General features: G+C 64.7%; 109 protein-coding genes and 1 tRNA gene. 64 read left to right on the top strand and 46 right to left on the bottom strand.

Features of this window, described 5'->3' with window-relative positions; all coding sequences use genetic code 11:
• The first annotated feature begins 100 nt into the window (after positions 1–100).
• From NOV72_RS20700 to NOV72_RS20680, 5 genes are all read left to right on the top strand, one after another.
• Entirely contained in the window at positions 101–2,464 is a 2,364-nt protein-coding gene (locus tag NOV72_RS20700; protein ID WP_106856452.1) for a UvrD-helicase domain-containing protein, read from the top strand.
• 2 nt (positions 2,465–2,466) lie between these two features.
• The gene (locus NOV72_RS20695; protein WP_106856502.1) at positions 2,467–3,219 is read left to right on the top strand and encodes a 5'-methylthioadenosine/adenosylhomocysteine nucleosidase; all 753 of its coding nucleotides are present in this window, start codon (positions 2,467–2,469) and stop codon (positions 3,217–3,219) included.
• A gap of 117 nt (positions 3,220–3,336) precedes the next feature.
• Positions 3,337–3,612, top strand: a complete 276-nt coding sequence (locus NOV72_RS20690) for a hypothetical protein (protein ID WP_106856451.1) — start codon at positions 3,337–3,339, stop codon at positions 3,610–3,612.
• Positions 3,613–3,638: 26 nt separating this feature from the next.
• Positions 3,639–4,088 (top strand): hypothetical protein, encoded by a 450-nt coding sequence (locus NOV72_RS20685; protein ID WP_106856450.1) that lies wholly within the window; start codon positions 3,639–3,641, stop codon positions 4,086–4,088.
• Entirely contained in the window at positions 4,085–6,076 is a 1,992-nt protein-coding gene (locus NOV72_RS20680) for a propionate--CoA ligase (RefSeq protein ID WP_425428744.1), read from the top strand. Before NOV72_RS20685 ends, NOV72_RS20680 begins: the two co-directional genes overlap by 4 nt.
• A gap of 71 nt (positions 6,077–6,147) precedes the next feature.
• Here NOV72_RS20680 and NOV72_RS20675 read toward each other — a convergent pair whose 3' ends face one another.
• Positions 6,148–7,404 (bottom strand): MFS transporter, encoded by a 1,257-nt coding sequence (locus NOV72_RS20675; RefSeq protein ID WP_106856448.1) that lies wholly within the window; start codon positions 7,402–7,404, stop codon positions 6,148–6,150.
• Between the two features lie 339 nt (positions 7,405–7,743).
• On the opposite strand from NOV72_RS20675, the gene NOV72_RS20670 reads away from it, so the two are divergent.
• Together NOV72_RS20670 and NOV72_RS20665 are read left to right on the top strand one after the other, a co-directional pair.
• Positions 7,744–9,411 (top strand): methyl-accepting chemotaxis protein, encoded by a 1,668-nt coding sequence (locus NOV72_RS20670; RefSeq protein WP_106856447.1) that lies wholly within the window; start codon positions 7,744–7,746, stop codon positions 9,409–9,411.
• Positions 9,412–9,567: 156 nt separating this feature from the next.
• Entirely contained in the window at positions 9,568–10,011 is a 444-nt protein-coding gene (locus NOV72_RS20665) for a hypothetical protein (RefSeq protein WP_106856446.1), read from the top strand.
• 26 nt (positions 10,012–10,037) lie between these two features.
• Here the strand turns inward: NOV72_RS20665 and NOV72_RS20660 are convergent, their stop codons facing one another.
• Both NOV72_RS20660 and NOV72_RS20655 read right to left on the bottom strand, forming a co-directional pair.
• Positions 10,038–11,510, bottom strand: a complete 1,473-nt coding sequence (locus tag NOV72_RS20660; protein WP_106856445.1) for an HDOD domain-containing protein — start codon at positions 11,508–11,510, stop codon at positions 10,038–10,040.
• A 142-nt stretch (positions 11,511–11,652) separates the two neighbouring features.
• Positions 11,653–13,515, bottom strand: coding sequence for a putative bifunctional diguanylate cyclase/phosphodiesterase (locus NOV72_RS20655; protein ID WP_106856444.1), 1,863 nt, complete (start codon positions 13,513–13,515; stop codon positions 11,653–11,655).
• 448 nt (positions 13,516–13,963) lie between these two features.
• Here NOV72_RS20655 and NOV72_RS20650 point away from each other — a divergent pair, with 448 nt between their 5' ends.
• From NOV72_RS20650 to NOV72_RS20640, 3 genes are read left to right on the top strand one after another with little or no spacing between them, the layout of a single operon-like run.
• The gene (locus NOV72_RS20650; RefSeq protein ID WP_106856443.1) at positions 13,964–15,262 is read left to right on the top strand and encodes an EAL and HDOD domain-containing protein; all 1,299 of its coding nucleotides are present in this window, start codon (positions 13,964–13,966) and stop codon (positions 15,260–15,262) included.
• Positions 15,263–15,287: 25 nt separating this feature from the next.
• Positions 15,288–15,851 (top strand): peroxiredoxin, encoded by a 564-nt coding sequence (locus tag NOV72_RS20645; protein ID WP_106856442.1) that lies wholly within the window; start codon positions 15,288–15,290, stop codon positions 15,849–15,851.
• 6 nt (positions 15,852–15,857) lie between these two features.
• Positions 15,858–16,340 (top strand): hypothetical protein, encoded by a 483-nt coding sequence (locus tag NOV72_RS20640; protein WP_106856441.1) that lies wholly within the window; start codon positions 15,858–15,860, stop codon positions 16,338–16,340.
• Here the strand turns inward: NOV72_RS20640 and cydB are convergent, their stop codons facing one another.
• On the bottom strand, positions 16,341–17,348 hold the full coding sequence (cydB, locus tag NOV72_RS20635; protein WP_106856440.1) for a cytochrome d ubiquinol oxidase subunit II: 1,008 nt from the start codon (positions 17,346–17,348) through the stop codon (positions 16,341–16,343).
• A gap of 19 nt (positions 17,349–17,367) precedes the next feature.
• Entirely contained in the window at positions 17,368–18,825 is a 1,458-nt protein-coding gene (locus NOV72_RS20630) for a cytochrome ubiquinol oxidase subunit I (protein ID WP_106856439.1), read from the bottom strand.
• A gap of 228 nt (positions 18,826–19,053) precedes the next feature.
• Between NOV72_RS20630 and sugE the strand changes: the two genes are divergently transcribed.
• The 7 genes from sugE (at position 19,054) to NOV72_RS20595 (ending at position 25,624) form a co-directional block, all read left to right on the top strand.
• A complete protein-coding gene (gene sugE, locus NOV72_RS20625; RefSeq protein ID WP_106856438.1) occupies positions 19,054–19,374 on the top strand; it encodes a quaternary ammonium compound efflux SMR transporter SugE in 321 nt (106 codons plus the stop codon).
• 252 nt (positions 19,375–19,626) lie between these two features.
• Entirely contained in the window at positions 19,627–20,253 is a 627-nt protein-coding gene (locus NOV72_RS20620) for a DUF4126 domain-containing protein (RefSeq protein ID WP_106856437.1), read from the top strand.
• Positions 20,254–20,351: 98 nt separating this feature from the next.
• Entirely contained in the window at positions 20,352–22,841 is a 2,490-nt protein-coding gene (locus NOV72_RS20615) for an ABC transporter permease (RefSeq protein WP_425428743.1), read from the top strand.
• A gap of 17 nt (positions 22,842–22,858) precedes the next feature.
• Positions 22,859–23,272: a group II truncated hemoglobin gene (locus NOV72_RS20610; protein ID WP_106856435.1), complete on the top strand. Its 414-nt coding sequence runs from the start codon at positions 22,859–22,861 to the stop codon at positions 23,270–23,272.
• A gap of 89 nt (positions 23,273–23,361) precedes the next feature.
• The gene (locus tag NOV72_RS20605; protein WP_106856434.1) at positions 23,362–24,093 is read left to right on the top strand and encodes an alanyl-tRNA editing protein; all 732 of its coding nucleotides are present in this window, start codon (positions 23,362–23,364) and stop codon (positions 24,091–24,093) included.
• Between the two features lie 5 nt (positions 24,094–24,098).
• Complete coding sequence (locus NOV72_RS20600; protein WP_106856501.1) at positions 24,099–24,677, top strand: DUF924 family protein; 579 nt, start codon at positions 24,099–24,101, stop codon at positions 24,675–24,677.
• A gap of 68 nt (positions 24,678–24,745) precedes the next feature.
• Positions 24,746–25,624 (top strand): DUF5672 family protein, encoded by an 879-nt coding sequence (locus tag NOV72_RS20595; protein WP_106856433.1) that lies wholly within the window; start codon positions 24,746–24,748, stop codon positions 25,622–25,624.
• Between the two features lie 12 nt (positions 25,625–25,636).
• Here the strand turns inward: NOV72_RS20595 and NOV72_RS20590 are convergent, their stop codons facing one another.
• From NOV72_RS20590 to NOV72_RS20545, 10 genes are all read right to left on the bottom strand, one after another.
• Complete coding sequence (locus NOV72_RS20590; RefSeq protein WP_106856432.1) at positions 25,637–26,383, bottom strand: SDR family oxidoreductase; 747 nt, start codon at positions 26,381–26,383, stop codon at positions 25,637–25,639.
• 10 nt (positions 26,384–26,393) lie between these two features.
• Positions 26,394–26,978: an LOG family protein gene (locus NOV72_RS20585; protein ID WP_106856431.1), complete on the bottom strand. Its 585-nt coding sequence runs from the start codon at positions 26,976–26,978 to the stop codon at positions 26,394–26,396.
• Entirely contained in the window at positions 26,979–27,704 is a 726-nt protein-coding gene (locus NOV72_RS20580) for a TetR/AcrR family transcriptional regulator (protein WP_106856430.1), read from the bottom strand. It lies immediately after the preceding gene.
• Positions 27,705–27,848: 144 nt separating this feature from the next.
• A complete protein-coding gene (locus NOV72_RS20575) occupies positions 27,849–28,394 on the bottom strand; it encodes a diacylglycerol kinase (RefSeq protein WP_106856429.1) in 546 nt (181 codons plus the stop codon).
• On the bottom strand, positions 28,391–29,422 hold the full coding sequence (locus NOV72_RS20570) for a glycosyltransferase family 4 protein (protein WP_106856428.1): 1,032 nt from the start codon (positions 29,420–29,422) through the stop codon (positions 28,391–28,393). The genes NOV72_RS20575 and NOV72_RS20570 overlap by 4 nt, the downstream gene beginning before the upstream one ends.
• Positions 29,423–29,470: 48 nt before the next feature.
• Positions 29,471–30,466: a UDP-2,3-diacylglucosamine diphosphatase gene (locus NOV72_RS20565; RefSeq protein WP_245933105.1), complete on the bottom strand. Its 996-nt coding sequence runs from the start codon at positions 30,464–30,466 to the stop codon at positions 29,471–29,473.
• Between the two features lie 67 nt (positions 30,467–30,533).
• Positions 30,534–31,019 carry an RDD family protein gene (locus NOV72_RS20560; RefSeq protein ID WP_106856426.1) on the bottom strand — a complete coding sequence of 162 codons (486 nt, stop codon included), beginning with the start codon at positions 31,017–31,019 and terminating at the stop codon, positions 30,534–30,536.
• 32 nt (positions 31,020–31,051) lie between these two features.
• The gene (locus NOV72_RS20555; protein WP_106856425.1) at positions 31,052–31,822 is read right to left on the bottom strand and encodes a DUF3106 domain-containing protein; all 771 of its coding nucleotides are present in this window, start codon (positions 31,820–31,822) and stop codon (positions 31,052–31,054) included.
• A gap of 28 nt (positions 31,823–31,850) precedes the next feature.
• A complete protein-coding gene (locus tag NOV72_RS20550; RefSeq protein ID WP_106856424.1) occupies positions 31,851–32,303 on the bottom strand; it encodes a DUF3619 family protein in 453 nt (150 codons plus the stop codon).
• Positions 32,300–32,863: an RNA polymerase sigma factor gene (locus NOV72_RS20545; RefSeq protein ID WP_106856423.1), complete on the bottom strand. Its 564-nt coding sequence runs from the start codon at positions 32,861–32,863 to the stop codon at positions 32,300–32,302. Before NOV72_RS20545 ends, NOV72_RS20550 begins: the two co-directional genes overlap by 4 nt.
• Before the next feature lie 177 nt (positions 32,864–33,040).
• On the opposite strand from NOV72_RS20545, the gene NOV72_RS32035 reads away from it, so the two are divergent.
• From NOV72_RS32035 to pssA, 6 genes are all read left to right on the top strand, one after another.
• Positions 33,041–33,289, top strand: a complete 249-nt coding sequence (locus NOV72_RS32035) for a hypothetical protein (protein WP_146150031.1) — start codon at positions 33,041–33,043, stop codon at positions 33,287–33,289.
• The gene (locus tag NOV72_RS20540; RefSeq protein WP_106856422.1) at positions 33,286–35,049 is read left to right on the top strand and encodes an acetolactate synthase 3 catalytic subunit; all 1,764 of its coding nucleotides are present in this window, start codon (positions 33,286–33,288) and stop codon (positions 35,047–35,049) included. Before NOV72_RS32035 ends, NOV72_RS20540 begins: the two co-directional genes overlap by 4 nt.
• A gap of 108 nt (positions 35,050–35,157) precedes the next feature.
• A complete protein-coding gene (ilvN, locus tag NOV72_RS20535; RefSeq protein WP_008341906.1) occupies positions 35,158–35,649 on the top strand; it encodes an acetolactate synthase small subunit in 492 nt (163 codons plus the stop codon).
• A 64-nt stretch (positions 35,650–35,713) separates the two neighbouring features.
• On the top strand, positions 35,714–36,730 hold the full coding sequence (gene ilvC / locus NOV72_RS20530) for a ketol-acid reductoisomerase (protein WP_106856421.1): 1,017 nt from the start codon (positions 35,714–35,716) through the stop codon (positions 36,728–36,730).
• Positions 36,731–36,827: 97 nt separating this feature from the next.
• The gene (locus NOV72_RS20525; protein WP_106856420.1) at positions 36,828–37,472 is read left to right on the top strand and encodes a phosphatidylserine decarboxylase; all 645 of its coding nucleotides are present in this window, start codon (positions 36,828–36,830) and stop codon (positions 37,470–37,472) included.
• Between the two features lie 13 nt (positions 37,473–37,485).
• The gene (gene pssA / locus NOV72_RS20520; RefSeq protein WP_106856419.1) at positions 37,486–38,352 is read left to right on the top strand and encodes a CDP-diacylglycerol--serine O-phosphatidyltransferase; all 867 of its coding nucleotides are present in this window, start codon (positions 37,486–37,488) and stop codon (positions 38,350–38,352) included.
• A 55-nt stretch (positions 38,353–38,407) separates the two neighbouring features.
• On the opposite strand, the gene NOV72_RS20515 is transcribed toward pssA, so the two are convergent.
• The 6 genes from NOV72_RS20515 to NOV72_RS20490 all read right to left on the bottom strand — a co-directional run bounded on the left by NOV72_RS20515 (position 38,408) and on the right by NOV72_RS20490 (position 46,073).
• Complete coding sequence (locus tag NOV72_RS20515) at positions 38,408–39,163, bottom strand: glycine zipper 2TM domain-containing protein (RefSeq protein WP_106856418.1); 756 nt, start codon at positions 39,161–39,163, stop codon at positions 38,408–38,410.
• Between the two features lie 284 nt (positions 39,164–39,447).
• A complete protein-coding gene (gene lysS, locus NOV72_RS20510) occupies positions 39,448–40,974 on the bottom strand; it encodes a lysine--tRNA ligase (protein ID WP_106856417.1) in 1,527 nt (508 codons plus the stop codon).
• 84 nt (positions 40,975–41,058) lie between these two features.
• Positions 41,059–42,163 (bottom strand): peptide chain release factor 2 gene (prfB, locus tag NOV72_RS20505; protein ID WP_106856416.1). Its coding sequence is split into 2 segments (ribosomal slippage): positions 41,059–42,081 and positions 42,083–42,163, totalling 1,104 coding nucleotides; the frame shifts between segments, so codons are not numbered across the junction.
• Positions 42,164–42,246: 83 nt separating this feature from the next.
• Positions 42,247–43,071 (bottom strand): DUF5672 family protein, encoded by an 825-nt coding sequence (locus NOV72_RS20500; protein ID WP_181291127.1) that lies wholly within the window; start codon positions 43,069–43,071, stop codon positions 42,247–42,249.
• 193 nt (positions 43,072–43,264) lie between these two features.
• Positions 43,265–44,965: a single-stranded-DNA-specific exonuclease RecJ gene (gene recJ / locus NOV72_RS20495; RefSeq protein ID WP_106856414.1), complete on the bottom strand. Its 1,701-nt coding sequence runs from the start codon at positions 44,963–44,965 to the stop codon at positions 43,265–43,267.
• Positions 44,966–44,978: 13 nt separating this feature from the next.
• Complete coding sequence (locus NOV72_RS20490) at positions 44,979–46,073, bottom strand: regulator (RefSeq protein WP_106856413.1); 1,095 nt, start codon at positions 46,071–46,073, stop codon at positions 44,979–44,981.
• 206 nt (positions 46,074–46,279) lie between these two features.
• Here NOV72_RS20490 and NOV72_RS20485 point away from each other — a divergent pair, with 206 nt between their 5' ends.
• From NOV72_RS20485 to ftsB, 12 genes are all read left to right on the top strand, one after another.
• A complete protein-coding gene (locus NOV72_RS20485; RefSeq protein WP_106856500.1) occupies positions 46,280–47,242 on the top strand; it encodes a glycosyltransferase family 2 protein in 963 nt (320 codons plus the stop codon).
• Between the two features lies 1 nt (position 47,243).
• Positions 47,244–47,654 (top strand): GtrA family protein, encoded by a 411-nt coding sequence (locus NOV72_RS20480; RefSeq protein WP_106856499.1) that lies wholly within the window; start codon positions 47,244–47,246, stop codon positions 47,652–47,654.
• Entirely contained in the window at positions 47,641–49,491 is a 1,851-nt protein-coding gene (locus tag NOV72_RS20475; RefSeq protein WP_106856412.1) for a hypothetical protein, read from the top strand. Before NOV72_RS20480 ends, NOV72_RS20475 begins: the two co-directional genes overlap by 14 nt.
• Positions 49,492–49,596: 105 nt before the next feature.
• A complete protein-coding gene (locus NOV72_RS20470) occupies positions 49,597–50,850 on the top strand; it encodes a lipoprotein-releasing ABC transporter permease subunit (protein WP_106856411.1) in 1,254 nt (417 codons plus the stop codon).
• The gene (gene lolD / locus NOV72_RS20465) at positions 50,843–51,556 is read left to right on the top strand and encodes a lipoprotein-releasing ABC transporter ATP-binding protein LolD (RefSeq protein WP_106856410.1); all 714 of its coding nucleotides are present in this window, start codon (positions 50,843–50,845) and stop codon (positions 51,554–51,556) included. The genes NOV72_RS20470 and lolD overlap by 8 nt, the downstream gene beginning before the upstream one ends.
• A 23-nt stretch (positions 51,557–51,579) precedes the next feature.
• Positions 51,580–52,368 carry a TatD family hydrolase gene (locus NOV72_RS20460; protein WP_106856409.1) on the top strand — a complete coding sequence of 263 codons (789 nt, stop codon included), beginning with the start codon at positions 51,580–51,582 and terminating at the stop codon, positions 52,366–52,368.
• A 47-nt stretch (positions 52,369–52,415) separates the two neighbouring features.
• Complete coding sequence (locus NOV72_RS20455; RefSeq protein ID WP_106856408.1) at positions 52,416–54,899, top strand: DNA internalization-related competence protein ComEC/Rec2; 2,484 nt, start codon at positions 52,416–52,418, stop codon at positions 54,897–54,899.
• 16 nt (positions 54,900–54,915) lie between these two features.
• Positions 54,916–55,737: an alpha/beta fold hydrolase gene (locus tag NOV72_RS20450; RefSeq protein ID WP_106856407.1), complete on the top strand. Its 822-nt coding sequence runs from the start codon at positions 54,916–54,918 to the stop codon at positions 55,735–55,737.
• A gap of 152 nt (positions 55,738–55,889) precedes the next feature.
• Positions 55,890–57,584 carry a CTP synthase gene (locus NOV72_RS20445; RefSeq protein WP_106856406.1) on the top strand — a complete coding sequence of 565 codons (1,695 nt, stop codon included), beginning with the start codon at positions 55,890–55,892 and terminating at the stop codon, positions 57,582–57,584.
• The gene (kdsA, locus tag NOV72_RS20440) at positions 57,581–58,435 is read left to right on the top strand and encodes a 3-deoxy-8-phosphooctulonate synthase (protein WP_106856405.1); all 855 of its coding nucleotides are present in this window, start codon (positions 57,581–57,583) and stop codon (positions 58,433–58,435) included. The genes NOV72_RS20445 and kdsA overlap by 4 nt, the downstream gene beginning before the upstream one ends.
• Positions 58,436–58,789: 354 nt before the next feature.
• Positions 58,790–60,073, top strand: a complete 1,284-nt coding sequence (eno, locus tag NOV72_RS20435; protein WP_106856404.1) for a phosphopyruvate hydratase — start codon at positions 58,790–58,792, stop codon at positions 60,071–60,073.
• 114 nt (positions 60,074–60,187) lie between these two features.
• A complete protein-coding gene (gene ftsB, locus NOV72_RS20430) occupies positions 60,188–60,658 on the top strand; it encodes a cell division protein FtsB (RefSeq protein ID WP_106856403.1) in 471 nt (156 codons plus the stop codon).
• Positions 60,659–60,745: 87 nt separating this feature from the next.
• Here ftsB and NOV72_RS20425 read toward each other — a convergent pair whose 3' ends face one another.
• From NOV72_RS20425 to NOV72_RS20415, 3 genes are all read right to left on the bottom strand, one after another.
• Complete coding sequence (locus NOV72_RS20425) at positions 60,746–61,096, bottom strand: hypothetical protein (protein ID WP_106856402.1); 351 nt, start codon at positions 61,094–61,096, stop codon at positions 60,746–60,748.
• 163 nt (positions 61,097–61,259) lie between these two features.
• Entirely contained in the window at positions 61,260–62,210 is a 951-nt protein-coding gene (hslO, locus tag NOV72_RS20420; protein ID WP_106856401.1) for an Hsp33 family molecular chaperone HslO, read from the bottom strand.
• A 42-nt stretch (positions 62,211–62,252) separates the two neighbouring features.
• Positions 62,253–62,777, bottom strand: coding sequence for a gamma carbonic anhydrase family protein (locus NOV72_RS20415; RefSeq protein WP_106856400.1), 525 nt, complete (start codon positions 62,775–62,777; stop codon positions 62,253–62,255).
• A gap of 184 nt (positions 62,778–62,961) precedes the next feature.
• On the opposite strand from NOV72_RS20415, the gene NOV72_RS20410 reads away from it, so the two are divergent.
• The 8 genes from NOV72_RS20410 (at position 62,962) to dapA (ending at position 69,983) form a co-directional block, all read left to right on the top strand.
• Positions 62,962–63,807, top strand: a complete 846-nt coding sequence (locus NOV72_RS20410) for a ferritin-like domain-containing protein (protein ID WP_106856399.1) — start codon at positions 62,962–62,964, stop codon at positions 63,805–63,807.
• A gap of 56 nt (positions 63,808–63,863) precedes the next feature.
• Positions 63,864–64,748, top strand: coding sequence for an alpha/beta fold hydrolase (locus NOV72_RS20405; protein WP_106856398.1), 885 nt, complete (start codon positions 63,864–63,866; stop codon positions 64,746–64,748).
• 85 nt (positions 64,749–64,833) lie between these two features.
• Positions 64,834–65,664 carry a 3',5'-nucleoside bisphosphate phosphatase gene (locus tag NOV72_RS20400; RefSeq protein WP_106856397.1) on the top strand — a complete coding sequence of 277 codons (831 nt, stop codon included), beginning with the start codon at positions 64,834–64,836 and terminating at the stop codon, positions 65,662–65,664.
• A 144-nt stretch (positions 65,665–65,808) separates the two neighbouring features.
• Positions 65,809–66,438 carry an L-threonylcarbamoyladenylate synthase gene (locus NOV72_RS20395; protein ID WP_106856396.1) on the top strand — a complete coding sequence of 210 codons (630 nt, stop codon included), beginning with the start codon at positions 65,809–65,811 and terminating at the stop codon, positions 66,436–66,438.
• 131 nt (positions 66,439–66,569) lie between these two features.
• Entirely contained in the window at positions 66,570–67,235 is a 666-nt protein-coding gene (locus NOV72_RS20390) for a site-2 protease family protein (RefSeq protein ID WP_106856395.1), read from the top strand.
• Between the two features lie 4 nt (positions 67,236–67,239).
• Positions 67,240–68,442, top strand: a complete 1,203-nt coding sequence (locus NOV72_RS20385) for a tryptophan--tRNA ligase (RefSeq protein WP_106856394.1) — start codon at positions 67,240–67,242, stop codon at positions 68,440–68,442.
• The gene (locus NOV72_RS20380) at positions 68,442–69,014 is read left to right on the top strand and encodes a class I SAM-dependent methyltransferase (RefSeq protein WP_106856393.1); all 573 of its coding nucleotides are present in this window, start codon (positions 68,442–68,444) and stop codon (positions 69,012–69,014) included. The genes NOV72_RS20385 and NOV72_RS20380 overlap by 1 nt, the downstream gene beginning before the upstream one ends.
• Positions 69,015–69,077: 63 nt before the next feature.
• Positions 69,078–69,983: a 4-hydroxy-tetrahydrodipicolinate synthase gene (gene dapA / locus NOV72_RS20375; RefSeq protein WP_106856392.1), complete on the top strand. Its 906-nt coding sequence runs from the start codon at positions 69,078–69,080 to the stop codon at positions 69,981–69,983.
• Here the strand turns inward: dapA and NOV72_RS32030 are convergent, their stop codons facing one another.
• A complete protein-coding gene (locus NOV72_RS32030) occupies positions 69,984–70,169 on the bottom strand; it encodes a hypothetical protein (RefSeq protein WP_146150029.1) in 186 nt (61 codons plus the stop codon). It abuts the gene before it with no gap.
• Between NOV72_RS32030 and bamC the strand changes: the two genes are divergently transcribed.
• Positions 70,168–71,310: an outer membrane protein assembly factor BamC gene (gene bamC, locus NOV72_RS20370; RefSeq protein ID WP_106856391.1), complete on the top strand. Its 1,143-nt coding sequence runs from the start codon at positions 70,168–70,170 to the stop codon at positions 71,308–71,310. The genes NOV72_RS32030 and bamC overlap by 2 nt on opposite strands.
• 19 nt (positions 71,311–71,329) lie before the next feature.
• On the top strand, positions 71,330–72,103 hold the full coding sequence (locus NOV72_RS20365) for an MBL fold metallo-hydrolase (RefSeq protein ID WP_106856390.1): 774 nt from the start codon (positions 71,330–71,332) through the stop codon (positions 72,101–72,103).
• A 106-nt stretch (positions 72,104–72,209) separates the two neighbouring features.
• Here NOV72_RS20365 and NOV72_RS32805 read toward each other — a convergent pair whose 3' ends face one another.
• Together NOV72_RS32805 and NOV72_RS20350 are read right to left on the bottom strand one after the other, a co-directional pair.
• Positions 72,210–72,464 carry a hypothetical protein gene (locus NOV72_RS32805; protein WP_106856389.1) on the bottom strand — a complete coding sequence of 85 codons (255 nt, stop codon included), beginning with the start codon at positions 72,462–72,464 and terminating at the stop codon, positions 72,210–72,212.
• Between the two features lie 268 nt (positions 72,465–72,732).
• The gene (locus NOV72_RS20350; protein ID WP_106856388.1) at positions 72,733–73,971 is read right to left on the bottom strand and encodes a cupin domain-containing protein; all 1,239 of its coding nucleotides are present in this window, start codon (positions 73,969–73,971) and stop codon (positions 72,733–72,735) included.
• A gap of 33 nt (positions 73,972–74,004) precedes the next feature.
• On the opposite strand from NOV72_RS20350, the gene NOV72_RS20345 reads away from it, so the two are divergent.
• Positions 74,005–74,556 carry an FKBP-type peptidyl-prolyl cis-trans isomerase gene (locus tag NOV72_RS20345; RefSeq protein WP_106856387.1) on the top strand — a complete coding sequence of 184 codons (552 nt, stop codon included), beginning with the start codon at positions 74,005–74,007 and terminating at the stop codon, positions 74,554–74,556.
• A gap of 48 nt (positions 74,557–74,604) precedes the next feature.
• Here NOV72_RS20345 and NOV72_RS20340 read toward each other — a convergent pair whose 3' ends face one another.
• From NOV72_RS20340 to NOV72_RS20320, 5 genes are all read right to left on the bottom strand, one after another.
• Positions 74,605–75,903: a hypothetical protein gene (locus NOV72_RS20340; RefSeq protein WP_181291126.1), complete on the bottom strand. Its 1,299-nt coding sequence runs from the start codon at positions 75,901–75,903 to the stop codon at positions 74,605–74,607.
• Entirely contained in the window at positions 75,866–78,574 is a 2,709-nt protein-coding gene (gene mutS, locus NOV72_RS20335; protein ID WP_106856385.1) for a DNA mismatch repair protein MutS, read from the bottom strand. The genes NOV72_RS20340 and mutS overlap by 38 nt, the downstream gene beginning before the upstream one ends.
• Positions 78,575–78,826: 252 nt before the next feature.
• Positions 78,827–79,195 (bottom strand): ElaB/YgaM/YqjD family protein, encoded by a 369-nt coding sequence (locus NOV72_RS20330; RefSeq protein ID WP_106856384.1) that lies wholly within the window; start codon positions 79,193–79,195, stop codon positions 78,827–78,829.
• 154 nt (positions 79,196–79,349) lie between these two features.
• On the bottom strand, positions 79,350–80,648 hold the full coding sequence (lplT, locus tag NOV72_RS20325) for a lysophospholipid transporter LplT (protein WP_106856383.1): 1,299 nt from the start codon (positions 80,646–80,648) through the stop codon (positions 79,350–79,352).
• Positions 80,649–80,827: 179 nt separating this feature from the next.
• The gene (locus NOV72_RS20320) at positions 80,828–81,631 is read right to left on the bottom strand and encodes an inositol monophosphatase family protein (protein ID WP_106856498.1); all 804 of its coding nucleotides are present in this window, start codon (positions 81,629–81,631) and stop codon (positions 80,828–80,830) included.
• 250 nt (positions 81,632–81,881) lie between these two features.
• On the opposite strand from NOV72_RS20320, the gene NOV72_RS20315 reads away from it, so the two are divergent.
• Positions 81,882–82,652, top strand: coding sequence for an RNA methyltransferase (locus NOV72_RS20315; protein WP_106856382.1), 771 nt, complete (start codon positions 81,882–81,884; stop codon positions 82,650–82,652).
• 162 nt (positions 82,653–82,814) lie between these two features.
• Positions 82,815–83,609, top strand: a complete 795-nt coding sequence (gene cysE, locus NOV72_RS20310) for a serine O-acetyltransferase (protein WP_106856381.1) — start codon at positions 82,815–82,817, stop codon at positions 83,607–83,609.
• Here cysE and NOV72_RS20305 read toward each other — a convergent pair.
• The 4 genes from NOV72_RS20305 to NOV72_RS20290 form a co-directional block, all read right to left on the bottom strand.
• Positions 83,606–84,406 carry a UDP-2,3-diacylglucosamine diphosphatase gene (locus NOV72_RS20305; RefSeq protein WP_106856380.1) on the bottom strand — a complete coding sequence of 267 codons (801 nt, stop codon included), beginning with the start codon at positions 84,404–84,406 and terminating at the stop codon, positions 83,606–83,608. The genes cysE and NOV72_RS20305 overlap by 4 nt on opposite strands.
• A gap of 13 nt (positions 84,407–84,419) precedes the next feature.
• Positions 84,420–84,911, bottom strand: coding sequence for a peptidylprolyl isomerase (locus NOV72_RS20300; RefSeq protein WP_106856497.1), 492 nt, complete (start codon positions 84,909–84,911; stop codon positions 84,420–84,422).
• 63 nt (positions 84,912–84,974) lie between these two features.
• Positions 84,975–85,556: a peptidylprolyl isomerase gene (locus NOV72_RS20295; protein ID WP_106856379.1), complete on the bottom strand. Its 582-nt coding sequence runs from the start codon at positions 85,554–85,556 to the stop codon at positions 84,975–84,977.
• 51 nt (positions 85,557–85,607) lie between these two features.
• Positions 85,608–86,309 carry a tetratricopeptide repeat protein gene (locus NOV72_RS20290; RefSeq protein WP_425428742.1) on the bottom strand — a complete coding sequence of 234 codons (702 nt, stop codon included), beginning with the start codon at positions 86,307–86,309 and terminating at the stop codon, positions 85,608–85,610.
• A 535-nt stretch (positions 86,310–86,844) separates the two neighbouring features.
• Between NOV72_RS20290 and cysS the strand changes: the two genes are divergently transcribed.
• From cysS to NOV72_RS20260, 6 genes are all read left to right on the top strand, one after another.
• Positions 86,845–88,242 carry a cysteine--tRNA ligase gene (cysS, locus tag NOV72_RS20285; protein ID WP_106856378.1) on the top strand — a complete coding sequence of 466 codons (1,398 nt, stop codon included), beginning with the start codon at positions 86,845–86,847 and terminating at the stop codon, positions 88,240–88,242.
• A 47-nt stretch (positions 88,243–88,289) separates the two neighbouring features.
• Positions 88,290–89,303, top strand: a complete 1,014-nt coding sequence (locus tag NOV72_RS20280; protein WP_106856377.1) for an endonuclease III domain-containing protein — start codon at positions 88,290–88,292, stop codon at positions 89,301–89,303.
• Between the two features lie 129 nt (positions 89,304–89,432).
• Entirely contained in the window at positions 89,433–90,404 is a 972-nt protein-coding gene (locus NOV72_RS20275) for an acetyl-CoA carboxylase carboxyltransferase subunit alpha (RefSeq protein WP_061119638.1), read from the top strand.
• 38 nt (positions 90,405–90,442) lie between these two features.
• On the top strand, positions 90,443–91,870 hold the full coding sequence (tilS, locus tag NOV72_RS20270; protein WP_106856376.1) for a tRNA lysidine(34) synthetase TilS: 1,428 nt from the start codon (positions 90,443–90,445) through the stop codon (positions 91,868–91,870).
• Between the two features lie 325 nt (positions 91,871–92,195).
• Entirely contained in the window at positions 92,196–93,446 is a 1,251-nt protein-coding gene (locus NOV72_RS20265; protein ID WP_106856375.1) for an aspartate kinase, read from the top strand.
• 174 nt (positions 93,447–93,620) lie between these two features.
• Positions 93,621–93,713: transfer RNA gene (locus NOV72_RS20260), tRNA-Ser, on the top strand.
• Positions 93,714–93,876: 163 nt separating this feature from the next.
• Here NOV72_RS20260 and loiP read toward each other — a convergent pair.
• The 9 genes from loiP to NOV72_RS20215 all read right to left on the bottom strand — a co-directional run bounded on the left by loiP (position 93,877) and on the right by NOV72_RS20215 (position 101,619).
• Positions 93,877–94,635 carry a metalloprotease LoiP gene (gene loiP, locus NOV72_RS20255; RefSeq protein WP_106856374.1) on the bottom strand — a complete coding sequence of 253 codons (759 nt, stop codon included), beginning with the start codon at positions 94,633–94,635 and terminating at the stop codon, positions 93,877–93,879.
• Positions 94,636–94,798: 163 nt separating this feature from the next.
• Positions 94,799–95,734, bottom strand: a complete 936-nt coding sequence (gene mdcH, locus NOV72_RS20250) for a malonate decarboxylase subunit epsilon (protein WP_106856495.1) — start codon at positions 95,732–95,734, stop codon at positions 94,799–94,801.
• Positions 95,731–96,360 carry a malonate decarboxylase holo-ACP synthase gene (locus NOV72_RS20245; RefSeq protein ID WP_245933104.1) on the bottom strand — a complete coding sequence of 210 codons (630 nt, stop codon included), beginning with the start codon at positions 96,358–96,360 and terminating at the stop codon, positions 95,731–95,733. The genes mdcH and NOV72_RS20245 overlap by 4 nt, the downstream gene beginning before the upstream one ends.
• A complete protein-coding gene (gene mdcE, locus NOV72_RS20240; RefSeq protein WP_106856372.1) occupies positions 96,360–97,175 on the bottom strand; it encodes a biotin-independent malonate decarboxylase subunit gamma in 816 nt (271 codons plus the stop codon). Before mdcE ends, NOV72_RS20245 begins: the two co-directional genes overlap by 1 nt.
• On the bottom strand, positions 97,172–98,014 hold the full coding sequence (locus NOV72_RS20235; protein WP_106856371.1) for a biotin-independent malonate decarboxylase subunit beta: 843 nt from the start codon (positions 98,012–98,014) through the stop codon (positions 97,172–97,174). Before NOV72_RS20235 ends, mdcE begins: the two co-directional genes overlap by 4 nt.
• Entirely contained in the window at positions 98,011–98,313 is a 303-nt protein-coding gene (locus NOV72_RS20230) for a malonate decarboxylase subunit delta (protein ID WP_106856370.1), read from the bottom strand. Before NOV72_RS20230 ends, NOV72_RS20235 begins: the two co-directional genes overlap by 4 nt.
• A 23-nt stretch (positions 98,314–98,336) precedes the next feature.
• The gene (locus tag NOV72_RS20225; RefSeq protein ID WP_106856369.1) at positions 98,337–99,191 is read right to left on the bottom strand and encodes a triphosphoribosyl-dephospho-CoA synthase; all 855 of its coding nucleotides are present in this window, start codon (positions 99,189–99,191) and stop codon (positions 98,337–98,339) included.
• Positions 99,191–100,852, bottom strand: coding sequence for a malonate decarboxylase subunit alpha (gene mdcA / locus NOV72_RS20220; RefSeq protein WP_106856368.1), 1,662 nt, complete (start codon positions 100,850–100,852; stop codon positions 99,191–99,193). The genes NOV72_RS20225 and mdcA overlap by 1 nt, the downstream gene beginning before the upstream one ends.
• Positions 100,849–101,619 carry a GntR family transcriptional regulator gene (locus NOV72_RS20215; protein ID WP_106856367.1) on the bottom strand — a complete coding sequence of 257 codons (771 nt, stop codon included), beginning with the start codon at positions 101,617–101,619 and terminating at the stop codon, positions 100,849–100,851. Before NOV72_RS20215 ends, mdcA begins: the two co-directional genes overlap by 4 nt.
• A 144-nt stretch (positions 101,620–101,763) precedes the next feature.
• Between NOV72_RS20215 and NOV72_RS20210 the strand changes: the two genes are divergently transcribed.
• From NOV72_RS20210 to NOV72_RS20200, 3 genes are all read left to right on the top strand, one after another.
• Positions 101,764–103,077, top strand: coding sequence for an MFS transporter (locus NOV72_RS20210; protein WP_106856494.1), 1,314 nt, complete (start codon positions 101,764–101,766; stop codon positions 103,075–103,077).
• A 185-nt stretch (positions 103,078–103,262) separates the two neighbouring features.
• Entirely contained in the window at positions 103,263–103,616 is a 354-nt protein-coding gene (locus tag NOV72_RS20205) for a hypothetical protein (RefSeq protein ID WP_106856366.1), read from the top strand.
• 226 nt (positions 103,617–103,842) lie between these two features.
• Positions 103,843–104,229, top strand: coding sequence for a hypothetical protein (locus tag NOV72_RS20200; protein ID WP_106856493.1), 387 nt, complete (start codon positions 103,843–103,845; stop codon positions 104,227–104,229).
• Between the two features lie 89 nt (positions 104,230–104,318).
• Here NOV72_RS20200 and fabI read toward each other — a convergent pair whose 3' ends face one another.
• Positions 104,319–105,116: an enoyl-ACP reductase FabI gene (fabI, locus tag NOV72_RS20195; RefSeq protein WP_106856365.1), complete on the bottom strand. Its 798-nt coding sequence runs from the start codon at positions 105,114–105,116 to the stop codon at positions 104,319–104,321.
• 195 nt (positions 105,117–105,311) lie between these two features.
• On the opposite strand from fabI, the gene NOV72_RS20190 reads away from it, so the two are divergent.
• The 7 genes from NOV72_RS20190 to NOV72_RS20160 all read left to right on the top strand — a co-directional run.
• A complete protein-coding gene (locus tag NOV72_RS20190) occupies positions 105,312–107,180 on the top strand; it encodes an extracellular solute-binding protein (protein ID WP_106856364.1) in 1,869 nt (622 codons plus the stop codon).
• 13 nt (positions 107,181–107,193) lie between these two features.
• On the top strand, positions 107,194–108,234 hold the full coding sequence (locus NOV72_RS20185) for a microcin C ABC transporter permease YejB (protein ID WP_106856363.1): 1,041 nt from the start codon (positions 107,194–107,196) through the stop codon (positions 108,232–108,234).
• Between the two features lies 1 nt (position 108,235).
• Complete coding sequence (locus tag NOV72_RS20180; protein WP_106856362.1) at positions 108,236–109,348, top strand: ABC transporter permease; 1,113 nt, start codon at positions 108,236–108,238, stop codon at positions 109,346–109,348.
• Positions 109,345–110,943 carry an ABC transporter ATP-binding protein gene (locus tag NOV72_RS20175; RefSeq protein ID WP_106856361.1) on the top strand — a complete coding sequence of 533 codons (1,599 nt, stop codon included), beginning with the start codon at positions 109,345–109,347 and terminating at the stop codon, positions 110,941–110,943. The genes NOV72_RS20180 and NOV72_RS20175 overlap by 4 nt, the downstream gene beginning before the upstream one ends.
• Before the next feature lie 147 nt (positions 110,944–111,090).
• On the top strand, positions 111,091–111,750 hold the full coding sequence (locus NOV72_RS20170; RefSeq protein WP_106856360.1) for a C40 family peptidase: 660 nt from the start codon (positions 111,091–111,093) through the stop codon (positions 111,748–111,750).
• 361 nt (positions 111,751–112,111) lie between these two features.
• Positions 112,112–113,656 carry a 2-isopropylmalate synthase gene (locus NOV72_RS20165; protein WP_106856359.1) on the top strand — a complete coding sequence of 515 codons (1,545 nt, stop codon included), beginning with the start codon at positions 112,112–112,114 and terminating at the stop codon, positions 113,654–113,656.
• 130 nt (positions 113,657–113,786) lie between these two features.
• Positions 113,787–114,076: transposase domain-containing protein (locus NOV72_RS20160; protein WP_181291124.1), on the top strand; the 290-nt coding region annotated here is incomplete at its 3' end.

Below are 114,076 nucleotides of genomic sequence, written 5' to 3'. Positions count from 1 at the left end.
GCCTGCCTTCGGGCGGCCGGCGACTCCATCGGCGCGGTCTTATAATGATCGGCCCGCCGCCAGAGATTTCTGGCCCGCTTTTCTGCCGCCGCACTTTCCCATGCCCGACCTGCTCGCGAATCTGAACCCCGAACAACTCGCCGCCGTGACGCTGCCGAACGAGCCCGCGCTCATTCTCGCGGGCGCCGGCAGCGGCAAGACGCGCGTGCTCATCACGCGCATCGCATGGCTGATCCAGCAGGGCTATGCGTCGCCGCCGACCGTGCTGGCCGTCACCTTCACGAACAAGGCCGCGCGCGAAATGATGGCGCGCCTCTCCGCGCTCCTGCCGATCGACACGCGCGGCATGTGGATCGGCACCTTTCACGGCCTGTGCAACCGCATGCTGCGCGCGCATTACCGCGACGCCGGCCTGCCGCAAACGTTCCAGATTCTCGATACGGCCGATCAGCTTTCCGCCATCAAGCGTCTGATGAAGGGCCTGAACGTCGACGACGAAAAGTATCCGGCGAAGAATCTCCAGTACTTCGTCAACAACGCGAAGGAGCAGGGGCTGCGTCCGAAAGACGTCGATGCCACCGATGCGTTCAACCGCAAGTTCGTCGAACTGTACGAAGCCTACGATCAGCAATGCCAGCGCGAAGGCGTCGTCGATTTTCCGGAACTGCTGCTGCGCTGCCACGAGTTGCTCGCGCACAATCCGCCGCTGCGCGCGCACTATCAGGCGCGCTTTCGCAACATTCTCGTCGACGAGTTTCAGGACACGAACAAGCTGCAATATGCGTGGCTGAAGCTGCTCGCGGGCGAGCACAACGCGATCTTCGCGGTCGGCGACGACGATCAGTCCATCTATGCGTTTCGCGGCGCGAACGTCGGCAACATGCGCGATTTCGAGAACGAATTCCGTGTGCGCAATCTCATCAAGCTGGAGCAGAACTACCGCTCGCACGGCCATATTCTCGATACGGCGAACTATCTGATCGCGAACAACGCGCGGCGGCTCGGCAAGAATCTGCGCACCGACGCGGGCCACGGCGAGCCGGTGCGCGTCTACGAGGCCGCGACGGATTCGCAGGAAGCGGGCTGGATCGTCGAGGAGATCAAGGCGCTCATCAACACGGGCGTGTCGCGCGGCGAAGTGGCGGTGCTTTACCGGAGCAACGCGCAGTCGCGGACCATCGAGCATACGCTCGTGAACGCGGGCATTCCGTATCGCGTGTACGGCGGCCTGCGCTTCTTCGAACGTCAGGAAGTGAAGCATGCGCTCGCGTATCTGCGTCTGATCGACAATCCGAACGACGACACCGCGTTCGCGCGCGTCGTCAATTTCCCGACGCGCGGCATCGGTGCGCGTTCCATCGAACAGGTTGCCGACTCCGCGCGTCTCTATAACTGTTCGATGGCCGCCGCCGTGCCGTATGTCACCGGCAAGGCGGGATCGAGCCTTGGCGCGTTCGCGACGCTGATCGCGAAAATGCGCGCCGAAACGCAGCAGATGAGCCTGCCGGAAACGGTCGAATACGTCGTGCGCGCGAGCGGTCTCGCCGCGTTCTATGAAACCGAGCGCGAAGGTCAGGATCGCCTCGAAAACCTGCAGGAACTCGTGAACGCGGCGGCCGCGTTCGTGAGCGAAGAAGGCTACGGCCTCGACACGCCCGCGCGTTCCATTCCGTTGCGTCCCGGCGCCACGGCTTTGCCGGAAATCGTCAGCGACGACGGCGAGATCGAAGTGCTCGACGCGCCCGGCATCGCCGATCCCGCGCAGAATCCCGACACGATGACGCCGCTCGCCGGGTTCCTGTCGCACGCATCGCTCGAAGCCGGCGACAACCAGGCGCAGGCCGGCCAGGACGCGGTGCAACTCATGACCGTGCACGCGGCGAAGGGCCTCGAATTCACGGCGGTGTTCATCACCGGGCTGGAAGAGGGCTTGTTTCCGCACGAGAACAGCGCGCAGGAATCGGACGGGCTGGAGGAAGAGCGGCGGCTCATGTACGTGGCGATCACGCGGGCGAAGGAACGGCTTTATCTGTCGTTCGCGCAGAGCCGCATGCTGCACGGTCAGACGCGCTACAACATCCGCTCGCGCTTTTTCGATGAATTGCCGGAAGGCTCGCTCAAGTGGCTCACGCCGAAGATCGAGGCGGGCGCGCGCTGGGGCGGACGCGCGGACAACGCCGGCTGGGGCCGCGACTGGTTCGCGCGTCCGGGACAGGAGCGCGGCGGTTCGTCGTATCCGCGCGATGAAGCCGTGAGCGCCGCGCTGCCCGCGTTCGCCAACCAGCAGCGCGCGGTCGAGGCGGGCTTCAAGGTCGGCCAGGCCGTGTTCCACACGAAGTTCGGCGAAGGCACCGTGACGGCGCTCGAAGGCTCCGGCGGCGATGCGCGCGCGCAAGTGCGCTTCAAACGCCACGGCGAGAAGTGGCTGGCGCTGTCGGTCGCGAAACTCCAGGCCGTCGAATGAAGATGACGCGGCTCGGGATCATGGCGGCGCTGCCGCAGGAACTGGGCGATCTGATCGCGCAGATGCGCACGGCGGGCGAAGTTCGCGCGGTCACGCTCGGGCGGCGCGAGTACTTCGTCGGCGACGCGTACGGCGTTCCGGCCGCGGTCACCCTCGCGCGCGTCGGCAAGGTGGCGGCGGCCGCGACCGCGAGCGCGCTGATCCATGTCTTCGAAGCCGATGCCATCGTCTTCACGGGCGTCGCGGGCGGCGTGCGGGCGGACGTCCGGGTCGGCGATGTCGTCGTCGCGGATACGTTGATGCAGCACGATCTCGATGCCTCGCCGCTCTTTCCGCGCTACGAAGTGCCGCTGCTCGAGCGCGCGCGCTTCGACGCCGATCGCTCGCTCTCCGATGCGCTCGGCGCCGCCGCCGCCGCGTTCATCGCCGAAGAAGGCCACGCGCTTTCGGAACGTTTCGCGGTCGCCGCGCCGCGCGTGCATCGCGGGCTGGTCGTGAGCGGCGATCGCTTCATCGCGAGCCACGACGCGCTCTTCGCCTTGCGCGACGCATTGCCGGACGCGCTCGCGGTCGAAATGGAAGGCGCGGCCATCGCGCAAGTCTGTTACGAGCACGGCGTGCCATGCGCGGTCGTGCGCACGATTTCCGATACGGCCGATGCGGCCGCACCCGCATCCTTCGTCGAATTCCTGACCTCGATTGCGGCGACTTACTCGTCGGGCATCGTGTCGCGCTTTTTGCGCGCCGCTGCCTGATTCCTCGCCGACGCCCGCTTTCATCGAAAAATCCCGCTTGTAGTTGAGAATGATTCTCAATACAATGACTCGCACGACGTGAGGCAGTCATTGAGGCACAACGGGAGGTCCGACGACATGACCAACGATTTCACCGCCATCGGCATGACGGGCGACGAGCGCCCGGCGTGCGAAATCGGCGGGCGGGGCGAGCGTTGCGCCATTTCGGCGAACGCCGCGAAGGTTCTCGAAACGACGCGCCGCGCGTGGAGCGAGGCGTCGGCTCATGCGCCGAAGGAAGCGGCACGCCGGCCGCCGCGCGTCACGCAACCCAAGAAGCGAGTGGTGCCGCGGCGTTCCCGCTGGCCGTCGCTCGTCGCCGCGCTGAACTACTGGAGCCCGAAACCGCTGTGAACGCCGCCGATTCCACTTCGAAATTCATGACGCCGTCCCCGCTCGCCCTCGACGAGCGCCTGTTCGATGCGAGCCGTTTCCCGCTCGTGCGGCTGCGTCCGCGCGCCGTGAAGCCGGGCTACGCGTTCGCGTGGACCACGCAGATGCGCCGGCTCCTCGCGCTCGCGACGCCCTTCGTGCTGGTGGCCGAGCACGACGAAACCGAAACCGCCGACGACGCGAACCTGCGCGCCGCATGGATGCGCACGCATCGCGCGATGCTTGCCGCATATTGCCGCGGCCTGATCGTGATCGAGCCGCGCATCGCGGCGCGCGCGACCACGCGCGAGACCTTGCGCGCGCTGACGGAAGGCGTCGGCGTGCGTACGGTCGTCGTGTCGAGCATCCGCGTCGCGGGCGAGCTGGCGCCGGTGCTGCTCAAGCATTCGGCGTCCGAGGCCGCGCCCGCTCGCGCCACGCGCAGCCGGGCGGTCTGAACGGTCCGACCGATCAGGGCGCGCCCTGTCTAGCACGGGTCCGATGGCTGCTCTATCCTGTGGGGCCAGCCAACGCCGCTTTGCAGAGGACGCGCATGCCGACTTACCAGGAAGCGTATCGACGGTCGATCGACGAGCCCGAAGCGTTCTGGGCCGAACAGGCCCGGCGCATTCATTGGCAGACTCCGTTCGATCAGGTGCTCGATCGTAGCCAGCCGCCGTTCGCGCGCTGGTTCGTCGGCGGCAAGACCAATCTGTGTCACAACGCGGTGGACCGGCATCTCGCGTCGCGCGCGCAGCAGGACGCGCTCGTCTATGTATCGACGGAAACGGGCATAGAACGCCGCTACACCTACGCCGAACTGCACGCCGAGGTGAACCGCATGGCCGCCGTCATGCGTTCGCTGCACGTGAAGAAGGGCGACCGCGTGCTCGTCTATCTGCCGATGATCCCCGAAGCGCTCTTCGCGATGCTCGCGTGCGCGCGCATCGGCGCGATTCATTCGGTCGTGTTCGGCGGCTTCGCGGCGCCGAATCTCGCGGCCCGCATCGACGACGCCGAGCCCGCGCTCATCGTCACCGCCGATGCCGGTGCGCGCGCGGGCAAGGTGATCGACTACACGCCGCTCGTCGACGAAGCCTTGTCGCGCGCCGAATACAAGGTGCCGCAGGTGCTGCTGATCGACCGGCAACTCGCGCCCGAGCGCTTGCAGGCGAGCTATCTGGTCTCGTACGAACCGCTGCGCGAGCAATTCTTCGACGCCCACGTGCCCTGCGAATGGCTCGAATCGAACGAGCCTTCGTACGTGCTGTACACGTCGGGCACGACGGGCAAGCCGAAGGGGGTGCAGCGCGACGTCGGCGGTTACGCGGTGGCGCTCGCCGCATCGATGGAGCATATCTTCCAGGGCGCGCCGGGCGACACGTTGTTCACCGCATCGGATGTCGGCTGGGTCGTCGGGCACAGCTACATCATTTATGCGCCGCTGATCGCCGGATTGACGACCGTCATGTACGAAGGCACGCCCATCCGTCCCGATGGCGGAATCTGGTGGCGGCTCGTCGAGCAATACAAGATCAACCTGATGTTCACCGCGCCGACCGCCATCCGCGTGCTCAAGAAGCAGGACGCGGCGCTGATGGAGAAATACGATCTGTCGAGTCTGCGCGCGCTGTTTCTCGCGGGCGAACCGCTCGACGAGCCGACCGCGCAGTGGATCCAGAGCGCGCTGAAGAAGCCCGTCATCGACAATTACTGGCAGACGGAAACCGGCTGGCCGATGATCGCGATTCCGCGCGGCATCGAGGAATTGCCGACGAAGCTCGGCTCGCCGGGCGTGCCGTCGATGGGCTTCAACCTCGAGCTGCGCAACGAAGCAACAGGCGATGCCTGCGCGCCGGGCGAGAAGGGCGTCGTCACGCTGTCGTACCCGTTGCCGCCGGGCTGCATGCAGACCGTATGGCGCGATGACAAGCGTTTCGTCGATACGTACTGGAAGAGCGTCCCGGATCAAATGGTCTATTCGACCTTCGACTGGGGCGTGCAGGACGAAGACGGTTACGTGTCGATTCTCGGGCGCACCGACGACGTCATCAACGTCGCGGGGCATCGGCTCGGGACGCGCGAGATCGAGGAGGCGTTGTCGGCGCATCCGGCCGTGGCGGAAGTGGCGGTCGTCGGTATCGCGGATCCGGTGAAGGGGCAGGCCGCGGCGGCGTTCGTCGTGCTGCGCGACGCGGACCGCATCAATGCGCCGGGCGCGCGCGAGGGCATGGAGGCCGAGCTTTGTCACGCGGTGGATTCGCAGCTCGGGGCGATCGCGCGTCCGGCCAGCGTGCACTTCGTGACGATGTTGCCGAAGACGCGCTCGGGAAAGTTGCTGCGACGGGCGATCGCCGCGCTGGCGGAAGGACGCGATCCGGGCGAGCTGCCGACGATCGAAGATCCGGGCGCGCTGATGCAGGTGCGAGAAGCGCTGGGAAACTGACTGCCTGAAACGCGACGGGCGCGCGGTCCGCAAAGACCGGCGCGCCCGCCGTCGTGCATCACGTCGTGCGATCAGCCTTTCGCGTGCGCCTCGTGCGTCTTCGGCAGCAATACCGTCAGCACGCCGAGCAGCGGCAGGAAGGCGCAAACCTTGTACACGTAATCGATGCTGGTGGCATCGGCGAGATGGCCGAGCACCGCCGCGCCGACTCCGCCCATTCCGAACGCGAAGCCGAAGAACAGGCCCGCGACCATGCCGACCTTGCCCGGAATCAGCTCCTGCGCATACACGAGGATCGCGGAGAACGCCGACGCCAGCACGAGCCCGATGATCACCGACAACACGCCGGTCCAGAACAGATTCACGTAAGGCATCAGGAGCGTGAACGGCGCGACGCCGAGAATCGACACCCAGATCACCGCCTTGCGCCCGACCTTGTCGCCGACCGGCCCGCCGATGATCGTGCCCGCCGCCACCGCCGCGAGGAATACGAACAGGTGAATCTGCGCGGCTTGCACGGACAGCCCGAACTTGCTGATCAGATAGAACGTGAAGTAGCTGGTGATGCTCGCGAGATAGAAGTATTTGGAGAACACGAGCAGCACGAGCACGCTCATCGCCATGACGACCTTGTTGCGTGGAAGCGTCGCATGCACGACCTGCTTGCGGCCCTTCTTCGTCGCCGGATGACGCTTGTACCAGCGACCGATATTCGCCAGCACGAACATGGCGACGAGCGCCGCCGCCGAAAACCACGCGATGCTCTTCTGCCCGTGCGGAATGACGATCAGCGCGGCGAGCAGCGGCCCGAGCGACGCGCCCGCATTGCCGCCGACCTGAAACAGCGACTGCGCGAGCCCATGCCGACCACCCGACGCCATGCGCGCGACCCGCGACGACTCCGGATGAAACACCGACGATCCGCAGCCGACCAGCGCCGCCGCGATCAGCAGTGTGCCGAAGTTGCCCGCGATCGACATCAGCAGCAAACCCGACAACGTGAAGCCCATGCCGACAGGCAGCGAGTAAGGCTTCGGATGCTTGTCCGTGTACAAACCGACGAGCGGCTGCAGCAGCGAAGCCGTGACCTGATAGACCAGCGTGATGAGGCCGATCTGTCCGAACGTGAGCGCGAACTCGCTCTTGAACATCGGATAGATCGCCAGGATCAGCGACTGGATCATGTCGTTCAGAAGGTGCGAGAAGCTGATCGCGCCCAGAACGGAATAGACGGTGCGTTGCGCGCCCGTGCTCGCGGAACCTGCGGCGGGTGCGCCGGCCGATGCGCCGGAAGGCGACAAAGCGCCCTTGTCGATGCTGGTTTGCATAGTAGATGGCAGAAGAAAGCGGGAAGCGTCTCGGTTTTTGGTCTTTTTTCAGTGCGGCATTTATGCGCAAGCTGAATTTCTGACAAGTGTAGGCTGTCCTCGTTGCGTTGTCCCGCCAAGCTTTGTCGCGAATCGGACAGGATCGCGGGCGCTGGCGACGGGGTTTCGTCTTACGCAACGATTTTTGGCCGGTTATAAAAAGCGCGGCCGGCGAGCGCGCGTTCGCTTTCCGATAAAAGGCTCAAGAAAGCCGACAAACCTGCCGTATTCCGGTGGGGAGACCAGACCAGGACTCGCCGCACGACGGCCAAGTCCGCAGATTAAATCGGGGATCGATCGATGAAACTGTTTTCGCTACGCGGCGCTAAAGACGCGGGCTTCGTGGCGCACGCCGGCGCTGCGGCGGCTGAAGAATACGCAGACGGGCGCGCGGCGGCGAAGCGCGCGCTGTCCGTCAAGGCATCGCTCAGGCTCGCGTTCGGGCTCGTGCTCGCCGGGACGCTTGTCATCGGCGCGATTTCGCTCACGCAGATCAGCCGTCTGAACGGCGCGACCGAATCCATCTACACGCAAGGCTACGTCGCGAGCCGCGCGGCCGAGGAAACGCGCGGCTATCTGCTGCGCGCAAGCCGCTCGCAGAAGATGTTGCTCACCGCGTCGACCGCGAAGGAGCGCGAAGATCTCGGCGCGCAGGTCGAGCAATCGCTCGCCGATATCGGAAAGGAGCAGGCGCCGCTCGCGCAGTACATCGATCACGCCGACCAGGACGCGCTCGCGCAGCAAAAGCGCTTTTCCACGGCGCTCGCGAAATGGAGCGAGAACCTGCGGACTTTCGTGAAACTCGTGAAAGAGCAGCCGCTCGATCTCTCGCAGATGAACTGGCAAGTCGGCACGCAGGACGTGTCGCTGCTCGTCGAAACAGGCAAGCTCGAAAAGATGGTCGACGATCTCGTCGCGCGCCGCGGCGCCGCGGCCAAGGCGACGATCGATTCCGCCGCGTTCATCTTCCATTCGTCGTTCGTGATGGTGTCGGTGCTGACGCTCGGCCTGTTCGCGCTCGCGATCGTCGTCTCGGAATGGGTCGTGCGGCGTCTCGCCGGCCAGCTCGGCGGCGAGCCCGGTTATGCAAAGGACATCGCGCGGCGCATCGCGTCCGGCGATCTCGCGCATCCGGTCAAGCTGAAGCGCCGCGACGACGCCTCCATGCTGCACGCGCTCTCCGAAATGCAGGCGGGCCTTTCGTCGACGGTCGGCGATATCGCCGCGAGCGCGGAGGCGATCGCATCGGCGTCGAGCGAAATTTCCACGGGCAACGTCGACTTGTCGCGCCGGACCGAAGAGCAGGCGGTCGCGCTGGAAAAGACCGCGGCCAGCATGGAGCAGCTCACGTCGACGGTTCGCCAGAACGCGGACAACGCGAAGCAGGCGAGCACGCTCGCCGCGAACGCATCGGCGATCGCGGAGAAGGGCGGCGCGGTCGTCGGCCGCGTCGTGGAGACGATGCAGCGCATCGATGCCAGCGCGAAGAGTATCGGCGACATCATCGGCGTGATCGAGGGCATCGCGTTCCAGACGAACATCCTCGCGCTGAACGCGGCGGTCGAGGCCGCGCGCGCGGGCGAGCAGGGGCGCGGCTTCGCGGTCGTCGCGGGCGAGGTGCGCAGTCTCGCGCAGCGTTCGTCGTCGGCGGCGAAGGAGATCAAAGGCTTGATCGACACGTCGGTGTCGCGCGTGTCGGACGGCTCGTCCTACGCGCAGGAAGCCGGCGCGACGATGGAGGAAGTCGTGAAGGCCGTGCGCCGCGTCACCGACATCATGGGCGAGATTTCGGCGGCGTCGGCGGAGCAGAAGACGGGCATCGAATCGATTGGCGAAGCCGTCACCAAGATGGACGCGAACACGCAGCAGAACGCCGCGCTCGTCGAAGAAGCGGCCGCGGCGGCGCAGTCGCTCGACGATCAGGCGCGCGCGCTGAAGTCGCTCGTCGGCAAATTCCAGTTGGCCTGACGCTTCACATCGATATAGAATCGCGGACGGGCGCGGCAGGGCGCCCGGTCTCGCAAAAGTCTTACGCACCTGCCACGCAGAATTCAACTCCGGATCGAACCGCAACGTCGAACCTTTATAGCCGCAGCGAGAACGGCGCAACAAAGGAACAACGTCATGTGGTCAACATCCTGTCCAATCTCCTCTTCCGTTTCCAATAGCGACTTTCTGCGCGAACACGCGCGGCGTCTGCTCCGCCATGCGCGCGACGGCGACACGAGCGCGTCCATGCCCGTGTTGCGACGTCTGCTCGCCACGAACGTCACGCGCGCGGCGCGTCTCGCCGACCTGCACGCGATCCGCGACGATCTGCAACTGAAGCATCTCCTCGCGATGCTCGCCATCGAACTCGGCTACGCGAACTGGGACGCCTGCAAGCCCGATATCGACAAGCAGCCGGGCGCGATCATCGATCGCTATCGGCTCGACGCCGGCGCGTTCAACGATCACGAAAAGAACTGGTTTGCGAACGAGGCGGACGCGCTCGAATGGCAGCGCTCGCACGGCGGCTATATCGTGCGATACGGCGAGCAGGCCGTGGCGATCCTGAAGCGGGAATAAGACGATGCGCGCTGGAACGGAGCCGGTCAGATCAGCTCGACTTCCTTCCAGTTCGCGCCGAGGAAGAAACGGCTCAGCTCCTTCGTGAGCTCGTTCAGCGCGCTCATCTCGGGCGCCGAGATCTTGCGTACGTGCTGCGGGGAAGTCCAGTCGCCGTAGATCAGCGCGACGGTCGAATCGTTCGATTTCACCGGCAGCAGCACGAAAGCCTGAGCTTCGCCGAGCGTTTCCTTGTACCAGCGCGGCAGGCGCGCGTCGATGCGCGCGTCGTGCGCGTTCTCGATGAAAATGCCGACCGGATTCGTGATCGCGAGATGGAACACGTCGGGCCGGAAATCCGCCGAGAAACGCAGTTGCGGCAGCATGGGCTCGATGCCCGCGCCAAGCGCGAGACGCGCCTGGAACTCGTTGTTGGCCTGGCGCACGAACACCACGGTGCGCGACAGATGCAGGCTTCCCAGTATCGATTCCGATGCCAGCGAAAGCGCCGGCGCGAGCGCGTTTTTCGACGGCAACGAGCGCAAGTCGTCGACGCTCGCGCCGATGCGCGCTTCCGCCGATACCTTCGCGCGCGCCATGGCGTCGGCGTTCGCCTGCAGTTCGGAGATCTCGCGGATCACGCCGTCGCTCGCTTCCTCGTTCGCGAGCGCGAGGCTCATTGCGGTGAGCGTGTCGGCGTCGGTCTTGAGCGGGTCGCTGTAGCGGCTCGCGATATCGAACAGCACCGACTCGCGATTTTCCGCGTCCGTGCTCTGCGCGGTGAGCGCGTCGGCGACTTCGGTCGAATAGTTGGAAATGGCGCGCAGCCAGCGCACGTGCTTCGGCACGGTTTCGTCGACGGGCGCGTTCGGGTCGGTCGCGCGCATGCCCTCGCGGATGGTCTCGGGCAGACGCCAGCGGTCCGCCGCTTCGAGGCCGATTTCGTCGAACGTGACGCCGAGCAGCGCGGCGCACGCCTCGCTGTCCGGAATGTTTTCCGACGCCGCCTTGCGCCGCAACTGATCCCACTCGTGTTCGAGATAGAACGCGACGAGCAGCTTGCCGATTTGCCGCATCAGCGTGCAGACGACCGCTTCCTCGGCGGAACGCAGGTCCTTGTGCTCGGTGAGCTGCCGCGCGACCGCGCCCGAGAGCAGGGTGCGGTTCAGTTCGAGTTTCGCGTCGATGCGGCGCGGCGCGCTCTGATGAAAGTGATCGACGAGCTTCAGTCCGACGACGAGATGGCCGACCGCGTCCATGCCGAGCACCATCAGCGCGCGCGTGACCGTGGTGATGTTGCCGCCGAACGCGATGTACATCGCCGAATTGGCGAGGCGCAGCACCTTCTGCGTGAGGCCGACGTCCGACAGCACGACATGCACGAGCGACGTGAAGTCGAGGTCGTTGTCGTTCATCGCGGACACAGTGGTGCGCAGCGCCTGAGATAGCATGGGGAAGTCCCCGCGCTCGCTCATGCGCGCCCACAGCTTGTCCAGTAGTTCGGCCTTGGTGCGTGCCATTGCTAAAAGTAAGAAGCCTTGCTCGTTACGCGACGGCTAACCCGAGGCGGTCCAGCAGATTCAATCCACCCCGACAACGAAATGTACACGTTATTAGGGAGTTACGGCGTGTCCTTCGATTAGAACACGAACAACTGTCCACTCAAAATGACTCGTGCAGCACGAGCGAATTCGACTGGAACGAGCGCGCCAGCTCGTCCGACGGCAACGCGTGGCTGATAAGCCAGCCCTGAATGTGATCGCAACCGAGGTCGGCCAGCAAATCGCGCTGCGCCTCCGTCTCGACCCCTTCGGCAACCAGTTCCAGCCCGAGCGATTGCGCGAGCCCCACGACCGCGCTCACGATCGCGCGGTTGTTGCGGGACGTAATCAGGTTCTCGACAAAGCTGCGGTCGATCTTGAGCTTCGAGAGCGGAAAACGTTGCAAATAGGCGAGGCTCGAATAACCGGTGCCGAAATCGTCGACGGCGAAGCGGATGCCGACCGACGTCAGCGCTTCCAGAAGGCGCGTCGCTTCTTCCGGGTCGTGCATCAGGAGGCTTTCGGTGATCTCGAACACGAGCCGGCGCGCGTCGATGCCGGTGAGCGCGAGCGCTTCCTTCACCGCCGCCGTGAAGCGCTTGTCGCGGAACTGCTGCGGCGACACGTTCACCGACACGTAATCGAGCCGGATGCCGATCGCATCCCACTGCGTGATCTGCATGCACGCGGCCTTCAGCACCCAGTTGCCCAGATAGTTGATGAGGCCGATCGATTCCGCGAGCGGAATGAACGTCGATGGCGGCACGAGCCCGTGCACGGGATGATTCCAGCGCATCAGCGCTTCCACCCCGACCACCGCGCCCGTGCGGATCTTCGTGATCGGCTGGAAGAAGAGCGAGAACTCGCCGTTGCGCACGGCTTCGTACAGATCGGCTTCGAGCTTCAGACGCTCGGCGTCGGCAGGGTTGTCGTCGATCGTGTGGAAGACGAGGGCGTTGCCGCCCGATTCCTTCGCCTGCGCGAGCGCCTGATCGGCCATGCGCAGAAGACTCGTCTGCGCACCGCTTTTCGCGTTCTTGCCGCTCTGATCCGGATACAGCGCGACGCCCACGCTCGCCGACAAATGCGTGTGCTGCCCGCGATGCCGGTACGGCTGCGCGATCGCGGTGAGCAGGCGCCGCCCGAGACTTTCGGCGAGTTCCGCCGTGGTGCCGGCGGGCAGCAGCACGGCGAATTCGTCGCCGGCCACGCGCGCGACGCGTTCGCCATGCCCGGCCGTGTGCTGGATGCGGCGCGCGGTCTCGCGCAGGAGTTCGTCGCCGGCGTCGTAGCCGAGCGCGCGGTTGATGCGCTGATAATCGTCGATGTCGAGCAGCACGAGCCCGGCATGCGTGCGCATCAGTTCGGCTTCGTCCTGCGCGGCGCCGATCGCCGCCTTCAGCGCGACGAGGTTGTCGAGGCCCGTGAGCGCGTCGTGATTGAGCGCGTGCGTGAGCGACGCCTCGCGTTCGCGCCAGTGCGTCACGTCGAACGCGGCGACCGCGAAGCCGGGCGCGCCGCGCGCAGCCGTCGATACGAGCCGCAGCTCGACGCAGATCGGATAGGTGAGCGACTTCACGACGGTCAGCGTCGCCGATTCGAGCTTGCCGCTCGCACGCGCCCGCGCGACGAGCGCGTGCAGCTCGTCGGCCTCTTCGGACGCGACGAGATCGTGCAGCGTCAGCATGCTCAGATAATCGCGGTGATAGCCGATGAACTCGATGCTCGCATCCGATACATACTGGAAGCGCAGCGCGTCGTCGAGCTGCGCGAGAAAATCGACCGCGCCGAGCGTGGCTTCGGTCGCGCCGGCCAGAGCGGGTGCGACGGTTGCGACGGGCGGCTCCGGCGGACCCGGCTCGGGATTCGGCTCGGGCGCGCTGTCATGCCGCTCGCTCGCGGCGCTTCGCCATGCGCGCGCGAGCGCGTCGAGCGCGATGCGCCAGGGTGCGCGGCGGGAGACGTTGATCCGGTTCGCTTGCATGGTCTCGTAGGGTTCTGGCGGCTGCGTCCGCCCTCGTCGGACGAACGGCGGCGCGCGAAACGCCGCGTTTCGCGGGTTCCGGCCGGGACGTGCCGCAACGCGCGCGGCACGCTCTATCAGGCGAGTTATCGGCTTGGTCAGCGATTTCTTTAACCGGTCACGCAGGTGCAACAATCGCGGTAAGGGATCAAGATTGTCCAGGAATTGTCGATATGAGGATTCATGTCATCTCGTCAGGTGAATTCGGTTACAGTGGCGCGTTTCCAGCTAGAACGATTTCCCGCGAGTCGCGATCGATGCCGGGCCTTCGTCGCGCTGCTGACCACCCGAATTCCGTTCGACTCGTTCGCCCCATGATCGAATTCAATGTGCTGCCGGCCTGCGTCAACGCCACCACGCTCGAGCCGGCCTTCGAGCAAAGCCTCATCGCGCCGAGGCGCGCCTCGTCATGCCCGATTCCTTCCTGAAGCGCGCGGCGCCTTCCAGGCGCGGGCAAAGCGTGTACGTCGGACGCCAGCCGATCCTGGATGGCGACGGCGTGCTGGTCGCCTACGAACTGCTCTTTCGCGACAGCCCGGACAATCGCGCGCGCATCCACGACGACGTGCAGGCGACCGCGCATGTCGTCGCGCGCACGATCGGCGAGATCGGCGTGCCGGCGGTGCTCGGGCCGCATCCGGGCTACGTGAACATGAGCCGCGAGCTGCTGTTCGACGACATCGTCCACATCATGCAGCCCGAGCGCTTCGTGCTGGAGCTGCTGGAAAACATCACCTTCGACGACACGCTCTTCAAGCGCTGCGCGCAGTTGCGCAACGCGGGCTTTCGCTTCGCGCTCGACGACGTCGTGCGGCTCGACGACGCGCTGCTCGCCGCGCTGCCGTCGGTGGATATCGTCAAGGTCGATTTTCTGGCGGCGGATCATGGCCATCTGCCGGAACTCGCGGCAACGGTGAAACGGCGCGGCAAGCTGCTGGTGGCGGAGAAGGTCGAGACGCCCGACGATTTCAGACAAGCGAAGAAGCTCGGCTTCGATCTCTTCCAGGGCTATTTCTTCGCGCGGCCGCAGGTGCTGTCCGCGCGTCGCGCCAGCCCCGCGCGCGGCTCGCTGTTGCGCCTCATGACCGTGCTCGCCGGCGAGCCGGGCATGCGCGAGCTGGAAGCGGAATTGAAGCGCAATCCGGACATCGTCGTGCAGTTGATGCGCCTCGCCAATTCGAGTGCGCAGACGCGCGGGCGGCGCGTGTCGTCGCTGCGCGAGGCGATCGCGGCGACCGGCACGCGCCAGCTCATGCGCTGGACGCAATTGCTGCTCTACGCGGACGGCAGCGGCCTGCCGTGGCGCTCGGACCCGCTGCTGCAGCTCGTCGGCACACGTGCGCGTTTCCTGGAACTCGCGGCCGAGACGCTGCGTCCCGCCGACGAAGCCTTCTCCGATGCCGCGTTCATGACCGGCATCTTCTCGCTCGTGCATGTCGTGCTCGACATGCAGCCGGCGGAAATTCTCGATAAGCTCCATCTGGCGGCGGAAATTCGCGGCGCGATTCTCGCGGGCGAAGGGTCGCTCGGCGCGCTGCTCGGCATCGCGCTGGCGGCGGAGCGGGGCGACGGCTCCGCGATCGACGCGAGCCGCCACGCGCAGCCGTCGCTCGACGCGCTCACGCCCGTCGTGCTCGCGAAATTGCAGTTCGACGCGGCGGCGTGGTTCGCCGGACATCGCATGGATCAGGGCGCGGACGACGCGTAGAACGAGATCATCCAAAGGAGCGAGCATGAAAAGCAGGATTTCTGGCTTTGCCGCAGTCGGCGCCCTGGCGATCGCGGCGACGACGTATTCGCTCACGGCAGGCGCGACGCTCAAGCCCGGCGACGCCGCGCCCGAGTTCACCGCGCAGGCGTCGCTCGGCGGCAACGTGTACGACTATTCCCTCGCCGACGCGCTGAAGAAAGGCCCGGTCGTGCTGTACTTCTACCCGGCGGCGTTCACCAAGGGCTGCACGATCGAGGCGCACGAATTCGCCGAAGCGGTCGATCAATACAAGGCCGAAGGCGCGACGGTGATCGGCGTGTCGCATGACAACATCGACACGTTGAAGAAGTTCTCCGTGAGCGAGTGCCGCAGCAAGTTTCCGGTCGCGGCGGACGCGGACTCGAAGATCATCCGCTCCTACGACGCCTCCATGCCGATGAAAAGCACGATGGCCAATCGCGTTTCCTACGTGATCGCACCCGACGGCAAGGTCATCTACGAGTACACGAGCCTGTCGCCCGACCAGCATGTCGCGAACACGCTGCAGGCGCTGCGCGACTGGAACGCGAAGCACAAGGCGCAGTGATACGCCATGCCGATCGTCGTCGGATTAATCGCGCTCGGATTGCTGATTTACGGCGCGATCTGGTCGTTCAACGCGATTCATGCGCAGTTCGGGCTGGCCGTGGCCGTCGCCGTGGCGATCGTCGTACTGCTCGCGATCGCCGCCGGCGTGATGCGCTGGCTGGCGAGCCGCCGCGAAATCGCGCCGAACTTGCGCAAGGGCGAGAGCGGCGACTGGACGCACGAACTCAGGAGCGACTGGGGCGGCGTGCGGGTCGCGGCGGGTAAGCGTTTGTGCGACGTGCGCATCGGCGACGAGCGCGGCAGCTATATCTTCGCGGACCTGCGCGGCGCGCGCATGCAGGAACCGGGTGGCGGAAGCGGCGGCTGGCACGTCGTGCTCGATGTGCAGGACGCGAAGCACGGCGCATGGACTCTGCCGATGCGCGATCGCGGCGAGGCGCACAAGTGGGCGCGCATTCTCTCGCTCGCGACGCAACAGAAGCTCTGACTATTCCGCGTGGTAACCCATGTCGCCGCGCACCTTCCCGCGAAACACCCAGTACGACCAGATCACGTAGATCATGAGCACGGGCAGCAGGAACATCGTCCCGATCAGCAGAAACTGATGCGATAACGGCGCGGCGGACGCATCCCAGAGCGTGACGGAAGGCGGCGCGATGAACGGCCACAGGCTGATCACGAGCCCCGTGAAGGCGAGAAAGAAGAGGCCGATCGAGCACAGGAACGGCAGCACTTCGCGGCCTTTCGCGAGGCTCGACCACAGCGTCCACGCGAGCAGCACGGTGAGCACCGGCACCGGCGCGAACACGAAGCTCTCAGGAAAGCCGAACCAGCGCTCGGCGATGCGCGCATCCTTGAGCGGCGTCCACAGGCTGATGACCAGAATGAACACGATCACGCCGAGCAGCGCGTAGCGCGCCATGCCGCGGCTCCAGTGCTGCAGTTCGCCTTCGGTCTTGAGCACGAGCCAGGTCGTGCCTTGCAGCGCATAACCGAAGATCAGCCCCACGCCGACGAGCAGCGGAAACGGCGCGACCCAGTTCCAGCTCGTGCCCACGTAGACGCGGCCTTCGATCGGAAAGCCCTGAATGAACATGCCGAGCACGACGCCCTGCGCGAACGTCGCGACGAGCGAGCCGCAGCCGAACGCGCCGTCCCACAGCCACTTGCGCGCGCCGATCACCTCGCGGAACTCGAACGCCACGCCGCGAAAGATCAGCCCGAGCAGCATGAAGAGAATCGGGAAGTAGACCGCCGGCACGATGATCGCGAACGCGAGCGGAAACACCGCGAACAGCCCGCCGCCGCCGAGGATCAACCAGGTCTCGTTGAAGTCCCAGACGGGCGCGACGGAGTTGATCATGAGGTTGCGCGATTCCGGATCGCGCCGCAGCAGAAACATGATGCCGACGCCGAGATCGAAGCCGTCGAGCAGCACATACATGAACACCGCCAGCGCGAGAATGGCGGCCCACAGCGGCACGAGATCGAGCATCGCGTTCTCCGTTTGGTCTTTACTTGCGGCCGCGGCCCGGCGGCACGATATCGTCGTCGCTGACGGACCGCGTCGCGCCGCCCGGACTCGCCGATACCGCCGAGAGCGGACGCGCCGCGCGCGTCTTCGTGTCCAGTTCGTCCCTCTCGTGCGCATGCGCGACTTCCGCCGGCCCGACGCGCACCAGCCGCCGCAGCAGGAAAAATCCCGCGCCGAAGATGACGAGATAAGCCAGCATGTAGAGCAGCCACGAGAGACCGACATCGGCCGCCGTGAGCGACGGCGTCACCGAATCCTTCGTGCGCAGGATGCCGTAGACGGTCCACGGCTGGCGTCCGGCTTCGGTCGTCGTCCAGCCGGCGATCACCGCGATGAAACCGAGCGGCATCGCCCACGTCGCCGCGCGCAGCCAGAGCGCGCTCGTTTCGATCCTGCCGCGCGCGAACTGCACGATGCCCCACAGCACGAGCGCGAACATCAAGAGCGCGACGCCGACCATGATGTGAAACGCGAAGAACACGACCGCGACGGGCGGCCGGTCTTCACGCGGAAAGTCCTTCAGGCCGCGCACGTAGCCGTTCGGATCGTGCGTCAGATAGAGGCTGCCGAGCACCGGAATCGAAATTTCGAAGTGGTTGCGCTCTTCTTCCTGATCGGGAATCGAGAAGAGATTGGCCGGAATGCGCGTGCCGGATTCCCAGAGGCCTTCCATCGCCGCGAGCTTGGCGGGCTGATGCTTCAGCGTGTTGAGGCCGTGCGCGTCGCCGATCACCATTTGCACCGGCACCATGATGATGAGAAAGATCAGCGACATCTTCACCATCACGCGGCTTTCCTCGAGCGCGCGGCCCTGGCGCAGATATATCGCGCCGACGCCGAGAATGACGAAGCCCGCCGTCACGAGAAACGCGCTCACCGTATGCCCGAGCCGGTACGGAAACGACGGCGTGAAAATCACGTCGAAGAAGCTCACCACTTCGAAGCGGCCGTCGGGCAGCATGCGATGGCCCTGCGGCGTCTGCATCCAGCTATTGACCGCGAGAATCCAGAACGACGAGATCACCGTGCCGGCGGCGACGAAAATCGCGGACATCACGTGGGCCCATTGCGGCACGAGCTTGCGCCCGAAGAGCAGCACGCCGAGAAACGCCGATTCGAGGAAGAACGCCGTCAGCACTTCGTAGCCCATGAGCGGGCCGACGACATTGGCGGTTGCGTCCGAAAAGCGGCTCCAGTTGGTGCCGAACTGGAAGGGCATGACGATGCCCGACACCACGCCCATGCCGAACGACACCGCGAAGATCTTCAGCCAGAACGCCGAGAGCCGTCGATAGACATCGCGCTTCGTGATCCACCAGTTGAATTCGAGCGTCGCGATATAGCACGACAGCCCGACCGTAAACGCCGGCAGAAGAATGTGAAACGCGACGACCCACGCGAACTGGAAGCGGGAGAGCAGGACGGAATCGACATCCATGAACGCTCCTTTGTTCAGGCTTTTGCAACGAACGCGCTCCTGCGCGCGCTTTGCTACTTAATACACGGTTTTCATGAACGGAGCCAAGCGCGGCGCAATGCCGCTCGGAAGCGCCAGGCTGCGGATGCACCAATTTGATACAATCGCAGGTCTGGTCTTGGGCCATGCGGACGACCGCATGCGCCTTGCTTCATCGGGGACGGCCCCATTTTTCAAGGGGTCGCTCAAATGTCCTGGATTCTTCTCTTCATCGCCGGTCTGCTCGAAGTCGCGTGGGCCGCGGGTCTCAAATCGTCCGACGGCTTCACTCGGCTCGGACCGTCGATCTTCACGATCATCACGGCAATCGGCAGCTTCGTGCTGCTCGCCATCGCCATGCGCCAGTTGCCGCTCGGCACGGCTTACGCCGTGTGGACGGGCATCGGCGCGGTCGGCGCGTTCGTGTTCGGCATCGTGTTCATGGGCGAGGCCTTGTCGGCGGCGCGTATTTTGAGCGCGGTGCTGATCGTCGCGGGGCTCGTCGGGCTGAAGATGTCGTCGGGGCATTGAGCGTCATCCGTTGCGCCCGCGCCGCACCGGGAACGGCATTCGCTCAATCCGCTACTGCACCGCGCCTATTTGCGTGGATATAATGGTCTGAGGTCACCGGTTTTCGTCCGAATCCTACATCCCGCTTTTCCGTTATATCTTCGTGGATGTAGGCGGCTTCTTTCGATAACTACCGGACAGACCGCTCTTTTCAGCCGGTGAATCGTCCGTTAGCGGCGAACGCCGGCGGCTGGCGCATCAAGGGAGGCGGCAATGCTTGAGTCACTTTCGCTCGCGGCGGGCCTGTCATGGGCGAGCGGGCTGCGCCTGTACCTCACTGTCTTCATCGCCGGCATGTTCCAGCGCATGGGGCTCGTTCATCTGCCGGATACGCTCGCGGTGCTCGGCTCCCCGTGGGTGATCGGCGTCGCCGCGTTCCTCGCGCTCGTCGAATTTCTCGCCGATAAAATCCCCGCCGTCGATTCTCTCTGGGACGCGGTTCACACGTTCATCCGCATTCCGGCGGGCGCCGTGCTCGCGGCCGGATCGCTCGGCCACGCCGATCCCGCCATGCTCACCATCGCGGCGCTCGCGGGCGGCACGCTCGCCGGGGCATCGCATTTCGCAAAGGCGGGCACGCGCGCGCTCATCAATCTGTCGCCGGAGCCGGTGTCGAACTGGGCGGCATCGACGACCGAGGATGTCGGCGCGCTCACGGGCATCACGCTCGCGCTGTTCGTACCGCTGCTGTTTCTCCTGCTCCTGCTCGCGTTTCTGGTGCTTGCGGGCTGGGCGCTGCCGCGGCTCGCGCGCGGCGTGCACGGCGGCGTGTCGCGCATGGCCAAGCACATGTTGCCGGGCTCCGATCGCATGACCCGGCTGCGGAGCAAGCACGATTGAGCACCGCATTCCGGAACGATCAGGCAGCGCTCAAGGCAGGGCATTCGCATCCGGCCATCAAGCTCGGATTCACGCAGACGGTGCGCCAGGCATGGCGCATGACCGCGCGCGACTGGCGCGCGGGCGAACTCACGATGCTCCTGCTCGCGCTGGTGCTCGCGGTGGCCGCGCTGTCGAGTGTCGGGTTTCTGGCGGATCGCATGCGCCAGGGGCTTGCGCGCGACGGGCGTCAGATGATCGCCGCCGATTTCGTCGTGCGGGCGGATCATCCCGTCGATCCGATCTTCGCGACCGAAGCGAAGTCGCTCGGACTCGAAACGGCGGGCACGACGATTTTCCCGAGCATGATCAGCTCGACGTCCGCGGAGCCGCTTTCGAGGCTTGCGGCGATCAAGGGCGTGACGCAAGGCTATCCGTTGCGCGGCGCGCTGCGCATCGGGCCCGGCACGGACGCCGCCGATGCGCCCGCGCACGGCATTCCGCCGCCCGGCGCCGTCTGGGTCGATCCCGCGCTGCTCGATGCGCTCAAAACCCGGGTCGGCGGCACGGTCAAGGTCGGCACGCGCACGTTCACGGTCGCGGGCGTCATTACGCGCGAACTGGATCGCGGTTTCTCGTTCGTGAACTTCTCGCCGCGCCTCATGATGCGCGCGGACGAAATCGCGGGAACGGGGCTCGTCGGCTACGGCAGCCGCGTGACGTATCGATTGCTCGTCGCCGGTTCGGACGCGCAGGTCGAGCGGTTCGCGAAGTTCGCGCGCGAGCAGGTCGATGGCGGCAAGCTGCGCGGCGTCGGGCTCGAATCGCTGTCCGACGGCCAGCCGCAAGTGCGCCAGACGATCGATCGCGCGAGCCATTTCCTCACGCTCGTCTCGCTGCTGACGGCGCTGCTCGCGGCGGTCGCGATCGCGATGGCGGCGCACCGTTTCGCGCGGCGGCATCTCGACGGCTGCGCGGCGATGCGCTGTCTCGGCGTCAGCCAGCGCACGCTGCGCGCGCTCTTTCTGAACGAATTCCTGGCGATCGGCCTGATCGGCAGCGCGGCTGGCGTGCTGCTCGGTTTCGGCGGCCATCTCGTGCTGCTGAACTGGCTCGGCTCGCTCGTCGATGTCGAGTTGCCGCAGCCGGGCGTGTGGCCGGCGCTGCAAGGCATCGCGATGGGACTCGTGCTCTTGCTCGGCTTCGCGCTGCCGCCGCTCCTGCCGATCACGCGCGTGCCGCCGGTGCACGTGATCCGCCGCGAGCTCGGCGATGCGCAACGCGTCGCGCATGTGGCGTATGGCGTCGGCGTGTTGCTGTTCGCGGCGCTCCTGATCGTCGCGGCGGGCGAGCTGAAGCTGGGCGGCATCGTCGCGGGCGGTTTTGCGGCGGGACTGCTCGTGTTCGGCGTGATCGCGCGCGCAGCGCTCTGGACGGCGGCGCGCTTCGTGCGCCGCGAGCGCAGCCGCGCGGGCGTCGGCTGGCGGTATGCGCTGGCGTCGCTGGAGCGGCGCAGCGGGTCGAGCGCGCTGCAGATCACCGCGCTCGGCATCGGCTTGATGTGCCTGCTGCTCATCGGCATGACGCGCAACGATCTCATCAAGGGCTGGCGCGACGCGACGCCGCCCGACGCGCCGAATCAGTTTCTCATCGACATTCAGCCCGACCAGCGCCAGGGCGTGCTCGACTACCTGCACACGCACGGCCAGCCCGACGCCGCGCTTTCGCCGATGGTCCGCGCGCGGCTCGTCTCGATCAACGGCAAGCCGGTGAATCCGGACGACTACGACAAGGCCGACGCGAAGCGCCTCGTCGATCGCGAATTCAATCTGTCGTACACGACCGAGCTGCCCGGCGACAATCGCGTGACGCAAGGCGCGTGGTTCGGCACGGACGCGAAGCCGCAGGTGTCGATCGAAGAGGGCATCGCGAAGACGATTCACGTGAAGACGGGCGACACGCTGCGTTTCGACGTCGCCGGCCTGCCGGTCGAAGCGCCCGTGACGAGCGCGCGCAAGGTCGACTGGAACTCGTTCAAGGTCAACTTCTTCGTGCTGATGCCGCCCGAGGCGCTCGCCGATCTTCCGGCAACCTTCATCACGAGCTTCCATCTGCCGATGGAAGACCAGCGCGTGATCGACGGCCTCGTCGCGCGTTATCCGAACGTCACGGCCATCGATATCGCGCCGATTCTCGCGCAGATTCATCGCACGCTCGCGCAGGTGATCGGCGCGGTGCAGTTCCTGTTCCTCTTCACGCTCGCGGCGGGCGTGCTCGTGCTGTACGCGGCGCTCGCCGGCACGCGCGACGAACGCGTGCGCGAGTCGGCGCTGTTGCGCGCGCTCGGCGCATCGCACAAGCAGGTGCGCTCGGTGCAGATCGCGGAATTCGTCGCGGTCGGCGCGCTTTCGGGGCTGATGGCGGCGATCGGCGCGCAAGTCATCGGCTACGTGCTCGCGGCGCGCGTGTTCGAGTTTCATATCGATTTCAATCCGTGGCTCGTGCCGACGGGCATCGTCGCGGGCGTCGCATGCGCCGGGTTCGGCGGCTGGCTGAGCCTGCGGCGCGTGCTCGCGCGCCCCGCGCTGCAGTCGCTGCGCGACGCGTAGTTTTCTGAATCAAGGCAATGACCGACGCAAATCCTCAAGGCGAAGCACAAAAGCCGACCGCTTTCGAGCTGATCGGCGGCGAGGCGCGCGTGCGCGCGCTCGTCGACCGTTTCTACGACCTGATGGACCTCGAGCCCGAATTCGCGGGCATTCGCGCGCTGCATCCGCCGACGCTCGACAATTCGCGCAACAAGACGTTCTGGTTTCTGTGCGGCTGGATGGGCGGGCCGGATCACTACATCGACCGCTTCGGGCATCCGCGTCTGCGGGCGCGGCATCTGCCGTTCGCGATCGCGTCGAGCGAGCGCGATCAGTGGCTGCGCTGCATGGCGTGGGCGATGGAGGACATCGGCATCGACGAATCCCTGCGCGAGCGCCTTCTGACGTCCTTCTTCGATACCGCCGACTGGATGCGCAACCGTCCCGGTTGATTCGCGCGGTTTTGTATCGGTTCAGGCGTGGCGCGCGTGATGCATCATCGTCCGCGAAGGTCCAAACCCGCAAGACAAGGAATCGATCCATGAGCACACGCGCACTCTTTCGCGAAGACGCCTATCTGACGCGTTGCGACGCGACCGTCACCGCCATCGACGAGCAGGGCATCCACCTCGATCAGACCGTGTTCTATCCGCTCGGCGGCGGTCAGGCGGGCGACGCCGGCACGCTGACGGCGGCGGACGGCACGGTCATCGCGATCGCCGACACGCGCAAGGCGAAGTTCGAAGGCGCCACGCCCGATGACGCCGTGCACGTGCCCGCGCCGGGTCAGGAAGACGCGCTGGCGAAGCTCGCGGTCGGCAGCAAGGTGAGTGCGGAAATTGATTGGGAGCAGCGATATCGGCGGATGCGGCTGCATACGGCCAGCCATCTGATTTGCGCGGTGCTGCCGTTTCCGGTCGACGGTTGCAGCATCACGACCGATTACGCGCGCCTCGATCTGGCGACCGTCGAGCCGATCGAGCGCGAAGCCGTCGAAGCGAAGCTGAATGCGCTGATCGGCGGGGCGCACGGCGTGCATACCGAATGGATCACCGACGACGAAATGGCCGCGCGTCCCGAACTCGTGCGCACGATGAGCGTGAAGCCGCCGATGGGCCTCGGCCGCGTGCGTCTGCTGCGCATCGACGACGTGGATCTGCAGCCGTGCGGCGGCACGCATGTGCGCAGCACGAAGGAAATCGGCGCGTTGCGCATCGCAAAGCTGGAAAAGAAGAGCGCCCGCACGCGGCGGCTGGTGCTGGAACTGGTGTGACGAACATCGATCCGCGCGCGCAGGCGGTGCTCGATTTCTGGTTCGGCGCGCCGGATTCGGCGGAATTCGGCACCGAGCGCAAGTTCTGGTGGAAGAAGAAGCGCGCATTCGATCGCATGCTCACCGAGCGCTTCGGCGCGTTGCTCGACGAAGCGCAGGCGGGCGGTTTGCAGTCGTGGGAAAGCGAGCCGCTCGCGACGCTCGCGCTCGTCGTGCTGCTCGACCAGTTCTCGCGCAATTGCCATCGCCATACGCCGCGCGCGTTCGCGTCGGATGCGCGTGCGCTCGCTCTTGCACGAAAGCTCGTCGAAACGGGCGACGATCTGCGCATGCCGAGCGCGTTCCATCGCGCGTTCGTCTACATGCCGTTCGAGCACGATGAAACCATCGAAAGTCAGCGCGAAGCCGTGCGGCTTTTCGAGCGCCTGAAAGACGATACCGGCGTCGATTCGATGCTCGGTTACGCGCGCGAGCACGCTGAAGTCATCGAGCGCTTCGGGCGCTTTCCGCATCGCAATCGCATTCTCGGGCGGGCGATGTCGGCCGACGAAGAAGCGTGGCTCGCGCAACACGGCGGGTTCTAGAACTTTTTCGATAGTCATTCGTTTCGCGCTGCCTTAGTCTGATTCGCTTCAACTCTCATGTGAGCGCGATGAAAGACTTCAGCAAGATCACTCTGGTCTCCGTGACCGGAGTAGCGGAAACGCAGCAGCGCGCCGTGTACGCGCTGACCTTGAGCCTGCGCCAAATGCCCGGTGCGCGCGCGGTGCTGTGCAGCCCGCAGGCGCCCGCGAGCCTGCCGGACGGCATCGAGCATCGCAAGATTGCGGCGCTCAGCTATCAGGATTACTCGTGGTTCATGATGTACGCGCTCTGGCGCGTGGTCGAAACGGAATTCGCGCTGATCGTTCAGGACGACGGCTGGGTGCTCGACACAGCCAACTGGAGCGACGACTTTCTCAACTACGACTATGTCGGTCCCACGGCGCACGTCGGCCGCATCGACACGGAAACGGACACGCGCTGGGTCACGCACTACAAGTGGAGCGCCGAACTGGACAAGCCCGGGAAGGTCGTGATGCCGACGATCAACGGCGGCTTCTGTTTGCGCAGCCGGCGCATGATGCGCGCGCTCATCGATCATCCGGAAATCAAGGTGACGATTCCCGCGCCCGACAATATCGACGGCGATCCGCTGAAAGTCTCGTGGACCCACTGCGCGCTCAACGAAGACGTGCAACTCACGTGCGTCTTGCGTCCCGCGCTCGAAGCCGTCGGTCTGAAGTTCGCGCCGCTGGACATGTGCCTGCGCTTTGGCATCGAACACGCGGGGCCCGTGCATCGCGGCATCGACATGATGTCGCTGTTCGGCCACCACTGCCGCTGGCGGCGTCTCATCGGTATCGATCCGCCGACGGTGCAGTATCGGACGAAGCGCAGCATCGCGGAGCGGGCGTTTCGGGAAATGGATATCGCGCACATGCTCGAAGCGCGCGGATACCGGCTCCAGTTCCTTCCCGAAAACGCGTGACGGAGCGCCCGTTCAGCGTCCGCCCGTGACGTCGAGAATCGCGCCCGTCACATACGACGACGCATCCGACAACAACCACACGATCGACTCGCCGACTTCATCCGCCGTTCCCGGACGGCCGATGGGCGTCGTCACGCCGAGCGTCTGCGCGCGGTCCGGCTTGCCGCCGCTCGCGTGGATGTCCGTTTCGATCAGCCCCGGGCGAATGGCGTTGACACGCACGCCTTCACGCCCCAGTTCCTTCGCGAGCCCGAGGGTGAGCGTGTCGATCGCGCCTTTCGAGCCCGCGTAATCCACATACTCGCCGGGACCGCCCAGCCGCGCCGCCGCCGACGAAACGTTCACGAGCGATCCGCCCTTGCCGCCGCGCGACGTCGACATGCGGCGCGCCGCCTCGCGCGCGACGAGATACGCGCCGAGCACGTTGATGTCGAAGATGCGCTTCATGCGCGCGATGTCCATGTCCGCGAGCGCCGAACCGGGCGCGACGATGCCCGCGTTGTTCACGACGCCGTCGATCTTGCCGAAAGCCTTTTCGGTCGCATCGAACATGGCGATGATCGCGGCTTCGTCGCTGACGTCGCCGGCAATGGCGATCGCCTTGCCGCCCGCCGCCTGCACGGCCGCGACGGTTGCGTCGGCGGCGGCCGCGTTCGACGCATAGTTCACGCCGACCGACCAGCCCCGCGCGCCCGCGAGCACCGCAGCCGAGCGGCCGATGCCGCGGCTCGCGCCCGTGATCAGGATGACTCTGGACATGCGCTGCTCCTCAGACGGCGTTACGGTTCTCGGACCACTTGTCGTTCGCGGGCGGAATGTAGCGCGCGAGTTTGTCGATCATCTCGGCGGGTTCGGCGGCGACCTGGATCATGTCCAGATACGGCGCGCGCATGAAGCCTTCCTCGACGGTGTGACGCAGCATCGCCAGGAGCGGATCGAAGTAGCCGTTCACGTCGAGCAGGCCGACCGGCTTCTGGTGATAGCCGAGCTGCGCCCACGTGTAGACCTCGAAAAACTCCTCGAACGTGCCGACGCCGCCGGGCATCGCGACGAACGCGTCGGAGAGATCGGCCATTTTTTTCTTGCGCTCGTGCATGTCGGGCACGACGTGCAACTCGGTCAGATCGGTGTGGCCGACTTCCTTCGCGAGCAGCAACTCCGGAATCACGCCGACGGCGCGCCCGCCCGCGGCGAGCACTTCATCGGCGATGAGGCCCATCAGCCCGACACGGCCGCCGCCATAGACGAGCGAAAGATCGTTCCGGACCAGCGCGCGGCCGAACGCCTTGGCCGCTTCCGCATAGACGGGGCGCGCTCCGTTCGAGGAGCCGCAATAGACACACACTGCCTTCATTTATCTGGAATCCTTTGTCTCTGTCTTCGATGCTTCGTCGCGCGGCGGCAGGAAATCCGCGTACTCGCGCTTCGGCAGCTTACCGGAAACGAGATCGTCGAATAACTGGCGCGAGCGTCCGCGCAGATACGGCGCCATGATCGAGATGATATGCAGGCTGGCCTGATGCAGTTCGGCGCGGATCGCTTCCTGATCGTTGTACTTGCGCGGATTCATCACGTACTGGTACGACAGCCAGTACGTCGCGATCACGCCGATGTTGGTCGCGATCACCTTGATCTCTTCGGGCGTCGCGACCATTTCCTGATCGGCGACGAGCGCCTCGCACAACTGGCTCGCGAAGTGCACCTTGTGCGTGATGATCTGCTTGAAGTGCGTCTCGAGCGTGCGGTTGCGCGCGAGCAGGTCGTTCAGGTCGCGATACAAAAAGCGGTATGTCCAGAGGAAATCCGCCATGTATTGCAGATACGACCACATCTCGTCGATCGTCGGGCGATGATCGTCGGGAAAGCGCAGACGCTTCTGAATCTGCTGCTCGAACTGCGCGAAGATGCTGTTGATGATGTCGTCTTTGTTGCGGAAATGGTAGTACAGGTTGCCTGGACTGATTTCCATCTCTTCGGCGATCGTCGTCGTGGTGACGTTCGGCTCGCCGATATCGTTGAACAACTTCAGCGACAGCTCGAGTATCCGTTCGCGGGTGCGGCGGGGTGGTTTGGCTTCCATGTCGTCCGACCTTGGGATCGGGCCGCACAGGCTCGGGATGAGCGTTCGCGCGGCCGCTTCCGTTGCTATTTTTGAGAATGTCGGACGATTATAAACCGGTCGTTCGGCGACACGGACGCTGGCCTGGCGCGCGCGTGTTCTCCTTTATAAGATACGCGCGAGCCACGCCGACGCAAGCGGCCACAGAATCAGCCCCCACGTGATGACGCAGACGCCGAGCGCGACCATCACCGCCGCGCTGCCGAAATCCTTCGCTCGCTTCGAGAGCTCGTGACGTTCGAGCGAAATGCGGTCGATCGCCGCCTCGACGCTCGAATTGAGCAATTCGACGATGAGCACGAGCAGCACCGACGCGATGAGCGCCGCCCGCTCGACGGGCGCGACCGGCACGAACAGGCTGCACGGCAGCAGGATCGCGGCGAGCGTCAGTTCCTGACGGAACGCGCTTTCCTCGCGGATCGCGACGCGAAAGCCGTAGAGCGAGTTCTTCATCGCGTGCCACGCGCGCGTGAAGCCGCGGTTGCCCTTGTACGGATTGAAGGGCAGATCGTCGGTGCCGAGCGGTTCGGCCGGTTGCGCGGGCGTATCGTCGGTGTCTTCGACGTCGTCGTCGAACGGATCGCGCGCGCGCCCCGGCGCCGTGTGCGGATTCGCTTCGGCCTTCTCCTGCGCCACGGCGCGTCCCGTCATGCGGCCGCCCGGTCCGTACTGGCGGCGCGCGGCCCGAACTGCCGCAGATGCGACGCGAACTGCTCCGACGCCGCGCGCCACGAGAAGCGCTCGGCCCACGCACGCGCATCGGCGCGTTCGATCTTCAGCGCCTGCAGGCAGGCCTCGCGCAGATCGTCGTAGAGCGCGCCGGGGCCGTGTTCGCCGAGCACGTCGATCGGGCCCGTCACCGGATAGGCGGCGACCGGCGTGCCGCAAGCCATCGCTTCGAGCAGCACCAGACCGAAGGTGTCGGTGCGGCTCGGGAACACGAAGACGTCCGCCGCCGCGTAGACCTTCGCCAGCTCGGGCTGCGACAGCACGCCGAGATAGTTGACGTTCGGGTAGCGCGACTTCAGTTCCGCGAGCGCCGGGCCTTCGCCCGCGACCCATTTCGAACCGGGCAGATCGAGCTTCAGAAAGGCCTCGACGTTCTTCTCGACCGCGACGCGCCCGACGTACAGAAAGATCGGCCGCGCGGTGTTGAGCACCTTCGACTCCATCGGACGGAAGATGTCGAGATCGACGCCGCGCGTCCACAGCACGACGTTGGTGAAGCCGTATTTTTCGAGATCGCTCTTCACGACGGGCGTCGGCGCCATCACCGCCTGCGAGTTCTTGTGGAACCAGTGCAGGAAGCGATACGTCAGCGAGAGCGGAATGCCGAAGCGCGCCTTCACGTACTCCGGGAAGCGCGTGTGATAAGCGGTCGTGAACGGCAGCTTGTGACGCAGCGCATACGAGCGCGCGGCGAGCCCGAGCGGGCCTTCGGTGGCGATATGCAGCGCGTCCGGCGCGAACGCGTCGATGCGTTTGGCGACGCGCTGTCCCGGCAGCAGCGACAGGCGAATCTCGGGATAAGTCGGGCAAGGGATCGTTCTGAATTCGAGCGGCGTGAGCAAGTCGACGCTATGGCCGAGCGCGGTGAGCTCCTTCGTCGTTTGCGTGAGCGTGCGCACGACGCCATTGACCTGCGGCTCCCATGCGTCGGTAACGATCATGATTTTCATCGGATGCGGCCCAGAGTTGGTGTGGCTTGTTATGGCTTGATGCGATGGCTAGACGGTCGCGCGTGCGCGCGTCGTGCGCGCTTCCGGCGAGCGCATCACGGTCCAGTAGACGACCTTCAGTTCACCGTCGTAGGTTTCGACGAGCGCCGAAAGACTTTCGACCCAGTCGCCGTCGTTGCAGTAGAGAATGCCGTCGATGTCGCGGATCTCGGCCTTGTGGATGTGCCCGCATACGACGCCGTCGCAGCCGCGGCGACGCGCCTCGTCGGTCATCACGCGCTCGAACTGCGAGATGAAGTTCACCGCGTTCTTCACCTGATGCTTCAGGTACTGCGACAGCGACCAGTAATTGAAGCCGAGCTTCGTGCGCACGCGATTGAACCAGCGGTTGAGCAGCAGGATCATCGTGTAGGCGGTGTCGCCGAGATAGGCGAGCCATTTCGCGTGCTGGATCACGCCGTCGAAGAGATCGCCGTGCACGATCCACAGGCGCTTGCCCGCGAGCGTCGTGTGGAACGCTTCGCCGCGCACGTGGATGTCGCCGAACGCGAGATCGCAGAATTGCCGCGCGGCTTCGTCGTGATTGCCGGGGATGAATACGACCTGCGTGCCCTTGCGCGCCTTGCGCAGGATTTTCTGCACGACGTCGTTGTGCGCCTGCGGCCAGAACCAGCCTTTGCGCAATTGCCATCCGTCGATGATGTCGCCGACGAGATACAGATATTCCGACTCGTGATGCCGCAGGAAATCGAGGAGATATTGCGCCTGACAGCCGCCCGAACCGAGATGGATGTCCGAGAGCCAGATCGTGCGATACCGATGCGGCTGGTCGCCGGAATCGGTGACGTCGTCGTGATGGTCGGACGCGGCGGCGCGCGAGTCCGACAGGCCCGGCGCACCCGCGGCGGCGGACTTCGACGATTCGGTGGACTCGGATCGCAGTGCGAAGGGACCGGTACGCAGCTCGCTGTTATTGAAGCTGAAGGGAGAGGGCGGGTCGATCGCCGGGTGAACTGACGAGTTGAAGGCCATTGGCTCGCGCATCGGGTTTCGGTATGCGCATTGCGCCACGCGCCTGTGTCCGAGCCGTGACAGTCACGAGAAGTTCTTATTACTTGACAGAACCTTGAACCGCGACAATGCGCGTTCCGGCGAGGCGATCATGGAGAAACTGACGCGCCGGATCGAGCCACACGGCGGCGGCCCATAACGCGACCCACGCCGCGAAGACGGCAAGCGTCTGCGGTACGGCGAGAGAGAAGAGCGGATGCAGCGCGAGCGGCGGCAGAAACCACAGCCACGCGAGCACGTAGCGCGCGAAGGCGCGTGCGGGTTTGACGGGCTGGCCGTGCGCATCGACGACTTTGAGGCGCCAGGTCTTCATCGGCAGGGTCTGGCCGCCGTGCGTCCAGAAATACACGAAATAGGCCGCGAGCACGATGCCGATCCACGACATCAGCCAGTTGTGATGCGTGAGACCGTTGCGTTGCTGCGTCAGTGTGCTGAAGAGATAGCCCGCGAGAAACACCACGCCGAAGAGGATCACACTCTCGTAGAGCATCGTCGCGATGCGTCGGCGCAGCGTGGGCGCGCGCATCGGGTCGATGGCGAGTGCTGCGGGCCGGGCGCTCACGAGCCGTTGTACATCGAAGGCGCCTGCTGCGGCGAGACGGGAATCGGCGTGGCCGGGACGATGCTCGCGGCGTTCGGAATGGCGGGTTGCGTCGGCGCGCCGGAAACGGGCGCAGCCGGTGCGGCCGCCGCGCCCGATCCGACTTCGGCGTGGCCGGGAACGTGGCCCTGCTCGCGCGCCGTGACGAGGCGGTTGATGTCCTTCACTTCGGACTTGCCCGAGGGCGGCGCGGAGACGATCGTCGGACGGCGCACGTGCTCGCTCGCGGCCAGCTTCTTCTTTTGTTCTTCGGAGAGCTTCTGATAGGCGTCCCACGCCTTCTCGCGCTTGTCGAGCGGCACGGATTTGGAAACCTGATAGTTTTCGCGCGCGACCTTGCGCTGGTCGGGCGTGAGGCGCACCCATTCTTCCATGCGCTGATGCAGATGCTTCTGCGCTTCCGGCGACATCCGATGAAACCGCGACGCGATCTTCAGCCACTTCTGCTTGCGCTCGTCGGAGAACGAATCCCATTGCGTGGCGAAGGGCGCGAGCGCGGCATGCTGGGCTTCGGTCAGACGGCTCCAGGAGAGCGGGCCTTCGGACGCCAGCGCGGAGAGCGTCGAGGCGTTGGAATCGGCCGTCGTGCCCGAGCCGCCGCTCGGCGACGCGGCGGACGAAGACGGGGCGCCGGCGGTGGAATAAAAGCGCGGATAAGTCGCGGCGAACGCAACCAGACCCGCAATCGCGCAACCAAAGACAATCGCGAGACCGCGCTTGTAACTCACCCGAAAATTCCCCCGCTGTATTCAGTATTTAATGATTGCGCGTCAGGTACGCGTTGAAACCGTGATCCAGATAGGCGTCGATCGGCAGGCTGTCGCTCATCATGGCCGCGTCGATGTCCGCGAGTTCCGCCTTGCGCTGCTGATCTTCCCAATACGCGATACCCGCCAGCCCGATGATGAGCGCCGCGAGCGGCCACGCGAGACCGAGCCCGCCGAGCCGCGCGAGCAGTCCCTTCGGCCGATGATCGTCTCCGGCGCCGCCCGTCGTGAGCGTTGCGCCGGCGCCGGCCAGGGCCGGCGTGAATGCGGGCGCGGCCATCGCGACGGTCACTTTCTCCGGCTTCTTGCGCGCGATCGCGGCACGGCGCGCCTCGCGCAGCCGGTCGACGGCGGCAGCCGGAATAGTCGACGTGTTTTCGTCCAGCGCGCGCACGACTTTCAGCGCGAACTCGTTTTCCTTCGATTCAAGAGCGGAACTCATAGCGTGATCCCTTTGGCTTTCAGGGCTTGTGCGAGAGCGCGCGTGGCGCGTGAGCAATGCGTCTTCACGCTGCCTTCGGAGCAACCCATCGCGGCGGCCGTCTCAGCGACATCCATGTCTTCCCAGTAACGCATGAGAAATGCTTCCCGTTGACGCGCTGGCAGTTTCTGGATTTCGGCGTCGATCAGATTCAGGATCTGCTCGCGCTCCAGACGGTTCTCGCTGCTCTCGCTGCCGACCGCGCTGTCTTCGGATTCGAAGGTTTCGAGCGGGTCGAATTCGTCGTCGTCCGCGTTGCCGAAGGACGAGAAGAGGCTGACCCAGGTGTTGCGCACCTTCTGGCGACGGAAATAATCGTGCGTCGCGTTCTGAAGGATACGCTGGAATAAAAGCGGAAGCTCGGATGCCGGGCGGTCGCCGTACTTCTCCGCCAGCTTGATCATTGCGTCCTGCACGACGTCGAGCGCCGCGTCGTCGTCGCGAACGGTATACACGGTTTGCTTGAACGCGCGTCTTTCGACGCCCGCCAGGAAGTCGGCGAGTTCCTTGTCTGATGCCATCCGTTGGGGACCCGGCGCAACGAATTTGCGTCCGAAGTTGCGTCGATGAAGATCGTGGAGTTCTAGGAAAACCTGCGAATCCTAGCAAAATTTCGCCGCGTCCGGACAAATCGAGCGGTTTTGTTGCCACCCGCGACGTTTTTCCGATCGAACGATCATGCGTTCGGCAGGGCGCGCTTGCAAGCCGCTTTCATCGGCGCGCCGTGCGCGGGCGCCGCCATCGGCGTAATCGGAAAATTTTTGCTTGACCCGTCGCGCGCGGCGCTGTTACATTTTCTGACTCGCATCATCAGTGAAATGTCTGCTTTGAGGCGAGCCCAAGAAGTTCGCCTGTCAAACCTAGACGCGCCGCTTGAACCCGAGCCACAAGCCCGGCAGAGAGCACCCGATCAATTTTTTGCCGAAAATTCGAAAGGTGATGAATGAACATGCCTAGCGCGGAATTCTCCACGTCGGATACCACACCCTCTCACGAAGCTGACTCCATCGGCGGCACCGTGCTCATGCGCGCGCTCGCGGACGAGAACGTCGAATTCATCTGGGGCTATCCCGGCGGCTCGGTACTCTACATCTACGACGAGCTGTACAAGCAGGACCAGATCCAGCACATCCTCGTGCGCCACGAACAGGCCGCCGTGCATGCCGCCGACGCCTACGCGCGCTCGACGGGCAATGTGGGCGTGTGCCTCGTGACCTCGGGCCCGGGCGTCACCAATGCCGTCACCGGCATCGCCACGGCCTACATGGATTCGATTCCGCTCGTCATTATCAGCGGCCAGGTGCCCACCGCGGCCATCGGCCTCGACGCATTCCAGGAATGCGACACCGTGGGCATCACGCGTCCGTGCGTGAAGCACAACTTCCTCGTGAAGGACGTGCGCGATCTCGCCGCGACGGTCAAGAAGGCGTTCTACATTGCGCGCACCGGCCGTCCCGGCCCCGTGCTGATCGACATTCCGAAGGACGTGTCGAAGGCGCCGTGCAAGTACGAGCCGATCAAGAGCGTGTCGCTGCGTTCGTACAACCCGGTCACGAAGGGCCATTCGGGCCAGATCCGCAAGGCGGTGCAACTGCTTCTGTCGGCGAAGCGTCCGTACATCTACACGGGCGGCGGCATCATCCTCGCGGATGCGTCGCGCGAGCTGAACCAGTTCGCCGATCTGCTCGGCTATCCGGTCACCAACACGCTGATGGGCCTCGGCGGCTATCGCGCGTCGGACAAGAAGTTCCTCGGCATGCTCGGCATGCACGGCACGTACGAAGCCAACATGGCGATGCAGAACTGCGACGTGCTGATCGCCATCGGCGCGCGCTTCGACGACCGCGTGATCGGCGACCCGAAGCACTTCGCGTCGTCGCCGCGCAAGATCATCCATATCGACGTCGATCCGTCGTCCATTTCCAAGCGCGTGAAGGTGGATATTCCCATCGTCGGCGACGTGAAGGAAGTGCTGAAGGAACTGATCGAGCAGCTTCAGCACGCGGAGCACGGCCCGGACACGGCCGCGCTCAAGACGTGGTGGGACGAGATCGAAGGCTGGCGCTCGAAAGACTGCCTCGCTTACGACCGCAAGAGCGAGATCATCAAGCCGCAGTACGTCGTCGAAAAGCTCTGGGAGCTCACCGACGGCAACGCGTTCGTGTGCTCGGACGTCGGCCAGCACCAGATGTGGGCGGCGCAGTTCTATCCGTTCAACAAGCCGCGGCGCTGGATCAACTCGGGCGGCCTCGGCACGATGGGCTTCGGCCTGCCGGCGGCAATGGGCGTGAAGATGGCCTATCCGGACGACGAAGTGGTCTGCATCACCGGCGAAGGCTCCATCCAGATGTGCATTCAGGAGCTCTCGACGTGCAAACAGTACAACACGCCCGTCAAGATCATCTCGCTGAACAACCGCTATCTCGGCATGGTGCGCCAGTGGCAGCAGATCGAGTACAAGAAGCGCTATTCCAGTTCGTACATGGACGCGCTGCCCGACTTCGTGAAGCTGGCCGAAGCGTATGGCCATGTCGGCATTCGTGTCGAAAAAACCGCGGACGTCGAACCGGCGCTGAAGGAAGCGCTGCGTCTGAAAGACCGCACCGTATTTCTCGACTTCCAGACCGATCCGACCGAAAACGTATTCCCGATGGTGCAGGCAGGCAAAGGCATCACGGAAATGCTGCTCGGCTCTGAGGATCTATAACGCGGGTTTTGAATGCGCGGGTTCACGTGCGCCTGTCTCCACGAAAGACAAGTGCCGCGCGTGAATTCGCTTCAAAGCTCTCATCTGGATATACATCGGGAAAAGAACATGAAACACATCATCTCCGTTTTGCTGGAAAACGAACCGGGCGCGTTATCGCGCGTCGTCGGGTTGTTTTCGGCGCGCGGCTATAACATCGAAACGCTGACGGTGGCGCCGACCGAAGACAGTTCGCTGTCACGGCTGACCATCGTCTCGATTGGCTCGGACGACGTGATCGAACAGATCACGAAGCACCTGAACCGCCTGATCGAGGTGGTGAAAGTGGTCGACCTGACAGAGGGCGCCCACATCGAGCGCGAGCTGATGCTCATCAAGGTAAGGGCGGTCGGCAAGGAACGCGAAGAGATGAAGCGCATGGCGGATATCTTCCGCGGCCGCATCATCGACGTGACCGAGAAAACCTACACGATGGAACTGACCGGCGCGTCCGACAAGCTCGACGCGTTCATCCAGGCGCTCGACGCCACCGCGATCCTCGAAACGGTTCGCACGGGCAGCTCGGGCATCGGCCGGGGCGAGCGGATTCTCAAGGTTTGACGGCGTCAGCCATTCATTTGCAGCACACGTAGCGCAACCATTTTTCAGGACTCAAGGAACCACCATGAAAGTTTTCTACGACAAGGACGCCGACCTCTCCCTCATCAAGGGCAAGCAAGTCACCATCATCGGTTATGGCTCGCAAGGCCATGCGCACGCACTCAACCTGAAGGAAAGCGGCGTGAACGTGACGGTGGGTCTGCGCAAGGGTGGCGCATCGTGGAGCAAGGCCGAGAACGCCGGCCTCAAGGTCAAGGAAGTGGGCGAAGCGGTGAAGGGCGCCGACGTCGTCATGATGTTGCTGCCGGACGAGCAGATCGCCGAAGTCTACAAGAACGAAGTGCACGACAATGCGAAGCAGGGCGCGGCGCTCGCCTTCGCGCACGGTTTCAACGTGCACTACGGTCAGGTGATCCCGCGCGCGGATCTGGACGTCATCATGATCGCGCCGAAGGCGCCGGGCCACACCGTGCGCAACACGTACAGCCAGGGCGGCGGCGTGCCGCACCTGATCGCGGTGGCGCAGGACAAGTCGGGCGCGGCGCGCGACGTGGCGCTGTCGTACGCGGCGGCGAACGGCGGCGGCCGCGCGGGCATCATCGAGACGAACTTCCGCGAAGAAACCGAAACCGACCTGTTCGGCGAACAGGCGGTTCTGTGCGGCGGCACCGTCGACCTGATCAAGGCAGGCTTCGAAACGCTGGTGGAAGCGGGCTACGCGCCGGAAATGGCGTACTTCGAGTGCCTGCACGAACTGAAGCTGATCGTCGACCTGATCTATGAAGGCGGCATCGCCAACATGAACTACTCGATCTCGAACAACGCCGAATATGGCGAGTACGTGACGGGTCCGCGCATCGTCACGGAAGAGACGAAGAAGGCGATGAAGGCCGTGCTGAAGGACATCCAGACCGGCGAATACGCGAAGAGCTTCATCATCGAGAACCGCGCCGGTGCGCCGACGCTGCAATCGCGCCGCCGCCTCACGTCCGAGCATCAGATCGAGCAAGTCGGCGAAAAGCTGCGCGCAATGATGCCGTGGATCGCGAAGAACAAGCTCGTCGACCAGTCGAAGAACTAAGCGTCACGTTTTTTGCTCTATCGAAAGCCGTCCGGCAGCCCTGTGCGCCGGGCGGCTTTTGCTATCCTACGGTTTTTATAAAACACAGAACCCGTTCATGAACTATCCTCATCCGATCATTGCCCGCGAAGGCTGGCCGTTCATCGCCATCGCGGCTGTCGTCGCCATCCTCGTGCAAGCGATGGGCGGCTTCGGCTTCGCCTGGATCTTCTGGCTGATCGTGATTTTCGTCGTCCAGTTCTTCCGCGATCCCGCGCGCCCGATTCCGACGCAACCCAACGCGGTGCTGTGTCCGGCCGACGGACGCATCGTCGCCGTCGAAACCGCGCACGATCCTTACGCGGGCCGCGAGGCGCTCAAGATCAGCGTGTTCATGAACGTGTTCAACGTGCACTCGCAGCGTTCGCCGGTGGACGGCGCCATCACGAAGGTTCAGTACTTTCCGGGCGCGTATCTGAATGCGGCCGTCGATAAAGCATCGACGGAGAACGAGCGCAACGCGATCGTGCTGCAGACGGCGGCCGGGCATACCGTGACGTCGGTGCAGATCGCGGGGCTGATCGCGCGACGCATTCTGTGCTACGTGCACGTAGGCGAGCCGCTCACGCGCGGACAGCGCTACGGCTTCATCCGCTTCGGCTCGCGCGTCGACGTGTATCTGCCGGTGGGGAGCCGCCCGCGCGTGTCGATCGGCGAGAAGGTTTCGGCTTCGTCGACGATCCTCGCCGAGTTCGCGGAATAACGCGGAGGTCCCGATGGCGGCATTCAAACCGCGCCGTAACCGCGCGCCCGCGACGCCTCCGCGCGCGTTTCGCCGCAACAAGGCCGCGCAGGACGTCGGCGCCGTGGAGACGCGTCGCGCGAAGCGGCAGCAGTTTCTGAGAAAGCGCGGCATTTATCTGCTGCCCAACGCGTTCACCACGGCGGCGCTGTTCTGCGGCTTCTTCGCCGTCGTTCAGGCGATGAACGTGCGCTTCGAGATCGCGGCCATCGCCATTTTCGTCGCGATGGTGCTCGACGGCATGGACGGGCGCGTCGCCCGCATGACGCACACGCAGAGCGCGTTCGGCGAGCAGTTCGACAGCCTCTCGGACATGGTGTCGTTCGGCGTCGCGCCGGCGCTCGTGATGTACGAATGGGTCTTGAAGGACCTCGGGCGCTGGGGCTGGCTCGCGGCGTTCGTGTATTGCTCGGGCGCGGCGCTGCGGCTCGCGCGCTTCAATACGAACGTCGGCGTGGTCGACAAGCGATATTTTCAGGGCTTGCCTTCGCCGGCCGCGGCGGCGCTCATCGCCGGCTTCGTGTGGCTCGCAACGGATAATCGCGTGCCGCTCAAGCTCGTGTGGCTGCCGTGGGTCGCGTTCGCGCTGACCGTCTATGCGGGCGTGACGATGGTGTCGAACGCGCCGTTCTACAGCGGCAAGGCGCTCGACGTGCGGTATCGCGTGCCGTTCGCCGGCGTGCTGTTGATCGTCGTGGCGTTCGTGCTGGTATCGTCCGATCCGCCGGTCATGTTGTTCTGCCTGTTCGTGCTGTATGGCTTTTCGGGCTATATCTGGTGGGGATATCTCGCGATTCGCGGCAGGCCGAATCCGGCGCGCAGTTCGCAGCGCGAGCATTAGAAAAAAGGCGGCAACCGACAGGTTTGCCGCCTTTTGCTTTCCAGCACGTCGCCAATCAGCCCGCGACCAGCGTCCCGTTCTGAATATGCACGCGCTCGCCTTGCTGGAACGGCGGCGGATTCTTGTATGTGAAAGTCCGCGTATGGCCGTTTTCCATCCGCACGTGCACCGAATAATCGGTCTCGCTGCGCAGATGTTTTTCAACCGAATTGCCCGCCACGCCGCCGCCGAGCGCACCGAGTAGCGTCATCGCGGTACGGCCGCCGCCGCGTCCGAACTGATTGCCGACGACCCCACCCGCCACCGCGCCACCGACCGCGCCGATCCCCGTTCCGTGGCCTTCCTGCTTGACGGCGGAAATCGACTCGACCGTGCCGCAAGTCGAGCAGTACGCGTGATGCTGCGGTTGCTGCTGCTGCGCATACGAAGGCTGTGCGGGTTGCGGCTGCGCGGGCGCTTGTTGCGCCTGCTGCTGGGCCGCTTGTTGCGCGGCTGCCTGTTGCGCCGCAGCCTGCTGCTGCTGAGTTGCCTGCTGTTGAGCTGCCTGCTGTTGAGCGGCCTGCTGCGCCGGACTCGGCGCGGCGGAATCGACCACCGGCTGCTGCGCGACCGGCGCCGTCTGCGTTTGGGGATTCTGCGCCGAATTGCTCGATGCCCGCGGGAACAGTCCCGTCATCGCGGCTGTGGCCACGAGGCTCGCGACGATGACCGCGCCCGCCGCCGTCGCGACGAGCGGATGCAGGCGCCGCTGCCGCGGCTGGTCGCCGCCGGAAGAGGGCGACGTGCTGAGTTTGTTGGTTCCGTTATCCATTGTCGAACCTCCGTTCCGAGGCGAATCGCTGGTGTTGCGACACTTCCACAACACATTTTGCGGCAAACCCGGATATTGCGCTTTTTCGGTTTGTAACAATTTCGCGGATGCGGCGTGCTTCGAGAAAAGCACGACCGGTGCCAACCCCGACGCCGCTTGCCGACGAGCCGTACGCGCCGAATCGGTCTTGAAACTTTTACCCGCAGTTACATCAAAATCTGCCAGCCGAAAAAAAAGCGCGCCTCGGCGGGCGCGCTTTTTCGCTGATCGATCGAACCGAAAACTCAGTCTTCGCGACGCAGATGCGGGAACAGGATCACATCGCGGATGCTCGGGCTGTCGGTCAGCAACATGACCAGTCGATCGACGCCGATGCCGCAGCCACCCGTCGGCGGCATGCCGTACTCGAGCGCGCGGATGTAGTCGGCGTCGAAGTACATCGCTTCTTCGTCGCCGGCGTCTTTCTGGTCGACCTGCTTCTGGAACCGCGCGGCCTGATCTTCCGGATCGTTCAACTCCGAGAAGCCGTTGGCGATCTCGCGTCCCGTGATGAAGAGTTCGAAGCGCTCGGTGATGCCCGGCACCGAATCCGACGCGCGCGCGAGCGGCGACACTTCGATCGGATAATCGACGATATACGTCGGCTCCCACAATTGTGACTCCGCCGTCTCCTCGAACAGCGCGAGCTGGAGGGAACCGAGACCCGCGTTCAGGAAAGCGGGCTGCGTCGTGTCGACACCGAACTTCTTCAGTTCCGTGCGCAGGAACGCGGCGTCGGTCAACTGCGCGTCGGTGTATTGCGGCGCGAACTTCTGGATCGCCTGGTTGATCGTCAGGCGATGGAACGGCTTGCTCAGATCGAGCTCGCGGCCCTGATACGTGATGGCGGCCGTGCCGAGCGCGTCGATCGCGGCCTGGCGGATCAGTTGTTCGGTGAAGTCCATCAGCCAGCGGTAATCGGTGTACGCGGCGTAGAACTCCATCATCGTGAATTCCGGATTGTGACGCGGCGACACGCCTTCGTTCCGGAAATTACGGTTGATCTCGAATACGCGCTCGAAGCCACCGACAATCAGCCGCTTCAGATACAGCTCGGGCGCGATGCGCAGGAACATCTGCATGTCGAGCGCGTTGTGATGCGTCGTGAAAGGCTTTGCCGCCGCGCCGCCCGGAATCGGGTGCAGCATCGGCGTTTCGACTTCCATGAAGTTCGCCTGCGACATGAAGTTGCGGATCGACGTGACGGCCTTCGTGCGCGCCATGAACGTCTTGCGCGACTCCGGCGTGACGATCAGATCGACATAGCGCTGGCGATAGCGCATTTCCTGATCGGCGAGGCCGTGGAACTTGTCGGGCAGCGGGCGCAGCGCCTTCGACAGCAGGCGCAATTCCGTGCAGCGCACCGACAGCTCGCCCTTGTTCGTGCGAAACAGCACGCCTTGAGCGGCGACGATGTCGCCCAGATCCCACTTCTTGAACGCGTCATACGTTTCGGCGCCGACGTCCGCCGGCGTCACGAAGAACTGGATCTGGCCGCTGCCGTCCTGAACCGTCGCGAAGCTGGCTTTGCCCATCACGCGCTTGAGCATCATGCGCCCGGCGATCGCGACGGGCAGGGCGTTCGCTTCGAGCGCGTCCTTATCCGTTTCGGCGTACTCGCTCTGGAGCGCCGCGGCCTGATGCGTCGGGCGAAAATCGTTCGGATAGGCGACGCCTTGCTCGCGCAGCGAGCGCAGCTTGTCGCGTCGCTCGGCGATGATCTGGTTCTCTTCCAGTTCGGGAGCGGCGCCCGGTTGAGTCGGTTCGGTCATGATGATTCTTGGCTTTGAATGCGGCGAATGCGCGGCGGATGAAACGAAAGCGGCGCGACCGGAAGGCCACGCCGCCGCAAGGCGTCAGACGCCCTGTTTCAGGCTCGCGCCGATGAAGTCGTCGAGGTCGCCGTCGAGCACGGCGCGCGTGTTGCTCATTTCGACGTTGGTGCGCAGGTCCTTCACGCGGCTCTGGTCGAGCACGTAGGAGCGGATCTGATGGCCCCAGCCCACGTCGGTCTTGCTCGATTCGAGCTTGTCCTGTTCGGCCTGACGCTTGCGCATCTCGAATTCGTAGAGACGCGCCTTCAGCATCTGCATGGCTTCCGCGCGGTTGCGGTGCTGCGAGCGGTCGTTCTGGCACTGCACGACGATGCCCGTGGGCGCGTGCGTGAGACGCACGGCGGAGTCCGTCTTGTTGATGTGCTGCCCGCCCGCGCCCGATGCGCGGTACGTGTCCGTGCGGATATCGGCGGGATTGATTTCGATCTCGATCGAATCGTCGATTTCCGGGTACACGAACACCGACGAAAACGACGTATGCCGGCCGCCCGACGAATCGAACGGCGACTTGCGCACGAGGCGGTGAATGCCCGTTTCGGTGCGCAGATAGCCGTATGCGTATTCGCCTTCGACCTTGATCGTCGCGCTCTTGATGCCGGCGACGTCGCCTTCGGACTCTTCGAGCACTTCGGTCTTGAAGCCCTTGCGCTCGCAGTAGCGCAGATACTGGCGCAGCAGCATGGACGCCCAGTCGCACGCTTCGGTGCCACCGGCGCCCGCCTGGATGTCGATGAAGCAGTTGTTCGGATCGGCCGGGTTCGAGAACATCCGGCGGAATTCCATGTCTTCGACGCGAACGCGCAGTGCATCGGCGTCGGATTCGCACGCGACGAGCGTGTCCTCGTCGGCTTCCTCGCGCGCCATCTCGAAGAGATCGCCGGCGTCGCGCAGGTCGTTGTCGAGCGCGCTGATGGTCGTGACCACGCCGTCGAGCAGCTTCTTTTCACGACCGAGCGCCTGAGCGTTCTTCGAGTCGTTCCAGACGTTCGGGTCTTCGAGTTCCTTGTTGACTTCGGCTAGACGCGCGGACTTGGCGTCGTAGTCAAAGATACCCCCGTAGCTCGCCCGCGCGGCGGCGCAGGTCGGCGAGAAGGCTTTCGATCGCGTTGAGACGTTCCGCTTCCATTGTCGATCTTCGGCTTCGTAAAAAGCTGCAATTATAGCCGATCGACGCCTTCCGCCCGTTGCCGGCGGCGCACGCGAACCGTCTTACTGCGACCGCGCAGGCGCCTCGCGCAGCGCTTCGAGCGCCGCGATGTGCTTGGCGGCTTCGTCCGGTGTCGCGCCGATTTTCTCGTTGCGGAAAGTCTCTTCGATTTCCTTTGCGCTGACGAAAGAACGCAATGTCGAGTAGAGCGCGTTCGCGACCGATGCTCTGCCTTGCTTGAGGCAACTCAGGCAAAGATCGATGAAATCGATTGTTAGAACCGAGCCTCGCTGGGCATTTCGCGCGAAGAAAATCAGATCGTCGTCTCCGACGTGGCGGTACATATTGAAAACGCCATGAAAACCGAAGGTGGGCCCGCACGGCGTGGTGAATTCGGCGGAGAAACGGTCGGCGATATGCGCGGGCGCGAAACGGATGCCATATTCCGCTTCCAGCATCGGGCGATATGTCCGGCAAATGAGTTCATCTTCCACCTGATTCGCATGCGGGGTGAATCGTTCGTCAGTGGCGAGAATCTGGAGAAGCCGTCTGGAGCGCAGCGTAAAGCCGCCATTTCCGACATCCATGCCGTCGCGGTGATTCGGCCAGCGCGCGCCGATGTAATCGAAGGAAAAGAAATCTTCCGACCACGCGGAAGGATTCGCGACGAATCCGTCCCATTGAACGAGCAGAATCCAGGGTGTCGAAATATGTTCGAGGAGTTGCGTCATGACGAAGACGCTATATTCTTCCCGGGATTTGATGCGCGGTATCAGATCGATTCGCGCACGAGTTTCAATGCGTTGGTCGGTCAGAAGAAGCGTGTCGCCAAACAGGATTTGGCTTTGGGAAATCTCCAGCGCGCGGGCGGCGAGCGCGGGATTCAAACAGTCGACCGCGCAAAGCGTCACATTGCGCAAGTTGATTTTTTCAGTACTCATCGAAAGGCGAAAACTTCGGAATCCGTAAGCGCGCAATTATATTTGCGCGGACAGGGCATTCGTTAAACTGTCCGCGAAAATGACAATTGGCCGATTCGCCCCTGTCGATTCCCGCACGCGAGTTTGTCGCCGATACGAATTACGCCGCGTGCTCGACGATCAGTTGCACCCGCGCCACGCCGTTCCACGAATCGCTGACGAGCCGGTACGCGACGGTCGCGCGCGGCGGCAGCGGATCGACGTGGTTGAACCAGATCGCGTTGTAGCGCTGACGCCCGCGCAGAAGCGACAGTTTCAGATGTTTCTCCTTCACGAGCGCCTGCGACGCGACTTCGAACTCGCCGGAGAACGTCGGCGCGGGAAAGCCTTGTCCCCAGACGGCGGCGTCGAGCAAATCGACGAATTGCGGCGTGAAGTACGCGTCTTCCAGTTCGCCGTCGGTTTCGACGGTGCGCGAGAGCGCTTCGGCCGTCAGCCATTCGCGGCCGATCGCTTCGAACGCTTCGGTGAAACGCGGAATGTCGGCGGTGGAAATCGTCAGGCCCGCGGCCATCGCGTGGCCGCCGAACTTGTGGATGAGGCCGGGCTCGCGCTTGCTGATCAGATCGACGGCATCGCGCAGATGAAAACCCGGAATCGAGCGGCCGGAGCCTTTGCAAAGCGATCCGCTGTCGTCGGCGTGCGCGAACGTGAACGACGGCCGATGGAACCGCTCCTTCAACCGCCCCGCGACGATGCCGATCACGCCCTGATGCCAGCTCGCGTCGTAGAGCGTGAGCGTCGCGCGCTCGCCCGGATCGATCGTTTGCAGTTCGGCGAGCGCCTGCTGCTGCATGCCGGCTTCGATTTCGCGACGCTCGCGGTTCATCGAATCGAGTTGCTGCGCGAGTTCCCACGCGCGGCCGATGTCGTCGGTGGTGAGGCATTCGATGCCGAGCGACATGTCCGACAGCCGTCCCGCCGCATTCAGACGCGGGCCGAGCGCGAAGCCGAGATCGAAGCCCGACGCCGCGCGCGCATCGCGGCCAGCGGCGCGGAAAAGGGCGGCGATGCCCGGCTGCATGCGGCCCGAGCGAATCCGCTTCAGACCTTGCGCGACCAGAATCCGGTTGTTGCAATCCAGCTTGACGACATCGGCGACCGTGCCGAGCGCCACGAGATCGAGCAGGCCGTCGAGGCGCGGCTCGGGCGCGTCCTGGTAAGCGCCGCGCTGGCGCAATTCGGCGCGCAGCGCGAGCAGCACATAGAACATCACGCCCACGCCCGCGATGCACTTGCTCGGAAACGCGCAGCCGGGCTGGTTCGGATTGACGATCGCGCGCGCGGCGGGCAGTTCGTCGCCGGGCAGGTGATGATCGGTGACGAGCACGTCGATGCCGAGCGCATTCGCCGCGGCGACGCCGTCCACGCTTGCGATGCCGTTGTCGACCGTGATCAGCAGATCGGGCAGGCCGGCCTTCGAACGCGCCGCCAGCTCGACGATTTCCGACGTGAGCCCGTAGCCGTATTCGAAGCGGTTCGGCACCAGATAGTCGATGTTCGCGCCGAACATGCGCAGGCCGCGCACGGCGACCGCGCAGGCGGTGGCGCCGTCGCAGTCGTAATCCGCGACGACGAGCATGCGCTTGCCCGCGGCGAGCGCATCGGCGAGCACGAGCGCTGCGTCGTCGCAGCCTTTCAGGCCGGCGGGCGCGTGCAGGCGCTTGAATTCGGTTTCGACTTCATCGGGCGAGCTCACGCCGCGCGATGCGTACAGGCGCGCGATGACGGGATGCAGGCCGTGGCGCATGAGCGCTTCGGCGTCGGCGGGAGAAGAGGCGCGCGTAACGATTCGCGTCATTGCAGGGTGTGCCTTATTCGATGAAGAGCGCCGCGACCGGACGGCGCCGCCAGAACTTGCGCAGATCGGCGCGCGTGACGCAGAGCGTGACCGAGCCGGTGTCGCCGCAGAGCGTGAGGCTCAGGCGGCCGAGCGAGCCGTCGGTTAGCGCGTGCAGCGCGGGCGCGAACCACGCGGCTTCGAGTTCCACGAGCGACGCGTTCCAGCGCGCCCAGTCCTGCTCGATGAACGGCGCGGAGAACGGATTCAGCTCGACCAATGTGCTGCCTTCGGTCAAGCTGTTCGCGAGCGCGGGGAACGATTCGGGCGGCGAGTCGGGTTTGATGCCCGCAGCGATCGCGAGGCCGCGCGAGGCGGCGGCGTCGGACATGACGTGCGTGAAGGGGCTCGTCACGGGGCGCATCGTGCCTTGACCGTGGAGCCAGATCGAATTGATGGCGGGCAGGCCGCGCGATTCGCGTTCCAGATTCAGCGGATGTTCGAACCACGCCATCTGCACTTCGTTCTGGAGCTTCATCCATGCGCGCGAGCGCTCGCCGGTGCGCGCTTCGTGCGGCAGCCAGATTTCGATGTTGCGGCCCGTCGCGCGCAACGGCGATGCGCCCGCGAGCGAGCCGAGCGCTTCGCCCGACACGTACCAGCGCAATGGCGTCGGCGCTTGCAGCGTGACGCCCAGGTCTTCGATCGCCGGCCGCGCGGTCTGCAGCAGCGCGCGCGCTTCTTCCGTGTGCACGCCGAGCGTGTCGGGATCGATCAGCACGAGATGATCGTGCGCGATACGCACGTGAACCGGCTCGATGCAGGCCCAGGACGCATCGCCGGGCATGCCGCCGTCGGCGAGCAGCATGAAGGGCGCGAGCGGAGCGTCGTCGGCGTAGCGCTGATCGGAGGGCGTGACGGCGTTGAAGCGCCGCGCGATCCAGCGTTCGTGCGGGAGCGTGCGCTGAAAATCCTCGCCGACGACGCGTTCCTCGAGCGTCGCGCGGGCGAGCAGCTTGTCGAGCGCCGCGCTTTCCAGTCCGTGCAGGGCGATGGCGGCATCCGCGGCGGAAGGCAGGGCGAACGGCAGCAGGAGATGGAGATGGTGAACGGGCATGATGCTCGGCATTGTAGGGCAAAGCGGGCACGGCGATGGACCGCTCCGGCGCAGGCGAGGGCGTCGTTCGATGCAGGCGGCGGGTCTTAGCGTCGCAAAACCCGGCGCGGCGCACCCGACCCAGGCGGATAGGTAAAATCACACATTCCGCAGTCCCTTTCGATCCTCGAACTCCCGATATGAAGCAGACGTTGGCCGATCTTCTGCACCGCGATGCCATGGCGCCCTGCGCTTCACGTTTCGATCACACGCGCATTGCCGTACTGGTGCCTTGCTATAACGAAGCCGTTACGGTTGGATCGGTGGTGCAGGGCTTTCTCGCGGCGCTGCCAGGCGCGAAGGTCTACGTTTTCGACAACTGCTCGTCTGACGACACCGCCGCAGCCGCGAGACGCGCGGGCGCGCTGGTGCGGCAAGTTGCAGATCAGGGCAAGGGCAACGTGATCCGCCGCATGTTCGCGGACGTGGAGGCCGACGTCTACGTACTCGTCGATGGCGACGACACCTACGATGCAAACGCCGCACCGGCGCTCGTCGAGAAATTGCTGGCGAACGGGCTGGATATGGTCGTCGGGGCCCGCCGTTCGCAGGAGCGGGAGGCTTACCGCCTGGGTCATCGCTTCGGCAATCGGTTGTTGACGCGCTGCGTGGCGACGCTCTTCGGACGGACCTTCACCGACATGCTCTCGGGATACCGCGTGTTCTCGCGCAGATACGTGAAGTCGTTCCCGGCGCATGCGGCCGGCTTCGAAACGGAAACTGAGTTGACGGTCCACGCACTCGAATTGCGCATGCCCGTTGCGGAGATGGACACGTGCTATCGCTCGCGGCCGGCCGGCTCGGAAAGCAAGCTCAACACATATCGCGACGGCTGGCGGATCTTGCTCACGATCTTCAAGCTCTTCAAGACCGAGCGTCCGCTGATGTTCTTCTCGGTTGGCTTTGCCGGATGCGCGTTGACCTCGGTGCTGCTCGCGTTGCCCGTCATCGAGGATTATTTCAGAACCGGCCTCGTGCCGCGGCTGCCCACCGCGGTGTTATGCGCGGCGCTCATGCTGCTCGGTGCCGTGCTGCTCACTTGCGGAATCGTGCTCGATACCGTCACGCACGGACGCAGCGAGACGAAACGTTTTGCCTATCTCAATCAGCGCGGCCCGGCCGACTATCCGGATGCGTCCTGACGTGGGAGGGCAGTTTCTCCGTTTCGCGTTCGCCGGTGCGGTTGGTTTCATCGTCGATGCGGGTGTGCTGATGCTCGGGCTCACGCTCGGCCTCGGGTATTTCGCGGGTCGCGCCGTGTCGTTTTTGTGCGCCGTGTTCGTCACCTGGCGGATCAACCGGCGTTTCAGCTTTCCCGGCGTGGTGAAGCGTTCGACCTGGGCGGAATGGTGGCGTTATCTCGCCGCGGCTTCTGTCGGCGGCAGCGTCAACTACCTCGCCTACACGGCCATCGTGATCAACCTTCGCCCGACTGCGTGGCTACCGACCATCGCGGTCGCAGTGGGCTCGCTGGCGGGCATGATCGTCAATTTCGCCACCGTCAAATGGTGGGTCTTCAAACATCGGAACAAGCAGTCCAATGTCGCAAACTGACGTGCCCGCGTCGTCCTCGTGGACGGCGCGGCTGAAATCGCCCGATTTGAACGCGTCGCGCACGAGCGCTCTGGCGCTCGTCTTCGTGCCGGTGTTCTTCGGCCTTTATTCCCTCTGGCTCGGCGCCGACGCCAATTGGGATTTGCTCAACTATCACCTCTACGACCCGTTTGCGTGGATCAACGGCAAACTGTCGATCGATTTCGCGCCCGCGGGCATGCAATCGTTCTTCAACCCGATGCTCGACGTCGGGATGTACTGGCTCAACACACATCTGCCGTCGCGCGCCGTCGGCTTCGCGATGGGCGCGTTGCACGGCCTCGTGTTCGTGCTCCTGTTCCATATCGCGCGGTTCGCGGTGCCGCGACGAGCAGCCGAGGACGTGAATCGCGTGCCGCTTCTGCTTGCGCTCGCGGGCAGCCTGAGCGCGAGCTTCCTGACGGGCCTCGGCAACTCGATGGGCGACGACTCGACCGCGTTCTTCAGCCTCGCGAGTTTGCTGCTGCTGCTCAGGAACTGGGATGCGCTGTCCGCGGTTCGCATGCGCGCCTGGCTGATCCTCATCGGCAGCGGGGTGGTCTGCGGGCTCGGCGTCGGCTTCAAACTGACCAACGCGATTTTCGCGGCGGCGCTGTGCGTGGCCCTGCTCGGCTATCCCGCTTCGCTCGGCGCGCGCGTGCGACTCGCGTTTCTATTCGGCGTGGGCTCGCTGGCCGGATTCGCCGTGACCGGCGGCTACTGGCTGTTCCACATGTGGCAGTTGTTCGGCAACCCTTTCTTTCCGCTTTTCGCGAAGTGGTTTCCCAATCCGCTCACCGTGCCGATCACCGGCGACGTACGCTGGTTGCCGCGCAATCTGCTCGAAACCGTGCTTTGGCCGTTCGTGTTCGCCGCCGATCCGAAGCGCGTCGGCGAAGTGCCGGTGCGTCAGATCGTCTGGCCTGTCGTGTACGCGGTGTTTTGGATCTGGGTCGCGGTCTGCATCGTCCGGAAGCTGCGGGGACGCGTCGCGTTGCGCCTGGACGCGCGTTCGCGCTTCGTCGTCGTGTATGTCGCGTTCGGCTATCTCGCGTGGATGAAGGGTTTCAGCATTTATCGATACCTCGTCGCGGTCGAGGTGCTTACGCCGATCGTCACGTTCGTCTTGCTCCAGCGCCTCTTCGAGTACGAGCCGGCGCGGCGCTTGGCGTTCTGGGTCATCGGAGGCGCGGTTGTCGTGACGGTCGCGGGCGGCGTGCGCAACTGGGGCCACGAAGGCTGGGCGGACCCGCTCTATCACGCGGAGCTTCCGACGCTCGGCGACCCCGCGCGCACGACGGCCATCATCTATAGCCCGGACACCGCCTGGAGCTGGCTCGCGACGCGATTTCCGGCCGACGTGGCGTTCACGCAGATCGAAAGCAGTTTCCCGCGCGGACCGGCTTTCGAGGAACGCGTGCGCGAACTGGTTCGCTCGCGCGGCGGTCCCGCGTTCGCCATTATCGATGGCAGTTACAACGGTCGGATCGACACGCTCGCGCGCACGAACGCGATTCTCGACGGCCTCGGCCTCACCTTGGGCGCGCGCGGCTGCGGCGCGCTGCGCTGGGCCGTCGATCGCCTGCATCTGCGGGCGAGCTTCCACGACGATGCGACCGGCCCGAAACGCTGTCACCTCGACCTGCGGTCCGACGACGTGCGCGACATCGCCGCCGAAAACCGCTTCCTGGCCGAGCGTGCCGTGCCCGCATTCGAGCGCAACGGCTTCACGCTCGACACCGCATCGTGCGAGCGCCACCGGTCGGGCATCGGGAAGGGCGTGTATGTCTACCAGTGGTGCCGCGTGACTCTGCCCTGAGATCGAACCCGGTCTCGCCGTCCCCGACACGCCATGTATGGCAAACTTTCGCAAATTCGCGCCATCGGGGCATAACAACGCTGGACAGCAGCAGAAAGGAATCGCTTGAAACTTCCGTACGAATGGCAGATCGGCTGGCGTTACACGCGCGCCAGCAAACGCACCACGGGCAACGGCTTCATCTCCTTCATCGCGCTCGTGTCCATGGCGGGCATCGCGCTCGGCGTCGCCGCGCTGATCGTCGTGCTGTCCGTCATGAACGGCTTCCAGAAGGAAGTGCGCGACCGGATGCTGTCGGTGCTCGCGCACGTCGAAATTTTCTCGCCGACAGGCTCCATGCCCAACTGGCAACTCACCGCGCAGGAAGCGCGCCGCAATCCGGAAGTGATCGGCGCGGCGCCCTATGTCGAAGCGCAGGCCCTGCTCACGCGGCAAGGCGCCGTGAGCGGCGTCGCGCTGCGCGGCGTGGAGCCGTCGCTCGAGCCGGAAGTGTCCGACATCGGCAAGGAAATGCGCGCGGGCAAGCTGACGGATCTCAAGCCGGGCGAATTCGGCATCGTGCTCGGCAAGGATCTCGCCGCCAATCTCGGCGTGATGGACGGCGACAAGATCACGCTCGTCGCGCCCGAAGGCACCATCACCCCGGCCGGGATGATGCCGCGGCTCAAGCAGTTCACCGTCGTCGGCGTGTTCGAGTCCGGTCACTATGAATACGATTCGACGCTCGCGCTCATCGAAATCCACGACGCCGAAGCGCTCTTCCGCCTGCCCGCGCCGACCGGCGTGCGCCTGCGCCTGAAAGACATGCAGCGCGCGCCCGAAGTCGCGCGGCAGCTCGCGCGCACGCTGTCGGGCGATCTCTATATCCGCGACTGGACGCAGCAGAACAAGACGTGGTTCTCCGCCGTGCAGATCGAAAAACGCATGATGTTCATCATCCTCACGCTGATCATCGCGGTGGCGGCGTTCAATCTGGTGTCCTCGCTCGTGATGACCGTCACCGACAAGCAGGCCGATATCGCCATCCTGCGCACGCTCGGCGCGCAGCCCGGCTCGATCATGAAGATCTTCGTCGTGCAGGGCGTGACGATCGGCTTCATCGGCACGGCGCTCGGCGTGACCTTCGGCTGTCTCGTCGCGTGGAGCATTCCGTGGCTCGTGCCCATGATCGAGCATCTCTTCAACGTTCAGTTCCTGCCGTCGTCGGTGTACTTCATCAGCGAACTGCCGTCGGAGCTCGTGCCGGGCGATGTCGCCAAGATCGGCATCATCGCTTTCCTGTTGTCGTCGCTCGCGACGCTCTATCCGAGCTGGCGCGGCGCGAAGGTTCGTCCGGCGGAGGCGCTGCGCTATGAGTGACCTGATTCCGGCCAACAATCTCGTTTTGCAGGCATCGGCCATTTCGAAGACGTTCGTGCAGGGCGGCTTCAACGTGCAGGTGCTCAACAACGCGCAACTCGACGTGATGCGCGGCGAAAAGCTCGCGATCGTCGGCGCGTCGGGCTCGGGCAAGAGCACGCTGCTGCACGTGCTCGGCGGGCTCGACGAACCGAGCGCGGGCAAGGTGTCGCTGCTCGGCAAGCCGTTCACCGAGCTGAAGGAGAAGGAGCGCAACGAGCTGCGCAACCGTGCGCTCGGCTTCGTGTATCAGTTCCATCATCTGCTGCCGGAATTCACGGCGCTCGATAACGTCGCGATGCCGCTGCGCATCCGCCGCATGACCGAGGACGACGCGCGCAAGCAGGCGCAAGAGATGCTGGAACGCGTGGGCATCGGGCACCGCGCGAAGCATCGGCCGGGCGAACTGTCGGGCGGCGAGCGGCAGCGTGTGGCGATCGCGCGCGCGCTCGTCACGCGTCCGGCGTGCGTGCTCGCCGACGAACCCACCGGCAATCTCGACGGCGGCACCGCCGACAACGTCTTCAACCTGATGCTGGAGCTGTCGCAGACGCTCGAGACGAGCTTCGTGATCGTCACGCACGATCCCGATCTCGCCGCGCGCTGCGACCGCATCATGCGCCTGCGCGACGGCGTGCTGCACGAAGAGCCGCCGGTGCCGGTATAACGCGTTTCTGTGCGGGAGGCGTCATGTGGATCGATACGCACTGTCATCTCGACGCCGGCGAGTTCGACGCCGACCGTGACGCCGTCGCCGCCGCGGCGCTCGATGCGGGCGTGACGCGCATCGTGATTCCGGGCGTCGATCTCGCCAACATCGCGACGGTTCGCGCGCTCGCGCATCGCATTTCGGGCGGCGCGTATGCGCTCGGCATTCATCCGCTCTTCACGCCGGGCGCGCAGGAAGACGATCTGCGCGTGCTGCGCGACGAGATCGAAGCGAGTCTCGACGATCCGCTGTTCGTCGGCATCGGCGAAATCGGGCTCGATTATTTCGTGCCGAAACTCGACGACGCGCGCCAGCAATTCTTCTACAACGCGCAACTGAAGCTCGCCCGCGAGTTCGATCTGCCGGTCATTTGCCACGTGCGCAAGTCGCAGGACAAGGTGCTGAAAGGCTTGCGCGTGCACGAGATTCATCGCGGCATCGCGCACGCGTTCAACGGCAGTTTCCAGCAGGCCGAGGCGTTCATCGCGCAGGGCATGCATCTCGGCTTCGGCGGCAATCTCACGTTCGAGCGCGCGCTGCAGATTCGCCGTCTCGCGGCCGATCTTCCGCTCGATTCGATCGTCCTCGAAACCGATGCGCCCGATATCGCGCCTTCGTGGCGCTACAAGCAGCGCAATTCGCCGGACCAGGTCGCGCGCATCGCAACGGTGCTCGCGCAGTTGCGCGGCATCGACGAAAACACGCTCGCCCTAGGCACAACGGCTAACGCTCACGCGGCGCTCCCACGGCTCGCGCACGCCTCTGCATAATCGTTTCGATCGACGCACCGGCGGCGACGAAGAACGAAGAGGAAGAAGTGCGGGCGATTCTGCTGGGATTTGCGTTGGGCGTCTGGGCGTTGCAGCAGCAGGCTCGCTTGCCGGATGGCGCCGTGTGGTCCGCACTCTGCGTGGCGTTCGTCGTCGCGATGATGCTCGGCGTAACCAAGCCGCGCGTGCGCATTGCGAGCTTTGCGATCGGCGCCTGCGCGCTCGGTTTCGGCTATGCCGCGATGCGCGCGGAAGTCCGCTTGCGCGAGCAGTTGCCGGCCGCGTACGAGCAACGCGACATCGCGCTGACGGGCTTCGTGCGAGGGCTCCCGGAGCAAACGGAGGACGGCGCGCGCTTTCTGTTCGAAGTCGAAGCGAACGGCGCGGGCCTGCGCGACTTTCCGCGCATCGTGCGATTGCTCTGGATGTCGCCGGATCGCGCGACACTCCGGCCCGGCGAGCGATGGACCTTGACCGCGCGTCTGAAGCGCGCGCACGCCAACGCGAACTTCGGCCTGCGCGATGCCGAAGCGACGCTGCTCGAGCACGGCATTCGCGCGACGGGCAGCGTGTCGGCAGCGCGCGCACCGCGTCGCCTGACGCCCGATGCGGCGGGCCCGCGCCTGATGATCGACCGTCTGCGTGCCCGCGCGCGCGATCGCATCGAAACCGTGCTCGGCGATGCGCCGCATCGCGGGATCGTCGTCGCGCTCGCGGTGGGCGCGCAGGACGCGGTCAGCGATGCCGACCGGTCCGTCATGCGCGCGACCGGCACGAGTCATCTCGTCGCGATATCGGGCTTGCACATCGGGTTCGTCGCGGGACTGGCGGCGTTCGCCTTCGGCTTCGTGTGGAAGCGCGTGAAGTTGCGCGGCGTGCCCGCGCCGCTGATCGTGGCCGCGCCCAAGGTGGCGGCAGCCGGCTCCGCCGTGTTCGCCGCCTGCTATGCCGCGCTCGCCGGATTCAACGTCCCGGCGCAACGCACGCTCTGCATGCTGCTGATCTTCGCCATCGCGTATCTCTGCGGACGACGGCCCTTGTCGTCGCTCGTGCTGTTGTGGGCGCTCGTCATGGTGCTGATCGACGATCCGTGGGCGGTCACGTCGCCGGGATTCTGGCTGTCGTTCTGCGCGGTCGCGGCGATCCTGCACGCGATCGCGTCGGCGGGGCGCTTCGAGTCGCGCGCGCACTCGCGAGATGACGATGACATCGATCAATGGGATCGCGTCGATCCGAGCGAAGTCGGACAGCGTCCCGCGCACACGCCCCGGCGGAAATGGCTTCCGGTGATCGCGCGAATTTGCGGCCGCGCGCGCCGCCACGTCACGTCGGGCGCACGCGTGCAATACGCGGTGACGATCGCGCTCGCGCCGCTCACCGTCTACTGGTTCTCGCAGGTTCCGTTGCTCGGTCCGCTCGCGAATGCATTCGCGATACCGTGGATCAGCGTGCTCGTGACACCCGCGACGCTCGCGGGCCTCATGCTCCCCGCGCCGCTCGACGCGCCGATGCTCCACGCCGCGCATGGCGCGCTCTCGGCGCTCTGCGATGCACTCGCGCGCCTCGCGGCTACGGTGCCGGCGCCGCTCTGGATTTTGCCGAAGCCGAATGCGTGGGCGCTCGCCGCATCGTGCATCGGTGTCGCATGGGCGCTCGCGCCGCGCGGATGGCCGTTGCGCTTTGCCGCGCCATTGACGTGGTTGCCGCTCCTTGCGCCTTCGGCGCATCCCGCGCCCGAAGGCGCGTTTCGCGTCACCGCGCTCGATATCGGGCAGGGCTCGGCGCTCGTCGTCGAAACGGCGCGGCACAGCCTGCTCTTCGACGCCGGTCCCGGTCCCGAATCGACGCACGCGGGCGAGCGCATCGTCGTGCCGTATCTGCAGGCGGCGGGCGTTCGTGCGCTCGACGCGCTCGTCATCAGTCATTCGGATTCGGATCACGCGGGCGGCGCGCCGGCCGTCTTGCAGTCGATCGACGTGCGCCAGTTTCTCGCGTCGCTGCCCGCGAACGACGCGCTGTGGTCGAACGCGCGCGCACGCGGCGCGCAGACGCTGCGCTGCGCGGCGGGGCAGCGCTGGAAGTGGGACGGCGTCGAATTCCAGGTGCTATGGCCCGGGCCGGGACCGCTGTCGGGAAAGCCGAACTATCAGTCGTGCGTGCTGAAAGTGACGAACGCGGCGGGGCGTTCGGCGTTGTTCGCCGCCGATATCGAAGCGGACGTCGAACACGCGCTGATCGCTCGCGACGCCGCCGCCTTGCGCGCCGATGTGCTGATCGTGCCGCATCACGGCAGCCGCACGTCGTCGACCGAGCCTTTCCTCGACTTCGTCGGGCCGTTCGTGGCGATATTTCAGGTAGGCTATCGCAACCGCTTTCACCATCCGCATCCGACGGTATTCGCGCGTTACCAGATGCGCGATATCGTGCTTTCGCGCAGTGACGACGACGGCGCGGCACGCAGCGAAATCGGTTCGCAGATCACGTTCGAGCGTTACCGGCAAAGCCACGCGCGCTACTGGATGGCGCGCTAAAAAAATAGAGACACGCTTGAAAGACATCATCCATTTTTCGCACGCGAACGGTTTTCCGGCATCGGTTTATCGCACGATTTTCGCCGAGCTTTCCGACGACTACGAGGTTCGCAGCATCGAGCGCATCGGCCATGACGCGCGCTTTCCGGTGACGCGCGACTGGCCGTATCTCGTCGATCAACTCATCGACGACATGAGCCGCTACCGGCGGGAAGCCGACGACCATCATCCGAAAGTGTGGCTCGTCGGGCACTCGCTCGGCGGCTATGTGTCGCTGATGGCGGCGCTCAGGCGCCCGCAATGGGTGAAAGGTGTCGTGATGCTCGATTCGCCCGTGATCGCGGGCTGGCGCAGCAGCCTTCTGCGCGTCACGCAATGGACCGGACTGGACGAGCGGCTGTCGCCCGCCGCCGCGACCAGGAAGCGCCGCACGCAGTGGGCGAGCCGCGACGAGGCCTGGCGGCATTTTCTGTCGAAGCCCGCGTTCGCGCGCTGGGACGAGCGCATGTTGTCCGATTACATCGACTTCGGCATTCCGCAAACGCATGCAAACGGCGCGCGCTCGCTCGCGTTCGATCGTCACGTCGAATATCTGATCTATCGCACGCTGCCGCACACGCTCGGCGCGCGCGTCGCGCATGGCGTGCCGGTGCCGGTCGGCTTCATCGCGGGGACGCACTCGCGCGAGGTCCGGCAAGTCGGGCTCGGCATGACGCGGCGCATCGCCGGCGGCCGTATCGAATGGATGGAAGGCAGCCATCTCTTTCCGATGGAGCGCCCGATCGACACCGCGCGCGCAGTGCAGCGCCTGCTTAAAGCGATGGAGTCGCCGCAATGACGAAGCGCACGCGGGACTTGACGAACGGCCGCCACGATGTTCCGCAAAAATGACGCGAAAAAGCGCAGATTCGTAGTCAATTCCGACATCTGGCCCGCTTCGTGGGAATCTGCCTTTACGGTATAATCCGTTTTTCCCGCGAGCATCTAGCGATGACCAAATATGTATTCGTCACCGGCGGCGTAGTTTCGTCCCTTGGCAAGGGTATTGCCGCCGCCTCCCTCGCCGCGATCCTCGAATCGCGCGGTCTGAAAGTCACTCTCCTCAAGCTCGATCCCTACATCAACGTCGACCCCGGCACGATGAGCCCGTTCCAGCACGGGGAAGTGTTCGTGACGGAAGACGGCGCGGAGACCGACCTCGACCTCGGCCACTACGAGCGCTTCATCAGCACGAAGATGCGCAAGGCCAACAACTTCACGACCGGCCAGATTTACGAATCGGTGATCCGCAAGGAACGCCGCGGCGAATATCTGGGCAAGACGGTGCAGGTCATTCCGCACATCACCAACGAAATCCAGGCTTTCGTCGAGCGCGGCGCCGCGGCGGCGACATGCGGCCAGCCCGACGTCGCCATCGTGGAAGTCGGCGGCACGGTGGGCGACATCGAATCGCTGCCGTTCCTCGAAGCCGCGCGTCAGATGAGCCTGCGCATGGGCCGCAACAGCGCGTGCTTCGTGCATCTCACGCTCGTTCCGTTCATCGCGACGGCGGGCGAGCTCAAGACCAAGCCCACGCAGCACAGCGTGCAGAAGCTGCGCGAAATCGGTATCTATCCGAACGTGCTGCTGTGCCGCGCGGATCGCCCGATTCCGGACGACGAGCGCCAGAAGATTTCGCTCTTCTCGAACGTGCAGGAAAGCGCGGTCATTTCCGTGTGGGACGCGGACAGCATCTACAAGATTCCGCAGATGCTGAACGATCAGCACCTCGACGACATCATCTGCGAAGAGCTCAAGCTCTCGCCGCCGCCCGCCGATCTGGCGATGTGGTCGAACCTCGTCGAGAAGCTGGAGAACCCGAAGAGCGAAGTGACCATCGGCATGGTCGGCAAGTATGTCGAGTTGACGGAGTCGTACAAGTCGCTGATCGAAGCGCTGCGTCACGCGGCCATTCACACGTCGACGAAGGTGAACATCGAGTACATCGATTCCGAGCAGATCGACGCCGAAGGCACCGATGCGCTCAAACATCTCGACGCGGTGCTCGTTCCGGGCGGTTTCGGCCGGCGCGGCACGGAAGGCAAGATCAAGGCCATCCGCTACGCGCGCGAGTCGAAGACGCCGTATCTCGGCATCTGCCTCGGCATGCAGCTCGCGGTGATCGAATTCGCGCGCGACGTCGCCGGTCTCGCCGATGCGAACAGCACCGAGTTCGATCAGGACACGAAGAATCCGGTCGTCGCGCTCATCACCGAGTGGTACGACCGCGCCGGCCGCATCGAGAAGCGCAATGAAGAGTCGGATCTCGGCGGCACCATGCGCCTCGGTTCGCAGAAATGCCCGATCAAGCCCGGCACGATGGCCGAGCGCATCTACGGCAGCGATGTGAACGAGCGTCATCGTCACCGTTATGAAGTCAATAACCGTTTCGTGCCCCAGCTCGAGGCCGGCGGGCTTATCATCAGCGCCCGTACCCCGAGCGAGGATCTGCCTGAAATGATGGAGTTGCCGCAATCGCTGCACCCGTGGTTCGTCGGCGTGCAGTTCCACCCCGAATTCACGTCGACGCCGCGCGACGGGCATCCGCTTTTCAAGGCGTTCGTCGAAGCGGCGCGCGCGCACGCCGAATCCGACGGCGTGAAGGCGCCGGCCCGGGCTGCGGCCACCGCGGGAGCGCAAGCATGAAGCTGTGTCACTTCGAGGCCGGTCTCGATAAACCGTTTTTTCTGATCGCGGGCACGTGTGTCGTCGAGTCGGAGCAAATGACGATCGACGTCGCCGGGCGGCTGAAGGAAATCACGCAGAAGCTGGGCATTCCGTTCATCTACAAGTCGTCGTTCGACAAGGCGAACCGGAGTTCGGGCAAGTCGTATCGCGGGCCGGGCATGGACGAGGGCCTGCGCATCCTCGGCGAAGTGAAGAAGCAACTCGGCGTGCCCGTTCTCACGGATGTGCACACCGAGGAAGAAATCGAAGCGGTGGCATCGGTCGTGGACGTGCTGCAGACGCCCGCGTTCCTGTGCCGTCAGACCGATTTCATCCACGCGTGCGCGCGTTCGGGCAAGCCCGTGAACATCAAGAAGGGCCAGTTCCTCGCGCCGCACGACATGAAGAACGTGATCGACAAGGCGCGCGATGCCGCGCGTGAAGCGGGTCTGTCGGAAGACCGCTTCATGGCGTGCGAACGCGGTGTGTCGTTCGGCTATAACAATCTCGTGTCCGACATGCGCTCGCTCGCGATCATGCGCGAAACCAGCGCGCCGGTCGTGTTCGACGCGACGCACTCGGTGCAGTTGCCGGGCGGGCAGGGCACGAGTTCGGGCGGTCAGCGAGAGTTCGTGCCGGTGCTCGCGCGCGCGGCGGTCGCGACGGGCGTCGCGGGCCTCTTCATGGAGACGCACCCGGACCCGGCATGCGCGAAGTCGGACGGCCCGAACGCGGTGCCGCTGCATCACATGGAGGCGCTGCTCTCCACGCTCATCACCATCGATCGCGCGGTGAAGAGCGGCTCGTTCCTCGAGAACGATTTCAACTGAATCAACTGAGCATCTGCGGCAAAAGGAAGTGCGGCACGGGCGTCATCATCGGCGCCCGTGTCACGAAGAAAGGTCACACTGAGTGACCGGGGCAACGGAGGAGCGAGGCAAAGCAACCGGGCGTTATCCGCGACCCGCGCCGATCGGCGGGATCCGCGCCCGCTCCCCACGAAGCGACGCAGATCGAGTCGCTATCCCGAAACGACCGCTCTTTGCGCTGGCGCTGAACCGGTGGTCATCGAAAAGGTCTGAGCGAAGCAGTGAAGCGCGTGCCGCTGCGTGTATCGAAGTGTAAAAACAGGCGGCGCGCTTCGTTGTGACTGACAGAATTCATCGTCATTTCTTGAGGAAACCATGAGTGCTATCGTAGATATCATCGGCCGCGAGATTCTCGATTCGCGAGGCAATCCGACCGTCGAATGCGACGTGTTGCTCGAATCGGGCACGATGGGCCGCGCGGCAGTGCCGTCGGGCGCATCGACGGGCTCGCGCGAGGCCATCGAATTACGCGACGGCGAAGCAGGCCGCTATGGCGGCAAGGGCGTGCTGAAGGCCGTCGAACACATCAACACCGAGATTTCCGAAGCCATCATGGGCCTCGACGCCTCGGAACAGGCTTTCCTCGACAAGACCCTGCTCGAACTCGACGGCACCGACAACAAGTCGCGCCTCGGCGCGAACGCCATGCTCGCCGTGTCGATGGCCGTCGCGAAGGCCGCCGCTGAAGAAGCCGGCCTGCCGCTGTACCGCTACTTCGGCGGCTCGGGCGCGATGCAACTGCCGGTGCCGATGATGAACATCGTCAACGGCGGCGCGCACGCGAACAACAGCCTGGACATCCAGGAATTCATGATCGTTCCGGTCAGCCAGCCGACTTTCCGCGAAGCGCTGCGCTGCGGCGCGGAAGTGTTCCACGCGCTCAAGAAGATTTTGGCCGAGCGCGGCATGAGCACGGCCGTGGGCGACGAAGGCGGCTTCGCGCCGAACTTCGGCAGCAACGACGAGTGCCTGTCGACGATTCTGCAAGCCATCGAGAAAGCCGGTTATCGCGCCGGTGAAGACGTGCTGCTGGCGCTCGACTGCGCGGCGAGCGAGTTCTACCACGACGGCAAGTACCAGCTTGCGGGCGAAGGCCTGCAACTGTCGTCGAGCGAATTCACGGACTACCTGGCGACGCTGGCCGACAAATTCCCGATCGTCTCGATCGAAGACGGCATGCACGAGTCCGACTGGGAAGGCTGGAAGCTCCTGACCGACAAGCTCGGCAAGAAGATTCAGCTCGTCGGCGACGATCTCTTCGTCACCAACACGCGCATTTTGAAGGAAGGCATCGAGAAAGGCATCGCCAACTCGATCCTCATCAAGATCAACCAGATCGGCACGCTGACGGAAACCTTCGCGGCAATCGAAATGGCCAAGCGCGCGGGCTACACGGCCGTGATCTCGCACCGCTCGGGCGAAACGGAAGATTCGACGATCGCCGATATCGCCGTCGGCCTGAACGCCGGGCAGATCAAGACCGGCTCGCTGTCGCGCAGCGACCGCATCTCGAAGTACAACCAGCTTCTGCGCATCGAGGAAGATCTCGGCGATATCGCGAGCTACCCGGGCAAGTCGGCGTTCTACAACTTGCGCTAAAGCTTTTGCCGCTTTAGTCGATAAAGACGCTGGGACGTCTTTGAAGCGTCATCTTTTGAAGCCCGCCGCCCACGGCAAGTTTGCCGCCGGGCGGCGCTTATTTCGGCTACGTGAATGCGGCTCGTAACTGTCGTTCTGGTTCTGTTGCTGGTGCTGATCCAATACCCGCTCTGGTGGGGGCACGGCGGCTGGCTGCGCGTGCACGAATTGCAGCAGCAGCTCGCGCAGCAGACGGAAAAGAACACGAACCTGAGATTGCGCAACGAGCGCGTTCAGGGCGAAGTGCAGGATCTGCAAAGCGGCACCGCCGCCGTGGAAGAGCGCGCGCGCTACGAAATGGGCATGGTGAAGGACAGCGAGGTGTTCGTTCAGTTCGTCGCGCCGAATTCGAACGCGCCCGTCAATTCCGCGAACGTGCCGGGCATGAACGGCTCGACGCGCGGTCAGGTATCGGCGGCGCCGTTGCGCGTGGTGCCGAATCCCGTGTCGCGTTCGAAGCAGGAATTGCGCGATCTCGACAAGAAGGCCCAGAAGGAAAAAGCGGCGGAAGCGAAGAAGAAACCGCAGGAAGGCGCGGCGCAGTAGCGGCGGCTTTCCGGTCCATCGAACAAAAAAATAGCGCGGCTGTCGGCCGCGCTATTTTTGTTTCTGCCGGGCTCGTTGCCGGTTCGATCACCACCAAGTGCCGATTCCAACGCCGGTGCCCCAGTACGGGCCGCCCCAGCCGCCGCTCGAATAGCCGCCGTAGACCGAGACCGGCGCGGGCGCGTAGAACTGCGACATCGTCTTCGCCGCGTTGCCCGCCGCGGCGGCTTGCTGCGATTCGTTCAGCGCCTGCTTGTCGATGGCGTTGTAGCGGTCCATCTGCTGCTGCGACGACAGCGTCTGCTGCGGCGCGGGCGGCGTATCGGGCAGACGGCTATAGATCGGCGAAGGGCCGGGCGGATCCATCATGCAGCCGGCGACGAGCGCGACGCCGGCAAGGCACGGCAGCAAATTCCAGTTGAGCGTTGCGGTTTTCATTTTCGACCTCCAGCGGGCCGGACATCTGTACGGAAGCCCCATCATAGCTTGCGGAGTCTGTCGCGAGTCTTAGGCCGCAAGCGTCGCGCCGAACGAAACCAGGGCTTCGCAAGCCCCCGGCGCAGATGGCGCAATCTCCACTGGACAAGGCTTTCGCGCCGATTCAGTGCCGCCGGTCCGACGCCGGACTCACGCCTTGTGAGAGTTCTTTTGCGACAAAAAGTTGCGCCACGTCGACGGCGTCGAAGTCGTAGCGCTGATTGCAGAACTCGCAATGCACTTCGACGTTGCCGCGCTCTTCGATCACGCCATCGACTTCCTCGCGGCCGAGCATCTTGAGCATGCCGCCGACCTTTTCGCGCGAGCACGTGCACTGGAAGCGCGCCGGCGCGGGATCGAAGTGCTGCACGTTTTCCTGCCAGAAAAGGCGCTTGAAGACGGTGTCCGGTTCTTCCTTCAGCAATTCCTCGTTCGAAAGCGTGCTGCCGAGATGGCAGACGCGCTGCCAGGTGTCGGCGTCGTGCTCGCCCGGATGCGGAACGATGCCGCCATCGCCCGGCAGCTTCTGCAGAAGCATGCCGACCGCGCGATCGGTGTCGGCGGCGAGCCACAGGCGCGTGTCGAGCTGCTCGGAGTGATGCATGTAGTGTTCGAGCACCTCGGCCATCGACGCGAGCGGGCCGTCCTCGCCCGACAGCGGCACGATGCCCTGATACGGCTGCTGTCCCGGCTTTTTGTCGGTGGGATCGAGCGTGATGACGCAGCGCCCGCGCCCGTGACGGTTCAGGAGCTCCGCGAGCGACATTTCGCTTTCCAGTTCGCGCTCGGCGCCGTCGGCGAGCTTCGCGGTGGCGCGCAGCGAAAGGCTGGAATCGCACTGCACGACCAGCATCTTCACCGGGCCGTCGCCGTAGATCTGCATGACGAGCGTGCCGTCGAACTTGAGGTTCGCGGACAAGAGCGCGCATGCGGCCATCATCTCGCCGAGCACGTTGCGCACGGCCGCGGGATACGAGCGGCGCGCGAGCACTTCCTGCCACGTGTGGCGCAATGAGACGATCTCGCCGCGCACGGGCGCCGCGTTGAACATGAATTTCTGCAACTGGTCGTTCACAACTCTTCCTTGGGTGTTGGGGCTCGCCCGTTCTTTCGGGCCTTAGCCGATGCGCACGAGCTGCGCCTTGTAGTATTCGCGCCGGTCGGAGTAACTTGCCGTGGCGGCGCGCATGCGGGCGATGTCCGCCTCGCCGATTTCCCGGACCGCCTTCGCCGGCGCGCCGAGAATCAGCGTGTTGTCCGGAAACACCTTGCCTTCGGTGACCACGGCGCCCGCGCCAACCAGACAATTGCGGCCGATCACCGCGCCATTCAAGACCACGGCCTGAATGCCGATCAGCGAGCCTTCCTTGATCGTGCAGCCGTGCAGCATCGCCTGGTGACCGACGGTGACGCCGCTTTCGATCGTCAGAGGAAAGCCGGGATCCGCGTGCAGCACCGCGCCTTCCTGCACGTTGCTGCCACGCCCGACGACGATCGGCTCGTTGTCGCCGCGCAGCGAGGCGCCGGGCCACACGCTCGCGTTCTCTTCGAGCGTCACGCGGCCGATGATGGTCGCGGCGTCCGCAAGGAACACGCTTTCGTGGATGGTCGGGGCGTCGTCGCCGAGTTTGTAGATGGCCACATTGTCTCCTGAGGCGTGGTGTCGTAAGGGTGGGGCGCTGGCGGCGCTAAAATGCGCGCCTGCCGCCTCCTCGCTGCGCCGATTGTTACGCGATGCGTTGCGTCCGCCGGGATTACCATTTTAGCTGTTTGCCGTAAGCGTCCGCTGGAGCGCGCGGTTGCACGCCTCTTTTCGAGATAGTCCGATGCACGACCCTGTGATTCCCACCGAAGCCGACACCGGCGCCTGCGCGCGCGGCACGGCGCTCGCGATCCTGCGCGAACGCGATCCCGCGACGAAGGCGGCGCACGCCCGCGCGTTGTTCGATTCGGCGGGCGCGCAGTCGTCCCGCATCGATCCGCACGCCACGCTCGATGAACCCGCCGACCTGCCCGGCCGGCCGGAGCGTCCGGAACTCGTCGAACCGTCGTCGCTGAAGCGTCGCAGCATGCAGTCGGATGCGGGCCGCGCCGTGTTGCTGCACGCGCTCGCGCACATCGAATTCAACGCGATCAATCTCGCGCTCGACGCCGTGTGGCGATTCCCGTCGATGCCGCAGGATTTTTATCTCGACTGGTTGAAAGTCGCGGCGGAGGAGGCGCATCATTTTTCGCTGCTCGTCGCGCGGCTGGCCGAATTCGGACATGCCTACGGCGATTTCCCGGCCCACGACGGCCTGTGGGACATGGCGCAGCGCACGCGCGGCGACGTGCTCGCCCGCATGGCGCTCGTGCCGCGCACGCTGGAGGCGCGCGGACTCGACGCATCGCCGCCGATTCGCAAACGTCTCGCGCAGGCGGGCGATCACGCGTCCGCGAGCATTCTCGACGTCATCCTGCGCGATGAAATCGGCCACGTGCTGATCGGCAATCGCTGGTTCCGTTTTCTGTGCGACGGCCAGCGCCTCGATCCGCACGCGACCTACGAACGCCTCGCCGCGCAATACCACGCGCCGAAGCTGCGCGGTCCGTTCAACTTCGAGGCGCGCCGCGACGCGGGCTTCGACGAGGCCGAACTGCGTGCGCTCGCCGGACTCGACGAGGCGAAGTAGGCCGCGGCCATCGTCGCTATAATCGAACGGTCATCTTTTTTTACAGAATCGACGCCATGAAAGAATCGCGCTCCGAATTCGTCGATGCACGCGGCGTGCGTCTGCACGTGCGTCGCTGGGGTTTGCCCGACGCTCCGATGCTCTTCATGCTGCACGGTTGGATGGATATGAGCGCGTCGTTCCAGTTCGCCGTCGACGCGCTCGCCGGCGACTGGCAAGTGCTCGCGCCCGACGCGCGCGGCTTCGGTCTGTCGGACCGGCCGGTCGCGGAGAAGGGCGGCGGGCATTACTACTTTCCCGACTATCTCGCCGATCTCGACGTGCTCATCGACCACTTCGCGCGCGGTGAACAGGTGAATCTCGTCGGTCACAGCATGGGCGCGAACGTCGCGCTGCTGTATGCGGGCGTGCGGCCGGAACGCGTGCGCCGCGTGGTCGATCTGGAAGGCTTCGGCTTGTCGGCGGCGCGCGCGTCGCAATCGCCGGGGCGCATCGCGCAATGGCTTGACGAGCTGCGCACGCCGCCCGCGCTGCGCAGCTACGCGAGCCTCGACGAAGTCGCCGACCGGCTGATGCGCACGAATCCGCGTCTGCCGCTCGCGCGGGCGCGCTTTCTCGCGCAGCACTGGTCGCGCGAGGAAAGCGACGGGCGTTTCCATCTGCTCGCCGATCCGGCCCACAAGTTGCGCGGTCCGACGCTGTATCGGCTGGACGAAGTGAGCGCCGCGTGGGCGCGCGTCACGGCGCCGGTGCTGCACGTCGAGGCCAAGGATTCGCCGACGCTCGCCGCCTTCGCGGGGCAGACGCCCGTCGCCGAGTTCAAGACGCGCTTCACCGCTTTCGCCGACTGGCGCGAGGAAATCGTCGACGACGCCGGGCACATGATCCATCACGACCAGCCGGAGCGTGTCGCGGCGCTGATCGAATCGTTCTGCGCGTAAGTAGCGCGGCACGTTACGAAGGCACTACATAAGCGGCGTGTCATGCCGTTACAGTTAGAATGTCAGTGAAACCCCAGAGCCGAACATGAACGCCGATCTGCATTGCCATTCCACCGTGTCCGACGGCCAGTTCGCGCCCGCCGAAGTCGCGGCGCGCGCGCATGCGAACGGCGTGACTTTGTGGTCGCTCACGGATCACGACCAGCTCGGCGGACAACACGAAGCCCGCAAGACCGCCGAGACGCTCGGCATGGCGTATCTGCCCGGCGTCGAGATTTCGGTGACGTGGGCGTCGCGCACGGTGCATATCGTCGGGATGAACGTCGATCCGGACAACGCCGCGCTGCTCAGGGGGCTCGAATCCACGCGCAACGGACGCGCGGCGCGCGGCGTGGCGATCGGCGAGGCGCTCGCGGCGATCGGCATTCCGGACTGCCACAAGGGCGCGCTGCGCTTCACCGACGATCCCGACATGATTTCGCGCACGCACTTCGCGCGGTATCTGGTGGAGGCGGGTTACGCGCAGTCCACGTCCGACGTCTTCGCGCGCTATCTCGGCGACGGCAAGCCGGGTTTCGTCGGGCATTGCTGGGCGAAGCTCGCCGACGCCGTCAAATGGATCAAGGACGCGGGCGGCGAGCCGATCGTCGCGCATCCCGGGCGCTACGATTACACGCCGGTCGAATTCGCCGCCTTCTTCGACGAATTCATCCAGCTCGGCGGCCGCGCGATCGAGGTCGTGACGGGCAGCCACACGCCCGACCAGTACCGCGAATATGCCGACGTCGCCCGCCGCTACGGCTTCGAGGCCTCGCGCGGTTCGGACTTCCACGGCGCAGGCGAAGGGCGCGTCGATCTCGGCCAGCTCCCGCCGCTGCCGGACGATCTCACGCCTGTCTGGGAGCGCTGGCTGTAACGTTCCTTTGGCGCGCGCCGTCTTGCCGCGCACGGTCTTTGCATCACCGGTGATTTTCCGCACGCACATCGCGTCAGGCGCGTTCGCGCGCGATTCGCGCCGCTCAGGCCTTCGCGATAACGATCGAAACAATAAGGCGTCGCCATGTCTCAATTTTTCCGCATTCATCCGGACAATCCGCAGCCGCGGCTCATCAATCAGGCCGTGCAGATCATCAAGGACGGCGGTCTCGTCGCGTTGCCGACGGATTCCAGCTACGCGCTCGGCTGCCATCTCGACGATAAAGACGCCGTCGAGCGATTGCGACGCATTCGCGGCATCGACGACAAGCAACTGCTTTCGCTGCTCGTGCGCGATCTTTCCGAGCTTTCGAACTTCGCGATGGTCGACAACCAGCAGTACCGGCTGATCAAATCGGTGACGCCGGGGCCTTACGTTTTCGTGCTGCAGGCGACCAAGGAAGTGCCGCGCCGGCTCTCGCACCCGTCGCGCAAGACGATCGGGCTGCGGGTGCCGGATCACCGCATCACGCTCGATCTGCTGGAGGCGCTCGGCGAACCGTTGCTCGCATCGACGCTGATCCTGCCGCCCGACACCGAGCCGCTCAACGATCCCGAGGAGATTCGCGAACGGCTGGAAAAGCAGGTCGAACTCGTGATCGATTCGGGCGCGTGCCCGGCGGAGCCGTCGACGGTGATCGACCTTTCATCGGGGGAGCCAGTGCTCGTGCGCGCGGGGAGAGGCAGTCTCGAACCGTTCGGGCTCACGGCGTAAGCGCCGGGCGGTAGCGCACACGGGCGTAAGACCCGATTAAGTATTCTGGCGCACCATGAGGCGAAACCGTGCGTGCCCGGCGTCGCCGCGCGCGCCTGATCCGACCTGCCTGCTTGATACAATACCGCCCCATGGACCCTTCCCTGATACAGACCATCGCGGTCTACGCACTCCCCGTGATCTTCGCGATCACGCTGCACGAGGCCGCGCATGGCTATGCCGCGCGACTGCTCGGCGACAACACGGCCTACGTTCTCGGCCGCGTCTCGATGAACCCGATGCGCCATATCGATCCGATCGGCACGATCGTGATTCCGATCGTCCTGTACTTCGTGACGAGCGGCGCGTTCATGTTCGGCTACGCGAAGCCCGTGCCGGTGGCGTTCGGCAATCTGCGCAATCCGCGCTGGGGCAGCCTGTGGGTCGCAGCGGCGGGCCCCGGCAGCAACTTCGTGCAGGCGCTCGTCTGGGGCGTGATCGCGGTGCTGCTCGCGGCCTTTCACGTCGACGAACTCTTCTTCACGCGCATGGCGGCCGCGGGCGTCGGCGTGAATCTCGTGCTCGGCGTGCTGAATCTCTTTCCGTTGCCGCCGCTCGACGGCGGCCGTGTCGTCATGGCGCTCCTGCCGGTGCGCGCGTCGATCGCGTTTTCGAAGCTCGAGCCGTACGGCTTCTTCATCGTGATGGCGCTCGTCGTGACCGGCGTGCTCACGCGCTTCTGGCTCGGACCGCTCGTGAACGTCGGCTATACGGCGGTGTCGGCTATTCTGAATCCCCTCGCTTCACTATTCCCATAACATCATGTTCCCTGACCGTATCTTCTCCGGCATGCGGCCCACCGGGTCGCTGCACCTCGGCCACTATCACGGCGTGCTGAAAAACTGGGTGCGGCTGCAGTCCGAATACCCGTGCTTCTTCGCGGTGGTCGACTGGCACGCGCTCACGACGCACTACGAGACGCCCGAGGTCATCGAGAAAAACGTGTGGGAGGTGCTCATCGACTGGCTGGCGTCGGGCATCGATCCGGCGCAGGCCACGCTTTTCATCCAGAGCCGCGTGCCCGAGCACGCCGAACTGGCGCTGCTGCTCGGCATGGGCACGCCGCTCGGCTGGCTCGAACGCGTGCCGACCTATAAGGAGCAGATCGAAAAGCTCCGCGAGAAAGATCTGTCGACGTATGGCTTCCTCGGCTATCCGGTGCTGATGGCGGCGGACATCCTGCTGTATCGCGCGTCGCTCGTGCCGGTCGGCGAGGATCAGGTGCCGCACGTCGAGATGACGCGTGAAATCGCGCGCCGCTTCAACTACCTGTACGGCCGCGAGCCGGGCTTCGAGGAAAAGGCGATGGAAGCCGCGAAGAAGCTCGGCGGCAAGCGCTCGAAGCTGTATCACGAGCTGCGCGTCGCGTATCAGCAGGAAGGCGACGACGAAGCGCTCGAACAAGCGCGCGCCATGCTGCAGGAATCGCAGAGCCTGTCGATGAGCGACCGCGAGCGGTTGTTCGGCTATCTGGAAGGTTCGCGCAAGATCATTCTCGTCGAGCCGCAGGTGCTCCTGACCGAGGCGTCGCGCATGCCGGGGCTGGACGGGCAGAAGATGTCGAAGTCCTACGGCAATACCATCGGCTTGCGTGAGGATGCGGCGACGATCGAGCAGAAAGTCCGCAAGATGCCGACCGACCCGGCGCGCGTGCGTCGCACCGATCCGGGCGATCCCGACAAATGCCCGGTCTGGCAACTGCATCAGGTCTACACCGACGAAAAGACGCACGAATGGGTGCAGAAGGGCTGCCGCAGCGCGGGCATCGGTTGCCTGGAATGCAAGCAGCCGGTGATCGAAGGCATTTTGCGCGAGCAGCAGCCGATGCTCGAGCGCGCTCAAAAGTACATGGACGACCCGTCGCTGTTGCGCGCGATCGTCGCGGACGGCTGCGACAAAGCGCGCAAGTTCGCCACGGAAACGATGCGCGAAGTGCGCGAGGCCATGGGCCTGTCTTACAACTGATGGAAGCGGCGCCGAGTCCGTGGGTCGCGCGCTGGGCGCATCTGGTCGCGCCCGGCGGCGCGGTGCTCGACGTCGCCGCGGGCAGCGGGCGCCATGCCCGCTGGTTCGCGGCGCGCGGTTTTTCGGTGCTCGCCATCGACCGCGACGCCGACGCGCTCGGTTCGATGTCCGCGATTTCCCGCATCGACACGCTGACGGCCGATATCGAAAATGCGCCCTGGCCGCTGCCGGGCGACCGAACGTTCGATGCAATCGTCGTCACGAACTATCTGCATCGCCCGCTGTTCGGGCATTTGATCGATGCGCTCGCGCCCGGCGGCGTGCTGATTTACGAGACGTTCGCGGCGGGCAACGGCAGCATCGGCAAGCCGTCGAATCCCGCGTTCCTGCTCGAACCCGGCGAGCTGCTGGAAGCGGTGCGAGGGCGGCTGCGCGTGATCGCCTATGAAGACGGATTCGTCGACGACCCGCGTCCCGCTTACGTGCAGCGAATCTGCGCGGTTCGCGGAGAAAAGCCGCTCACGATTGGTAACACACCCTCGGGTCCGCCGCGTTTCGCGCTGACCGGCTAATCCGCTACAATCGCGTAATATCGCTTTTCGCGATTAAATTCACGATTAAATTCATAGAGTTTCATGACAAACGGAACACACGGCGGCATCCAGATCCGCGGCAGCATCCCTGCCATCGTCACACCGATGCACGAGGACGGTAGTCTCGATCTGCCGGCGTTTCGAAAACTGATCGACTGGCATGTCGAGCAAGGCTCGAACGGTCTCGTCGTGGTCGGCACCAGCGGCGAATCGGCCACGCTGTCGGTCGAAGAGCACATCCTCATGATCCAGACGGCCGTCGAGCACACGGCCAAGCGGTTTCCGATCATCGCGGGCGCGGGCGGCAATTCGACGGCCGAGGCCATCGAGCTCTCGAAGCAGGCGAAGAAAGTCGGCGCCGACGCCACGCTGCAAGTCGTTCCGTATTACAACAAGCCGACGCAGGAAGGCATGTATCGCCATTTCCGCACGATCGCGGAAGCCGTCGATCTGCCGGTGCTGCTTTACAACGTGCCGGGCCGCACCGTCGCCGACATGAGCAACGAGACGATCCTGCGCCTCGCGGAAGTGCCGGGCATCATCGGCGTGAAGGAAGCGACGGGCAATATCGATCGCGCGGCGCACCTGATCAAGCACGCGCCGGCGAACTTCGCGATCTTCAGCGGCGACGATCCCACGGCCATCGCGCTGATGCTTCTCGGCGGCCACGGCAATATTTCGGTGACGGCCAACGTCGCGCCGAAGGAAATGAGCCAGCTCTGCCGCGCCGCGATCGAAGGCGATGCAATCACCGCGCGCCGCATCCATCTGAAACTGCTGTCGCTGCACAAGCAACTTTTCTGCGAATCGAATCCGATTCCGGCCAAGTGGGCGCTCGCCGAACTGGGCCGCATGGAAGGCGGCATCCGCTTGCCGCTCACGCCGCTCGACGCGCGTTATCACGACGTCGTGCGTGACGCGTTGCGGGACTCCGGGCTTCTCGCCTGATCACACGTGGCGGCGCGCCAAGTCACAAAGAATCGAAAGGCCGCGCCGCCGCGAGTGATCGAAATGAACCACACCTTCCGACATCAACCGCCGCTCATTGGCCTCGTCATTGGCCTCGCCGAGCCGCTCGGCTAGAGCGGATTCGGCGCGAGGCAATGCGTCATCAGCAGCAAAGAAGGACCTCATGAAACTTTCCGCTCTTCTTACTCATGCCAAACGCGTGAGCGTGGTGTCGCTCGGCGCAGGCGCGCTTTTCTCGCTTGCAGGTTGCGATACGCTCAACGACTGGCTTGCGCCGGATCGCGTCAACTACAAGGCTGCCGAAACCGCGCCGTCGCTCGCCGTTCCGTCCGACCTGACCACGGCCGACATCAGCCAGCGCTATGCCGCACCGCCGAAGATCAACGCGCTCGGCGGCGCCACCGAGCGCTCGGTCACGCCGGCCGGCAACGCGACGCTCGGCGTGCCGAACGCGCAGGATCCGTTCGGCATGCACGTCGAAAGCGACGGCGATCGCCGCTGGCTCGTCGTCGATGGCCGCTCGCCCGATCAAATTTGGGGCCCGCTCAAGGAGTTCTGGGAAGAGAACGGCTTCACGCTCAAGTCCGATGCGCCGCAGACCGGCATCATGGCGACGGACTGGGCCGAAAACCGCGCGAACATTCCGAACGACTGGTTCAGGAACAGCGTGGGCAAGCTGCTCGACTTCGCGTACTCGTCGGGGACGCGCGACATGTTCCGCACGCAGGTCGATCGTGCGTCGGATGGTTCGACCGACATCTCCGTCACGCACAGCGCGATGGAAGAAGTGCTGACGGGGCAGGACAAGACGTCGTCGCGCTGGGAAGCGCGTCCGCGCAATCCGCAGCTCGAAGCCGCGGTGCTCACGAAGATGATGCAGAAGTTCGGCCTGACTGAAAAGCAGTCGCAGCAGTTGATGGCGCAGGCACGCCCGATCGGCGCGAAGGTGGCCGTGGATCAGGGCGCGGGCGGTTCCACGCTCGATCTGGCCGAGCCGTTCGATCGCGCATGGCTGCGTGTCGGTCTCGCGCTCGATCGAACCAACTTCACGGTCGACAATCGCGATCGCGACAAGGGTATCTATTACGTCCATTTTTCGGACTCCATGGCGGAGCTGAAGAAGGACGGTCTCTTCGGCAAGCTCTTCTCGAGCAACACGCCGAAGCCGACGCGCCAGTTCCTCGTGAACGTGCGGCCGAAGGCGGACGCGGTCACGCAAGTCGGCGTCGTCGATGCGAATGGCCAGCCGGATACGTCGTCGGATGCGCAGCGTATCGTGTCGTTGCTGCACGCGCAGTTGAACTAAACGACATGCTGAAGACATCGTGAGATTCGCCAGTCTCGGCAGCGGCAGCGAGGGCAATGCATTGCTCGTCGAGGCATCGAGCGGCACGACCACGACGCGCGTGCTGCTCGATTGCGGATTCTCCGGCAAGGAAGTCGAGCGCCGTCTCGCGCGCCTGAACTGCCGCGCTGAGGATCTGGACGCCATCGTCATCACGCACGAGCATACGGACCATATCGGCAGCGCGCTGACGCTCGCCCGCCGATGGTCCATTCCGCTGCACATGAGCTGGGGCACGGCACGCGCCATCGGCGCCGATGAAGCCAACGTCGAATTGAACGTGCTGTGGGGCGATGAAAGCGTCGCCATCGGCGACCTGAACGTGATGCCGTACACCGTGCCTCACGACGCCCGCGAGCCCCTGCAATACGTCTTCTCCGACGGCGCCTGCCGTCTCGGCGTGCTGACGGATGTCGGCGCGTCCACGCCGCATATCACGACCGTGCTGAGCGGCTGTGACGCGCTCGTGCTCGAATCCAATCACGATGTCGAAATGCTCGCCGCAAGCCGTTATCCGCCTTCGCTGAAGGCGCGTATCGGCGGAACGCATGGGCATTTGAACAACGAAGCGGCGGCGGCGATTCTCGCGTCGCTCGACCGTTCCAGGCTGCGTCATCTGGTGGCTGCGCATCTTAGCCAGCAAAACAATCTGCCGCATCTCGCGCAGGCTGCGCTTGCGGCCGTGCTGGGCGCGTCCGCGGTGGATGTGGTGGTGGCGACTCAGGCGGAAGGCTTCGACTGGCTCTCGCTCTAAAAACGCACGAAAGAATCCCGAATGCAGATACAAAAAAACCGGCCCAAGAGCCGGTTTTTTCGTTCGCAGGACCGCATCGAGCGGCCTGCGTCGTAGCGCCAAAGCCTTACTGGCTTGCGCCCGATGCCGGAGCAGCAGCCGAAGCGGCAGCGTCCGAAGCTGCGCCTGCAGCCGAAGCTGCGTCGCTTGCAGCGGCCGTAGCGCTCGATGCAGCAGCGTTTGCGTCCGAAGCAGCAGCAGCCGGAGCCGAAGCAGCCGACGTATCGCTTGCAGCGCTCGGAGCAGCCGTTTCGCTAGACTTGTTGCATGCAGCCAGAGCAACAGCAGCCAACAGGGATGCTACGAGGAGGGATTTCTTCATGATCACGTCCTTTTATGGTTAAAGGTAAGCAACAGCGAAAAGTACCGGTAATGTGTGCTCCAACACCGACCTGGGCCGCTGTGGAGACTCACAATTCTTTTTTATGTGAGACTTCCTACGGCTTGGCCGGAAATTATAGGCACTTTCGTAACGACCGTCGATAAATCAGGGGACGATACGTTGTCTTTCTCATACAAACCTTCATATTGCGGAACAGCAAAATTCTAGCATCCGCAGCGTGTCAGGAAGTCTCGTAAAGGCAAGCCTGTCAAGGCAAAGCACCCATCCGAAGCCAGCCCGCACAATACCATTCGTGCAGCAGCGCTGTCATCGACGATTCGTCTGTAAGTGTTACAAAGCGTTTCGCCTCCAGACAGCGAGTATCCGCCAATTCAGGAAGCCACTTTTTCAGCTTCGGCGACAACACTTCGGCTTCACCATTTACGAAAAATGACCGAGCGTCATAGAGCAAAATAGTCTTCCTATCTAGCCTCACGCCCGTTTTTTTCGCTCGCTCCACAAATTTTTGCTCATTCAACGCGCGCTCGGGCGAATCGAATACGACGTTCGCTTTCGGCTCGCTCAAATACGTGCCGAGAAACGCCGAGATATCTTTTTCATTCCAGTTGACGTTCGCAAGGATCGCGCCAACACGGTCGATGAGCAATGAAGGCAGCGCCGCCGGGCTCGACACGGGCTCCTGCGCCGGATCGCGATAACGCGCGTTTCCTTTGGCGCCATCGGGCGCGTCGCCCATGCGCTCGGCGAGGTGATAGAGGAACTGTGCCGTGAACTCGTGCGCGGAGGGCGCGCGAAAGCCGATCGATGCGGTCATGCATTCGCCTTCCGCGATGCCGTCGTGCGCGATATGCGGCGGCAGATAAAGCATGTCTCCAGGCTCCAGCACCCATTCTTCGCTGGGCTCGAATTGCTGTAAAACTTTCAACGGCAGTCCGGGTTTTAGCGAAAGATCGCGCTGCGCGCCGATACGCCAGCGCCGCTTGCCGTGAACCTGGAGCAGAAAGACGTCATAGGAGTCGAAGTGCGGCCCGACACCGCCGCCATCGGTTGCGTACGAGATCATCAGGTCGTCGAGACGCGCGTCCGGAATGAAGCGAAAGCGGCTCATCAGCGCATGCGCGCGATCGTCGTGCAGATTCGCGCCCTGCACGAGCAGCGTCCACTCGCGTTTCTTCGTCGAGGGCAATTCGTCGGGCGCGAACGGGCCGTGCTCCAGATTCCACGTATTGCGAAAATGTGTGATCAGACGCGACTCGACGTCGTCGAGATCGGCGAGTTCGAACAACTCGTCGCGCGCGAGCGGAGGCGCGATATCGGGAATCGCCTGCCGTATGAGCAGCGGTTTTTTCTGCCAGTAACGCCGCATGAACTGTCGCGGCGTACGGTTGCCCAACAGAGGTGTGGATTCGTCCGGCAAAGGCGCGCGGGCATGCGCGGGAAGGCCGGAAACCGGGGATGGTGTTGCTTCAGGGGGCCGCTTGGGCATCGTATAATCGAGGCTTGTATCTTGGAGGATCCAATGAAAATTGCGAAAGACACTGTCGTTTCGGTCGCTTACAAGCTATCGGATGCGCAAGGCAATCTGATCGAGGAGAGCGACGAGCCGATGGTCTATCTGCACGGCGGCTATGATGGCACGTTCCCCAAGATCGAGGAAGCGCTTGACGGCCGCGAGGCGGGCTATGAAACGCTCATCCAGCTCGAACCGCAGGATGCGTTCGGCGAGTACGATCCCGAACTCGTGAAGATCGAAGAGCGCAGCCGTTTTCCGGAGCCGCTGGAAGTCGGCATGCAGTTCGAAGGCACGCCCGAAGATGGCGATGACGACATCGATTCGCTCATCTACACCGTCACCGACGTCGCCGAAGACAAAGTCGTGCTCGACGGCAATCATCCGCTCGCGGGCATGGCGCTGCGTTTCGCGTTGTCCGTGCAGGAAGTGCGCACGGCGACGGACGACGAGATCCAGCATCAGCACGCGCATGGCGCGGACGGACTGCACGTCGTCGACGAAGATGAAGACGACGATGACGAAGAACCGCGCAAGGATGCCGGTCCGACGCTGCACTGAACGCGTCGGTAAATGCATAAAGAAGGCGCAGCTTCGGCTGCGCTTTTTTTATTGCACGCCCGATGCGGGCACCGGATAGATCGGCGGCAAGGACTGCGGCGGCGTGAGGATCGGCGGCAGGTCGGAGGCGGGCAAGGGCATCGAAGGCGGCGGGGGCAGCGACTCCGGCAGATCGTTGCGGGGCAGCGCGGGCGGCGTCGATGCCGGCGCCGTGAGCGCGGGATACGGCGCATAAGGCTCGCTCGATTGCGCGGGCGCTTCGGACGCCGGCGCGTTCGATTCCCGCGTGCGGGTTTCCTTCACATCGCGCACGCGCAGCCGAAACGGCGGATGCCATTGTGCATCGCTTTGCACTTCTAGCCACTGCGATTGCGGCTTCTTGAACGCGATCGCCACGCGCGTGAGATTCGTGACGATCAGGGCCTTGTCGTTGCGCAAGGGTTGATCGATATGAAAGCCGTTCGGCTCGGGCGCGTCGGTGCCGTGAATCACGATGACCGGCCCGCGAAAAATCTCCGCCGCCTTCACCAGACTGCGCTTCAGTTCGAGAAAACCGTCACGCGGCTGATTCGAGCGCGAAAATTGCAGCCATGCGAAGCGTTCGCGTCGCTCGTAGCGCGAGAAGTCAGGATCGGCCTGAAGCAGGATGACGAGCGCGCGCATCTCGGAGCGGCGCGCCGATTCCGCCGCATGTTCGAGCCAGAAGCTGGTTGCGACCGCGCGATCTTCGAACTCGCCGTTGCGTCCACCGGCGGTCAGATAGTGATTGTTCGGGCTCGGCGCATTCAGCCCGATGAACGCGATGCCCTGCGACTGCCAGCGCACGATTTCGCGGAACGTGCGAAAGCGCGCGACGTCGCTTTCGCGCGACAGTGTGAGCGGGCTTTGTCCGAGCGAACTGGCATCGGCGAAGAAAAGCTGACGCACGAAATCGAGCCGTTCGACCGGATCGTAGGCGCCCGCATGCGCGGAGCCGCAATCGGCCCAGTCGTGCTGGCCGAGCAGCATCACGAGCGGCGTGCGCGACGCGTCCAGCAGATCGTGACGCGACTGATAGATGCTGTCGCGGCACGGCTCGGCCGCGCCCTTGAGATTGCCGTCGTAGACGATGAACGCGACGCTGCTGTCGCGCCCGATCGCATCGAGCATGCGCCGCACCGGCGCTTCGTCGGCGGGGCGGGTGAGGGCGTCGGAGATCACGGCGAAGCCGAGCGGCGCGTTTCCCTCGGCACGAGCGGGCGCGACCGCGCCGCACATGAGCGCGGCCGCGATCGTCACGGCGCTCGTCAGGCGCGCGGCGACTGCACGCTCAACGCGATGCATCCGGCGGACGATTCGCCAGTTCATGCAGTTCGTAGAGCAGATCGAGCGCTTCGCGCGGACGCAGATCGTTCGGATCGAGCGCGCGCAGCTTGTCCATCACCGGATGTTCCGGCGCTTCGGCCGTTTCCTGAATCTCATGCGGCGGATCGTCTTCATCGGGCGTGTACGGCTGACTCGCGAACAGATCGAACTGCGCGGCCGGCTGGCTGACCGACTGCTGCTCCAGATGCACGAGATGTTTGCGTGCCGCGCGGATCACCGCGGCCGGCACGCCCGCGAGTTGCGCGACCTGCAGACCGTAGCTCTGATTGGCCGGACCTTCGCTCACCGCGTGCAGAAACACGATGCCATGATCGTGCTCGACCGCCGAAAGATGCACGTTCGCCGCCTGCGCGAACTCGGCGGGCAATTGCGTGAGTTCGAAATAATGTGTCGCGAAGAGCGTGTAGCAGCCGTTGTGCGTGAGCAGATGCCGCGCGATTGCCCACGCGAGCGCGAGGCCGTCGAAGGTCGAGGTGCCGCGCCCGATCTCGTCCATCAAGACGAGGCTCGACGCGCTCGCGTCGTTGAGAATCGCCGCCGCTTCGGTCATCTCGACCATGAAGGTCGAGCGTCCGCCCGCGAGATCGTCGGCGGCGCCGATGCGCGTGAAAATGCGGTCGAGCGCGCCGAAACGCGCGCGTTTCGCGGGCACGTAACTGCCGACGTGCGCCATCAGCGCGATCAGCGCGGTCTGACGCATGAAGGTCGATTTACCGCCCATGTTCGGGCCGGTGATGAGCAGCAGCTTGCGGTCCTGGCTCAGACAGCAATCGTTGGCGATGAACTGCTCGACCTGCGCCTCGACGACCGGGTGCCGTCCCTGTTCGATATCGATGCCCGCCTCGGCGGTGAATTCCGGCGCGACCCAGTCGAGCGCGCGGGCGCGTTCGGCGAAGGCGCACAGGAGATCCAGTTCCGCGAGCGCGCTCGCGACGCGCTGGCAATCCGCGATGAAAGGCAGCAGATTCTGCAGCAGCGCGTCGTACAGCGCGCGTTCGCGGGCGAGGGCGCGTTCCTGCGCGGACAGCGCCTTGTCCTCGAACGCCTTCAGCTCCGGCGTGATGTAGCGCTCGGCGTTCTTCAGTGTCTGACGGCGGCGGTAGTCGTCCGGAACTTTGTCGGTCTGTCCGCGCGTGACTTCGATATAGAAGCCGTGCACCTTGTTGTATTCGACGCGCAGATTCGCGATGCCCGTGCGCGTGCGCTCGCGCGCTTCGAGATCGATCAGGAATTGATCGCAGTTCTCCGAAATATCGCGCAGTTCGTCGAGATCCGGATCGTAACCGCGCGCGATCACGCCGCCGTCGCGAATCAGCGCGGCGGGCTCGGCCGCGATGGCGTTCGTCAGGAGATCGAGACACTCGTGCGGCGGCTCCAGCGCGGCGGTGATGCGCTCCAGCGCCGACGCATGCGCGGCCACGCTCGCGACGAGCACGCGCAGGTCGGGCAGTGCGGCGAAGGTATCGCGCAGGCTCGACAGATCGCGCGGCCGCGCCGACAGCAACGCGAGCCGGCCCGTGATGCGCTCGATGTCGGAGATCTTGCGCAGCGCGCCGCGCAGGGTGTCGAGGCCGCCGCTCGTGGGCGCGTCGAGCAATGCGCCGATCGCCTGCTGGCGCGCCTGCGCAATCGATGCATCGCGTGGCGGATGATGCAGCCAGTGGCGCAGGAGACGGCTGCCCATCGTCGTGCAGCAGGTGTCGAGCAGCGAGAAAAGCGTGGGCGACTCGGTGCCGCGCAGCGTCTCCGTGAGTTCGAGATTGCGGCGCGTGGCGGGATCGAGCCCGATGTATTCCGATTCGTACTCGACCTTCAGGCTGCGCACGTGGCGCAACTGCTGGCCTTGCGTCGCGGCGGCGTAGAGCAGGAGCGCGCCGGCCGCGCCGCACGCGCAGGTGAGGGTCTGCGCGCCGAAGCCGTCGAGGCTCGCGACATCGAGTTGCTCGCGCAGGCGCTGCGTGCCCGAGCCGACATCGAAGTGCCATGCCGGAACCCGCGTGGTCGCACCAGGATTCGTCACGCCGAGCGACGTCTGCGCATCCGTGATGGAATCCGCGATGAGCGTTTCCGCCGGACGAATGCGCTCGAGCGCCGTGGTCACTTGCCCGGGCGCGACTTCGGCGAGACGCAACGCGCCGCTCGCGAGATTGAGCCACGCGAGCCCGACGCTCGTCACGACACCGCGACGATTGTGCGTGGGGCAGAGCGCCAGCAGATAGACATCGGTTTTGTCGGAGAGCAGGGCCGCGTCGGTCAGCGTGCCCGGCGTGACGACGCGCACGACCTTGCGCTCGACCGGTCCCTTCGATGTCGCCGGGTCACCGATCTGCTCGCAAATCGCAACCGACTCGCCGAGCTTCACCAGCTTCGCGAGATATTGCTCGCACGCGTGATGCGGAACGCCCGCCATCCTGATCGGATTGCCGCCCGACGCGCCGCGCTGCGTAAGCGTGAGATCGAGCAGACGCGCGGCCTTCTCGGCGTCGTCGAAGAAGAGCTCGTAGAAATCGCCCATCCGGTAGAAAACGAGCGTGCCGGGATGCTCGGCCTTGATGCGCAGATACTGCTGCATCATCGGCGTGTGCTGCGACAGGTCCGCGAGCGGCGCGGCGGTGTCGGTGGAGGTGTCGGGGGATGCCGTGTGAGTGCCCATCTTGCGTGCTGTGAAAGCCGGAACGGCCGGACGCGACGTGCGCCGGCCGCCAAATCAGCCGATAGGGCATGAGTTTAACCTGTCACACGATGACGGCGGAGTCGGCCGGGCGGCCAATGGAATGTTGCTGGCGAACCGGGAGCGCGAAGGCGCGCGCGTATCGCGCCCTCACGCCCGTTGCGTGCGCGGGGCACGCCGCCGGAACGCGTGCGATGCCGTTCCGGTGACAGATCTGGACGATGCCCGAGCGCCTCACGCGCGCCCGGCGAGATAACCGACGAGCAATGCGAGACCGGCCACGGCGCCGAGCGTATGCCACGGCCTGTCATGCACGAAGTCGTCAGCGTAACCGGCGGCGTCGTTCAGCCTGCCTCCCAGCGCGCCGCTCGCGCCGTTCATCTGCGAACGCGCGGTCTTGAGCTTCGATTGCAATTCCTTGCGCAGCTTGTCCGCGTCGATGTCCTTCGCGTTCTGGATCGAGCTTTCCAGATCGTCGAGCAGACTGCGCAACTGGCCGCTGGCCGAATCGACCGCGTCACTCGCACCGCGCACCGCGCGCTGGCCGAGATCGGCTGCGCCATTGATTTTGCTGTCGAGCGTCGAACGTGTGAACAATCCCATTTCCTTGCTCCTTTATTGACGTTGCCGAGAAATGAATGCCGCCGGGTCCGCCTTCGCGGTTGCCGTGGCGACTTCGCCCCGCCGCCCGCGTTCCTCCCTTCTCCTCGTCCGCCGGCGCCGGGGTATGAACCCAGAATACACCGTTGAGCAAGGTTCATTCCTCGACGAGCGCAACGAGATCCGTTTCACGTTCGTTTTGCGTGTGGCGGCGCATCGCGAGCGCCATCATCAGGCACACGAAAAGACCGAACACGACGATGATCCACTGCACCGGAACCTTGATCGTCAGAAGCAGCGCATAGGCGCCGAGCATGGCGAGCACGGCGAGATTCTGGTTGAAGTTCTGCACCGCGATGGAATGCCCGGCGGAGAGCAGCGTCGCGCCGCGATGCTGCAGGATCGCGTTCATCGGCACGATGAAAAAGCCGGACAAGCCGCCTAGGGCGATCATCAGCGGATACGCCATCAGAATGTACGACGGCGCGAACAGCGGGCCGATATGCACGCCCGAACCCGCCGGAAACAGATCCTTGTTGTAGAACGCCATCGCGACCGATACCGCGCCGATGAGCACGCCCACCGGCAGCACCTTGAGCGACCGGCGCAACACGATCCACGCGGACGCCGCCGCCGCGCCGAGCGCGATGCCCACGCCCGTCACGCCCTGCAGGACGGCGGCCTTCGAGAGCGACAGGCCGAGGTTCGCGTCGGCCCATTTGAGCACGAGCAATTGCAGCGTGACGGCCGCGCCCCACAGCAGCGTCGTGACCCAGAGCGCGATCTGCGCGAGCTTGTCCTTCCACAACACCTTGAAGCAATGCGAGAAATCGTGGACGAGCTTCGTCGGCTCGGTCAAAAGATTCGGATAGCGCGCGCCGGTGTCCGGAATGAACACGTTGATGACGGCCGCCGACGCATAGATCACCATCACGGCGAACAGCGCGGCGTGCGCGGCGCTGCTCACGAGCGGCAGATGCGCGTGCGCGACCCAGCCCGCGACGACCTGGCTCACGAGCGCGCCGCCGATGACGGTGCCGAGAATCGTCGAGCCGACGGTCGCGGATTCGAGCCACGCGTTCGCCGCGATCAGCTTCTGCGGCGGCAGGAGTTCGGTGAGAATGCCGTACTTCGCGGGCGAATAAGCGGCCGCGCCGAGACCGACGACGCCATAAGCGATCATCGGATGCACGCCCGCGATCATCATCGCGCAGCCGGCCGCCTTGAGCGCGTTCGAGACGAACATGACGCGGCGTTTCTGGATGGCGTCGGCGAATGCGCCCACGAATGGTGCGAGCACCACGTACGAAATCGTGAAGAAGATTTGCAGAAGCGGCGTGACCCACGGCGCCGAATGCACGACGGCGAGCATGGCGATCGCGGCGATCAGCAGCGCATTGTCGGCGAGCGACGAAACGAACTGCGCGGCGATGATCGTGTAGAAGCCTTTCTTCATGAGCTGGCGTGACGTGTGGCGCGGCGCAAGACGAGGGACGAGCGCGCATTGCCCTTGCGGACGCGAGGGCAAAGTTGGCACTGTAACGGAGCCCCGCATTCGTTGCAGAGCAGGCGGCGCGCCCGGGGCGCGGGAGAAGGGAAAACGACGGAGCGCAGGGCGCGCCCCGTCGATGGGGCTTATTCGCCGGTCAGACGCGTGCGCGAGTACGGGTCGAGAATCTTGATCATCTGCGCGTACACCTTCGGATTGGCGGCGACGATCTCGTTCTTGAACAGGAAATCCGATTCGCCGGTGTAGTTGCCGACGAGCCCGCCCGCTTCGGTCACGAGCAGGCTGCCCGCCGCCACGTCCCACGGATGAATGCCCTGTTCGAAGAAACCGTCGAGACGGCCGGCCGCGACGTTCGCGAGATCGAGCGCGGCGGCGCCCGGACGGCGCAAGCCCGCGCACGACAGCGTCATTTCGCTGAAGAGGCGCATGTAGCCGTTGAGACCCTGGCCGTCGCGGAACGGAAAGCCCGTGCCGATGAGCGCATCCGACAGACGATCCAGCTTGCCGACGCGGATGCGCCGTTCGTTCAGATACGCGCCGCGGCCGCGCGATGCGGTGAAGAGATCGTTGCGCGTCGGATCGTAGATGACCGCCTGCTGCACGATGCCTTTGTGCGCGAGCGCGATCGATACGCAGTAGTACGGGAAGCCGTGGATGAAGTTGGTGGTGCCGTCGAGCGGATCGATGATCCACTGAAACTCCGACTCGCGATCCGTTTCGCCGGATTCTTCGGCGAGGATGGAGTGGTCGGGATAGGCGGTGTGCAGCGTCTCGATGATGGCGGCTTCGGACGCCTTGTCGACTTCCGTCACGAAGTCGTTGTGCTGTTTCTTGCTGACCTGGACGCGGTCCAGGTCGAGCGACGCGCGATTGATGATCTGTCCGGCGCGGCGTGCGGCCTTGACAGCGATGTTGAGCATCGGATGCATGAGCGAAATCCTCTGACCGCCGGCGCGCTCATAATGAAATGAATGCGCGGACGGAAAAATTGGCGACAACGACTATGTCGACGAAAGACGAATTGAATAAGAGCGGTGCGTCAGCGCGAAGGTTCGACTGGATGAAAAACCGTTCGCGACGCGCGAACGCGCCATTTTACCCGAAAGTGGCCGTGCGTTTTCGCGGCTTCGGCAAAGCGCGTTAACATATCGGGTTCGAACATTCAGCACACATCGCGCCTTGGAACCCAACGAACTTTCCGCGCCGGGAGGCGGCTTCACCTCCACGCGCTTCATCCTCGTCGAGCCGAGTCATCCCGGCAATGTCGGCGCGGCCGCGCGCGCGTTGAAGACCATGGGCTTCGCGCGCCTCGTGCTCGTCGCGCCGCGCATTCCCGATGTCAAGAACGAGCCCGAAGCGATCGCGATGGCCTCCGGCGCCGACGACGTCCTCGCATCCGCGCACGTCGTCGATACGCTCGCCGATGCGCTCGTGGGCGTGCGCTGGTCGGTCGCGCTCACGGCGCGCATGCGCGAATACGGTCCGCCGCAGATGCCGCCGCGCGCGCTCGCCGGACGCGCGCACGAATTCGTGCGTCACGGCGACATCGCGCTCGTGTTCGGCAACGAGCGCACGGGGCTGTCGAACGCGGATGTCGAGCGCTGCAGCGCGCTCGCGCACATTCCCGCCAATCCCGCGTACAGCTCGCTCAATCTCGCGCAGGCCGTCCAGGTGCTCGCCTACGAACTGCGGCTCGCGTTTCAGGCGCCCGCGAATCCGCTCGCCGTCGTCGAATCGGCGGGGCAGAGCGCGTCGAGCGATGAAATCGAAGGCATGTACGCGCATCTCGAAGACGCGCTCGTCGCGCTCGATTTCCTCGATCCGGCCAATCCGAAAAAGCTGATGTCGCGCATGCGGCGGCTTTTCGCGCGCGCGGGGCTGGAGCACGAAGAGGTGAATATCCTCCGCGGAATGGCGAAGCACATTCTGCTGCACGCGAAGAAAGACTAGAACGCGCGTGCTCTCGTTCGCCGGCGGCAGCGACCGCGCTGCCGTCGTGGGCATCGAGCGAACTCTCCGTGCTCGTCCTACAATCGGCGAAAAACGGCGACAGCCGATATAAGCTTTGCGCGTTCCGTGCAAAGCGCTCGTTCCCCCTTGAGAGACATCGCCATGTTCGACCGACTTCGCGAAGACATCGCCGCCATCCGCGAGCGCGATCCCGCCGCCCGCAGCGCCTGGGAAGTCGTCACGTGCTATCCCGGGCTGCACGCGATCGTCCTGCATCGCTTCGCGCATGCGTGCTGGCGCGGGCAATCGCGCTGGCTTGCGCGGTTCGTGTCGCAGATCGCGCGCTTTCTCACGGGCATCGAGATTCATCCGGGCGCGACGCTCGGGCGGCGCGTGTTCATCGATCACGGCATGGGCGTGGTGATCGGCGAGACGGCGGAAATCGGCGACGACTGCACGATCTATCAGGGCGTGACGCTCGGCGGAACGTCGCTCACGCGCGGCGCGAAGCGCCATCCGACGCTCGGGCGCGGCGTGGTCGTCGGAGCGGGCGCGAAGGTGCTCGGCGGCTTCACCGTCGGCGAAGATGCGAAGATCGGCTCGAACGCGGTGGTCGTGAAGCCGGTGCCGGCGGGCGGCACGGCGGTGGGCAATCCGGCGCGCATCGTGATGCCGGCGGTGTCGAAACCGAAGGAAACGAAGCAGGAAGGGTTCTGCGCCTACGGCATCACGCCGAACGCGGACGATCCGGTGTCGCTCGCGATCCACGGGCTGATCGATCACGCGTCGACGCAGACGCAGCGCATCGACGACATCGTCGCGGCGCTGGAGCGGCTCGGGGCGCGCGTGGAAGCGCTCAATGCCGCCGACGGCGCCGCGCTCGTCGATCTCAAGCGCCTGTGCACCTCGATGGACGGCAAAGTGACGGAAGAGCGCGCCGCGCCGCTCGAACGTTAGAGCGGCAGCGCGCGCACGCCTTCGCCGTCGAGGCGCAGATAGCCGCCGCGCGGCGTGTTCGCGTCGAGTTCCCAGTCGGGCAGAACCCAGCGCACGCCTTCGACTTCGCGATGCATCGCCGGACGATGCGTGTGGCCGTGAATCAGCGTACTCGTGCGGCTGCTCATGAAAAGCCGCGAGACCGCGCGCCTCGTGACATCGTATTTCGCGTCGACGCCGGTCACGCGCGCGCCTTCGCTTTTCGTGCGCATGCGCTGGCCTATGCCGAGGCGCGTGTCGAGCGGCAACGCCAGAAAGAGCCGCTGCGCGAACCTGTTGCGCGCGAATTTGCGAAAGCCCTGATAGCCGCGATCCGCCGTGCACAGGCCGTCGCCGTGGGCGAGCACGACGCGCTTGCCGAACGCGGTGATCACGAACGGGTCGGGCAGGGGCAGCGCGCCCGCATCTTTCATGAAACGCTTGCCCAGCAGGAAATCGCGATTGCCGTGCATCACGTACAGCCCGATGCCGCGTTCCGAGAGCGTGTGCATGACGCGTGTCATGCGGCGCGCGAAGCCGGCGCGCGGGTCGGCGGCGGGACCGTCGAGGATGTCGTCGCCGATCCAGAACTCGAAAAGGTCACCGAGTATGAATACGGAGTCGGCGTCGTTCGCCGTGACCTCGATGAAATGCTCGAAGGCGGCGACCGTTTTCGGAATCGCTTCCGAGAGATGCAGATCGGCAATGAAAAACAGCGGGCGCGCGTTGTTCGCTGCACCCGCTGCTTCGCGATCGACTGAAGTCTTCGTATCGATCATGCAATGACCGTGATCAGACCACGACGGCCTTCTCGATCACCACGTCGTCGACCGGCACATCCTGATGGAAGCCCTTCGAGCCGGTCTTGACCTTCTTGATCTTCTCGACCACATCCATGCCTTCGACGACACGGCCGAACACGGTATAGCCCCAGCCTTGCGGCGTCGGCGACGAGTGGTTCAGGAAGTCGTTGTCCTTCACGTTGATGAAGAACTGCGCGGTCGCCGAATGCGGGTCGTTCGTGCGCGCCATCGCGATCGTGCCGGTGTCGTTCGTGAGGCCGTTGTTGGCTTCGTTGTTGACCGGCGCATCGGTCGGCTTCTGGTTCATGCCCGGCTCGAAACCGCCGCCCTGAATCATGAAGCCGTCGATCACGCGATGGAACACGGTGTTGTCGTAATGACCCTTCTTCACGTAGTTGAGGAAGTTCTCGACGGACTTCGGCGCTTTTTCGGCGTCCAGTTCCAGCTTGATGACGCCGTGGTTCGTATGTAGTTCGACCATGATGATGCTCTCCGGTGTGTTGATGAGCGGGCGCATGCGATGCGCCCGCGCGCTTGTTCGACGTTACTGCGAGACCACGGTGGCCGACTCGATCACGGTCGGCTTTTGCGGCACGTCCTGCATCGGGCCGCGCGTGGTGGTCGGGCTGCCTTCGATCTTCTTCACGACGTCCATGCCCGCGACGACCTTGCCGAACACGGCATAGCCGTTGCCGTCCGGGCTCGGATAGTCGAGACCCGCATTATCGACCGTATTGATGAAGAACTGCGCGGTGGCCGAGTTCGGGTCGCTGGTGCGCGCCATCGCGAGCGTGCCCGTGACGTTCTTCAGACCGTTCTTGCTTTCGAGCGGAATCGGCGCGCGCGTCGGCTTCTCGGCGAAGCTCGTGCTGAAGCCGCCGCCCTGGATCATGAAGCCCGGAATCACGCGATGAAAGATCGTGCCGCTGTACTGACCGGACTTCACGTAGTCGAGAAAGTTCGCGACGGTCTTCGGCGCCTTCTCGGGATACAGCTCGACCTTGATGTCGCCTTGCGTGGTCTTGAAGAGCACGTTGGGGTGCGCGGCCTGCGCATTCGGCTGGGCGAACGCCGGCGCGCTCGCAATCAGGGCAGCGCTCGAAAGCGCCAACATCAGGAATTTCATGAAGGATCGATCCTCGTTGGGTGAATGCGAATAGTCAGCGGCGAAGGGCGCTTACGGCTGCGTTTTCGGCGCGACATAGGGCGTGGTCGGCAGCGGGCCGGTCGGGCCGCCGAACGGCGAGTATTCGTCGGGCGAAGGCATGGCCGGCGACACGGCGCCGGACGCGGGCGCCCATTCGTCGGCGGCCGGGTGCGGCGCGATGGCCGCGCCCGTTGCCGATGCGCCCTCGGCCGCGGCCGCGCGCTTCTTCGGGGGCGTGTAGATGTTCTGGATCGCCGCGATGCGCTGGCCCGTGAGCGGGCTCTTCGAGCCGAGCGATTGCGCGCGCTTGTACGACTCGCTCGCGAGACGAAGATAAAGATCGCCCAGGTTGTCGTAGGCGAGCGCGTAGCCGGGATTCGCCTTGACCGCCGTTTCGAGCGCGGCGCGCGCGTCTTCGTAGCGGCCTTTCTTCGCGTAGAGCGCGGCCAGGTTGTTGTACGGCTCGGGCAGTTCGGGATAGGCCTGCGTGAGCTCGGTGAACGCGGCGATGGCGTCGTCGTCGCGGTTCAGGCGCGCGAGCACGGTGGCGCGCTTGAACTTCGCCTGCACGTCGCGCGGATTGCTCGCGATGCGCGCATCGAGTTGCTTGAGCGCGGCGTTCCAGTCTTTGTTCGCGATGGCCGAATCGACTTGCGGCGTGTCGTCGCGCGTGGCGCTCGAGGTTTGCGCGAGCGCGCCTGCGGACATGCCGACGCATGCGGCGAAAGCGATTGTGGCGATGCCGAGCGTCCGCGAAGCGAACCGGCAAGAGAGTTGCAGAGACGTGCGCGCTTTGCGATGAGTCACTTGGAATCGATTCAATGAATGATGCAGCGAAAGAAGCCACGAAAGCGGCGAAAGAGACCGCGAGCGCGTGGAGGCGTGAACGATCGCGAGGACGAAGGAGCGAGCAGAATTGCCCAATGCGGCACAGTGTCCGGCAAGGCTTTCAGCCGGGCCCGGAGCGCGGCTTGCAAAGCCCGGAGCGCGGCCGCTTCGACATTTCATAGGCTCAAGTCCCGGTGTTATACTCCGACCCATTCTAACAAAAGGTCTGCACGTCCCGCGCACGTGTCTTGCGCCTGGTTCTCCGGGCACGCATGCCGCATTGACGCCAGACAGTCTTTCGCCACTCGTGGCCGCTTCCGTCCTGGTCGCATGACCGTCGTGTTCGTGCTCGCGTGTGGGTCTCGTTTGCTCCCTCGCGCATCGATCACGCCGCCTGCTGCCCGGCACACGGTTGACTCAGGTCCATGCTTCGCCTTCTATGAACTCGCTGCGCATCTACAACACGCTCGCCCGTGACAAGCAACCCTTCACGCCGCTCAAAGCCGGCGAGGTACGCATGTATGTCTGCGGAATGACGGTTTATGACTATTGTCACATCGGTCATGCGCGCGTGATGGTGGTATTCGATATCGTGCAACGATGGCTGCGCGCGCTCGGCTACAAGGTCACGTACGTGCAGAACATCACGGACATCGACGACAAGATCATCCGCCGCGCGGTCGAGAACAACGAGCCGATCAAATCGCTCACGCATCGCTTCATCACGGCGATGCACGAAGATGCCAGCGCGCTCGGCGTCGCGCGCCCGGACATCGAGCCGCGCGCGACCGACTTCATCCCGCAGATGCTCGGCATGATCGATGCATTGCACGCGAACGGCTACGCGTACCAGGCGAAGGACGGCGACGTGAACTACGCGGTGCGCAAGTTCGCCGACTACGGCAAGCTTTCGGGCAAGTCGATCGAAGACCTGCGCGCGGGCGAGCGCGTCGCCGCGAACGACGCGAAGGAAGATCCGCTCGACTTCGTGCTGTGGAAGCAGGCGAAGGCCGACGAGCCCGCCGACTCCGGCTGGGACTCGAAGTGGGGCCGCGGCCGTCCGGGCTGGCACATCGAATGTTCCGCGATGGGTTGCACGTTGCTCGGCGAGCAGTTCGACATCCACGGCGGCGGCATGGACCTGCAGTTCCCGCATCACGAGAACGAGATCGCGCAGAGCGAAGGCGCGACCGGCAAGCCCTTCGTGAACTACTGGATGCACAACGGCTACGTGCAGATCGACAACGAGAAGATGTCGAAGTCGCTCGGCAACTTCTTCACGATCCGCGAAGTCCTTGAAAAATTTGATGCCGAAGTCGTGCGCTTCTTTATTGCGCGGGCACACTATCGTTCGCCGCTGAATTACAGCGACGTGCATATCGACGATGCGAAGAACGCATTGACGCGCCTATATACGGCGTTGAAGGATGTCGAGCCGGACAATCAGCAACTTGACTGGAACGAGGCGAACGCGCAGCGTTTCCAGTCTGCGATGAACGACGACTTCAACACGCCGGTGGCCGTGTCCGTGTTGTTCGATCTCGCGAGCGAAGTGAATCGTACGCGCGATCCCGCGCTCGCCCGGCAGCTCAAGGGGCTCGCGGGCGTGCTCGGTCTGCTCGGGCGCGAACCGCGTTCGTTCCTGCAGCAGGCGAGCGGCACGGGTTCGGAGCCGCGGCTCTCGCCGCAGGAGATCGAAGCGAAGATCGCCGGACGCATTGCCGCGAAGCAGGCGAAGAACTACGCCGAAGCAGACCGGATTCGCGCCGAATTGCTCGAAGCCGGTATTGCGCTTGAAGACAAACCGGGTGGGTCGACCGAATGGCGCCGCGTTTGAACGCGGCCATTCGAACCCTCTGATCGACTCACCAGGCAGGAGGCAAGATGGCAACGGCCAGGAAGACGCCGGTCAAGCGACCCGCGTCTGTCAGCGATGCGTCGGGCGCGGCAAAGCGCACGCGCGTCGCGCAAACGAAAGCGAACACGCAGAAGATCGATGGCGCAAGCGCGACGGGCAGCCGCAAGACGGCCAAAGGCGTCGCGCTCAAGGCGGCGAAACCCGAGAAGGCTGCGCGCCTGAACGGAGTCGCGCGGCCATCGAAGGCGGGCACGGAAGAAGCCGAAGCGTCGCCCGCGAAGGGCAACGGCCGCGCCGTCGCCGGCGATGGCGCGAACGCGCAGGCGCTCGTCGCGGAGCGCGGCGAGGTCGTGCGCAAGTCGCGCGTCGTCACGTCGGACGCTGCTGTGCCCGTGCAGATCGGCGGGCTCACGCGCGAAGTCGTTCGTCCCGACTACTGGGATCGCGCATGCGCCGATCTCATGAAGCGCGACCGCATTCTCAAGAAGCTGATCCCGAAGTTCGGCGAGATTCATCTCGTCAATCTCGGCGATCCGTTCTCGACGCTCGCGCGCTCGGTGGCCGGCCAGCAGATTTCCGTGAAGGCCGCGCAAGCCATCTGGGAACGCGTGAAGGGCGCATGCCCGGAGGTGCATCCCGCGCATTTCATCCGGCTCGGCCATGAGAAGCTGCAGGCGTGCGGGTTGTCGCGACGCAAGGCCGAATACATCCTCGATCTCGCGCAGCATTTCGAATCCGGCGCGCTGCATGTCGATGCATGGACGTCGATGGACGACGAAGCCGTGATCGCCGAGCTCACGCAGATTCGCGGCATCGGCCGATGGACCGCCGAGATGTTCCTCATCTTCAATCTGTCGCGCCCGGACGTTTTGCCGCTCGACGATCTCGGGCTGATTCAGGCCATCAGCGTCAACTACTTCAGCGGCGAACCGGTGACGCGCAGCGAAGCGCGCGAAGTGGCCGCGAACTGGGAGCCGTGGCGCACGGTCGCGACCTGGTACATGTGGCGCAGTCTCAATCCGATCCCGGCGGATCACTAAAATACCCACGCGCAGGACGCGCGAATTTCGCGGGCTATCGTTGATTTATAATCGATAGTTCCCGCGCGAATTTTTGAGGGACGGACGCGGTTAGAATACGCGCTGCCCGATGTTCTAGGACTCGAACATATGAAGACCACGTTTCTGGATTTCGAGCAGCCGATCGCTGAACTCGAAGCGAAGATCGAAGAACTCCGCTTCGTTCAGGACGATTCCGCTGTCGATATTTCGGAAGAAATCGAGCGGCTGTCGAAAAAGAGCCAGCAGCTCACGAAGGATCTCTACGCGAACCTCTCGCCCTGGCAGGTTTCGCAGATCGCGCGTCACCCGCAGCGCCCGTACACGCTTGACTACGTTAGCGAGCTTTTCACCGATTTCCACGAACTGCATGGCGACCGCGCCTTCGCGGACGACCTCGCGATCGTCGGCGGCTTCGCGCGTTTCAATGGCCAGCCGTGCATGGTGATCGGCCATCAGAAGGGCCGCGACACGAAGGAGCGCGCGCTGCGCAACTTCGGCATGCCGCGCCCCGAGGGTTATCGCAAGGCCGAGCGTCTGATGCGCACGGCCGAGAAGTTCAGCCTGCCGATCTTCACGTTCGTCGATACGCCGGGCGCGTATCCGGGCATCGGCGCGGAAGAGCGCGGACAGTCCGAAGCCATCGGACGCAATCTGTATGTGATGGCCGAGCTCAAGACGCCGATCATCACGACGATCATCGGCGAAGGGGGCTCCGGCGGCGCGCTCGCGATCGCGGTCGCCGACACCGTGATGATGCTGCAGTTCTCCACCTACTCGGTGATCTCGCCCGAAGGCTGCGCGTCGATTCTGTGGAAGAGCGCGGCGAAGGCGCCGGAAGCGGCCGAAGCGCTCGGTCTCACGGCGCATCGCCTGAAGGCGCTCGGTCTCATCGACAAGATCGTGAACGAGCCGCTCGGCGGCGCGCATCGCGATGCGAAGGGCATGGCCGCGCTCCTGCGCCGCGCGCTCGCCGATTCGCTGCGTCAGTTCCAGGGCATGAGCGTCAACGACTTGCGCGAGCGCCGCTTCGAGAAGCTGATGGCGTACGGCAAGTACAAGGAATCGCTGCCGGGCGCGTAATCCCGCCATCGTCGGCATCTCATCTTTCACGAACGCTCGTGACATCCGATAACGAAACCCCCGCCGGCCGCCTCGTCTTCGAGGCGGTGTGCGCGACGGTTTCGGACGCGGCGCTTTCTTCCGATGCACTGCTTGCGGTCGCGCTGAGCGGCGGACTCGACTCCACCGTGCTGCTCGACGCGGCCGTGCGCTGCTTCGGCGCGCGGCGGGTCGTCGCGCTGCATGTTCATCACGGCCTGAGCCCCAACGCGAACGCGTGGGCCACGCAGTGCGAGGGCTTTGCGGCGTCGCTCGACGTGCGTTACGCCGCCCGTCATGTCGATGTCGCGCGCGCGGGCGGCGAAAGTCTCGAAGCGGCGGCGCGCGATGCGCGTTATCGCGCGCTCGACGATCTCTGCGACGAACAAGGCGCGCACGCACTCCTGATCGCGCATCACGCCGACGATCAGGCCGAAACCGTGCTGCTGCAACTGCTGCGCGGCGCGGGCGTCGCGGGCCTCGCGGCGATGGCGCCGCAGCGGGCGGACGGCGCGGTGCCGCGTCTGCGTCCGCTATTGCGCTTGCTGCGCGCGCAACTCGAGCAATATGCGCACGAGCGCGACTTGAGCTGGATCGACGACGAGTCCAACGGCGACACGCGCTATTCGCGCAACGCGTTGCGGCACGACGTGCTGCCCGTGCTCGCGGTGCATTTCCCCGGTTTTCGCGATGCGCTCGCGCGCACGGCGTCGCACGCGGCGTCGGCGCAGCGGCTGCTGGATCAACTTGCGCGCATCGATTTCGCGCAGGTGCAGAGCGCGAGCGAAGAGGGCGCGCTGACGCTCGACGCGTTCCTCGCCCTCGACGACGACCGCGCGATCAACCTCATGCGTTTCTGGATTCGCTCGCGCGGCTTGCTCGCGGCATCGACGGCGCGCATCGCCGACATGCTGCGCCAGTTGCGCGATGCCGCCGCTGCGCGCGACGGCCACGCGTTGCGCGTCGATCATGCGGGGCATAGCTTGCGCGTCTATCGCAATGTGCTGTTCTGGGAGCCGGGCGACAGCGGCGACGCGCCCGATCTCGACGAAGGCGCGCCCGCGTTCAAGACCGCGATGGAACTGCAATGGCAGGGCGAAGAGGTGTGGCGTCTGCCGCAATGGCGCGGCTCGTTCGTGTTCGAGTCGGTCGATGAACCGGCCGACGATGTCGTCGGCGAGGGCGTGTTGCGCGCCGCGCCGCTCGCCGCGCGCTCCCGTGCCGGCGGCGAACGCATGCGCGTCGCGGCCGAAGCGCCGAGCCGCACGCTCAAGAATCTTTTTCAGGAGCGCGGCGTGCCCGCGTGGAAGCGCGATGTGCCGCTGCTTTTCGTCGGCGAGGCGTTGCTGTTCGTGCCGCACGTGGGCGTCAATCGCGAAGCGGCGGCGAGCGCGGCGCATGGTCCGCTGCGCCGCATTTCGTGGCGGCCGGATTTGCTGCTGGCGTAGGGCGCGCTGAACGGCCGTCGTGCCGAAGCCGGCAAAATCGCCGTCGCGGGCGCTCCATCTTGTAATTTCGGCTTCGATCGGGTACGGTAACTCGTTTCGCCCAAGCGCGTTTTTGCGCGGCATCTGCGTTCAAAAGACTCGATTTCGCCCGCATCGACGCATCCGTGCGCCGCGTACGCCATCCGTGCGAGCGCGCGCGACGGGCGTGCGGCAGCGCCCGCTGTTCGCAGGCTTCGACATCCCCTGAAGCAAATCGGGCGCGAGTCTCAAGCGCTCTCGCGCCAACGTGCGTGAAGCGCGGTTTTCCCTCCAGTTCAAAACGACAATGGCACTCATCGTACACAAATACGGCGGCACTTCGATGGGCTCGGTCGAGCGCATCAAGAACGTCGCCAAGCGCGTCGCCAAATGGCATAAGGCCGGCCACAAGATGGTCGTCGTGCCCTCGGCGATGTCCGGCGAAACCAACCGCCTGCTCGGTCTCGCGAAAGACATCAAGGCCGACCCGGACCTGCGCGAACTCGACATGATTGCCTCTACCGGCGAGCAGGTGAGCGTGGGGCTTCTCGCCATCGCGCTGCACGCCGAAGGCCTCGACGCCGTGAGCTACGCCGGCTGGCAAGTGCCGATCAAGACGGACAGCGCGTTCACGAAGGCGCGCATCAGCGAAATCGACGGCGAGCGCGTGCTGAAGGATCTCGACGCGGGCAAGGTCGTGGTCATCACGGGCTTCCAGGGCGTCGATCCCGAAGGTCATATCGCCACGCTCGGCCGCGGCGGCTCGGACACGTCGGCGGTGGCGATCGCCGCGGCCATGAAGGCGGACGAATGCCTGATCTACACCGACGTCGACGGCGTCTACACGACCGACCCGCGCGTCGTCGAAGAAGCGCGCCGGCTCGATCGCGTGACCTTCGAGGAAATGCTGGAAATGGCGAGCCTCGGCTCGAAGGTGCTGCAGATCCGCTCGGTGGAATTCGCCGGCAAGTATCAGGTGAAGACGCGCGTGCTCTCCAGCCTGACCGATCCGCTGATGCCGCTCGCCGACGAGATGCACTCCGGCACCCTGATTACTTTTGAAGAAGACGAGAACATGGAAAAAGCAGTGATTTCTGGCATCGCGTTCCAGCGCGACGAAGCGCGCATCGCGGTCATGGGCGTGCCCGACAAGCCGGGCGTCGCGTATCAGATTCTCGGGCCGGTCGCCGATGCGAACATCGACATCGACATGATCATTCAGAACCAGAGCGTGAACGGCAAGACCGACTTCACGTTCACGGTCGGCCGCGGCGACTATCAGCGCGCGCTCGAAATCCTGAATGGCCAGGTGAAGGGTCACGTTCAGGCGGAAACCGTGCTGGGCGACCCGAAGGTGTCGAAAGTGTCGGTCGTGGGCGTCGGCATGCGCTCGCACGTGGGCATCGCGAGCACGATGTTCCGCACGCTGTCGGAAGAGGGCATCAACATCCAGATGATCTCCACGTCGGAAATCAAGATTTCGGTGCTGATCGACGAGAAGTACACCGAACTCGCCGTGCGCGCGCTGCACAAGGCGTTCGAGCTCGACCGCGCCTGATTGCATATGACGCGCATGTGAAGGCTCGCGCGCCGTTGCGTTGCGGTTTGCGGAGCGGGGCCATTCGCTAGTGACGGTTTTGAAAAAAATAATCGTGCGAATTTGACCCGCGCCTGCGAACACGCTATTATCTCGATCTCGTTGCACTGCACTCCCGGTGCAACGAAAAGTTTGGGAGACGTGGCCGAGAGGTCGAAGGCACTCCCCTGCTAAGGGAGCATCTGGCTAAAAACTGGATCGAGGGTTCGAATCCCTCCGTCTCCGCCAGTTGTCGTAGAAAGGCCCCGCAAGCTTAAAAACTTGCGGGGCTTTTTCTTTTGTAGCGTCGGCTCTCGTGTTCGCAGATTGGTTCGCCATCCTGAGCGAACCATCTTCGGTTTTGTCATCCGCCAATGCGCGCGTGGCCACGCGCGCATTGTTCACGTTCGCGTTACTTTCCAGACGCGATCCGATCCTGAATATGCTTCGCGCGCGCCGGCGACGACGGATGCGAGTCGAGCATGCTCGAACGCCCGCCATCGATCGATGCGAGTTTCTGGAACGCCGTGACGAGGCCCGCCGGGCTGTAGCCCTTCTTCTTTTGCATGTCGAACGAGTAATCGTCGGCGGCGCTTTCCTGCGATTGCGAGAACTGCGCGTTGACGAACTTCTCGGTCAGATCGCCGAGCTGCGATCCCGAAAGGCTCGCGATCACGCCCGTGCTGGCGCCCGCCATCGAGCGTGCCGCCGACGTCGCGTACGCAACCTGCATCGCCTTTTTCGTGTGGCCGAGCGCGACGTGACCCATTTCGTGCCCGACGACGCCGCGCACTTCGTCGTCGTTCATCAGGTCCATGAGGCCGCTGTAGACGCGCACGCAGCCGTTGGCCATCGCCCACGCATTGACGTCCTTCGTCATGTAGACCTTGTAGTTGACGGCCACGCCGTTGATGTTGTCGCCGAGCTGCTTGGAGATCTTGTTCAGGCGCTGCGTGTACTGGCTCGACGCCGGCGCGATCTTGTTCTCGCTGTCCATCTGCGTGCACGACTTGTTGGAGAGCGTGCGCACGTCGCTGTCGCTCAGCATGAGTGCCTGCGAGGCGAGTTGTCCCGATTGCGTGAGCGACTGCGGATTCAGGCTGCCGGCGCCGCTGCACGCGGCGAGCGCGGTGACTGCCGTTGCCGCGATTGCCAAACGGATGATGCTCATGTTTGCCTCTTCGTTTCGTTGTGGTTTCGGGCCCGCATTGGAGCGGGTCGGGCCGTCATGCTCGACGCAGATCGACCCGCTCGCTATCCGAAAATTCCGATTTTCTTACAAAACCTGACAACGAAACGACAAACAATCGAATCAATGGTGTACGCGAATCGAATCAGTTCTGCGCGCGGCGGCAGGCGGCGCGCACACGGGCGGCCACGGACGCGGCGGGCGACGCGTCCATCGCGATCGCCGCGGCGTCGGGCAGCGATTCGGCGGCGAGCTGGGCAAGCGTCTGTCCCGGCGGCATCTCCACGAAAACATGCGCGCCGAGTTCGGAAAGCGCGATGGTCGAATCGTGCCAGCGCACCGGATAACGCAGATTGGTGGCGAGGTCTTCGCGGATGGCGTCGGCGCGTCGCAGCACGCGCGCGCCACGGTTGCCGACATACGCGATGCGCGGCGTGTCGATACGCACGTCGCGCGCCGCGTCGATCAGGCGTTCGGCGGCGCCTTCGAGCAGCACGCAATGCGACGGCACGCTCACGCTGAGCCGTTCGGCCTTGCGCGCGCCGCGCGACAGAACGATCTCGCGCAATTTCGCGAGCGCGGCATCGCTGCCCGACACGACGATCTGGCGCGGCGCGTTCAGATTGCCGATGTAGGCGTCGGCGCCGCTGTCGGCGATCGCGCGGGCAATCTCGCTTTCGTTCAGCCCGAGCACCGCGAGCATGCCGTAACCGCGCGGATACGCCTCTTCCATCGACCGGGCGCGCAGGCGCACGAGCTTCAGTGCGTCGTCGAAGGCGATCGCGCCGCTGACGACCGCCGCGCCATACGCGCCGACCGACAGCCCCGCGACCGCTTCCGGCTCGATGCCCTCGTCCGCGAGCGCACGCGCCGCCGCGACGCCCGCGACGAGGAGCGCGACCTGCACGGCGACCGTCGATGCAAGGGCATCGGCGGTATCGAGCGTGAGCACGTCTTCGCCGAGCGCGGCGGACGCTTCCGCGAGCGTGCGCGCAATCGCCGGATGCGGCGCAGCGCCGCCGAGGCGATGCAGAAAGCCGGGCGTCTGCGCGCCTTGTCCTGGAAAGAGATACGCGATCATGCCGCCGTCCACGGATCGTCGACGAGCCGTGGGCCGTGTGCGTGCCGCAGCATCACGCGCAGACCGGCGCGCGCGAATTCGGCGAGCGAGAACGCCGCGTCGGGGGTTTCGATCTGCACGTCGATGCGCGTGCCCACCGTCTGCGCGGCGTGCGAGAGCGCGTCGAAGAGCGACGATGCGTCGGCGCGCGGCAACGGCGACGGCGCGCGCACGACGATATCGAGGTCGCTGTCGCGCGTGATCGTCGGCGTCGCGCTCGCGAGTTCGAAGCCGGCGCTGCCGGCCGGGCCCCAGGCGAGGCCGTATCGATCGATGATCGAAGGCAGCGCGCGCAGCAGCGCGAACGCGGGCAGGGCGGCTCGCGCGGAATCGGGTGCGCGCATGCGCAGATCTTCCGGCGTGAAAATCGCTTCGATCCAGCGCGGCTCGATCCACGTGCCGAAGCGCTCGCCGCGCGTCGCACCGCGCACGCCGACCGCGATCGCATCGCCGAGACACGGCGCGCGCCGCACGACGACGAACGGCGCGCGCGCAAGCGACGCACCGGCCCAATCCGGCGCTTCATCGACGAACCGCGCGCCGGGCGCGAGCCCGAGCAGATCGTGCGGACGCGGCGTCCGGTTCATCACGCGCTCCACTGCTCGCGCATGCGCCTGCGCACTTCGATCGACGCCGCGCGCGTGCGCTTCGCATCGGCGGAAGCGAGCCGGGACGACAGGTCGCGCGGACCGTTGCGCGCGTCCTTCACCGCGGCGGCGAGCGACGCTTTCAGGCGCTCGATATCGGCGGAAGAGGGCGCGTCGGCATCGACGCCTTCGATCAGTTCGTGCAGCAAGCCGAGCTTCGCGTACGCGCTCATCTTGTACGACATCGGCAGGACGGCGTCGCCGAGTGCGTCAAGGCTTTCGACGCTGCGTCGCGTGACACGCGCGGCGGCTTCCTTGCCCATCGCGTGGACGGCCGTGCCGGGCGCGTCGAGTGCGACGATGCGGTTCGCCTGATAGCCGTGCGCGAGGTACGCGCCCGACATCGCCGGCCCGACGATCAGCGCGATCACCGGATGACCCGCGAGCCGCGCGCTCGCGTAGGCATCGACGGCGGCCGCGCACGCGAGATGGACGCCGAGCAGTTCTTCGCGGCGTCCGTACGCCTGGCTTTTCACGTCGACGACGGCGACGATCGGGCGCTTCACGCCGGCATCGCGATCGGCGTCGATGACTTCGCGCACGGCGCGCGCGAGCAGCCAGCCTTGTTCGAGTCCGACGACGTTATCGGTCGCGCGGACAAAGCGGTTTTGCGGATCGGGCACGACGGCGAAGAAGCTGGCGCGTTCGCCGTCGAGCTGGCCGTCGCGGGCGCGGACCGGTCCGCTTGCCGTTCGCGTGGAGGGCGAAGTCAGCGCGTCGAGCCAGCGTTCGCCGCGAGAAAGTGCGTCGGTCATGATGTGCCCCAGAGTGTGCGCAGTGTGTCGGGATCGATCGCGTCCGGATTCACTTGCGCAAGCCGCGCGATGAAGCCGTCGACGTCTTCGGTGCGATGCCGTTTCGGCACGCCGCGTTCGAACGCGGCGAGCACGGCGTCGCGGACCTGATCGGTATCGTCTTCGACGAGCGTATCCGCGAGCCCGACCGCGACGCGTTCCTCGCCGCCGATCATCGACCAGATCAGGCGCCGGTCGCCCGAATCGAGTTCTTCGATGCCCGCTTCCTGTTCGATCACTTCCGGCCCGTTCATGCCGAGCCGCGCCTGACGCGTCATCACGAGTTCGGTGCAGAGCGCGGCCGCGAGCGACATGCCGCCGAAGCAGCCGACCATCCCGCCGATCACGCCGACCACGGGCACATGAGCCCGCAGCGCGACGATCGCCGCCTGAATCTCCGCGATGGCCGCGAGCCCGAGATTGGCTTCCTGCAAGCGCACGCCGCCGGTTTCGAACAGCACGACGGGGCGGATCGCGCGTCCGGCTTCGAACTCGCCCAGCGCCATTTCGAGCGCCGCGGCGATCTTCGCGCCCGACACTTCGCCGATGCTGCCGCCCTGAAACGCGGGTTCGATCGCGGCGATCAGCGCGGGCTCGCCGCCGAGCGTGCCGCGCGCGATGACCGCGCCGTCGTCCGCCTGGCAGACGATGTTCTGCATCGCGAGCCACGGCGATTCGATCTGCTCGAACGGGCCGAGCAGTTCGCGGAACGTGCCCTTGTCGAAGAGCGCCCGCGTCCGTTCGCGCGCCGTCAGTTCGATGAAGCTGTGCCGCGCGAGAAACGTGTCGTGCGCGTTCATGGCGTGTCTCCTTCGCTCGCTTCGACGGCTTCGTTCAGCCGCAGCATGACGACGCCGGGTGTCGCGCCGAAATCGTTCAGCTCGATCTTCGCCGCGCCGTCGTAGCGCTGGAAGAAGCGGTCGAGCACACTTTTCCATACGTGGCCGTAACCATCGACGCTCGTGCGGATCACCACTTCCGCGTTCGCGTTCTGCGAGGGCGAGAGCAGCACTTCGAGATCGCCCGAGCCGACCACGCCGACGTGCGCGCGGCGCGTCACGGGCCGTTTGGCGGGATATTCGTATCGCATGTTTTCCATCGTTCGTTCCTCTTCGATTCGGCTTAAGCCAGACGCCTGAGACTGTCGAGAAAAAGTGTCGCCGCGAGCAGGTCGGCGGCGCCGCCGGGCGATGCGTTCAATGCCAGCAATTCGGCGTCGAGCCGGGCGAGCGCCGCACGGCCTTCGTTCGTGCCTGCGCCGCCGTGCCGCAATACGTCGCGCGCGCCGCGTTGCGCCGCGTCGAGCGCGTTCATGCCGCCGCGATGCAGAAGACACGTGTCGTCCAGCGACGCCATGATGGCGACGAGCGCATCGAGCCGCGCGCCGGGTTTGTCGAGACCGCGTGCGCGCGCATCGTCGAGCGCGGGCAGGCCGATGAGCCGCGCATGCGGAAATGCGTTGCGCGCTTCGCCCCGCGCGCCGGCCACGCGATAGCGTTCGGTCACGCGCGCGCCGTGGCTCGCCGTCGCGGATGCCGGCGCATACCGGTCCTCAAAACGCGCGATATCGGCGGCGGAAAAACAGATCGCGTCGCTTTCTTCGGGGGCGTGCATCGCCGCGCCCGCGCAGAGCAAACCGACGATCCATATCGCTCCGCGATGCGCGTTGCTGCCGTTCGTCGCGTGCATCATCGCGGCTTCGCCTTCGCGGCCGATGCGCGCCAGTTGCTCGCGCAGCGCCTGCGATGGCCGCACGCCATGAGCCGCGCGCGCGATGGCGAGAAACGTCGGTTGCAGCGCATGCGCGGAACGCAGCATCGTGTCGAGATCGAGGTCACGATGCGCGCCGCTGCCGCGTTCATCGACGAGCGCGGGCTTGGGCGTGAGACGCGCTTCGGCGATGAGCGCATCGACGGCACCTTCCGCGATGAACGACGGCGACGGCGCATGGCCGATGTCACGTAAGGCGAGCTTCATCACCAGCTCCGGAAGCGCGCGGGCGGCGTGTATAAACCGCCTGACCACGCGACGAGATCGTCGATGCTGCGCGCCGCGAGCAGGGAGCGTTTCGCTTCGCCGCGCCGCACGCCCAGATCTTCCGGATACGCGACGATGCCGCGCCGCCTCAACTCGGCGGTTCTGGCGGGATCGGCGCGCATGCCGATGGGCGTCACGCCCGCGACGGCCGCCAGCGCGGCGCGCCGTTCATCGACGCCTTCGGCCGCGTGCAGATACGCGATGCCTTCCTCGGTCACGACGTGCGTGACGTCGTCGCCGTAGATCATGACGGGCGCGATCGGCATGCCGCTTTTCTCGCCGACGGCGATCGCGTCGAGCGCATCGACGATGGTCGGCTCGCCGCCTTTCTTGTACGTCTCGGCGGTCTGCACGACGAGCTTCTGGCCGCGCGCGATTTTCGGGTTCGGGCCGTCGTCCTTCAGGAGCTTGAGCCACGCTTCGCTCGAATGGCGCCGGCCGCGCGGATCGTGTCCCATGTTCGGCGCGCCGCCGAAGCCGGCGAGTCGTCCGAGCGTGACCGTCGAGGAATTCGCGTCGGCGTCCATCTGCAGCGTCGAGCCGATGAAGAGATCGACGCCGTATTGCCCCGCGAGCTGACAGAACACGCGATTCGAGCGCAGGCTGCCGTCGCGCCCGGTGAAGAACACGTCGGAGCGCGCCGCGATGTAATCCTCCATGCCGACTTCGCTGCCGAAGCAGTGCACGCTCTGCACCCAGCCGGATTCGATCGCGGGAATGAGTGTCGGATGCGGATTGAGCGCCCAGTTCGTGCAGATCTTGCCCTTCAGTCCGAGCGCTTCGCCGTACGTCGGCAACAGCAGTTCGATCGCGGCCGTATCGAAACCGATGCCGTGATTGAGCGACGTGACGCCGTAGCGGTCGTAGATGCCGCGAATCGTCATCATCGCCATCAGGATTTGCAGCTCGCCGATGTGGCGCGGGTCGCGCGTGAAGAGCGGCTCGACTGCGAACGGGCGGTCCGCCTGCACGACGACATCGACCCACGAGCCGGGAATATCGACGCGCGGCAGTTCATCGACGATCTCGTTCACCTGCGCGACCACGATGCCGTGGCGGAACGCGGTGGCCTCGACGATCGTCGGCGTGTCCTCGGTGTTCGCGCCGGTGTAGAGATTGCCGTGACGATCGGCCTGCGCCGCGCACACGAGCGCGACCTGCGGCGTGAGATCGATGAACATGCGCGCATACAGTTCGATATACGTATAGATCGCGCCGATCTCCAGCAGACCGTCTTCGAGCAGTTGCGCGACGCGCAGGCTCTGCGGCCCGGCGAAAGCGAAATCGACCTTGTGCGCGATACCTTGCTCGAAGAGCGCGAGATGTTCCGGCCGGCTGATGCTCGAAATGAGCAAATGGATGTCGTGCACACGCGCGGGATCGAGCTTCGCGAAGGCGCGCGAGAGGAAGTCGGCCTGCTTCTGGTTGTTGCCTTCGAGCGCGACGCGATCGCCGGTGACGATCAGCGCGCTCAACGCATCGACGATGCGCGCGGGATCGAGCACCGGGCCGTCGAGCCACGGTTCGATCAGTTGCAGGCGGCGCGCTTTTTCCTGCGCGCGCGTGTTCCAGTTACGGGTTTCAGCGATGACGTCGTTCATTGGTCGGCCTTCACGGAAGTCGATCGGGAAGATGCGCGGCGCCGCTTTTTTACGTGCGTGTTCTGAGCGAGCGCTTGCGCATCGGCGAGAAAGCGGTAGATCAGTTCGCCCGTGGCGAGCAGATGGCGCGCGACGAGCGTTTGCGCCTGTTCGATATCGCGCGCGGCGAGTGCGTCGAAGATCGCGCGATGCTCGGCATCGGACGAATCTTTATGGATCGGAAGCCCGAGCTTCAAACGCAGATAGCGCTCGCCGCGCCGGTGCATCTGGCCGATCAGTTCCATCAGACGCGGGCGATCGGCGGGCGCGTAGAGACTCATGTGGAACTGCTCGTTGCGCACGACATACAGCGCGGGATCGGGCTCGTTTTCGGCGGCTTCGAGCAGGCGCTTCGCTTCGGCGAGCGTGCCGGGCGTGTGATGCCCGATCGCGATGCCGATCGCCAGGCTTTCGAGCGACGCGCGGATTTCGTAGATTTCGCGGGCCTCGTCAGCCGATTGCAAGCTGACGGCCGCGCCCCGGTTCGGCTCGATCGTCACCCAGCCTTCGCTTTCGAGCTGGCGAAACGCTTCGCGCACCGGAATCGCGCTGACGGAAAACTGCCGCGCGATGGCGTCCTGACGCAGCGGCTCGCCCGGCAGCAGCGCGCCTTCGACGATCGCGGCGCGCAGCGCATCCGCGATGAAGCGCGACGTGCTCTGGCGCGGTTCGAACTGCGCGTCGCGAAAGGTTGCCGGAGGCGACCCGGCGGAGAGATCTGTCGGCATGGCTAGGTGAAAGTGCGGAGTTGTCGTTGGTCGATGTTCAAATATTATATATAAAAATGCACACGGAACCCCGGTGCTTTCCCTAGACGCCAGAACAAACACTTTTAACCGGCGCGTCGTTAATTTCTCTGGAGAGACATGGCCATGCCGACAACGCTGGATCGACAGATAAGCGCCACGCGCGCCACGAAGACGCCGCTCAACCGGTCGCAGATCACCGGTTTCTGGGGCGCGTGGGCCGGCTGGACGCTCGACGGAATGGATTCGTTCATCTACGCGCTGGTGCTCGCGCCCGCGCTCACCGAATTGTTGCCGCGCTCGGGCTACGAGGCGACGCCGGCGAATGTCGGGCTCGCCGGCTCGATTCTCTTCGCGCTGTTTCTGGTGGGATGGGGACTCTCGTTCATCTGGGGGCCGCTCGCCGACCGTTTCGGACGCACCAAGGTGCTCGCCGCGACCATCTTCACGTTCGCGATTTTCACCGGCCTCGCGGCGACCTCGCATACGGTGTGGGAGCTCGGCATCTATCGCTTCTTCGCGGGCGTGGGGATCGGCGGGGAATGGGCGCTGGCGGGGACTTATGTCGCGGAGGCGTGGCCGGAGGATCGCCGGAAAATGGGCGCGGGTTATCTGCAAACCGGCTATTACGCGGGCTTCTTTCTTGCCGCCGCGCTGAACTACACGATCGGTGCGGCGTTCGGCTGGCGCGCGATGTTCCTCGTCGGCCTGTTCCCGGTCGTCGTGTCGATCATGGTGCTCCTGCGCGTGAAGGAAACCGACAAGTGGGAGCGCTCCGAATCCGTTCAGCCGCACGTCAAGCACGAAAGCTCGCTCAAGGCGATCTTCAATGCGCAATATCGCAAACGCACGATTGTCGCGGCGGTGCTGTTGACGGTGGCGATCATCGGTCTGTGGGCGGGCGCGGTGTACGAGCCGTCCGCGGTCGTGCAACTCGCGACGAAAGCCGGCATGGACAAGCACGACGCCGCGCGCATGGCGTCGATCGCGACCGGGCTGCTTTCGATCGGCACGATCATCGGCTGTCTCGCGCTGCCGCCGATGGCCGAGAAGATCGGCCGCAGAAAAACGCTCGCGGTGTACTTCGTCGGCATGGCGGCATCGATCGCGCTCGCGTTCGGCTGGGCGTTCTATCTGCCGAACGGGCTCGTGCCTTTCATCGCGCTGCTCTTCGTGCTGGGCTTCTTCGGCGGCAACTTCGCGCTGTTCTCGCTGTGGCTGCCCGAGCAGTTCGAAACCCGCGTGCGTGCGACCGCGTTCGCGTTCTGCACGTCGGTGGGGCGCTTTTTCGGCGCGATCGTCAACTTCGGCATCGGCGCGATGGTGCTCAACATGAAGACGCTCGGCGTGCCGATCGCGATTACCGCAGTGGCGTTTCTCATCGGCCTCGCGGTGATTCCGTTCGCGCCGGAAACCAAGGGCCAGGAACTGCCGAACTGATCGATCCGACGCGTCTCGCGGACAGCGGCCTTCGTCCTTCGAAGGCCGCTTTTTCATGCGTGCGAGATTACTTTTAGAAAGCTTTTCGACGGTAATAGCAGGTTACGAAGTCGAACACTCGATGCGGCATCCGTCCGATATAGTCCCGTCAACACAACAAACAACCCATCGAGGTGGGGCACCACATGAACAAGGTATCGAAGGCTTCCGTGCTGGCTGGCGCCGTGATGATCGGCGGTCTGATGTCGTCCGGCGCGGCGAATGCGGGAGTGTCCGTGGGCGTCAACATCGGGGTGCCCGCGCCCGTGTATGTCGCGCCCGCACCGGTCTATGCGCCGCCTCCGCCGCCCGTCGTGTACGCGCCGCCTCCGCCGCCGGTCTATGCGGCACCGGTCATCGTGGTCGGCTGGCATGGCGATCGTTACTGGGATGGCCGCCGCTACTGGAATCGGGACGACTGGTATCGCTATCACGGTCACGGCAACGATCACTATCACGACCACGACGATCACGACCACGGTCACCACGGCTGGCATTGAGCGTCGTGCAGTGCGGTCGGAAAGCCACCCTTCGCAGCGGGTGGCTTTTTTGTTTCTGTCGCCGCCGGAGAAATTTTCGACCCCAACGCCATGTAACAAAAGGTAAGCTTTCTCCTGACATTAAGCCGGAGCACGCAAAAACTTACAAAGCTGAAATATTGCGGTGAAAGCTGTCCGTTATATTTCGACTCAGTCGAACAAGCAGAAAAGCGAGGTCGAATTGCAGATGATGAAGAATTTCGCGGGACGAATCGGGGCGGGCGTGCTGGCCGTCGCAGCGTTGGGCGCGACGGGCGTCGCGCGCGCCGATGTGCACGTGGGCGTGAACATCGGCATTCCGGCGCCGGTGTATGTCGCGCCGATGCCGGTCTACGCGCCGCCTCCGCCGCCGGTCGTCTATCAGCCGGGGCCGGTGTATGCACCGCCGGTGGTCATCGGCTGGCACGGCAACCGGTATTGGGACGGCCGGCGCTACTGGAGCCGCAACGACTGGAATCGCTATCACGGATATGGGCGCGGGCCGCATCATGGTCCGCCGCCGGGGCACGGATATGGCAACGGTTACGGCAACGGCAATGGCAACGGTCACGGCGGCCCGCACGGACATCGGTGAGTTCGGGAACGGCCGCAGCAAGCAAAAAGCGCCGCTCACGTGAAAGTGAGCGGCGCTTTTCTTTTCTGTTTGAAGCGGGGAAGGCGCGCTTATTCCGTCTCGCCGTCCATTCCGCCGACGACCGCATGAAACCCCGCGTCGACGTGAAGGACTTCCGCGCTCACGCCGCCCGACAGGTCCGACAGCAGGAACGCCGCGACATTGCCCACTTGCTCGATCGTCACGTTGCGCTTGAGCGGCGCGTTGTCTTCGACGAAGTTCAGGATCTTGCCGAAGCCCTTGATGCCGCTCGCGGCGAGCGTCTTGATCGGGCCGGCCGAAATGGCGTTGACGCGCACGCCCTTGCCGCCGAGCGACGGCGCCGCCGCCATGTAACGCACGCTCGCCTCGAGCGATGCCTTCGCGAGACCCATCGTGTTGTAGTTCGGCAGCGCGCGTTCGGCGCCGAGATAGGAGAGCGTGACGAGCGACGAGCCGTCTTTCAGCAGCGGCAGGGCGGCCTTGGCGAGCGCGGGGAAGCTGTACGCGGAGATGTCGTGCGCGACGCGGAAATTCTCGCGCGTCATGCCGTCGAGGAAGTCGCCCGCGATCGCTTCGCGCGGCGCGAAGCCGATGGAGTGCACGAGACCGTCGAGCGAGTCCCAGCGTTCCTTCAGCGACGCGAAGAGCGCGTCGATCTGCGCGTCGTCGGCGACGTCGCAGGGATAGACCATGTCGCTGCCGAACTCCGTCGCGAATTCGGTGATGCGCTCCTTGAATCGCTCGCCGACATACGTGAATGCCAGTTCCGCGCCCTCGCGCTTGCAGGCCGCGGCGATGCCGTAAGCGATCGAGCGGTTCGACAGCAGGCCTGTCAGCAGAATTCGTTTTCCAGCGAGAAAGCCCATGAATGCTCCTTCTTTGATGTCGGTGTCGCGCGATCGGCCTCGATGGCAACGCCAGGGTGCCGGGCCGTACGGCGCGTGATTTTGGGTAGAATTCTCTCACATCGCAATGCCGCGCCTAGGATTCTCGCGGCGTTCGCTTCGGGCGTCGCCCGGCCACGCAAACGCATCACACCTCAAAAACGCGCCAAGAGGCACATGACGACCCGTACGACGATCCGCTCGTTTCGCGCCTCATCCCGTTTCGTCGCGCTGGCACTGGCCGGATCGATCGCATCGTTCGCGAGTCCGGCGCATGCGGTTCACGCGATCGCGCAATACGGCGAGCCCAAATATCCGGCAGATTTCAAGCACTTCGATTACGTCAATCCCGACGCCCCGCGCGACGGCACGCTCGTGCTCGCGAATCCGAACCGGCTGACGAGCTTCGACAAGTTCAATCCGTTCACCTTGCGCGGCAATCCGGCGCCGGGCCTTTCGCTGATGTTCGAGAGCCTGACGACGGGCAGTTCCGACGAAGTCGCGACCGCATACGGGCTGCTCGCCGATGACATCTCGGTCGCGCCCGACGGCTTGTCGACGACCTTCCACATCAACCCGAAAGCGCGCTTCGCGAACGGCGATCCGGTCACGGCCGAGGACGTCAAATTCTCGTTCGAGACGCTCAAGAGTCCGCTGGCCGCGCCGCAGTTCTCGGTGTACTTCGGGCAGATCGCGCGCGCGGTCATCGTCGATCCGCTCACGATCCGCTTCGAATTCAAGACGGCCACGCGCGAGATGCCGCTGCTCGCGGGCGGCATTCCGGTGTTCTCGCGCAAATGGGGGATGAAACCGGACGGCACGCGCATTCCGTTCGATCAGATCGCGTTTCAGAAGCCCATCGGCAGCGGGCCGTATCTGATCGACCGCTACGACAACGGCCGCACGATCTCGTACAGGCGCAATCCGGATTACTGGGGCGCGGCGCTGCCGGTGCGCATCGGCACGTTCAACTTCGCGCATATCGACTACAAGCTCTACGGCGATCCCACCGCGCGGCTCGAAGCCTTCAAGGCGGGCGAATACGACGTGCTCGTCGAGTATGTCGCGCGAAGCTGGGTGCGGCGCGATATCGGCAAGCGCTTCGACAGCGGCGAACTCATCAAGCGCGAGTTTCCGCAGCACAACGGCACGGGCATGCAGGGCTTTTTCATCAACACGCGCAAGCCGCTCTTCAAGGACGTGCGCGTGCGTCAGGCGCTCGATCTCGCGCTCGATTTCGAGTGGCTCAACCGGCAACTGTTCTTCAATCAGTACAGGCGCATCGACAGCTTCTTCGTCAATACGGACTTGCAGGCGAAGGGCAAGCCAGGCGAGGGCGAACTCGCGATACTGAACCCGCTCAAGGATCAACTCGATCCCGCCGTGTTCGGCGAAATGCCGCGCCAGCCGGACACCGATCCGCCCGGCTCGCTGCGCGCCAATCTCATCAAGGCGCGAGAGTTGCTGCGCGAAGCCGGCTGGACCTACCGCGACGGCGCGCTGCGCAACGCGAAGGGCGAACCGTTCGCCTTCGAGATTCTCGACGACACGGGCGGCGGCGCGTCGATGGAGCCGGTCGCGGCGGCGTTCGGGCGCAATCTGCAGAAGCTCGGCATCACGATGAACTTTCGCACCGTCGACTACGCGCTCATCCAGAAGCGTCTCGACGCGTTCGACTTCGACATGACGAGCGTGCGCATGCCCGACGTGCAGGTGCCGGGCACCGAGCAGGTCTCGCGCTTCGGCAGCAAGTCCGCCGGCGAGCAGGGCTCGGACAATCTCGCGGGCGTGAAGTCGCCGGCCGTCGATGCGATCCTGCAGAAAGTGATTTCCGCGCAGACGCGCGAGCAGCTCGTCGACGCGACGCATGCGCTCGATCGCGCGCTGATGAACGGCTACTATGTGGTGCCGCACTGGTATTCGGCGACGCATCGGGTGGCGTATCGCAATACGCTCGGCTTTCCGTCGACCCTGCCGCTGTATTACGGCGCCGAAGAGTGGGTCATATCGACGTGGTGGGCCAGGTCCGCGCCCGCGGCGAAATAAAGGACGATCCGCCATGTGGAGCTACATCCTCAAACGCATTCTCTTGATGATCCCGACGCTCATCGGCGTGCTGACGCTCACGTTCGTCGTGATCCAGTTCGTGCCGGGCGGTCCCGTCGAGCAGGCCGTGCACGATCTGCGGCGCGGGCAGTCCGAAGGCGGCGGCGGTTTCGGTCTGCGCACGCATACGGGCGTCGATGCGCAACAGGTCGAGCAACTCAAGAAGCTCTATGGCTTCGACAAGCCGCCGCTGCAACGCTATGTTTCGATGCTCGGCAAGTTCGCGCGCTTCGATCTCGGCGAGAGCTACTTCAGGCATCAGAGCGTGTGGTCGCTGATCGTGTCGAAGCTGCCGGTGTCGATCAGCATCGGCTTGTGGACCTTTTTCATCACGTATCTGATATCGGTGCCGCTCGGCATCGCGAAGGCCGTCAGGAACGGCTCGAAGTTCGATGTCGCGACGAGTCTCGTCGTGCTCGTCGGCTTCGCGATCCCGGGCTTCGTGCTCGGCGTGCTGCTGCTCGTGCTTTTTGGCGGCGGCACGTTCTGGCAACTGTTCCCGCTGCGCAATCTCACCTCCGACAACTGGGCGACGCTTTCGCTCGGCGGCAAGATTCTCGACTATCTGTGGCACATCACGCTGCCGGTGACGGCGTCGGTGGTCGGCAGCTTCGCCATCGTCACGATGCTCACGAAAAACGCGTTCCTCGACGAGATCCGCAAGCAATACGTGCTGACCGCGCGCGCGAAAGGCCTTTCCGAGCGCCGCGTGCTGTGGAAGCACGTGTTTCGCAATGCGCTGCTGCCGCTGATCGTCGGCTTTCCGGCGGCGTTCATCGGCGCGTTTTTCACGGGTAGCTTGCTGATCGAGACGCTGTTCTCGCTCGACGGACTCGGCCTGCTTTCGTATGAATCCGTCGTGCGGCGCGATTATCCTGTCGTGCTCGGCACGCTTTATCTTTTCACGCTGATCGGCCTCGCGACGAAACTCGTCTCGGATCTTTGCTACGTGTGGGTCGATCCGCGCATTCAATTCGAACAACTGGAGCGCTGATTTGAATCGAGCCGCTTCATCACGATCGCAGCAACGCACCTCCGATGCCGAGCCGCTTCGCGCGCCCGCCTCGGTGCCGCCGGGGCGGCGCGTCTGGTTGCGCTTCAAGCGCAACCGGCTGGGCTACTGGAGCCTCATCGTGTTCATCGCGGCGTTCGTCATCAGCCTCGCGGGGCCGCTGTGGTCGAACGACAAGCCGCTCGTCGTGCGCTACCAGGGGCATCTGTACTTTCCGCTCGTGAAGACCTATGCGGAGACGACCTTCGGCGGCGATTTCCCGACGCCCGCCGATTATCTCGATCCCTTCGTGCGCGACCGTTTCGGCGCGCCCGGCAACTTCGCGATCTATCCGCCGAATCACTACTACTACGACACGCTCAACTATTTCTCGAAAGGCTCGAACCCCGCGCCGCCTTCGCGCGAAAACTGGCTGGGCACCGACGATCGCGGCCGCGACGTGTTCGCGCGGCTGGTGTACGGCTTTCGCGTGTCGGTGCTGTTCGCGCTCGTGCTGACGGCGATCGGCACGATCGTCGGCGTCGTCGCGGGCGCGGTGCAGGGCTATTTCGGCGGCAGGATCGACATCACCGGGCAGCGGCTGATCGAAATATGGAGCGCGCTGCCGGAGCTTTATCTGCTCATCATCTTCGCGTCGATCTTCGAGCCGAGCCTGATCCTGCTCATCATCCTGCTGTCGCTGTTCGGCTGGATCGGGCTGTCGGATTACGTGCGCGCGGAGTTTCTGCGCAATCGCACGCAAGACTACGTGCGCGCCGCGCGCGCGATGGGCCTGTCGAACTGGCAGATCATCTGGCGGCACGTGCTGCCCAATAGCCTGACGCCCGTCATCACGTTCCTGCCATTTCGCATGAGCGGCGCGATTCTCGCGCTGACGAGCCTCGATTTTCTCGGCCTCGGCGTGCCGTCGCCGACGCCCTCGCTCGGCGAACTGCTCGCGCAAGGCAAGGCCAATCTCGACGCGTGGTGGATTTCGCTGTCGACGTTCGGCGTGCTCGTCGCCACGCTGCTCCTGCTGACCTTCATGGGCGATGCCTTGCGCAACGCGCTCGACACGCGGATCGCCGATGCCGTGAAAGCCGGAGGCGGCCAGTGAGCGAGGCGCTTCTTTCGATACGGGACCTGCGCGTGCGCTTCGGCGACACGCTCGCCGTCGACGGCGCGAATCTCGATATCCGCGCGGGCGAGCGGGTGGCGCTCGTCGGTGAATCGGGCTCGGGCAAGAGCGTGACGGCGCTGTCGATCCTGCGCCTCGTGCGCGACGCCGAGGTGACCGGCTCGATCCGATTCGAAGGCGAGGAATTGCTGTCGAAGAGCGAGCACGCGATGCGCGGCCTGCGCGGCTCCGACATCGCGATGATCTTCCAGGAGCCGATGACCGCGCTCAATCCGCTCTACACGGTCGGCGACCAGATCGGCGAGACGATTCAGCTTCACGACGGCACGAATCCGCGCGAGGCGCGCCAACGCGCGATCGCGCTGCTCGCGCGCACCGGCATCACCGAGCCGGAAAGGCGTGTGGACAGTTATCCGCATCAGCTTTCGGGCGGGCAGCGGCAGCGCGTGATGATCGCGATGGCGCTCGCGTGCCGGCCGCGGCTTCTGCTCGCCGACGAACCGACCACCGCGCTCGACGTGACGATCCGCGCGCAGATCGTCGAATTGCTGCTGGAGCTTCAGCGCGACGAAGCCGAGAAGCGCGGCATGGCCGTGCTGCTCATCACGCACGACCTGAACCTCGTGCGGCGCTTTGCCGAGCGCGTCGCGGTGATGGAGAAGGGCGTGCTCGTCGAAAGCGCAGCGGTGGAGGAGATCTTCACGTCGCCGCAGCATCCGTACACCAAGCGGCTGATGCAGAGCAAACCGAAGCGCGACGTCTTGCCGGTGCTGCCGATCGCGCCGGTGCTGCTCGACGCGAAGGACGTGTCGGTCGATTACGCGACGCGCCTGCCCGGTTTCGCGGGCTGGTTCAGGCGCGGCCGCTTCAAGGCCGTCGACGACGTCACGCTGACCGTGCGGCAGGGCGAGACGCTCGGCATCGTCGGCGAATCGGGATCGGGCAAATCCACGCTCGCGATGGCGCTGCTCGGGCTGCAGCGCGTCTCCAACGGCACGGTGCAGTTTCAGGGGCGCGCGATCGGCGATTTTCGCGGGCGTGAAAAAGCCGTGCTGCGCTCGAATCTGCAAGTGGTGTTTCAGGACCCGTTCAGTTCGCTGTCGCCGCGGCAGACGGTTGAGCGAATCGTCGGGGAAGGACTCGCGCTGCATCGTCCGGAGCTCGATGCGTCCGCACGGCGCGCCAAGGTGATCGCGGTGCTGCGCGAAGTCGGCATGGAGCGCGCGGCGCTCGACCGCTATCCGCACGAGTTTTCCGGCGGCCAGCGGCAGCGCATCGCGATTGCGCGCGCGCTCGTGCTCGAACCCAGCATCCTGATCCTCGACGAACCCACGAGCGCACTCGATGTTTCCATTCAGACTCAAGTACTTGCGTTATTGGCCGATATTCAGAAGAAGCACAATCTCGGTTACGTTTTTATTAGCCACGATCTGCAGGTGATCGGCGCAATGGCGCATCGCGTCGCAGTGATGCGAAATGGTTTTGTCGTCGAGTCGGGCGAAGTAGAGAAGATTTTTGCGAACCCTTCCGACGAATACACGAGAAAGCTTCTGGCAGCAGCCCTGAATTCCTAAAAATCTTTCTTTTTCACCAATTGAGTGCCCATGTCAATTGTATTTTTCTATTTCTTTTGACAGTTAAATACTTTGTGGCTAGTATCCCTCCAAACTTTCACGTATCTCCCTGATTTCGCAGCCTTTAATTGTAAAACCTACCGACCGATGCAACCACTTACGTTGACTCAGACATGCGCGCGCGCCGCCGCGGGCATGTTGATCGGCCTCCTGATGACAACAACTTCCGGCGCGTTCGCCGATGAAGTCAGCAGTAGCAGCCAAAATGCCAACAGCGGCATTTTCTTTTCCAGCAAATCCTCTGACGCAGCGAGCGCAGGCGCCGCCAGCAATCCGGGCGGCGCGAAGTCGTTTCTGTCGGGCGTAGCGAGCAAGGCGGGCGACGTCGTCGTCGGCGCGCTCAACATGATCGGCGTGCGTTATCGCTGGGGCGGCAACACGCCGGATTCCGGCCTCGACTGTAGCGGCTTCGTGCGCTATGTCTTCCAGGACACGCTTGGCATGACCTTGCCGCGCCGCGCCGAGGAAATGAGCCGCGTCGGCGAGAAGGTGACCGTCGCCGATCTCAAGCCGGGCGATCTCGTGTTCTTCAACACGATGCGCCGTTCGTTCTCGCACGTCGGCATCTATATCGGCGACAACAAGTTCGTGCATTCGCCGTCCACCGGCAGCACGATCCGCGTCGACGACATGGAAGACGGCTACTGGGAAAAGCGGTTCCAGGGCGCGCGCCGTATCGAGAACGCGCCGGTCGGCGACGGCTCGGAACTGCGCCAGCGCGTGAGCGCGTCGATCGGCGGTTATTGATCGGCCGTGCAGCATTCGAGAAAAAGCCTGCCTCCTTCGGGACGCAGGCTTTTTTGTTTTTAGGGCAGAAAGCGGCGAAGGCGTCAATCGGCGCAATCGGAAAGCCTGATTGCACGCGCCTCTAAAAGCCGTTATAGTTTTTGAATGAACTTTTCTCCGTTCCCCTTCTCGTTGTTCCCGGCTGGTGCGTCGCTATGCGCACTATCGCTGCTAGCGCGCCTACCGCGCTAATTCTTCACGCCTCCCGTCTGCTCGTCCATTCAGGTTTTCGACGCCAGCGGTGGCGCGAACACCCGAATTCCCTTTTGCGTTTTGCATCTTCACGTCCAACAATCGATAAATCTCCCCACAGGAGCCCAACATGGCAGCAGACAAGTTGATCATCTTCGACACGACCTTGCGCGATGGCGAGCAGTCCCCCGGCGCATCGATGACGAAGGAAGAGAAAATCCGCATCGCGAAGCAACTGGAGCGCATGAAGATCGACGTGATCGAAGCGGGCTTCGCCGCCAGCTCGAACGGCGACTTCGACGCGATCAACACCATCGCGTCGCTCGTGAAGGACAGCACCGTCTGCTCGCTCGCCCGCGCGAACGACAAGGACATCCAGCGCGCCGCCGATGCGTTGAAGCCCGCGAACCAGTTCCGCATCCACACGTTCATCGCCACGTCGGCGCTGCACATGGAAAAGAAGCTGCGCATGACGCCGGAGCAGGTCTACGACCAGGCGCGCCTCGCGGTGCGTTTCGCGCGCAAGTTCACCGATGACGTCGAGTTCTCGCCGGAAGACGGCAGCCGCTCGGACATCGACTTTCTCTGCCGCGTGCTCGAAGGCGTGATCGACGAAGGCGCGCGCACGATCAACATTACGGACACGGTCGGCTACGGGATTCCGGAGCATTACGGCAATCTCGTCAGGACGCTTCGGGAGCGCGTGCCGAATTCCGACAAGGCCATCTGGTCGGTTCACTGCCACGACGACCTGGGCCTCGCGGTCGCCAATTCGCTGGCGGGCGTGCAGATCGGCGGCGCGCGTCAGGTCGAGTGCACGATCAACGGTCTCGGCGAGCGCGCGGGCAATACGTCGCTCGAAGAAATCGTGATGGCCGTGAAGACGCGCAAGGATTACTTCGGGCTGGATGTCGGCATCGACACGTCGCAGATCGTTCCCACGTCCAAGCTCGTGTCGCAGATCACCGGTTTCGTCGTGCAGCCGAACAAGGCGGTCGTCGGCGCGAATGCGTTCGCGCACGCGTCGGGCATCCACCAGGACGGCGTGCTGAAGGCGCGCGACACCTACGAAATCATGCGCGCGGAAGACGTAGGCTGGAGCGCGAACAAGATCGTGCTCGGCAAGCTGTCGGGCCGTAACGCGTTCAAGCAGCGTCTGGAAGAGCTCGGCGTGACGCTCGAATCCGAAGCCGACGTGAACGCCGCGTTCGCGCGCTTCAAGGATCTCGCCGACCGCAAGGCCGAGATCTTCGACGAAGACATCATGCAGATCGTCTCCGAGGAATCCGCCGAGGCGCAGGCGAAGGAACACTTCCGCTTCGTGTCGATGAAGCAGCATTCCGAGACCGGCGAGCAGCCGCAGGCGAAGGTCGTGTTCGCGGTGGAAGGCACCGAAGTCACGGGCGAGGCGGGCGGCAACGGCCCCGTCGACGCGACGCTGCACGCGATCGAATCGAAGGTCGAGAGCGGCGCGGAACTCGTGCTGTACTCGGTCAACGCGATCACGACCGGCACGCAGGCGCAAGGCGAAGTGACGGTGCGTCTGTCGAAGAGCGGGCGAATCGTGAACGGCGTGGGCACCGATCCGGATATCGTCGCGGCTTCGGCGAAGGCGTATATCGCCGCGTTGAACAAGCTGCACTCGAAGGTCGAGAAGCTCAATCCGCAGCTTTGATTTTTTCGCTTCGGACGCAAAAAAGCCCTCTTCGCGAGTAATGCCGTTCAGTTAGCGCTGAACGGCATTTTTGTTTGTGGGGCGAGAAGTGGTTGTAAACGGAGCGCCGGCCTGTTAACTTTCTGGTGCGATGCTTGCCGACCACCTCACTTATCTGATCGAAGCACGAGAGCCGGCCGATCTGCGACGGTTGGCCGAGCATCTGCCGTTCGAGTGGATCGAACGCGCAGTCCAGGCGACCGGCACGGCGAGCATCCGGCGCCGTCGCCTTCCGGCCGAGCAGGTGGTGTGGCTGGTCATTGCGCTGGCGATGTACCGTCACTGGTCGATCAGCGAGGTCCTTGATAGCCTCGATTTGGCCTTGCCCAACGAGGCCACCCCGTTTGTCAGCAAGAGCGCTGCTGCGCAGGCGCGCCAACG

The organism is Caballeronia novacaledonica (assembly GCF_900258035.1).
Classification (GTDB): domain Bacteria; phylum Pseudomonadota; class Gammaproteobacteria; order Burkholderiales; family Burkholderiaceae; genus Caballeronia; species Caballeronia novacaledonica.
This window is presented reverse-complemented; position numbering and strand designations above follow the sequence as displayed.

Bases quoted from the DNA above. Each gene is read 5' to 3' on its own strand.
- NOV72_RS20700 (WP_106856452.1), top strand. From the start codon at position 101: ATGCCCGACCTGCTCGCGAATCTGAACCCCGAACAACTCGCCGCCGTG.
- NOV72_RS20695 (WP_106856502.1), top strand. From the start codon at position 2,467: ATGACGCGGCTCGGGATCATGGCGGCGCTGCCGCAGGAACTGGGCGAT.
- NOV72_RS20690 (WP_106856451.1), top strand. From the start codon at position 3,337: ATGACCAACGATTTCACCGCCATCGGCATGACGGGCGACGAGCGCCCG.
- NOV72_RS20685 (WP_106856450.1), top strand. From the start codon at position 3,639: ATGACGCCGTCCCCGCTCGCCCTCGACGAGCGCCTGTTCGATGCGAGC.
- NOV72_RS20675 (WP_106856448.1), bottom strand. From the start codon at position 7,404: ATGCAAACCAGCATCGACAAGGGCGCTTTGTCGCCTTCCGGCGCATCG.
- NOV72_RS20670 (WP_106856447.1), top strand. From the start codon at position 7,744: ATGAAACTGTTTTCGCTACGCGGCGCTAAAGACGCGGGCTTCGTGGCG.
- NOV72_RS20665 (WP_106856446.1), top strand. From the start codon at position 9,568: ATGTGGTCAACATCCTGTCCAATCTCCTCTTCCGTTTCCAATAGCGAC.
- NOV72_RS20660 (WP_106856445.1), bottom strand. From the start codon at position 11,510: ATGGCACGCACCAAGGCCGAACTACTGGACAAGCTGTGGGCGCGCATG.
- NOV72_RS20655 (WP_106856444.1), bottom strand. From the start codon at position 13,515: ATGCAAGCGAACCGGATCAACGTCTCCCGCCGCGCACCCTGGCGCATC.
- NOV72_RS20650 (WP_106856443.1), top strand. From the start codon at position 13,964: ATGCCCGATTCCTTCCTGAAGCGCGCGGCGCCTTCCAGGCGCGGGCAA.
- NOV72_RS20645 (WP_106856442.1), top strand. From the start codon at position 15,288: ATGAAAAGCAGGATTTCTGGCTTTGCCGCAGTCGGCGCCCTGGCGATC.
- NOV72_RS20640 (WP_106856441.1), top strand. From the start codon at position 15,858: ATGCCGATCGTCGTCGGATTAATCGCGCTCGGATTGCTGATTTACGGC.
- cydB (WP_106856440.1), bottom strand. From the start codon at position 17,348: ATGCTCGATCTCGTGCCGCTGTGGGCCGCCATTCTCGCGCTGGCGGTG.
- NOV72_RS20630 (WP_106856439.1), bottom strand. From the start codon at position 18,825: ATGGATGTCGATTCCGTCCTGCTCTCCCGCTTCCAGTTCGCGTGGGTC.
- sugE (WP_106856438.1), top strand. From the start codon at position 19,054: ATGTCCTGGATTCTTCTCTTCATCGCCGGTCTGCTCGAAGTCGCGTGG.
- NOV72_RS20620 (WP_106856437.1), top strand. From the start codon at position 19,627: ATGCTTGAGTCACTTTCGCTCGCGGCGGGCCTGTCATGGGCGAGCGGG.
- NOV72_RS20615 (WP_425428743.1), top strand. From the start codon at position 20,352: ATGACCGCGCGCGACTGGCGCGCGGGCGAACTCACGATGCTCCTGCTC.
- NOV72_RS20610 (WP_106856435.1), top strand. From the start codon at position 22,859: ATGACCGACGCAAATCCTCAAGGCGAAGCACAAAAGCCGACCGCTTTC.
- NOV72_RS20605 (WP_106856434.1), top strand. From the start codon at position 23,362: ATGAGCACACGCGCACTCTTTCGCGAAGACGCCTATCTGACGCGTTGC.
- NOV72_RS20595 (WP_106856433.1), top strand. From the start codon at position 24,746: ATGAAAGACTTCAGCAAGATCACTCTGGTCTCCGTGACCGGAGTAGCG.
- NOV72_RS20590 (WP_106856432.1), bottom strand. From the start codon at position 26,383: ATGTCCAGAGTCATCCTGATCACGGGCGCGAGCCGCGGCATCGGCCGC.
- NOV72_RS20585 (WP_106856431.1), bottom strand. From the start codon at position 26,978: ATGAAGGCAGTGTGTGTCTATTGCGGCTCCTCGAACGGAGCGCGCCCC.
- NOV72_RS20580 (WP_106856430.1), bottom strand. From the start codon at position 27,704: ATGGAAGCCAAACCACCCCGCCGCACCCGCGAACGGATACTCGAGCTG.
- NOV72_RS20575 (WP_106856429.1), bottom strand. From the start codon at position 28,394: ATGACGGGACGCGCCGTGGCGCAGGAGAAGGCCGAAGCGAATCCGCAC.
- NOV72_RS20570 (WP_106856428.1), bottom strand. From the start codon at position 29,422: ATGAAAATCATGATCGTTACCGACGCATGGGAGCCGCAGGTCAATGGC.
- NOV72_RS20565 (WP_245933105.1), bottom strand. From the start codon at position 30,466: ATGCGCGAGCCAATGGCCTTCAACTCGTCAGTTCACCCGGCGATCGAC.
- NOV72_RS20560 (WP_106856426.1), bottom strand. From the start codon at position 31,019: ATGCGCGCGCCCACGCTGCGCCGACGCATCGCGACGATGCTCTACGAG.
- NOV72_RS20550 (WP_106856424.1), bottom strand. From the start codon at position 32,303: ATGAGTTCCGCTCTTGAATCGAAGGAAAACGAGTTCGCGCTGAAAGTC.
- NOV72_RS20545 (WP_106856423.1), bottom strand. From the start codon at position 32,863: ATGGCATCAGACAAGGAACTCGCCGACTTCCTGGCGGGCGTCGAAAGA.
- NOV72_RS20540 (WP_106856422.1), top strand. From the start codon at position 33,286: ATGAACATGCCTAGCGCGGAATTCTCCACGTCGGATACCACACCCTCT.
- ilvN (WP_008341906.1), top strand. From the start codon at position 35,158: ATGAAACACATCATCTCCGTTTTGCTGGAAAACGAACCGGGCGCGTTA.
- ilvC (WP_106856421.1), top strand. From the start codon at position 35,714: ATGAAAGTTTTCTACGACAAGGACGCCGACCTCTCCCTCATCAAGGGC.
- NOV72_RS20525 (WP_106856420.1), top strand. From the start codon at position 36,828: ATGAACTATCCTCATCCGATCATTGCCCGCGAAGGCTGGCCGTTCATC.
- pssA (WP_106856419.1), top strand. From the start codon at position 37,486: ATGGCGGCATTCAAACCGCGCCGTAACCGCGCGCCCGCGACGCCTCCG.
- NOV72_RS20515 (WP_106856418.1), bottom strand. From the start codon at position 39,163: ATGGATAACGGAACCAACAAACTCAGCACGTCGCCCTCTTCCGGCGGC.
- lysS (WP_106856417.1), bottom strand. From the start codon at position 40,974: ATGACCGAACCGACTCAACCGGGCGCCGCTCCCGAACTGGAAGAGAAC.
- recJ (WP_106856414.1), bottom strand. From the start codon at position 44,965: ATGACGCGAATCGTTACGCGCGCCTCTTCTCCCGCCGACGCCGAAGCG.
- NOV72_RS20490 (WP_106856413.1), bottom strand. From the start codon at position 46,073: ATGCCGAGCATCATGCCCGTTCACCATCTCCATCTCCTGCTGCCGTTC.
- NOV72_RS20485 (WP_106856500.1), top strand. From the start codon at position 46,280: ATGGCGCCCTGCGCTTCACGTTTCGATCACACGCGCATTGCCGTACTG.
- NOV72_RS20475 (WP_106856412.1), top strand. From the start codon at position 47,641: ATGTCGCAAACTGACGTGCCCGCGTCGTCCTCGTGGACGGCGCGGCTG.
- lolD (WP_106856410.1), top strand. From the start codon at position 50,843: ATGAGTGACCTGATTCCGGCCAACAATCTCGTTTTGCAGGCATCGGCC.
- NOV72_RS20460 (WP_106856409.1), top strand. From the start codon at position 51,580: ATGTGGATCGATACGCACTGTCATCTCGACGCCGGCGAGTTCGACGCC.
- NOV72_RS20445 (WP_106856406.1), top strand. From the start codon at position 55,890: ATGACCAAATATGTATTCGTCACCGGCGGCGTAGTTTCGTCCCTTGGC.
- kdsA (WP_106856405.1), top strand. From the start codon at position 57,581: ATGAAGCTGTGTCACTTCGAGGCCGGTCTCGATAAACCGTTTTTTCTG.
- eno (WP_106856404.1), top strand. From the start codon at position 58,790: ATGAGTGCTATCGTAGATATCATCGGCCGCGAGATTCTCGATTCGCGA.
- ftsB (WP_106856403.1), top strand. From the start codon at position 60,188: ATGCGGCTCGTAACTGTCGTTCTGGTTCTGTTGCTGGTGCTGATCCAA.
- NOV72_RS20425 (WP_106856402.1), bottom strand. From the start codon at position 61,096: ATGAAAACCGCAACGCTCAACTGGAATTTGCTGCCGTGCCTTGCCGGC.
- NOV72_RS20410 (WP_106856399.1), top strand. From the start codon at position 62,962: ATGCACGACCCTGTGATTCCCACCGAAGCCGACACCGGCGCCTGCGCG.
- NOV72_RS20405 (WP_106856398.1), top strand. From the start codon at position 63,864: ATGAAAGAATCGCGCTCCGAATTCGTCGATGCACGCGGCGTGCGTCTG.
- NOV72_RS20400 (WP_106856397.1), top strand. From the start codon at position 64,834: ATGAACGCCGATCTGCATTGCCATTCCACCGTGTCCGACGGCCAGTTC.
- NOV72_RS20395 (WP_106856396.1), top strand. From the start codon at position 65,809: ATGTCTCAATTTTTCCGCATTCATCCGGACAATCCGCAGCCGCGGCTC.
- NOV72_RS20390 (WP_106856395.1), top strand. From the start codon at position 66,570: ATGGACCCTTCCCTGATACAGACCATCGCGGTCTACGCACTCCCCGTG.
- NOV72_RS20385 (WP_106856394.1), top strand. From the start codon at position 67,240: ATGTTCCCTGACCGTATCTTCTCCGGCATGCGGCCCACCGGGTCGCTG.
- NOV72_RS20380 (WP_106856393.1), top strand. From the start codon at position 68,442: ATGGAAGCGGCGCCGAGTCCGTGGGTCGCGCGCTGGGCGCATCTGGTC.
- dapA (WP_106856392.1), top strand. From the start codon at position 69,078: ATGACAAACGGAACACACGGCGGCATCCAGATCCGCGGCAGCATCCCT.
- bamC (WP_106856391.1), top strand. From the start codon at position 70,168: ATGAAACTTTCCGCTCTTCTTACTCATGCCAAACGCGTGAGCGTGGTG.
- NOV72_RS32030 (WP_146150029.1), bottom strand. From the start codon at position 70,169: ATGAGGTCCTTCTTTGCTGCTGATGACGCATTGCCTCGCGCCGAATCC.
- NOV72_RS32805 (WP_106856389.1), bottom strand. From the start codon at position 72,464: ATGAAGAAATCCCTCCTCGTAGCATCCCTGTTGGCTGCTGTTGCTCTG.
- NOV72_RS20350 (WP_106856388.1), bottom strand. From the start codon at position 73,971: ATGCCCAAGCGGCCCCCTGAAGCAACACCATCCCCGGTTTCCGGCCTT.
- NOV72_RS20345 (WP_106856387.1), top strand. From the start codon at position 74,005: ATGAAAATTGCGAAAGACACTGTCGTTTCGGTCGCTTACAAGCTATCG.
- NOV72_RS20340 (WP_181291126.1), bottom strand. From the start codon at position 75,903: ATGAACTGGCGAATCGTCCGCCGGATGCATCGCGTTGAGCGTGCAGTC.
- mutS (WP_106856385.1), bottom strand. From the start codon at position 78,574: ATGGGCACTCACACGGCATCCCCCGACACCTCCACCGACACCGCCGCG.
- NOV72_RS20330 (WP_106856384.1), bottom strand. From the start codon at position 79,195: ATGGGATTGTTCACACGTTCGACGCTCGACAGCAAAATCAATGGCGCA.
- lplT (WP_106856383.1), bottom strand. From the start codon at position 80,648: ATGAAGAAAGGCTTCTACACGATCATCGCCGCGCAGTTCGTTTCGTCG.
- NOV72_RS20320 (WP_106856498.1), bottom strand. From the start codon at position 81,631: ATGCATCCGATGCTCAACATCGCTGTCAAGGCCGCACGCCGCGCCGGA.
- cysE (WP_106856381.1), top strand. From the start codon at position 82,815: ATGTTCGACCGACTTCGCGAAGACATCGCCGCCATCCGCGAGCGCGAT.
- NOV72_RS20305 (WP_106856380.1), bottom strand. From the start codon at position 84,406: ATGATCGATACGAAGACTTCAGTCGATCGCGAAGCAGCGGGTGCAGCG.
- NOV72_RS20300 (WP_106856497.1), bottom strand. From the start codon at position 84,911: ATGGTCGAACTACATACGAACCACGGCGTCATCAAGCTGGAACTGGAC.
- NOV72_RS20295 (WP_106856379.1), bottom strand. From the start codon at position 85,556: ATGAAATTCCTGATGTTGGCGCTTTCGAGCGCTGCCCTGATTGCGAGC.
- cysS (WP_106856378.1), top strand. From the start codon at position 86,845: ATGAACTCGCTGCGCATCTACAACACGCTCGCCCGTGACAAGCAACCC.
- NOV72_RS20280 (WP_106856377.1), top strand. From the start codon at position 88,290: ATGGCAACGGCCAGGAAGACGCCGGTCAAGCGACCCGCGTCTGTCAGC.
- NOV72_RS20275 (WP_061119638.1), top strand. From the start codon at position 89,433: ATGAAGACCACGTTTCTGGATTTCGAGCAGCCGATCGCTGAACTCGAA.
- NOV72_RS20265 (WP_106856375.1), top strand. From the start codon at position 92,196: ATGGCACTCATCGTACACAAATACGGCGGCACTTCGATGGGCTCGGTC.
- loiP (WP_106856374.1), bottom strand. From the start codon at position 94,635: ATGAGCATCATCCGTTTGGCAATCGCGGCAACGGCAGTCACCGCGCTC.
- mdcH (WP_106856495.1), bottom strand. From the start codon at position 95,734: ATGATCGCGTATCTCTTTCCAGGACAAGGCGCGCAGACGCCCGGCTTT.
- NOV72_RS20245 (WP_245933104.1), bottom strand. From the start codon at position 96,360: ATGAACCGGACGCCGCGTCCGCACGATCTGCTCGGGCTCGCGCCCGGC.
- mdcE (WP_106856372.1), bottom strand. From the start codon at position 97,175: ATGACCGACGCACTTTCTCGCGGCGAACGCTGGCTCGACGCGCTGACT.
- NOV72_RS20235 (WP_106856371.1), bottom strand. From the start codon at position 98,014: ATGAACGCGCACGACACGTTTCTCGCGCGGCACAGCTTCATCGAACTG.
- NOV72_RS20230 (WP_106856370.1), bottom strand. From the start codon at position 98,313: ATGGAAAACATGCGATACGAATATCCCGCCAAACGGCCCGTGACGCGC.
- NOV72_RS20225 (WP_106856369.1), bottom strand. From the start codon at position 99,191: ATGAAGCTCGCCTTACGTGACATCGGCCATGCGCCGTCGCCGTCGTTC.
- mdcA (WP_106856368.1), bottom strand. From the start codon at position 100,852: ATGAACGACGTCATCGCTGAAACCCGTAACTGGAACACGCGCGCGCAG.
- NOV72_RS20215 (WP_106856367.1), bottom strand. From the start codon at position 101,619: ATGCCGACAGATCTCTCCGCCGGGTCGCCTCCGGCAACCTTTCGCGAC.
- NOV72_RS20210 (WP_106856494.1), top strand. From the start codon at position 101,764: ATGCCGACAACGCTGGATCGACAGATAAGCGCCACGCGCGCCACGAAG.
- NOV72_RS20205 (WP_106856366.1), top strand. From the start codon at position 103,263: ATGAACAAGGTATCGAAGGCTTCCGTGCTGGCTGGCGCCGTGATGATC.
- NOV72_RS20200 (WP_106856493.1), top strand. From the start codon at position 103,843: ATGATGAAGAATTTCGCGGGACGAATCGGGGCGGGCGTGCTGGCCGTC.
- fabI (WP_106856365.1), bottom strand. From the start codon at position 105,116: ATGGGCTTTCTCGCTGGAAAACGAATTCTGCTGACAGGCCTGCTGTCG.
- NOV72_RS20190 (WP_106856364.1), top strand. From the start codon at position 105,312: ATGACGACCCGTACGACGATCCGCTCGTTTCGCGCCTCATCCCGTTTC.
- NOV72_RS20185 (WP_106856363.1), top strand. From the start codon at position 107,194: ATGTGGAGCTACATCCTCAAACGCATTCTCTTGATGATCCCGACGCTC.
- NOV72_RS20170 (WP_106856360.1), top strand. From the start codon at position 111,091: ATGCAACCACTTACGTTGACTCAGACATGCGCGCGCGCCGCCGCGGGC.
- NOV72_RS20165 (WP_106856359.1), top strand. From the start codon at position 112,112: ATGGCAGCAGACAAGTTGATCATCTTCGACACGACCTTGCGCGATGGC.